Raw genomic sequence first — 110,135 nt, 5'->3', positions numbered from 1 at the left:
TACGTTCGAGGCCATGGTGATCTGCTTCGTCCCGGCGGCGTGCCGGCAGCGGTCCATGGCCTCGGCGATGAGCTCGTCGACGCGGACGGGCTCGGCGTCCTCCAGCGGGTCGTCGTTCTGCACCCGGGAGAGGTCGATCAGTTCCTGCACCAGGTTGGTCAGCCGGGTCGCCTCGATCTGCATGCGCCCGGCGAAGCGCTGCACGGCCTCCGGGTCGTCGGAGGCGTCCATGACGGCCTCGGACAGCAGGGAGAGCGCGCCGACCGGCGTCTTCAGCTCATGGCTGACGTTCGCGACGAAGTCACGCCGCACGGCCTCTATCCGCCGGGCCTCGGTGAGGTCCTCGACGAGGAGGAGGACGAGGCGGGAGCCGAGGGGCGCGACGCGAGCGGACACGGCGAGGGCCTCGCCGCGTCCGGTGCCACGCCTCGGCAGGTCCAGCTCGACCTGCCGTATCTCGCCGTCTCGTCTGGTGTCCCGGGCCATCTGGAGCATGGGCTCGACGGAGAGCTTGCCGCCGCGCACCAGACCGAGGGCGTACGCCGCCGAGCTTGCCTTGACGACGGCGTCCCCCTCGTCGAGTACGACGGCGGAGGAGCGCAGCACCGACAGGACCGTGTCCACGCCGGGGGGCAGGACCGGGTCGGTGTGCAGAGAGGTTCGGGTGGGTCGCTTCAGGTCGCGTTCGCTCCAGCGGAACGCCAGCATGGCGATGACACCGGTAAGCACCCCGGCGATCGCTGCCGCTGCGGCGACCGCCGCGTTCACGTCCATGCACCCAGGTTAGGCATGACGCAGGCAGTGGCCACAGCCGTCGGAGTGCGACCTCGAACACTCGTCGCCCAGAGTTCACCTTGGAGCCAGTGCTGGTTCATTTGGGGTGGCGGAAACGGACGCGTACGGGCCGGATCGTGGATGCGTGCGGTTCGCACAGGCGGTTTAGCGTGGGATCACACTGGCGGTTTCACGACAGTCCGACTGACGTTTTTGCGACAGTCTTACTGTCGGAGGGCATGACGGTAAGACTTCCGGTTCAACGGGATACGACAAGATCAGACGACAGGACTGCCGGTCCGACGACAGTCTCCCGGCCCCGGAACCCCTGAGGCATACGTAAGAGAGGGACCCTGATGCGGGACGCGTACCACGAGGAACTGGACTCGATCGGCGACGGTCTGGTGGATATGGCCCGGCTGGTCGGCTCGGCGATCGGGCGTGCCACGACGGCGATCCTCGACTCCGACCTGAAGCTCGCCGAGAGCGTGATCGAGGCCGACCAGAGGGTCGACGACCTCCAGCACGACCTGGAGGCCCGGGCCATAGCCCTGCTGGCGCGCCAGCAGCCGGTGGCGACGGATCTCCGTATCGTCGTCACCTCGCTGCGGATGTCCGCGGACCTGGAGCGGTCGGGCGACCTGGCCCAGCACGTCGCCAAGCTCGCCCGGCTCCGCTTCCCGGAGCGTGCGATCCCGCACGACCTGCACGCGACCATCCTGGAGATGGGCCAGCTCGCGCAGCGCCTGATGGCGAAGGCGGCCGAGGTGATCACCACCAAGGACGTCGACCTGGCGATGCAGCTTGAGCAGGACGACGACGAGATGGACCTGCTGCACCGCACCCTCTTCCAGCACCTGCTGGACGACCGCTGGAAGCACGGCATCGAGACGGCGGTCGACGTCACCCTGCTCGGCCGCTACTACGAGCGGTACGCCGACCACGCGGTGGCGGTCGCCAAGCGCGTGGTGTTCCTGGTGACGGGCGAGCACGCGGACGAGCTGCAGCAGGACATCCAGCCGGACATTCAGCCGGTTTCGGACGCTGAGGGCGTCTGAGTCGTACGCCGGGGGGGTTCCGGGGAGTGCGGGGGCCTGTTCGGGGCGTGAGCGGAGCCTCTGTGCGCCGTTGATGCGCCCAGCGGGGCGGGCATGGAATGGGCACAGGCATCAGCCCCGAGGAGGGACCATGGCCGAATCCCCCAGCACTCCCGGTACGACCCCCGACCCCACCCAGGAACGCCCGACCGAACAGCCCGCCGACATCAGGAGCCTGCCGCTCTTCGCCGCCTGCGGCTGCGGCTCCGGCTGTGGGTGCGGGTGCCAGTCGGGGAATCCCTGCCAGTGCGGGTGAGGCTGAAGGGATAGCACGCAGAGATGACGCGGCGTACGACGCCGTGAATCCTGTACGACGGTTGGGGCCCCGGTGCGGATGTCGCGGCGGGGCCCTTTGCCGTGTGCGGGGGGGGGCTCCCGTGCTGAGGCTTCTTCCGTGCGCGGTCTCCAGTCGAGGGTTGGACAGCGCGCGTCTACGATGGGGCATGTCGCCCCATCGAGGGCTTGACCGGGGCTCCGCCCAGAGCCCGGGCCCGCGGCGGCGCCGACGCCCCAGGGCAGTCACCACGCGTCCGCCGCTCTTTTCTTTGGGCTTCTCAGCACTGCCAGGAGCATTGCCATGACTGCTCAAGCTCGATCTGCCTCGATCATCCTGGAGCGCCCGGCGCAGGAGCTGGCCGACGCGACCTCGCACCATCCGTTCCTGTACGAACTCAAGCCGGTCGAAGCACGCAAGGTCCTCGACGACCTGCAGGCCGCGCCGGTCGACAAGCTGCCGGTCGACGAGGAGTGGATCACCGTACCGGCCGCCGTGGGCGACGTACGGGTGCGCATCGTCAAACCGCAAGGCGCCACCGGGACACTGCCCGTCGTGCTGTACATGCACGGCGGCGGCTGGGTGCTGGGCAACGCCGCCACCCATGACCGCCTGGTACGCGAGTTGGCGGTCGGCGCCAACGCGGCGGTGGTCTTCGTGGAGTACACGGCCTCACCGGAGGCCCACTACCCCGTGGCCATCGAGCAGGGCTACGCCACCGCGCAGTGGATCAAGCGTGAGGGAGCGTCCAAAGGCCTGGACGCCGGGCGCATGGCAGTGGCCGGCGACTCGGTCGGCGGGAACATGACGGCCGCGCTCGCCCTGATGGCCAAGGAACGCGGCGACGTCAGCTTCGTGCAGCAGTCGATGTACTACCCGGTGACGGACGCGGCCATGGACACCGGGTCCTACGAGCAGTTCGACACCGGCTACTACCTCAGCCGCAAGGCCATGGAGTGGTTCTGGGACGCCTACACCACCGACCCGAACCAGCGAGCGGAGATCACCGCGTCTCCCAACCGCGCCACCACCGAGCAACTCGGCGGTCTGCCGCCGGCCCTGCTGATCGTGGACGAGGCCGACGTGCTGCGCGACGAGGGCGAGGCCTACGCCGCCAAGCTGCGCGCGGCGAACGTCCCTGTCACAACGGTGCGCTACGACGGTGCGGTGCACGACTTCATGATGATCAACTCGCTCAGCCAGACAAGGGCGACCCGAGCAGCCGTGGACCAGGCGATCTCGCTCCTGCGGGATGCCCTTGGGACCGCTGCCCGCTGACGGACACCGGCGGCTGCACGGCGCTTGTCCGACGCTGTCGGGCGGGTACGCGTTGACATGCGCGCCCTCGGCCGGGCGCGCAGAGGCGTCGGCATGAGCGTCGTCCCTGGTGCCGATGGAGCCGATGGACGACACCCGCACTCCCGACCGGAACGCGAGGAATCCCATGACTCTGCAGCCGATCGTCCCGCCCGAAGAGTGGGAGGCAGCTCGACAGGAACTCCTGGTCGAGGAGAAAGCGCTCATGAAGGAGCGCGACGCCCTCGCCGCGAAGCGCCGGCGGATGCCGTGGATGGCGGTGGACAAGGAGTACCGGTTCGAGGGCGCGGCCGGCGGACTGAGCCTGCTCGACCTGTTCGAGGGTCGTCGACAGCTGATCGTGTACCGGGCGTTCTACGCGCCGGATGTGACGACGTATCCGACGACGGGCGGCTCGTATCCGGAGCGGGCGTGCGACGGCTGCTCGTTCGTCGCCGACCAGGTGGCGCACCCGGCACATCTCAACGCGCGGGACACGACGTTGGCCTTCGTGTCGCGTGCACCGCAGGCCGACATTCGAGGGCTGCAGGAGCGCATGGGATGGCAGCTCATCCCTTGGTACACCGTGACCGACGACTTCGACACCGACTTCGGCGTCGACCAGATGCACGGGACCAACGCGTTCATCCGCGACGGCGACCGGATCTTCCGCACCTACTTCGTGTCCGACCGGGGCGACGAGCAGATGGGCAACACCTGGAACTACCTCGACATCACGGCGCTCGGACGACAGGAGGAATGGGAGGACTCACCGCAGGGCTACCCGCAGACGCCGCCGTATCTCTGGTGGAACTACCACGACAGGTACGGCGCGACTCCTATTTCGGGTGGGGATTAGGGGTTGCGGGTGGGGATCAAGGGTTGCGGGCGAGGATCAGGGGCCCAGGGCCCGGCTCCTCAGTGGCCCCAGGGCCGAAAATGCCCCTGAGTCGCGCCATATGCGCAGCTCAGGGGCATGATCATGGGGCCTACTTCTTCTTGCCCTGGGTTTCGACCGCCCGATTTTTGGGGCTGGTCAGCGGGGTGCTCACCTCAACTGACCTGCGGTCGGGCGGTCGTTGTTCGTCGTTGTCGGTCGTTGGTGGTTGACCTCGGAGGTTCCACAGAGGTTCCGGAGAAGGCCCGGCAGTGTCGCCCTGGCCCTCAACTTACGAAGAGGAGCAGTCTCGCCCCGGCATGCGAGTTTCGTCCGTGAAACCGTGCTCGGCAGGATGTGTTGGACGCTGAGCAAGCCAGCCAGACACCCGAGGTCCGCCGTTCACGGCCACTCCCTCAAGAACTGTCCGAGCGTGCTGGAAGCCCTGCCGAAGGTAGTACGCCTGAAGCCCCTCGTTTCTCGTCCACGCGTCGAGACGGAGCCACTTGGCTCCGGCCCGGTAGGCCCGATCCCCCGCTTGGACTGGTCACCACCGGCAAAAGGCCACCGTTGCATCATCGCCTGACTTGTAGCGGGGCCACCGGCGCCCAGTTGGGTCCGTAGCCTCGACCTTGCGCACGGTCTCGATCAGTTGGCGCGGTCCGCCCTCCCGGAGCGTGACGAAGACCTCGGCCCAAGTCGCCATTTGGTACTCGGTCACGAGCCTTGAGACGCCGTCCGACATGACGCCGGCAGAGTGCACCTCAGCGAGAGGTGTCGTCCCTGTCAGGGCATATTGAGATGCCTCCGGACCGCTGGCAGCCACCCAGTATCCCTCTGGAGTGTTGCGCACTTGCCGTTGCGCGAGAACGAGGCGCTGCACGGCTTCTCTGTGGGCCTGCGTATGGGTCTCGTGGCTTTCAACCTCGGCCCGCAGGTCCGGCAAGACGTCGTCAACGCGAAGGTCACTGATCACTGTGTGGCCCTCGGAGCCTTCCAGAACGATCGGCGAATCAGCCAAAACGAGGTGGTCAACAACCGCGTACCTGTGGCGCAGGATCGCCACGGTGGCGGAGGGCGTTCCAGGGTCTCTTAGATCGCATTCGGGGTGCAGCGCAGCCACACGTTCGAGAGCATCCGCCAGTCCGTCCGAGAGCGGACGCTCCGGGTCTGCAAGAGCGCTCACGAGAGACCCACCGAGATGAGCGACGTACCACGGGACGCCATGGCGGCACCCCGTGGTCAGTCCAGCCGTGCTTAGCCCGTCTAGCACCACGGCGAGCGTGGGGGTGCCGGCCACCCAGTCTTCATTGGGGTTGGCTCCCCCGCCAAGTGTGTCAATGCAGACGCGCATGATCATCCCTCGTGTCGGTACAGGGGGGTCACCCGACGGCTCTCCAGCACTTCGAGTGTCTCGGGGTTGTAGCGGCACGAAATCAACGTTGAGAAGCGCCGCGTGCGAACTTCCCGGTACAGCTCAGCCAAGTTGTGTTCCAAGAAGTGCACGACTCCGTTCGCGCCGATGGCGTGGATACCCGCGATGTACAGGAACGTCCCACGACCGTCCAAGCGCGGGAGTCGCCCTAGGTATCCGAAGTCGCCTGCCGAGCCGTCCTCGTCCAACGGAGACCGGTACGTCTTCCCTGCCTTCTGGTCCACCAGGTGCCAGGCGTGATCCTTCTCAAACCGAAGGTTGTCGTCTCCCTCCAGCACCTGGGCGACGATGGGCGACAAGCGGGGGCCACAGATGACCACGTGGTTGTCACGGTTCAGATTGACGATGCCGGTCGGCGGAATCACCTCGTACTGCGCCTCAAGCTTCATGCCGCCGAGCAACTTGCGAAGGTGCTCGAAGTTGTCGAGGTCCTCACGGACTACGACGGCACTCGGGTTCTGGTCAGGCCCTTTGCCTGCCTCGACCTTGCCACCCAGCGAGACGGTGACCAGTTCCGTCCCGAAGAACACTCGCTCCGGGGGCGGTCCGGCCGACGCCAGTTGTCCGACCCGTCCCCGGCTCACACCCAATTTCGCGGCAATCTCGGCTTGCGTCATGCCGGAGGCCTGCGCTTCCTCGATCGCCTCGCGCCTGACGCGCGAGAGCTCCGTAACCCACCCCTGATAGGTCGCCATCAGGTCGATTGCGGCTTTGGCCCGTTCAACCGGCACCGCGATTTCAGCGATGCGCTTCATGTCGTCGTGCACTGCTCTCCAATCCTCGCCTAGGGGGGCTAACGAACTGTATCGCGAGAGGGGGTTGCGCGCAGCCCCCGGTTTGCCTACGGTACCTAACAAGCGAGACGGCAACCCCCCCTAAGCAAACCGGGGTCTGGTTCGTCGTGGCTGCTTGACCTGCACAAATGCTCGACAAACGGGAGCTGCGCCCAACCGGACGTGGCTTCAAGGGGCCCGGGACAGATCGGGCCGAGGACGGACCCGACTCCTGGTCATCGGGACGGCTTAGACCGAAAGGTCATGTCTCCATACGCCTACAACGGGGTCATGCCGCGCTACCTGATACGGGCGCGGCACCCCCGAAGGAGACAGCACATCGCCCCGGCATTCAGCCGTGAGGGGTGCGAGATCGAATCTCGCCCGGGGCACTCCGGCCGCTCTACGTGGCCGTGCCGCGCGTTCTACGCGGCTGATCACCCCATCAAACGGCGCGCACCCCCGGAGTTGCAGCTCCGGGGGTGCTGTTCGGGCCGTTCCCTGTGGAAGGACACACGACCCTATGAGCCCCATCGTCACTGTTCAGGACGCTGTTACCGCGTTCGCCGACTTCATGGAGCCGACGGACGCGGAGCTGGACGCGATCGAGCAGGAGATGCCCGTGATCCTGGCGGACGTCGAGCTGCTGGACGCGCAGATCGTCACCCTTGACCGCACCCCGAGCGAGCTGGACATCCGGCGTATCCGCCGTGCCCGGCGTCGGGCGCTCGCTGCCCGGGTCGCGCTGATCAACCGCACGAGCGTGAGCATGCCGGGCGGTGCGGCATGAGGGCGAGCACCTCCCCGACTGGCCCGGCCCTGCTGCTGATCGTGGTGGGCCTGCTGCTCTCGTTCACCAGCGTCACGGCCGCTTTCGTCACCGACGAGCCCGTCTGGCGCTACCTGATCGCGGGCGGCTGTTTCGTGCAGTTCCTCGGTTGGTTCGTCCACGGCCGCCGGAATGGGGGTGGGGCATGAACCTTCACCGCAAGGGACGCGCCGTCCTGGTCCTCGCGCTGGTGGCCGTGGTGGGTATGGCGTTTCGGGTGTCGTGGAACGCGCTGCGCGACATCGCCGCCGCGGTCGGCGCAGACGCGACCGCCGCGATGCTGTATCCGTTCGTGGTCGACGGCCTGATGGCGCTGGCCCTGATTGCCACGCTCGTGCTCACCGCCGATGCGCGCAAGTTCGCGCTGCGGGTGCTGGGCGCCTACACGCTCGCTTCGCTGGTCCTCAACTACGTGCACGGTCTCGTACCCGAGCTGCACAGCGATGGGAGCGTCAGGGTCGACTGGACGCGTCTGGCCGACTGGGATCCGGCGAACTGGGCCCTGGTCCTGCTCGCGACGTCGTTGCCGGTCGGGTCGATCTACTTCGGCTCCGATCTGGTCGCCAAGGTCCTGCACCACCGCCCCACCCCGATCGCCACCCCGATCCAGAATGCGGAGGAATCCACCGAGACTACAACGAAACGGTCTACGGCTGACCTCCCCGAATCGACTCCTGAGCCGATCACGGCGACGCTCGTGCGGGTGCCCGATCAGGGCCCTGTCGACTACGTGAAGTCGGCTCCGGTCTTCAAGCCGATCCCGCAGGGCGACACCGTCTCGCTCGCCCCGATCGAGCGGCGCGCAGTGCCTGCCGAGTCGACCCGATCCCGTCGGGCGACCGGTCGACTCCCCGACGCGGCGAAGTCGACCCGACCCAAGCGCACCCCCGATGAGTTGCTCACCGAGGCGCGCAAGGCGACGGCCGGATGGCCGGACGCGAAGGTGACCGCAGAGGGCATCCGCCGCGAGGTCCGTACCTCGCCCGCCAACGCTCGGATGCTGCGCGACACCCTGCTTGCCGAGCGCGCGCAGGTCGGCTGATGTCGGCCGCGTGGGGCAAGTGCTTCGACCCGTCCGGCGCCCGCTACGGCATCCCCACCTACCCGTGGCGCCTGGCGCCCGACGGGCTGGCCACGCGTCGCCAGTTACGTGCTGAGGGTCTGCGTCCGGGTGGTCAGCCGATAGCGGCGCAGGCCATGCGCATGAACCGCCGTACCGGCACCCCGAGGGTGGCCTACCTGTACCGCATCGACCGGGCGAAGCCGGTGCGGCCGATGACGTCGCGGAAGTGGGGCGCGCTGGCGCTGGCGATGCTCGCCCGCCGTACCTGTCCGGCCTGCCGTCTGGACGTCGGCTACTGCATTCCCCGCTCACACGGCATCTGCGGCATGTGCCTGGCCGCACAAGACACCGCCGCCTGACCTTCACCTACCACCGAGGAGTACGTGATGAGCAAGGCCGAGATTCGCCGACTGGACCGTGAGATCCAGCGGACCGAGAAGAAGTTGGACGCCGTGCAGAACGGCGAGTGGTGGCCGCTGACCAGCCGCGAACGGCTCTCGATGAGCCGCGCGATGGCCAGCGGCGCCCGCAGCGTCTACCGCGACCGCAGCACCACCGGCGCGGAAAACCGCATGGACTCCATCGGTTCTTCCGTGGAGCGGCGGCTGAACGCGGAGCTGACCGCCCTGCACGGCGAGCGCCAGCGCCTCATCACCGAGCAGGCCCGCGCCAAGGCGCAGAAGAAGTCTTCCGGCTGGTTCTGACCAGCCGAAACCGCCGGGGTGGCCGCCACCTGCCAGGGACACGGCCACCCCGGCTCTCACGTCAACTCACGCCCCCCATCGGGGCAGTCAGGAGCACTCCCAGCATGACTGAGAACGTCGTTCACCTCCACAAGACACCCGAACCCCCCGGCCCTGACGCGCAGGTCACGACGCTGACCGTCGTGCCGGACGCGCCGCCCGCACGGCCGATCCCGCTGTGGGTGCGCTCCGGCCGCGCCATCAGGACCGTTGCCACGCACGAGCGGACCAAGAGCGCCGGCCGCGCGGCGGCCCGGCACGGCCTGTACACGTTCAACGGGGGCCGGATCGTGGCCCGCCGCACGTGGGACGGCCGCACCGGCGCCCGCTATGAGCGCATGATCCGGGCCGCCGAAGCCGCGGGAAACAACGAGCTGGCGGAGGAATGGGAAGAGCGTCTTCAGCGCTTCCGCGACGCCCGGCACCGCCGCCGCATGGACCTGCTGCACTCCCCGATCGAGGTTGCCAAGGGCGCCGCTGTCGGCACCGGGATGGGGATAGGGGCGCTGGTCGCGCTCGGGGTCGTGATGGCCATCAGCAACGGCGACGTCAAGGACGTCATCACCCCACTCGCGGCCACCATCGACTTCATCGCGACTCTGATCAGGATCGTGCAGATCGTGTGGGGCCCCGCGCTCATCCTCGGCCCGCTGTTCGCCCTGCTCGCCCTGTGGGCCGTCGGCAGCAAGCAGCAGGCCGCACCCCAGTGGGCACTCCCGGCCAACGCCCGATCGAGCGAGGGTGAGCCCATCACGCCCTCGATCGTGGTCAAGGCCCTGCGTGACCTCGGCATCCCCGCCCTGCGCAAGGCGATCCAGGAGATGGGCGACGCCGGCGCCTCCATGCTCGGGCCGATCACGATCGCCGGATGCGGCGTCGAGGTCGACGTCACCCTGCCCTCCGGCGTCGCCACCAACGAGGTGCAGAGCAAGCGGCGCAAGCTCGCGGAGAACCTGACCCGGCACGAGCACGAGGTGTTCATCGTGATCCCCGAGGCGGCCCGCACGGTCCGCCTGTGGGTCGCCGACTCCGGCGCCCTCGACGAGCCGATCGGCCCGTCGCCCCTGGTCACCGACGAGACCATGACCGCCGACTACAAGAAGGGCCGCGCCCCCTGGGGGCAGGACCTGCGCGGGGACGCTGCCGCGCTGAGCCTGTATCAGCGCCACCTGCTGATCACGGGCCTGTCCAACCAGGGCAAGACCGCCTCGCTGCGGGCGCTCGCCCTGTGGGCCGCGCTGGATCGGACGGTTGAGTTCCGTCTCGCCGATCTCAAGGGCGGTGACTGGATCATGTTCAACGGCATCGCGACCGTGCTGATCCAGGGGCCGACCGATGACCACGTCATCCAGGCGACGGAGATGGTCGAGGGCGTGGTCGAGGAGATGAACCGGCGCATCGCTGCCCGTCAGGACAACCCGGACATGGTGTTCGATCCGCTGCTGTGCATCGTGGATGAGGCGCAGGTGGCGTTCATGTGCCCGGTCAAGGACGAGGAAGGCCGCTACTACGGCGGCTCCAAGGCCACCAGCCGCTACTTTATGGCCGTCCGCAAGATCCACAACCAGGGCCGTGTGGTCAACGTCCTGATGTGGCAGGGCACTCAGGACCCCACGAACGAGAACCTGCCCAAGCTGGTCCGCGAGGGTGCGCACACCCGTGCCTCGCTCGCGCTGGGTACCGAGGCGCAGGCCGTCATGGCGCTGGGTGAGAAGGCCGTCAACGGCGGCGCCGCCCCGCACCTGCTCCGGCCCGGCCTGGATCAGGGAACCCTGGTCATCGCCTCCAGTGGCATCGACATCCCCAAGGGGCAGTCGTCCATCACGGTGCGTACGCACTTCATCGGCGACGACGACGCCAAGGCCATCGCCGCCCGCGCCAAGGCCCTGCGCAACGGGGTCACCACGCTGCATGCCGTCGAGCGGAGCGAGAAGCGTGACCCGCTCGCCGACATCGCGACCGTGCTCGGCAGCGACAAGCGGGTGCGCACCCAGGAAGTCATCACCCGGCTCGCCGCGCTCAACTCCGAGGCGTACAGCAAGTGGTCGTTCAACGACCTCAAGCGCGTCCTCGACGACGCCGGAGAGGACATCGCCTACAAGTCCGACGGCGTCATGGTCGTCAGCCGCGACCGCCTCGCTCGCGCACTCGCCAATCGCGATGAAGAGGGTTCCGCTTCCGCCGGATGAGGCAGGGAGCCGACCCGCCTCGGGTCAGGGAGGCAGGGAGAACTCCCTGAATCCCTCCCTGACTCGCCTCCCTGGCTCTGACCTGCACGAATGATCGTTCAGGGAGGCAGGGAGGCACCCTAGGTCAGACCCCTGAGACCCCCTCCACAGCGCACCCCCAAGGGGGTGCGTCTGCCTCCCTGACCCTGCACCGGAAGGGATTCCGCATGTACCCCGAGCCTGTCCATCACGCGCCCTACGAGCGGGCCGTGGAAGTCCACCAGCCCAGCCCCATCACCCCCGCCGCCGTGACGCCCGCTCCGCTCGTTGCCGTCCAGCCGGGCCACGTCCCGGCGGTGGCGAGCGTGGTCCTGCCGGACGGCCGCGTGGTCACCGGCTACGCCATGAGCCCCATGCAGCCCGAACCCGTCGCCGCCAAACCGGTGGTCTCCCGCGCGGCGGTGAATGTCGCCCTCGGGGGCGTCGGATTCCTCGCCGTGTGCAGCGGCCTGCTGCTGCTCACCACGTTCATCACCGCACTCACCGCGCTGATCACTCAGCTGATCACGCTCGCCGCCGTGCTCTTCGGCGGATTCGTCGCCGTGCAGATCTTCAAACCGGCTGGCGCCAAGAGCGGCAACACCTTCCACATCCGCAAAGCGATCTTCAAGCGCAACCACTTCAACGGCTGACAGGAGCCTTCGTGTTCGAGATCCGGATCATCTGCGACCCCGCCGACACCGACGACATCCTGACCGCGCTCGACACCGCCTTCACGGCCGGGCCCGCCCGCCACTACCCGGGACGGGAAGGCCAGCACCGCGTCTACGTCCGCGCCGACCACAAGCACACCCCCGAGCCGGACGTCACCGACTGGCCCAACGTCACCCAGGCATACGCCACCGCGCCCGACCCCGGCGGCGAGCTGGTCTGGCTCAGCAACACCGAGGACCGCGGGCGGGAGTGGCTGCTGCGTCGCGCCGCCCTCATGGACCGCATGGCCAGTGGCCTCATTCCCGGCTACACCGCTAGGGGCAGCAGCGCCCTGGATCTGGCCTCCCGGCTGATGGGCCTCGACGGGGCCGTCGTGGGCTGCAACCCGCGGGCCTACGTCCGCCAGCAGTACGCCACCTGGCAACAGCAGCAGCGCGGCGCCCGCGGCGCCACTGACCGCGGCCTCACCAACCCGGGCGACGACTGCGGACAGGCGCCCTGCGTCTGCGGACCCAAGGCGCCCTTCTAGCTACGCCAAGGGCGGCCCCTCCGTCTCGCCAAAGTCGCGGGGCCGCCCTTGTCCACCTGCCATCTACAGACCTGTGGAGGTCTCCCAGCATGACGCAACCGACCGACAATCGGGGAGAGCACCTGCGTGCCGCTCTCTCCCTGGCGGCCTCCGGCGTGCCGGTACTGCCGTTACGAGCCGGGAAGGTGCCGTTCAGCAACTGCCGGGCCTGCGCGAAGAACGTGTGCGGTGGCCGGCCGAACATGAAGACTCCCGGCCCCTGCACCTGCCCCCGCCCGTGCCACGGCTGGGCCGCCGCCACCACCGACCCGACCGTCATCAACGCGCCCACGTGGCGGCAGGCGTGGCGTGAAGCGGCAGCCGTCGCCTACCACCCCGGCGGCGCCGGCCTCACCGTCGTGGACCTCGACAGCACGGACGCCATCGACTGGGCCCGCGCCACCCTGCCCGCCACGCGGACCGTGCAGACGACGCGCGGTGAGCACTGGCTCTACGAGGGCGCGATGCAGTCCGCCAACGCCGTACGGCCCGGGACCGACATCAAGTCCCTTATGCAATACGCCCGTTGGCTCGCCCCCGGCGAAGGCGCCACGGCCCCTCTGCCGGACGCTGTGCGCGCCTTGGTGGTAAAGCAGCCGTCTGCGGCCCGTAGGGCGCCACAGGCGCTCACAGCGCCCGTACCGGGCATTCGGGGCGTATGCCCGCACCGCACACCCACCTACCTGAACCGTGGCCTTGCCATGGCAGAAGCACGCATCACCGCCGCACGCAGCGAGATCCACGCAACGGTCTACCGCACGTTTCTCGCGGTGCTGTCCACCCACGGCGGTTGCGGCTGCCTCACCGAAACGCACGTCGCCCGGCTGTTCACCGCAGCACAGGCCAAGGGCGAGAGCCCCCGGCACTGCACCGACGCGTGGGCCAACGCCCGTACCAGGTTGGGACTGTGACCATGTCCGACGACGAGAAGAACCCTGCTCGCGAGGTCATCGCCGACTACGCGCACTCCCACTTCCGCTACTTCCGCACCGCCGACGGCACCGTCTACGCACAGAAGAACGGCCACCCCGTGGCCCGCCCGATCCGCTCCCAGGGCACCACCGGCAGCCACCGCCAGGAACTCATGGTCGGCCTCTTCAGGGACGGGGTCGGCGTGTTCAACGGGACCGCGCTCAAGGAGGCGTTGGACTTGATCGAAGCACTCGCGCTGTCCGAGGACGTACAGCCCGTGCACATCCGCGTTGCCCCGGGCTTCGACGGGGCGACGTGGCTGGACCTGGGCCGAGCCGACGGGCAGTCCGTTCGTATCCACCCGACCGGATGGGACATCCGTGTTCCCGACCCGCGGGAAGTGTGCTGGCGGCGCACCCAGCTCACCGGGGAACTGCCCCTGCCTGCCCGGGACACGAACGGCAAGGGAATCGACAGTCTGCTGAGGCTGTGCAACTTCGCCACAGCGGAGACCGAGTGCCTGGCCATCGCGTGGCTCATCGGCTGCCTCGGGCCGTCCGTTCCCGTGCCCGCCCCCTTCCTCACCGGCCCCCAGGGCGCCGGCAAGTCCACCGGCGGACGCATGCTCGTCCGCATCATCGAGGGCATGACCGGTGACCTGCGCCGCGCCCCCAAGGATGAGGAGAACCTGATCGCAGCGGTCGCGGCAGGGTGGGTGACCGCGCTGGACAACCTCTCCTACATGACGCCGGACCTCTCCGATGCGATGTGCTGCATCGTGACCGGAGCCGAGAGCGTCAAGCGCGCCCTGTTCACCGATGGGGACGTCTTCCGTCTGGGCTACCGCCGCCCCCTGCTTCTGACCGGCATCGACGTCGGCGTCATCAAGCCCGACCTCGCCGAACGGCTCCTGCCGCTGCGCCTGGAACGACCCAAGGTGCGGCGCACGGAGGCCGAACTGTGGACGGAGTACGCAGCGGTGCTGCCCGTCGTCCTCGGCTCGCTCCTGGACCTCACGGTCAAGGTCCGCGCCGTGGACGCGGAGACACCCACCGACCTGCGCATGGCGGACTTCGCCCACCTGTGCGCGCAGTTCGACGGCGCCACCGGTCTGGGGGCACTCGCCGCGTACCGGGCCAGTCTCGACGACCTCAACGACGACGTCATCGAAGGCGACCTGCTGGCACAGACCGTCCTGCGCCACGCCGACACCATCGAACCGGGCGAGGCACAGCGGATGACGTCCACCGAATGGCTGCACTGCCTCAACCGCCTCTACAGCGGCGAGGAACTCCGCGCGCTGCCCAAGGGGTGGCCGACCACCGGCAAAGTCCTCTCCGACCGCCTCAAGCGCCTCCAGCCCACCCTGGCCGCCCGGGGTGTCCTCATCGACTCCGGGCGCACCAAAGAGGGCCGCTACCTCGAAATGACCCGCACCCCCACCGCACCCCAGCACGAGCAGCAAACGTTCTGACCGCACCCGTGACAAGCAAGAAGAGCACCACTCGCCGGGCAGGTGCTCTTCTTGCTGTTCGGCGCAGTGGCGCCGCCCGTAGGACGTGCCGCGCAGCGGCTCCTTCTTCACGTCCTGAGATGCACCGCACCACTACAGACACCCCCTCCCTTTTTTCCTAAGTAGGGAAAGCCTGCGTCACCTGCGTCACCGACACCCCGCAAACGGCACGCGACCTGCGCAGACACGGGTGACGCAGAGCCCCTTCGGCTGCGTCATCGTGCGTCACCTGCGTCACCGATGACGGACAGCCTGCGTCACCGATGACGCACCACCACGACGCTGCGTCACCAAAAAACCGCAGGTCAGACCCCATGAATGACGCAGGTGACGCGATGACGCAGAAATCCGCACCTCGGACACACACGCGCCCTCGCCTGCACCCCACCCCGGACATGAGGAGTCACCAGCAATGGCCACCGAAGAGCCGACCGACCCGCGCGCCCTCCTGCGCGGCGGACTCCCGGACTGCTACCTGACCCCCGAAGACCTGGTCGTCATGTTCAAGCTGCCGAGCGTCGAGACCGTCTACCAGTGGCGACGCAAGCGCATCGGCCCGCCCGGCTTCCGCATCGGCAAACACATTCGCTACGACCCCACCGACGTACGTGCCTACGTCACCCAACGCAAGGGCGCCGACCAGACCGCCGCCTGACGCAGCTCAAGCGCACAGCTCAGCACCCCAGGGAGGGCCACTCAGTGGCCCTCCCTCTCCCATGGTCCAGAAGGGACTACCACCACATGGCTGGCCACATCTTCGACCGCTGGATCAAGACCACCACCGACGCCGACGGCAAGACCGTCCGCGTCAAGACCGACCGTTATGGCACGGGGATGCGCTACCAAGCCCGCTACCTCACGCCCGACGGCAAGCGAAAGAACAAGTCCTTCCCCGACGGACAGAAGCGCCTTGCCGAACAGTGGCTGAGCGCCATGCAGGCGGACGTGGCCCGCGGCGACTTCATCGACCCGAACGCGTCCCGTACGACCTTCCAGGAGTTCGCGGAGAAGTGGCTCGTGAGCCAGAGCGGCGACCCCAACACCCGGGCGTCGATGGAGTCTCAGCTCAAGCTGCACGCCTTCCCCCGCATCGGGGCGCGTCAGCTCGGATCGTTCCAGCCGAGCCACATCCGGGAGTTCGTGACGCAGCTCGAAGCGTCCGGCATGTCCGGCGCGTACGCCCGCGTCATCTTCTCCAACGTCCGCGCCGTACTCTCCGCTGCCGTAGAGGACGGATGCCTACGCCGGAACCCCTGCAACTCGCACACGGTGACCCCGCCGGCCATCGGTGCGCGCCGCGTCGTCCCCTGGGAGCCTGAGCGCGTCTTCGCCATGCGGGCCGCCATGGTCGACCGCTTCCGACCGATGGTCGACGTGGGCGCCGGATGCGGCCTGCGGCAAGGGGAGATCCTCGGACTGTCCGTCGATGACATCGACTTCGACAACGGCACCGTGCACGTCGTACAGCAACTCAAGCTGAGCCTGAGCAAGGCAGTGTTCGCGCCCCCCAAGGGCGGCAAGCTCCGTGACGTGCCACTGCCCGACCCCGTGGCAGAGGCGCTACAGAAGCACATCAAGCGGTTCCCGCCTGTGGAGATCAAGCTCCCCTGGATGCGGGCGAACGGCCAGCCGGTAACGCGGCGGCTCATCTTCACGGGCCCCAACGGCGGACACGTCTGGCGTACGTCGCTGAACGAAGACCACTGGAAGCCCGCTCTCGCCAAGGCAGGCGTCATCCCGAAAGCCAAGAGCCGCGAGCACGCCGCCGCCCGCGAGCACGGCATGCACGCGCTACGGCACTTCTACGCGTCCGTGCTCCTGGACGCCGGAGAGAGCATCAAGGCGCTCGCTGAGTACCTCGGTCACTCGGACCCAGGGCTGACGCTGAAGGTGTACGCGCACCTCATGCCGAGCAGCCGCGAGCGGGCCCGGAAGGCTCTCGGGCAAGCTCTCCGGCCTCAAGATCACAAGGACTGAGGTTCCAGGGAGGTTCCAGACCATGAAAATGCCCCCGAGTCGCGCCGTATGCGCAGCTCAGGGGCATGATCACAAACCCTACTTCTTCTTGCCCTGGTTCTTGACCGCCTCGATGGCCGCCGCAGCGGCCTCCGGGTCCAGGTACTTGCCGCCCGGCGTCACCGGGTTGAAGTCGGCGTCGAGTTCGTAGTACAGCGGGATGCCCGTCGGGATGTTCAGGCCCGCGATGTCGGCGTCGGAGATGCCGTCGAGGTGCTTGACCAGGGCGCGCAGCGAGTTGCCGTGGGCGGCGACCAGGACCGTGCGGCCGGTCAGGAGGTCGGGGACGATGCCGTCGTACCAGTACGGGAGCATGCGGACGACGACGTCCTTCAGGCACTCCGTGCGGGGGCGCAGCTCCGGGGGGATCGTCGCGTAGCGGGGGTCCGACGCCTGTGAGAACTCCGAGTTGTCGTCGAGCGGCGGCGGCGGGGTGTCGTAGGAGCGGCGCCACAGCATGAACTGCTCCTCGCCGAACTCGGCGAGGGTCTGGGCCTTGTCCTTGCCCTGGAGGGCGCCGTAGTGGCGCTCGTTCAGGCGCCAGCTGCGGTGGACCGGGATCCAGTGGCGGTCGGCCGACTCCAGCGCCAGCTGGGCCGTGCGGATCGCCCGCTTCTGGAGGGACGTGTGGACCACGTCGGGGAGGAGATCGGCGTCCTTCAGGAGCTCGCCACCGCGGACTGCCTCCTTCTCGCCCTTCTCGTTGAGGTTGACGTCCACCCAGCCGGTGAACAGGTTCTTCGCGTTCCATTCGCTCTCGCCGTGGCGGAGGAGGATCAGCTTGTACGGTGCGTCGGCCATGCGTCCGAGCGTAATCCACGGCTTTGGCCGGGTGCTCCCCGCGCCCGAGGAGCGGACGGTTGACGGGATCTGTTAATTCAATGGTCCCTTCGGCAGGCGTGCTTGTAAGTTGCGGATACCTGCTGAGCCACTTACATCCGGCTGCGTGTCGCGCGCATCCGGGTACATCCGGGGGACCCCCTATGCCACTCGCCGCCCTGAGACGTGCCACCCGGGAGACCGTCTCCGGGCTCCCCCGCGAGTTCTGGTGGCTGTGGACGAGCACGCTGGTCAACCGGCTCGGGGCGTTCGTCGCCACCTTCATGGCCCTGTACCTCACCCTCGACCGCGGCTACTCCGCCACGTACGCCGGTCTCGTGGCCGCGCTGCACGGTCTCGGCGGGGTCGTCTCGTCGATCGGGGCCGGGGTCATGACCGACCGGCTCGGGCGGCGGCCCACCCTCCTCGTCGCCCAGGCGTCCACCGCCGTCTCCGTGGCCGTGCTCGGGTTCGTGCACCACCCCGTGGCCATCGCCGCCGTGGCGTTCGTCGTCGGTGCCGCCTCCAACGCCTCCCGCCCCGCGGTGCAGGCGATGATGGCCGACATCGTCCGGCCCGAGGACCGGGTGCGCGCCTTCTCCCTCAACTACTGGGCCATCAACCTCGGGTTCGCGGTCTCCTCCATGGCCGCCGGGTTCATCGCCGAGGTCAGCTACCTCGCCGGGTTCCTGATCGAGGCGGGGATGACGGCCGTCTGCGCGGTCGTGGTGTTCGTCAAGCTCCCGGAGTCGCGGCCCGAGCGCACGAAGTCGGAGACGGCGGGTGAGGACGAGGTGCGGCTCGGGACCGTACTGCGCGACCGGCGCTTCATGGGCGTCGTCGGACTGTCCTTCCTCGTCGCCCTGATCTTCCAGCAGGGCTCGGTGGGACTGCCGGTGGCCATGGGCGAAGCCGGGTTCTCCCCCGCCGACTACGGCTTCGCCATCGCCGTCAACGGTGTCCTGATCGTCGCGCTGCAGATCCCGGTCACCCGGTTCATCGAACGCCGGGACACCGGGCGGATCCTCATCGTCTCGTCCCTTCTCGCCGGGTACGGCTTCGGCCTCACCGCCTTCGCCGGGTCGGTCGGCGTCTTCGCGCTGACGGTGTGCGTGTGGACGCTGGGCGAGATGCTGAACGCGCCCACCCAGACCGGCCTCGTCGTCCGCCTCTCCCCCGCCCAGGGACGCGGGCGCTACCAGGGCATGTACACCCTGTCCTGGTCGGTGGCGGCCCTGGTCGCTCCCCTGATGTCCGGCCTCGTCATCGACCGCTTCGGCGCCGCGTGGCTGTGGGGGCTGTGCGCGGTCGTCGGGACGGCGGCGGCGATCGGATACGGCACCCTGATGCGCCGCCTGGCCGCGGACGAACCGGCCACCGCCGGCAACCCGGCCGACGCGAAGCCGGAGGTCAGCCCGGCCGCTTGAGTAGCCGGCCACGCGGAACGTCGGCGATGGGGGCGGCGGCGCGGCGATGCGCACGGCGGCCCGGGAATGCCTCGCAGCCTCACGGATGCATCCGCGCCCCCTTGACCACCTTGTCCACCGCGTTCCTCGGCCCGTACACCGCCAGACCCACCAGATCCAGCTCGCCCGTCGGCACCGCCCGTACCGCCGCCCGGTTGTCGCGGTCGTTGCCCGTCGTGAAGAGGTCGGAGGTGAAGAGCGCGCGCGGGAGGGAGCGGGAGAGGGCGCGGGTGTGGGCCGCCGTCAGGGTCTCCTTGGTGCCCTCGAAGACCAGGACCGGCTGGCGGAACATCGGCAGGTAGGGAACGCCGTCCGCGTTCTCGTACGGCTCGCCGACCACCTCGGGAAGCTGCGTCCCCAGGCCGCTGACCAGGAACGCCGTGACGTTCAGCCGCTGCCAGGTCTCCAGGTCCTCGCGCAGCAGGACGGCGATCTTGGTGTCGAAGCGGACGGGTTCCGGGGTGCTCGTGCTCGTGTCGTTCATAGGGCGAGACTGGCGGCCGCCGTCCACCGGAGTCTTGTACGTTCTTTGCATGGCCGCCGCACGGGATCGCCAGGAGGTCTCCGCGTGGCGCCCCTCCGTTCCGGGCGTCACCGAGGTCTTCCACGCGCACTTCACCGAGTACGCGTACCCGATGCACGTGCACGAGGCGTGGACGCTGCTCATCGTCGACGACGGAGCCGTGCGCTACGACCTCGACCGGCATGAGCACGGCACCCCGCACGACACGGTGTCCCTCCTCCCGCCGCACGTCCCCCACAACGGCTCCCCCGCCACCCCGCACGGTTTCCGCAAGCGGGTCCTGTACCTGGACGGCACCCGGCTGGGGGACGACCTGATCGGGCCGGCCGTGGACTCCCCCGACCTGCGCGACCCCGTCCTGCGGCTGCGCGTCGGCCAGTTGCACGCCGCCCTCGCGCAGGCCGGCGACGAGCTGGAGGCGGACAGCAGGCTCACCCTCATCGGCGACCGGCTGCGCGCCCACCTGCGGCCGAGGACCACGGCGGACATCCCGCGGCGCGACCCCGCCCTCGCCCGCCGGCTGCGTGAACTCCTCGACGAACGCGTCGTCCAGGGCATCGCCCTCGACGAGGCCGCCGTACTCGTCCAGGCTCATCCCGCCCATCTCGTACGGTCGTTCAGCAGCGCGTACGGCATCGCCCCGCACCAGTACCTGATGTCCCGCCGCGTCGACCGTGCCCGCCGGATGCTGCTGGAGGGGGGGGTCGCCGGCCGATGTCGCCGCCGCGACCGGGTTCTACGACCAGTCCCATCTCACCCGGCACTTCCGGAAGCTGGTGGGCGTCCCGCCGGGGCGCTATCGCAGCAGCTCGCGCTGAGCGTCGTACAGGTTGCGCGGGCGTACGGCGTCCGCGGTGCCGTACAGCTCCAGTCGGGAGTGCAGGTCGCCCGCGAAGTCGGGTACGTCGATCTGGTCGAACTCCCTGACCTCGTTCAGGCCGACGGTGGCGGAGTACGGCGCCAGGCCGTCGAGGCGGATCATGCCCGCGCGGCCGTTGGTCACCCGGACGTTCCAGTGCGTGAACCGCGCTCCGAACAGCGGGCCCGCGCTCGCGTCGCCGCCGTGGCGGCCGTCGTTGTGGACGGTGATGTCGGTGCGGACGTTGGCGAAGGGCAGGCCCCGGTGGCTGTCGAACGTGCCCATCCGCATGTCGCCGCGTGACCAGACGTTGTGGGAGGACAGGCCCTCCACGTTGATGCCGTGCAACTGGGTGCCGGAGGGGGCCGGGGTCGTGCGGGCCTCGATCGTGAAGTCCTCGATCAGGTTGTCGTGCGAGCCCTCGCGGCAGAAGTAGGGGTGGTGGCTGCCGCGGCCCGCCACGCGCGTGTGCCTGAGCGTGCAGGCGGAGGCGGCCACCAGGCCGAAGCCGTTGTCGACGTGGCGGACGGTCACGTCGTCCGCCCAGCAGTCGTAGGCGCACTGGAAGACGACCCCGTTGTGGCCCTTGTCGAGGAGGTGGGGTTGCTGGGGGGTCTCGGTCGCCTCCAGGGTGAGCCCCTCGACGCCCGACCCCGCCAACTCCTGTACATGGGTGGTCAGTTGTGGATCCCACTCCGGGCGTACGTCGAGCGGGAGCGGGCGTTCGAGCGTGACCCTGCGGCCGTGGACGCGGGTGACGCGGACCGGCCATTCATAGGGGACGTACGACGTCAGCTTCGTCTTGTCGTCCCAGGTGTACGCCTCGGGGCCCGGGCCGCCGCCGCACATGTGCTCCAGCAGGGTGTGGGCGGCGTCGTCGGCCAGGCGGAGGAGGACCAGGGCGCCGGGGCGGAGTGCCGACGGATCCTTGACCGTGACGGTCAGGTCGCCCTGCCGCGCCGGCTCGACCCTCGTCAGCGGGCGCCACTCGTCGCGCCGGTTGCCCGTCCAGCCCTCGAAGGGCCAGGCCTTCGCCCTGATGGCCGCGACCAGGGAGTCCCAACGGGCCGTCGGGGCGAGCCAGATGAGGCCGCCCGCCCAGGACCAGGACGACTTGTCGCCGCCGTAGCGGGAGCCGTAGACGCCGATCAGTTCGGTGAGGCTCTTCGTCGCGAGCAGCGTCGTACGCCCGCTGCCGGCGCCGCGGAGGACCACGTTCGAGTGGCCGATGCGGATCACGTCGTCGATGCGGAACGTGCCGGGCGGGATGGTGACCGTGCCACCGCCGGCCTTTCCGGCGGCGGCGATGGCACGGTTGATCGCGGGGGCGGAGTCGGTCGTGCCGTCCGCCACGGCACCGAAGTCGCGTACGTCGGCGACGACTCGGGGGCGGGGGAGGCGGCGCGCTCCGCCGCGGTGGCCGGCCCTGCCGATGTAGGGGATCTGGGGGTGGGTGAGGGGGGCGCGGGTGAACTCGCGCCAGAGGGGCGGGACTTCTGCGGTGGCTGCGGCCGGCCGTGCGGTTCCGGTCGCGGTGCCGGTCGTCCCGGCGGTCGCGGTATCGGTCGTCGCGCCGAGCGCCACGGCCGTGGTCCCGATGAGCAGGGTCCGTCTGGTGAGATGCGCATTGCCCATGCGTCCGTACGCCCTTCCATGCGGCTCTTCATGGATGTGAACGACGTTCAGAAGTGCGGTGGCCGCGAGCATGCCACGGGCCCCTTCGGGGTGGGAAGGGGTCGTGCGGGGCGAGTTGGTGCGGACCTTTGCGACGGGCTCAGCCGGTCGCAGCCGACCGCGGTGTCAGCTCGTCGGGCGCTGCGTCAGTCCGTCGGGCGCTGCGTCAGTCCGTCGGGCGCTGGGTCAGATGTGTGAACGCGTCCAGGTTCCGAGTCGACTCGCCGCGTGCGACCCGCCACTCGTACTCCTTACGGATCGCGGACGCGAAGCCCAGCTCCAGGAGGGTGTTGAAGGCGCCGTCCGCAGCCTCCAGGACCTGGCCGAGGAGGCGGTCGATCTCGTCGGGGGTGATGGCGGCGAGCGGCAGTTTGGCCGTGACGTAGATGTCGCCGAGCGGGTCGACGGCGTAACTCACGCCGTAGAGCTTGAGGTTGCGCTCCAGGAGCCAGCGGTGGACGCCGGGCTCGTTCTCGTCGGGGTGGCGGATGACGAAGGCGTTGAGCGACAGGGAGTGGCGGCCGACGATCAGGGAGACGGTCGTCGAGAGCTTGCGGGTGCCGGGGAGCTTGACGACGTAGGTGCCGGGAGTGGGGGTCTCCCACTCCAGGTCGGCGTCCTTCAGGGCTGCCTCGACGACCTGCGATGCCTTCTGTACGTCAGCCATGGTGGGAGCGTACGCGACGCCGGTAGGCCTGGGTCGCTGCCGTGTAGACGTCCGCCGTGGCGGCCGCCGAGGTGTCCCAGCCGAAGGACTGGGCGTGCCGGGCGGCGGCCTCACCCATCCGCGGGGACAGGTGCGGGTCGTCGGCGAAGGCGCGCAGCACGTGCGCGTACTCGGCGGGGTCGTGGCCCTGGACCAGGAAGCCGGTACGGCCGTCCCTGACCGCCACCGGCAGACCGCCCACCGCGGCCGCCAGCACGGGTGTGCCGGCCGCCTGTGCCTCGATGGCCACCAGGCCGAACGATTCGCTGTACGACGGCATGACCAGCAGCGATGCCGCCCGGAACCAGTCCGCGAGCTGTTCCTGGCCGACGGGGGGACGGAACCGTACGACGTCCGCGATGCCCAGGCGTGCGGCCAGCTTCTGCAGGCCCTCGGGCTTGGCCATGCCGCTGCCGCTGGGGCCGCCGACGATCGGGACGAGGATGCGGGAGCGCAGCTCGGGGTGCTCGTCCAGGAGCACGGCCACGGCTCGCAGGAGGATGTCCGGGGCCTTGAGGGGCTGGATGCGGCCCGCGAACAGCGGGATCAGGGCGTCCTGCGGGAGACCCAGGCGGGCGCGGGCTGCGGCTCGGCCGTCGGCGGGCGAGAAACGGGTGAGGTTCACGCCGGGGTGCACGACGGCGACCTTGTCGGGGTCGGCGGCGTAGTGCCGTACGAGTTCGTCGGCCTCCTCGGCCGTGTTGGCGATCAGGCGGTCGGCGGCCGTGACGATCTGGGTCTCGCCGATGACGCGGGCGGCGGGCTCAGGGGTGTCGCCGTCGGCCAGGTTGGCATTCTTGACCTTGGCCATGGTGTGCATGGCGTGCACCAGGGGGGCGCCCCAGCGCTGGGCGGCGAGCCAGCCGACGTGGCCCGAGAGCCAGTAGTGGGAGTGGACCAGGTCGTAGTAGCCGGGGCGGTGGCCGGCCCAGGCCTGCATCACACCGTGCGTGAAGGCGCACAGCTGGGCGGGGAGGTCCTCCTTGTTGAGTCCCTCGTAGGGGCCCGCGTCGATGTGGCGGACCAGGACGCCGGGGGCGAGCTCGACGGTGGGCGGGAGGTCCGTGGCCGTCGTGCGCGTGAAGATCTCCACCTCGATGTTGATCGCGGCGAGGCGCTGCGCGAGCTCGACGATGTAGACGTTCATGCCGCCGGCGTCGCCGGTGCCGGGCTGGTGGAGCGGGGAGGTGTGCACGGAGAGCATGGCGACGCGGCGGGGGCGGCGGTGGAGCCTGAGTCGTGAGGGGGCCGCCGGGGAGCGGTGCCTGAGCCTGCTGACGTACTGGCTCACGTGGCGTTCCTCCTTGGCTACGGGCATGCCTGCTGGAGGGTGCGAGCGCCCTCCAAGGCGGTGCAACGCCGGAGGGAGGGGTTCCCATTCCTGGTGGGGTGGTTTTTGCCGAGGCATTACCGGGTGTCGCTCAACTGTTCGGGGTCCGGGTGCGTGGGGGTGGCTGGTGCGTGGGGGTGGCTGGTGCGGATGCCTGTGGCGGTTGGTGGGGGTTCGCGTCGGGCCTGCGAGTGCGTTGTGGGTCGGGGCCGTGCCCGGGGCTGCGTCCTCGGTCGGGCGGTTGCCGTCGGGCAAGAGGGGCTGTCTCCTGACGCCCGCCGCTGCGGGCGGACACCCCCCGGCACATCCCCTGCTCGCCGTTGCGCCAATGCGGGTGGCGTTCCGCCTGATGGCGGCCACTTACCCTCGTATGCATGACATCCCGCGCCTCCGCCCGCCCCGTGGGCACCGTTACGCGCGGGACCACGAATCCGAATCGGCTGCGCCGTATGGATCGCTGGATCGCCGTCACGCACGGCGCGGAGCTGCGGCGGGCCGGGGATGCCGTCGCGGTCGACCTCGGGTACGGCGCTGCTCCCTGGACGGCCGTGGAGCTGCTCGGCCGGCTGCGTTCCGTCGCGCCACGCGCGCGTGTGGTCGGCGTGGAGATCGAGCCGGCGAGGGTCGCGGCCGCGAAGCCGTATGAGCGGGAGGGGCTGGTCTTTCGGCACGGCGGGTTCGAGATCCCGGTCGTACAGCGGCCTCTGCTCGTGCGCGCCGCCAATGTGCTGCGGCAGTACGAGGAGGACCAGGTCGCCGGGGTGTGGGAGCGGCTGTGTGCACGGCTCGCGCCGGCCGATCCGGTGACGGGGACGCGTGGCGGACTGCTTGTGGAGGGGACCTGCGACGAGATCGGGCGCCGGCATGTGTGGGTCGCGCTCGGGCCGGAGGGGCCGCGGACGGTGACCTTCGCTACCCGGCTGGGCTCGCTGGAGCGGCCGTCGGACCTCGCCGAGCGGCTGCCGAAGGCACTGATCCATCGCAACGTCCCCGGCGAACCGGTCCATGCCTTCCTGCGCGACTTCGACCGCGCCTGGGCGGCCGCAGCGCCCTACGCCTCGTACGGGGCACGCCAGCGGTGGATCCGCGCGGTGCGGGACCTCACGGCCGACTGGCCGGTGACGGACGGGCCGGCGCGGTGGCGGCAGGGGGAAGTGACGGTGCGGTGGGAGGCGTTGGCGCCGGCGGCGGGCGTTGGCGCCGGGGGCTGATTCGGGCCGCTGACTGACCATGCGTCTGCGGGCTTGCGTTTCCGCGCCGGCGGACTGCGGGCCTACGACTCTGCGCGCTCCCGCCCCCCAACTCCCCCTGACTCACCACACCGGGGGTGGAACGATCTCCGGGAGTTGTTCGTCACAAAGGCGGGGAGATCGGCGTGACGAGGAGGGAACGGGGGGAAGCAGACCTCTGTCACTTTGCGCGTCGTCGTGGCACGATCCCCCGGACGTTCTATGTTACTGACGGGACATCAGTTTGGGGGTAGTGGTATGGGTTCGGGCAAGCGCGGCCTGATCGCAGCGGCTGTGACCGTCGTCTGTGCGGTCACCGTACTCGCGGCACCAGGCACGGCCTTCGCGGCACCCTCACCCACTCCGAGCACGTCTCCCTCCTCGTCGACGCCGGCCACCGTGTCGAACAAGGACCTTGAGGCCGTTCGCAAGAAGCTGGAGAAGCTCTACCACGACGCGGCCGTCGCCACCGACGAGTACAACGCCGCCGAGGAGGCGGCCGAGAAGCAGTCCGCCGAGATCGTCTCCCTGGCGAAGAAGATCGTCAAAGGTCAGGAGAAGCTCGCCGAGCTGAGGAAGCGCGCGGGCGCCGCGGCCGCCGCCCAGTACCGCTCCGGCGGGCTGCCCGACGAGGCGCACCTGATGCTCAGCGACGACCCGCAGGCGTTCCTCGACGGCACCGGCCGGGTGCTGCAGGGCCAGCGCGCGACCAAGGGGCTGCTCGCGGAAATGACCCGCACCCAGCAGGACTTGGAGCAGTACGCCAAGGACGCCTCCGCCCAGTGGCAGAAACTGGAGGCGGGGCGCAAGGCCAAGGCCGCCGCCAAGAAGAAGATCAAGAAGCAGATCGCGGCCGCCGAAGACCTCGAATCCCAGCTGGAGGAGGAGGAAAAGGAACGCCTCGCCGAGCTGGAGGAGCAGGCCGCCTACAAGGCCCAGACCGCCTGGCTGGACTCCGGCATCCTGAAGGACATCAAGGGCAAGGCCTCCAAAAAGGGCCGGGAGGCGCTTGAGTACGCCACGGCCCAGTTGGGCAAACCGTACGAATGGGGTGCCGAGGGGCCCAAGACGTACGACTGTTCGGGCCTGACGTCACAGGCCTGGGCCAGCGCCGGGCGCGGTATTCCGCGGACCTCGCAGGAGCAGTGGAAGCAGCTCAAGCGCATCGACATCAAGGACATGCGCCCCGGCGACCTCATCATCTACAACGCCGACGCCAGCCATGTCGCCATGTACGTCGGCGACGGCGCGATCGTCCACGCCCCGCGCCCCGGGCGGACGGTGACGGTCGCGGGGGCCGGCACGATGCCGATCCTCGGGGTGGTTCGGCCTGATGCGTAGGCATTGGGGCGACTTGTGATGTCTGGGACGTACTGGTCGGCCCTGCGGGTGGATATGGGCGCTTATGGCAGGCACCCCAGGGGACTTGTGACCGGGGACTCGTGACCCGCACCACGTGACCCACTCCACGTGGGGCCGGCGCCAAACCGTGCATCGACGTGACCTTCGTCATCCCCGCCCCTCGGCCACCCTGTCCAACTGCGGTACGGAACGCGGCATATGACAGTGGCCAGCTTCCATACGGCGTGCCCCACACCATTCCGCTGCGGCGCCGACAACCGCTATGGTCCCCGTCGGTGGATCGAGGTCCCTCGTTCGCACCATGCCCTCGGGGGGAGGGAAGGAAGTCAAGACGATGCCCGTACCCATACCGCGGCAGAGAGCGATCCCGGCCGTGGAGAGTGGTCAGGCGCCGGCCGCATCCCCAGGCGGCTCCTCCATGGAAGAGGCTCCGCGTAAGGAATCAAAGGTCGAGAACAACACCCACACCAATCTCACGCTGCTGCTGATCGAGGACGATCCCGGTGGCTCCACGGTCGTGCCCGAGATGCTCGACGCGGCCGGCAAGCCGATCCGCGTGCGCACCGCCCGCAACCTCACCGAGGCCGGACGGCTGCTCACCGACGACGTCCACTGCATCCTGCTGGACCTCGCGCTGCCCGCGCCCGGCCGGACCGACGAGGAGGACGAGCTGGGTGTGCTCAAGCACGTACTGGAGCTCGCGCCTCGGCACGCCGTCCTCGCGCTCACCGCGTCCGGTGACGCCGAGCGCGGCGCAGAGGCCGTGCGCGTCGGTGCGCAGGACTACCTCTTCCGGGACGAGCTGGACGCCCGACTGCTGAGCCGGGCGATCCGGTACGCGGTGGAGAGGAAACGTTCCGACACGGCCGAGCGCCGACTGGCCGAAGGCCGTCTGCGGGCCCAGGAGAACCGCCGTCTGGAGCGCGGTCTGCTGCCGACGCCGCTGCTGGAGGGCTCGTCGCTGCGGTTCGCCGCGCGCTACCGCCCGGGGCGGTCACGCGCCCTGCTCGGCGGTGACTTCTACGACGTCGTGCGCACCGCGGACGGCACGGTGCACGCCATGATCGGCGACGTCTGCGGCCATGGGCCCGACGAGGCCGCGCTCGGTGTGGAGCTGCGGATCGCCTGGCGGGCGCTGACGCTGGCGGGGCTGTGCGGGGACGAGCTGCTGGGCACGCTGCAGCAGGTCCTGGAGCATGAGCGGGCCGACGACGAGATCTTCGCGACGCTGTGCACGGTGGATATCGCGCCGGACGGCCGGCGTGCCGGGCTGTGCCTGGCGGGTCACCCGTCTCCCCTGCTCGCCCGGCCCGGGCGGGCTGCGCGGCTGCTGCCGTACGACAACAACGGGCCCGCTCTCGGGCTGCTGCCCGGGGCCCGGTGGCCTCGGATGCAGGTGGAGTTGGGGGCGGAGTGGAGCCTGATGCTCTACACCGACGGCCTCATCGAGGGCCGGATCGGCGAGGGCCGGGAGCGGCTGGGCCAGGACGGGATGGTGGAGATGGTGCGGCGGCAGCTCTCGGAGGGGCTGCGCGGGGAGGCGTTGCTGCGGGCCGCCGTCAATGAGGTCCGGAACCTCAATGGGGGCGAGCTGGCGGACGACGTGGCTGTGCTGTTGCTCGACCGGACGGTGTGAGCGGGCGCGCGTCGCGGGTGAGCGAAGGCGGGGCACGCGAGGGCGGGGCGCGATCCCGGCTCTGACGTCCGCCGACTGCTGGTGTGTGGTGGCTGGTCGCGCCCTCGCGGCGGCGCCGCACATCGATACGGCCCCGCCCCTTACGGGGCGCTGCCGCTCGGGGTGTTGATCAGCGGCCGCCGTTCCACGGGCCGTAGGGGCCGTCGCTGCTGGAGCCGCCCCTTCTGCTGCGGCCGCCGCCGGGCAGGCTCTTGATCGCGGGGCGTACGTCCACCATGTACACGATCGTCGCGATGAGGCCGATGATCGGCAGGAACGACAGGATGTTGAAGATCAGGTTCACCACGAAGGCGAGCCCGAGGATGAGCAGCCAGAACGGCTTGGTCTTCTTGTCCGCCGCGCGGTAGGCGTCCTCGCGGCGAGTGGCCGCATCGATCAGTGCGAAGCCGCTGAAAAGGATCAGGGCCATACTCAGCAGCCACATGAACCCCGCGAAGCCCTGCATCAGCACAACGTCCACCACCCGACTCGGCTCTTACCTACGCGCTCACCGTACCCGCAACCGCAAGCCGGCTACCCGAACAACGGGCCGAGCACTCCGTAAGTGCCCGACCCGTGTTCTGCGGCCCCTTTTCACCTGTCCGTGTTACTTGGCGGGCGGCGTCGTCTTCTTGGCGACGGGCTTGCGCGCCGGAGCCTTCTTGGCGGCGGGCTTCTTCGCCGACGCGGCCTCGGCGACCGGCTGGGTCTGGGCGGGCTTGGCCTCGGCCTTGTCCTCCTTGACCTCGACCGGCTCGGCCTTCGGCTCGACGGCGATGGCGAGCTCCTCGATCTCCTCGGCGGCCTCGCCACGCCAGGTCTTCACGGTCTGCTCGCCGTGCTCGGCGACCTTCTCGTAGGCCTCGCGGGCCTTCACGGCGTACTCGGCGGCGACACCGATGGTGCGCAGCGCGAAGTCCTGGGCGCTCTCGCCGAACTTCTTCAGGTCGGCGTCGAGGCTGGTGCCGAGCTTCTTGACGTCCGCGTCCAGGTTGCTGCCGAACTTCTTGAAGTCGGCGTCCAGGCTGCTGACGAACTCGTTGACCTTGGTCTGGAGGCTCTCCTGCGCCTCCTTGGCCTTGGCACCTGCCTCCTTGGCGCGGGCGGTGGCCTTGTCCTGGACGGCCTTCGGGTCGGTGTTGCGAACGGCCTCGAACCTGGCCGGCGCCTGGGAGCGCAGCTGCTCCACCAGGCTGGGTACCTTCCGGGCCTGCTGGAGGGCGAGGTCGGCGGTGCCGGCGGCGAAGTAGAGCGGGGTCGGGTCGCTGAGGGTCTTACGCAGGTCGTCGGTGATGGCCATGGTGGGTGGTCCTCCCGGGTTGCTTTTCAGGTGAGGGTTTTGGGTCCCGCGGTCGGCCTGCCGGTGTGCGTGGTCAGCCGGCCGACTGCCGGGGGTTGTTCGGGTTCTCCGGGTCGGCGTCGCTGCCGTCGGACGTAGAGGTCGTGCGGGTACGGCGCGCGGCGGGCTTACGGCCGCCGGCCTTGGCATTGCTGCCGTCCGTGCGGGTCTTACGGCGGCGGCGTACGGCGGCGTCACTGCCCTGAGCGTCCGCCGCGTCGTCGCCGTCGTCGCCCTGGCCGTCGCTCTGCCGGGAGTCCACCGGACCGTGGTCCGTCGAGACGGCCTGGGCCGGTTCGACCGCTTCGACCGCCTCGATCACCTCGGCGGCCACATGTGCCTCGTCGATCTCGTCCGCCTCGGGGGGTATCCCGAACCCGTTCTCCTTGCGGAAGGATTCGTAGATCTGGAGCAGCACCTGCTTCTGCCGCTCGTTCAGCGTGGGATCGGCGATGATGACGGCGCGCGTCTCCACCTCGTCCCGGTCCCGCTCGGCGTCGAGGATGCCGGCCCGCACATACAGCGTCTCGGCGGAGATCCGCAGGGCCTTGGCGACCTGCTGCAGCACCTCCGCGCTCGGCTTGCGCAGCCCGCGCTCGATCTGGCTCAGATACGGATTGGACACCCCGGCGGCATCGGCGAGTTGCCGCAACGACAGCTGCGCATTGCGCCGCTGGTCGCGCAGGTACTCACCGAGATTGCCGACGTTGAGCGATGCCATGCCTCCACCTTGCCCCACCCTCGCTAACTATTGCAAGCACCTGCTTGCAAAAGTGCGCCACACCACGTGACGGCCACTCAGATGGGCCATACCGCCGTCGATGCCCGTTCCCGGCGGCCCTGTCCGGCGCGATGGCCGGTCGACGTCCCGCCGGAGGCCCCAGGTGGATGTGCGCGAGGCCCTTGCGGGCGCAGGCGGAGAGATCGAGGCTCTCCTCAACCCCCAGTCAGCTGCTGACGATGCAGAAGGGATGCCCGGCCGGATCGGTGAGAACCCGCGCCCTGGCGGCATCGTGAGGCTGGTGGTCCGGCTTGCCCGCGCCCAGTTCCAACAGCCGAGCCTCGGCCTCCGCCAAGTCCTCCTCGACCTTGAAGCAGATGTGAAGCTGCTGGGGGACGGTCTGGTCAGGCCAGCGCGGAGCCCGGTAACCGTCGACCCGTTGGAAGCCGATGCAGAGTCCGTCCTCACGGTTGAGACCGGCGAAGTCGGCGTCCGACTTCGGGTGGGGTTCGAGGCCCGTGGCCTGCTGATAGAACGCCGCCAGAGCCAGCGGATCAGGGCAGTCGAGTGTGATCGCGCTCGACTCCATCCGCAGGGGCATGACACCTCCGGGGCCGCCCGGCGGACTTCCGCAATGAAGATCCCAGAACGGCATCTGCCGCCCGTCGGGCAGCGGGCACCGCCTGGCCGAAACCCACGGGGCACACCCGCGGGCATGCGGAATCATGAAGCATGCGACCGGATGGCTGGCACCTGACCGAAGACGTCGACGACTTCCTCGCCCGAGCCGGAGGCTTCCTGCGCTCGCGGCCCGGCCCGCACGTCATGCAGTCGACGTGGGCCGAGAGGGTGCGGACGCGCGGGGCAAACGCCTTCGGCACCGAGGCCCCCGTCTTCGGCCTGCTGGAGCAGGCGGGCGAGGTCCGCGCGACCTTCCATCACCTCCCGCCCCGCGGAATGGGCCTCTCCCCGCTCTCACCCGAGCAGGCCGACTCCCTCGCCGCCCGCCTGGCCGCCCGCGGGCACCCCCTGCCCTCCGTCAACGCCGACCACGGCACCGCCACCGCTTTCGCCGAGGCCTGGCAGCGGCACACCGGGGCGACGGCGAAGCTCCGCGACACGCGGCTGCGTCTGTACCGCCTCGGCACGCTCACGCCACCGGAGCCGATGCCGACGGGCCGGGCCCGTGTCCTGGGCGAGCAGGACCTGGAACAAGTCATGTTCTGGTGCGGCGAGTTCGCCAAGGCCGTCGGGGAAGTCGTCTCCATCGAGGCCGACTCCTGGGCAGGCACGCGCTTCGCCGACAAGCGCTACACACTCTGGGAGACCCCGGACGGCACTCCCGTCTCCATCGCGGGCCTGAACCCCTTGATCGGCGGCCAGATCCAGGTGGACATCGTCTACACCCCGGCCGACCTGCGCGGTCACGGCTACGCGGGCGCCGTGACGGCGGCGGTGAGCCGGGCCGCGCTGACCGCGGGCGCGAAGGACGTCGTACTGTTCGCGGACCTGTCCAACCCCACGAGCAACGCCCTCTACCAGCGCCTCGGCTACCGCACGCTCACCGACTGGAGCGCGTACGACTTCTCATGACGAGGTGCGGAGCGTGCGTACCTGCGGTGACAGCAGGGCGGCCGTGGTGGCCAGGACGATCAGGGCCGCGCAGCCCGCCAGCGCCGGGCCGGTGCCCACGGCCGCCGCGACGGGGCCGGCGACGAGCAGGCCGAGCGGGGCGAAGGCCAGGGAGCCGAACCAGTCGTAGGAACTGACGCGGGACAGCGCCCGTTCCGGGATTTCTCGCTGGATGGTGGTGGCCCACAGCACACCGAAGACATCACTTGCGACCCCGGCGCCGAACATGGCCGCGGCGATCAGCCATACCGGGGCCCGGGCGCTGAGCAGGGCGATCGGCAGGGCGGCCGGAAATGTGCACAGCACGCCGACCAGGATGGGGCGTTTCACGCGCACGCGGGCCGCGAGTCCCGCGCCGGCGATGGTGCCCACGGCCTGGGCTCCCACGATCACCGACCACGCCCGTGCCCCGCCGAGGTGCTGCTCGGCCGACAAAGGGCCGAGAACGCCGACATTGGCGTTGAGCGCGGCGACGACGACGGCGTACTGGGAGACGACGACCCACAGCCACTGCCGGGAGGCGAACTCCTGCCACCCCTCTCGCAGATCGGCCCAGCCCGACGCCCTTTTGCGTGGCCGCGCGGCCACCCGCAGCGGGGCGATCAGCGCGGCGCTGACGACGAAGGACGCCGCGTTGATCGCGAGTGCCCAGCCGGCGCCCACCAGTGCCACGGTCACCCCGGACAGCGCCAGGCCCAGCAGCAGGGAGCTGTTGGTGCCCATCCGCAGCAGCCCGTTGGCCCGCTGCAGACGATCCGCGGGCACGATCAGCGGTACGAGGCCGTCCATCGCCGGGGCGAACAGGGCTGTCGCCGTGCCGGCCGCCACCGCGAGCAGACACATCGCCACCAGCGGTGCGTGCCCGGTCAGCACCATGGCGGCCAGTCCCGCGTAGGCCCCCGCCCCCAGTGCATCGGCCAGGACCATCAGCCTCGACCGCGGCATACGGTCCGCGATCACCCCGCCGGCCAGGATGAACACCAGCTGCGGCAACGCCTGGCAGGCCACCACCAGTGACAGCCGCCCCGCACCGGAGCCCGGCAGCGCGAGCACCGCGAACGCCAGCGCCACCCGCGCGAAACCGTTGCCCAGCACGGAAACGACCCGTGCGCAGGCGAGCCGGACGAACTGGGGGTCGCGCCACAGGGGCGCCCGGGTCGGAGTCACCGTCACGGCCCGGCACCCTACGGCGGCCGACGCCGATACCCGTCCTGAACCGGCCACGGAGGTGAACACCGGCTCCTGTCGGCCTCCGTGTCACAGAACGCGCGGCCGGCTCGTCCAAGGTTTCGTAGACGTATTCCGGAATCGGGACGGTGAGTGTCATGCGGGTGTTCGTGGCAGGTGGGACCGGGGTCATCGGGCGGCGGCTGGTGCCGCTGCTCGTGGAGCGGGGGCATCAGGTGACGGCCACGACGACGAGCGCGGCCAAGCTGGGTCTGCTGAAGGAGATGGGCGCGGACGGGGTCGTGATGGACGGGCTCGACGCCGTGTCGGTCGGCGAGGCGGTGGCTGCGGCGCGGCCGGACGTGATCGTGCACCAGATGACGGCGATCTCCATGCCGCACTCCGGCAAGCCGGACATCAAGCACTTCGACCGATGGTTCGCCGCCACCAACCGCCTGCGCACCGAGGGAACCGACCACCTGCTGGCCGCCGCCGAGGCGACCGGCGTCCCCCACTTCGTCGCGCAGAGCGCCGCCATCTGGAACGGCATCCGCGAGGGCGGCTGGGTGAAGACCGAGGAGGACCCGCTGCCCGTGGAGACGGGCAGGCTGCACGCGCTCGCGGAGGGCATCCGCCACATCCAGGACGTCGTCCTCAAGGCCGACGGGACGGTCCTGCGCTACGGCGGGTTCTACGGCCCGGGCGCCACCGACGACCAGGTCGAACTCGTACGCAAGCGGCAGTTCCCGCTGGTCGGGGGCGGCACCGGCTACTGCTCGTGGGTGCATCTCGACGACGCGGCGAGCGCCACCGTACTGGCCGTGGAGCAGCGGGCGCGGGGCGTGTTCAACATCGTCGACGACGAACCGGCCCCGGCCAGTGAATGGCTGCCGTATCTGGCCGCCTGCGCGGGTGCGAAGCCTCCGCTGCGGGTGCCGAAGTGGCTGGCGCGGCTGCTGGCCGGCGAGGTGGCGGTGCTGATGATGACGGAGGGGCGCGGGTTCTCCAACGCCAAGGCCAGGCGGGAGCTCGGCTGGGAGCCGCGCTATCCCTCGTGGCGCCAGGGGTTCCGGGAGGAGCTGGCGCGGTCGTAGCCGCGGGCGTCGATACGCACTTTTTTGTACGTACTTGGCAGCGCTCCGCAGCCGTCCGACCCTGGAGGCAGGTGATCGACTTCCCCGTTCCTCTTCCTCAAGGGAGCTCCATCGTGGATACGTCCATGCCCGTATCGTCCGCCGTCACCGTGCTCGGTCTGGGGCCGATGGGACGGGCCCTGGCCGGCGCCTTCCTGGCCGGCGGTCTGCGAACCACCGTGTGGAACCGCACGCCGGGCCGGGACTCGGAGCTGCTCGGGCGTGGGGCGGCCGGGGCGCTGTCGGCGGCGGAGGCGGTCGGCGCGAGTGAGCTGGTCGTCGTCTGCGTGGTGAACTACGACGCCGCCGACGCCGTCCTGCGGCAGGACGCCGTGACCGGCGCCCTCAAGGGCCGCACGGTCGTCAACCTGACCGCCGACACCCCGGCCCGCGCCCGGGACACGGCCGCATGGGCGGCCGCGCACGGCATCCGCTATCTGGACGGCGCGATCATGACGCCGGCCACGACCATCGGGACGTCCGACGCGGTGTTCCTGCACAGCGGCCCCGAGAACCTCTACCGCGAGCACCGGCCCGTCCTGGACGTGCTCGGCGGCACCCACACCCACCTGGGCGAGGACATCGGCCGGGCCGCCGCCTACGACATCGCCCTGCTCGACATCTTCTGGACGGCCATGTCGGGCTACGCGCACGCCCTGGCCGTGGCGCGGGCCGAGGGCATCACCGCGCGGGAGCTGGCCCCCTTCGCGCGGGGCATCGGCGACATCCTCCCGCCGTCGTTCGAGGAGCTCGCGGGCGACGTCGACGACGGCATCCACTCCGGCGAACTCAATCCGATCACGTCCGCCGTCTCCTCCATGGCCCACATCGTCCAGGCCTCCGAGTCCCACGGCATCGACGCGGGCGTCATGCGCGCGGCCGAGGGTCAGGCCCGCCGGGTCGTCGGGCTCGGGCACGGCACGGACGGCTTCATCCGGGTCGCCGAGCTGCTGGGGCGCCGCTCCCAGGCGGGATGACCCATCTCTCCAGTACGTCGAAGTCCCGTTCGGTGAGCCCGTAGCGGTGGTCGACGCGGTGAAGGAGGGCGGGCGCGCGATGGTGGGCGGCCACCCAGGCCCGGTCGGTGTCGGTGATCTCGTCGTCGACCCAGAGGAACGGGCGTCCGGCGGCCCAGGACACCAGGGGCCGCGTCTTCCAGTGCAGGCCACGGGGCCGGCCGAGCTCGCAACCGGGGCCGGCGTCGGAGCCGGGCTCGTCGTCCTGGTCCGGCCAGTCCATCACGGGCAGCGGGGGCAGGCCCAGCCACGGGGCGATGGCGGTGTTCGCGTCGTCCAGCCAGGTCGTGGCCCACACCAGCTCGCAGCCGAGGACGGCGAGCCGCGTCAGACGGGCGCCGAGTGCCGGGTCGATTCGGGCGAGGAGGGGGTGCTCGGCGCTCTGCGGCAGGACGCGGACCGGCTCGTACTGCTGGTACGGCCGGTCCGCCCCGAAGGGGATCAGCGTTCCGTCGACGTCCAGGAAGAGAAGCATCAGAAAAAGGATCTACCCAGGCCGGGGTGCTGCGCTACTGTCAGCTGTATGACTGCCGGGTCGGCCTTGTGCCGTGATCGAGTTGGGTGTTGCCCGGCCTCTGAGTGAGGCTGCGGCGGCGGGCCAGGAGCCCGCCTCTTTCTCTTCGCCTTCCATCCGTACGAAATCCAGCGACGGAAATCCAGCGACAGAGAAAGAGAGAGAATGCCCAACGACTTCAATCAGCAGGTCATCGACGAGTTCCGCGCCAACAAGGGCCGCGTCGGCGGCTACTTCGAGGGCGCCCGACTGATCCTCCTCACCACCACCGGCGCCCGCACCGGCCGCCCGCACACCACCCCCGTCGGCTACCTCCCCGACGGTGCCGACCGCGTCCTGGTCATCGCCTCGGCCGGCGGCGCCCCCAGCCACCCGGCGTGGTTCCACAACCTCCTCGCGAACCCTCAAGTCACCGTCGAGAGCGGCGCGTTCACCTACGAGGCGCAGGCGGTCGTACTCGACGGCGTGGAACGTGACGAGGCCTTCGCGCGGGCCGTGGAGGCGGATCCGGGGTGGGCGGAGTACCAGGAGAAGACGCGGCGGGTGATCCCCGTGGTCGCCCTGTACGAGATCGCCCAGGACGGCCCCCCGAACATCAACGCCTCCTCCATGGGCGAGGCCATCAAGGTCGTCCATGACGCCTTCCGCCGCGAACTCGCCCTGATCCGCGAGGAGATGGCCCAGGGTGGCGCCACCCTGGGCGCCCAGCTCCGCGTGAACTGCCTGACCTTCTGCGCCGGCCTGCACAACCACCACACGGGCGAGGACGTGGCCCTGTTCCCGTTCCTGGCCGACCGGCACCCCGCGTTCGCCCCCACCCTGGCCCGCCTCGGGGAGGAGCACGAGCGCATCGCCGCCCTCGTCGAGGACCTGCGCCACGCCGTGACCGCCGACCACCCGGACCCGGCCACCGCCCGCGGCGAGGTGGAGCGGCTGACGGCCGAGCTGGAGGCACATCTGACGTACGAGGAGGAGCAGTTGCTCCCGATCCTGGACGCCGCGTAAGGCTGCACGGGAGGCCACCCGCACGTCGGCGCCCTCAAAAGGGCAACGGCCTCCCGTGCACCACCTCCAGCCCCGCCACCGCCCGCGTCACCACCACATACAGCCGCTGCAGCCCCCGCTCCTCCGCCGCCACGATCGCCGCCGGCTCCACCGCGACGACATGGTCGTACTCCAGCCCCTTCACCACACTCGCCGGTACGACGGTCACCCGCGCGCCCAGCTCGTCCGCACCCCCCGCCTCGATTCCGGCCGCCCCCAGCGCCTCCCGCACCCGGCCGGCGTCCGCGTCGGCCGCGACGACCCCGACGGACCCCTCCCGGCCCAGCGCATCCCGCACGGCCCCCACGACCGCCCCGAGCAGGTCGCCGCCGGCCTGCCGGAACCGCAGTTCCCCGTCCCCCCGCAGCGAGCGGGCCGCCGGCACCTCCACGTCCAGCCGCTCCAGCAGCCGGTTGGCCAGCGCCAGGACCGCCCCGGGCACCCGGAACCCGGTCGTGAGCGGTACGACCACCGCGTCCGACTTCCCCAGCTGCCCCAGCACGCTCTCCCACGACCGCGCCGCCCACGGCGTCGTCCCCTGTGCCAGATCCCCGAGCACGGTCACCGACCCGAAGACCGCCCGCCGCGCGATCGCCCGGCACTCCATCGGCGACAGATCCTGAGCCTCGTCGACGACGACATGGCCGTACCCCTTCGGATGCTCGACGAGCCCCGCCACCTCGTCCAGGAGCACCAGATCGGCGGCCGACCAGCGGGCCGACTTCCACGACCGCGGCGGCTTCGCCCACAGCAGCGCCTTCTGCTCGTCGGCGTCCAGCAGACCGTCGGCGGCTTCCCTCAACCCTCCTGGTTCGCCGAGCAGTTGGGCCACGACCTCCTCGGGCCGCACCCGCGGCCATACGGCGTCGACGTACGCGCCGACCGCCCGCGCCCGCGAGATCCGCTGCACCCAGGCGTTGCTCCGCGGCCCGGCCCGCCGCTCGGCCTGCTCCTGGATGCGCCGCACCACCCGGGTACGCACCCGCTCCCGCCCGACGCCGTACGGCGGCTCCTCGGCCCGCACCCCCGCGACGATCCGCAGCAACTCGTCCTCCGGGACCCGCCACCGGTACGAGCCGTCGGTCAGCACGAGGGGTTCGACGCGGGTCGGTCCGCCCACGCGCGCGTACAGGGCCCGCCGCAGCACCTCCGCCATCCGGACGTCGTGCTTGAGCACGGCGCCCCTGTCGTCGTCCACACCGGTGACGGGATGCCGGGCGATCTCGTCCCGCAGCGTGGACTGCCGTACGCCGGTCTCGCCGAGGGCGGGCAGCACCTCGGCGATGTACGACAGGAAGGTCGGGTTGGGCCCGAGGATCAGCAGGCCGCCACGCCGGATGCGCTGCGGGTGGGTGTAGAGCAGGTACGCGGCGCGGTGCAGGCCGACGGCGGTCTTGCCGGTGCCGGGAGCGCCCTGCACACACAGGGAGACGGTGAGGTCGCCTCGTACGAGATCGTCCTGCTCGGGCTGGATGGTGGCCGCGATGTCCCGCATGGGCCCGACGCGGGGCCGTTCGATCTCCCGGGCGACGATGTCACTGACCCGCGACTCACCCCGGTCGAGGTGCTCGTCCTCCAGGCCGGTGAGGTCGGCGGAGTCGCCGCGGCTCCCGGGTGCCCAGCCGAACCGCCGTCGTACGGCGACGCCCTGCGGGTCGTGCGCGCCGGCCTGGTAGAAGGCGCGGGACACGGGAGCCCGCCAGTCGACGACGAGGGGCGGGGCGGCGACGTCCTCGCTGATCCGCATCCGCCCGATGTGCAGCGCCTGCCGGTCGGCGTCCAACCGCCCGAAGAACAAGGGCCCTTCGGGCAGCTCCCGCATCGCCTTCGCCCGGCTGCGCAGCCGGTACCCGAGCACCTCGGCGTCGGCACCGGAGGCGGAGACGTCCTCGGCGGTGACGACGTGCTCCTGGGCGCCGTCGACCATGGCGGCGAGGGCGGTTCGGCAGCGGTCGTGGTGGGCGCGTTCGCGGGCGAGCTCGTGATGCAGTGACGTCATTCCGAGAAGCGTACCGAAATAACGTGACCGAGTTAAATTTTTTACCGAGCCTCAGTTGTCGCCACGGCGAACCACGGCAGGCAACCCCGCCTCCAACAGCCCGAACGCCCGCTCGGCCGCCGCCACCGCATCCCCCCGCACATCGGCCGCCCGCTCCCCCGCCGCGATCCGCCGCCAGTTCTCCTGCGCGAGAATCCGCTGCACGGCCACGATCTGCCCGGCGGCCAGCCGTCCGTCCAGCCCCCCACCGAGCGCCTCGGCGAGCGCGGCCTCCGAACGCTCCAGATACCCGTACAGGCCTGCGGCCAGCGCGGGTGTCCCGTACAGCAGCGACTGATACGCGAGCACCTCGGGATGATCGTTGAGCCCCGTGATGGGATCACACCGCTCCAGCCCGTCGAGAAAGTGCCGCCGCAACGCCTCGACGGGTGAGGCGCCCCCCTGCCGCACGATCCGCGCGGCGTCGCCCTCATGATCGGCGAACCGGTACAGGACGAGGTCCTCCTTCGCCGGGAAGTACCGGAACAACGTCGGCTTGGAGATCTCCGCGGCAGCGGCCACCTCGGCCACGGAGACGGCGTCGAAGCCCTTCTCGAGGAAGAGGCGGACGGCGGTGTCGGAGACGGTTTGATACATCCGCTGCTTCTTGCGCTCACGCAGGCCGGTCTCGCTCATGGTGTCGAGCGTACGCACTGCCGCGACGACCGTCCCCGGCCCGCCGCGCAGGCTAGGCCAGGGCCCGGGCCAGGTAGGGGTTCGCCGTGGGGCGGCTCGGGACGCCGAGAGCGGAGGTCGCGGCGTCGAGGGTCATCGCATACGAGTCGACGGCCCGGCGGACGTTGGGGACGTCGAGGCTCGCGCCGGTCACCAGCCGGTCGAGATCGACGTACGCGGACCGGACGATCTCGATCCAGCGGTAGACCCGCCAGTCCTTTCGCCAGCCGCGGGTATAGCGGGAATCCAGCTTCCACTCCCAGCGGCGGAACATGCGATCCCGGATCTCCGACCTGGTGGGGGTGAGATGCATATGCCGGACCAGGTCGTAGAGAGGGTCGCCGACCAGGGCCATCTCCCAGTCGATGAGGGTCAGCGCCATGGCGTCGTCACGGTGGACGAGGTTCCACGGATTCAGGTCGCCGTGCAGCAGGGCCGGTTCCCGCTCCCTCACCTCGTGGCGGGCCAGGATCTGGTGCAGGTTGTCGGCGTCGGGCAGACCCAGCTGGCGTGCCAGCTGCTGCGACTTCTTCGGCAACTCGCGGACCATCAGCACGAGTTGCTCTCTGAGCCAGCGATGGAACCCGCCCTCACCGGCCGCCGGATCGACGTGCTTGTAGTTCACCCGGGTCAGGGCGCAGAGCTGGTCGACCAGCGCATCCGCCTCGTGCGGCAGGAGGCCGTTCACCGGATGGCTGGGGGACCGGCCGATGTCGCGCGGTCCGACGTACGTGTGGATGGTGAAGCTGTCCTTCGGATAGCTCTCCCCCAGCGCGAGGACACGCGGCGCCGCCACATCGGCGCAGGACTCCTCGATGGCGCGCAGCACCGCGTGTTCACTGAGGAAGCTCGGCTCCCGACGACAGAAGTCGGGCACCCTGCGCCGTACGACCACGGGGAAGTCGACGCCGGGCACCACGACCACCGAGTTGAGGTGCGCTGTTCCCTTGAGAACCCGGTCGGCGGGGGCCTCGCCTTCCGCCACCAGGGCCTCGCGCACGGCCGTGGAGGGGAAGTCCGGATGCTCGGGGAGCCGCGAGTCCGGCTGCCACTCGAACGCCTTCAGAGCCCAGTCGAGGCTGGCCCCGACCCGGTCGCTCCGGGACGCCCACCAGCGGAACAGCGCCCGCTCGGTCTCCCGCTCACCCGGCACGTTCCGCAAACGCAGCGGTTCCGCCGCCGCCTCCACCGCCCGGCGCACCGCCCGCGTCGCCTCGTCCAGGCTCTTCTGGGTGAAGGAGCCGATCAGCGAGCCGGCGGCACGCATCACGTCCGGGAAGACGGACTGCGCCCGCTCGAAAGCGATGTAGTGCTGCAGGTCCCTGGCCAGGCCGGCCACGGCGGCGGGGCGGACCCTGCGCATGGCCGTCGCCCACGCGGCGATCACCTCGGGCCACTGGTCGAACGGGTACCGCATGCGCACCAGGTGGGTCGCCAGGTCGTGCAGTGGATCGCCGTAGGTCGCCAGTTCCCAGTCGACGCAGATGAGGGGCGCGACTCCGGAGTCGTAGGACAGGATCAGGTTGTCACGGTGGAGGTCGGCGTGGAGCAGACTGTACGGTCGCCGGGTCATGGCGGGAACGCGTTCGGCGAACCTCAGCAAGGCGTCCTCGGGGATGCCCAGAGCGGCGAACAGGCCCCCGAACACCGTCCAGTTGGGCTTTCTGATCTGCTCGTCCGCGAGATGGGCGAGCGCACGCAGGAACCCTTGGCTGTCCGCGTTGCTGCGAGGCCATGCGGAGGGAAGTGGTGGCAGCGCTCCGCGCCGCACGTGAGGCATCCGGGCGAGCAGATCCGCCAGCGCCTCGACGAGCAGGGCGTCGAGGGGCTTGCCATCGGCGCAGACGCTGGACAGCGGCACGCCCTCCACATAGCTGTGGATCGCGAAGTCCTCACCATGGACCAGGCACTCCGGGGCGTGTGGCACGAGCCCCTTGATGGCACCGAGGATCTCCGCCTCGTTCCGCCAGGTCCGGATCACCACGGGCAGGGCCTCGGCGCGGCGGATCCGCACGGTAACGGGCGTGCCGACCGGACGATCGAGCAGGTCCGCCAAGGGTTCCGTCAACGGCAACAGATAGTTCTCGTTGTGGTGCCCACTCGTGGCCTGGCCCTCCTTGGCTGCGCTCACGAACGCCGCGCAGACGCTTTCGAGACCTCCGTGCGTGGCGCGCCCCCCGGCGGAGAGACGGGGATCAGGAGGTGCTGCCACTGGCTGCTCCGGTACAGGAGGAGGGATGGTAGGCAAACGTTAAGCACGGGACGGAAGCCATGCATGCCGGCGAGAGGCTCACGAAGCCGATTCCCACTGTTGCGCGTGAGGTCTGTGCGTTACGACGAAGCCAAGCGTTTGCTCAGTCGGTGCGGGCATGCTACAGGAAGCCCGGCACCCGCCAGGGCGAGAACTGACGGTGCGCTTGGTGTCGGAGACGTCCTGCGCGCTACTGCGACAGCAGGTTCCAGACCGAGTCGAACCACTTCTGCATGCTGTCCACGAACACCGTGCCCGATGAATCGGGATCCTCGTCCTTCACGTGGTGGGTCAGCGTTGCGTTCAGGCCCAGGACGTCGAGCGCCGTGAGCACTTCGTCGTCCTCCAGCATGATCTTGCGCTCGATCACCTCATACGGCCCGTGCAGCGCTTCGGCACCGTTGAACAGATAGAGCTTGAAGGCCGGCGTGAGCGGTGCCCGTCGGATCTCGACGTCGACCGACGGCACCAGCCCCTCGGCCTGGAGGGACGCGAGCGACTGCCGCAGCGACTTCGCGTGTCGCTCCGTGATGTCGTGCAGCCGCTCCCGCAACCGCGGGTCCCCCTTGTCGTCCTTGACGCGGGGATAGGGCAGGGACTGCGTCTCGGCAGGCAGGAGCATGCGCAGGGTGATACGTCCGGGGCTGATGGAGCGGCCGCGGATACGGTCGGCCTGCTGCTGGATGCGCCAGTACAGGGACTCGGATGTCAACGTGTAGACGTCCAGCGTCACTTCGGGCTGCTCGAAGGCCTCGCTGATGAGGGATTCGAGGGTGATGCCGCGGCGCGAGCGGGTGGCCTTGGGGGTCGGCGAGTGTATCCGCTGGGTCTTGATCACCCGGGACCCGCTGCCCTGCCGTGATTCGATCCAGCCCTCGTCGACCAGTTCCCGCAGGGCCCGTTGGACGGTGTCCCTGGAGACGCCGAACTCCTCCGCCAGATCACGCTGGGACGGCAGATAGGAGCCCGGCGAGTACGGCCCGTCGGTCATGCGGGCGCGCAACTCGTCGGCGACCCGCTGGAACTCCCGGCCGCCGCTGTCACTGGTCTGCTGCGCATCCACACCTCGACCGTACCGCTTGCAGTCCACTCTGAAACCCGAACCCAGTCAACCCGCCTGCCGCACAGGCCGGTTGGTTAAGGGATCAGTCAGACCGGGCAGACCGTCCGCAAGCCAACCAGTCCAATTGGACGGATAGTTGGAGCGTTGCGGGAAAGTGGAAGGGAGGTGGTGGAATGCTTCTGCTTCAAGTCTCCAGGGGACTCTTCGAGCTGGCCCTGGGCATGCAGGCGCAGACGAAGCTCGGCGGCGTCGGCGTACTGCTCCTGCTGGCGGTGGGGGTGGGCATACGGGCGCGGCGCGCAGGCCTGGCCGTCGGGGCCGCCATGGTGTTCACGCTGCTGATGATTCAGGCCTGAGCCCGGACCAGTGGCAGGACCGACTTCAGCTCGGCCACAACCGTCTTGGCCCCGGCCTCCCGCAGCAGCTTCTCCTTGTACGGATTACGCGCGTAGCCGAGGAACGCCACGCCGGCGCTGTTCGCGGCGGCGAGGTCCGAGGGCGTGTCGCCGATCATCAGGGCGGACGAGCGTGCCGCCCCCATGGCGCTCAGGGCCCGGTTGAGGCAGTGCGGGTCCGGCTTGAGGTGATGCAGGTCCTGGGTGCGGCCGTAGATGTGCGGGCTGAAGCAGGAGAGCAGGCCACGGCCGTTGAGATAGGTGCGGACCACTCGGGGGGAGTTGTTGGTGGTGATGGCCAACCGGGATCCGACGGCCGTCCAGGTGCGTATCAGCGGGTCCGCGTACGCCGTGGGCATCGCGGAGGAGGTCGCCCGCAGTTCCTCCTGGGTGAGACGTTCCTCCAGCTCCGCGACCAGGTCGCTGCCGGGGTGCCGGCGGTCGACGGCGCGCAGCACGACGTGGGGGTCGAGCAACTCCCGCTCGGCGGCGGTCAGCAACCCGTGCAACCCCCGCCCCTCAAGCCACTCCACCAGCTCGGCCGCCACCCGCTCCGCCGAATGTCCCGCGAACAGCCGGCAGATCGGGCCGTCGAAGTCCCACAGCACGACGCGGGCGCGCCGGATCAGTTCGCGGAGTCGTTCCGTGTCGTTCTCGGTCTCTGCTGTCACCTGTTCAGTCTGCTTCGTATCAGAAGTCACTAGGAGAGTGTCAGGTCAGTGGTGATGGTTTCCCAGAGGGCGTCGAACCACTTCTGGGATTCCTCCACGAACGCGGCGTCGCGCTGACCGGCCTGCTTGACGAAGGAGAAGAGGAGGGACTGGGAGCCGAGGGCGTCGTACATGTCCAGGGTGCGGCTCTCGTACTCCTCCTGGCGTTCGGTGAGGACGTAGTAGCCGATGAGGGCTTCGTCGCTGTTGAGGAGGTAGAGCTTCACCGGGGGTGTGAACGGCAGGGCGCGGAAGGTGACATGGACGTCGATGCCGTGGGTGGAGCGGATGGCCTGGAGGTTGTGGCGGAGCACCTGGGCCTGGGCGTTGCGCATCGCCAGCCAGCGTTTGTGCACCGGGTCGTCGTCCCCCCGCCCCTCCACCAGGACCGGAAAGGCGAGATGGATGTCCCGGGACGGCAGCAGGACCCGGACGTCGATCGACTCGGGGCGGATCGAACCCTCGTGGATCAGCCGGAGGGGTTCACCGAGGGCCAGCATCAGGGTTTCCGAGGTGTGGCATACGACGTCCACGCGGACGTGCGGTGCGGCGAAGGCCTCCGTCAGACGGGGGGCAAGGCTGACCATCGTCGGCTGGGGAGCGCCCCGGGTGGGGGCCGGCAGGGCGATGCGCGGCGGGCTGCCCTTGCTGACGTTGGTGAGGAGGCCGTCCTCCTGCAGTGCGCGCAGAGCCTGGCGTACGGTGCCTCGCTCCACGCCGAACTCCTCGGCCAGCTCGGCCTGGGTGGGCAGACGGTCGCCCGCCTTGAGCTCTCCGACACGGATCCGTTCCCGCAGGATGTCGGCGATCTCCTGCGGCGAGAGTCTCCTGCTGCCGTTCACTGCCACGTTCTCCTGAGTCACGACCAAACGCTACAACTCTCGCCCATCTATGGGCAGTTGTTTGTAGCTTGTTTCAAAGTAGGGGCCAAGTGGGGACAACTTAGTTGGAGTTGGCGCCAAGTTGGTTGAGTTGGCGGAAGTAATCCTTCCATCCCCAGAAGCCCGAAGGGGGAAACACCGATGCCCGTCCTCGCACTCCTCTCCGCCGTGTTCGTCGTCGGCGTCGAGCAGACCCTCCAGTGGAAGTACGGTGCCACCGGAATCATCGGCCTACTGCTGCTCACCATAGGCATCAAGGCCAAGAGCCCGACCGTCAGTTCGATAGGGGCCGTCGTCCTCGCGATCCTGCTCTCGGGTCCCGCCCTATGACCACGATAAACACCCAGGTCAAACACTGTGGGGGATGATCAGCTCGTGAGCTGCAGCTCCGAACTGATCGTCTCCCACAGCGCGTTGAACCACACGTGCGACTGCTCCACGAACGTCGTGTCCCGCAGCGCGGCCCCCTGCTCGAAGGCGAACAGCGTCGACTGGATGCCCGGGGCGTCGTACATCTCCAGGTGCTGCTGGCCGATCTCCACCTCGCTGCGCGCCAGCGTGTAGTAGGCGAAGAGCGCCTCCGTGCCGTTGAGGAGGTAGAGCTTCACCGGCGGTGTGAACGGCAGCGCGCGGAAGGTGACCCGCACATCGATGCCGTGCGTGGCGCGCAGCGCCAGCAGATTGTGCCGGAGCACCTGACCCTGGGCGTTGCGCTGGGCGAGCCAGCGCCGGCGCAGCTGTACGTCGTCGTCGGCCGAGCCGTGGACCGGCGTCGGGAACGCGAGCGAGATGTCGCGGCTCGGCAGCATGACGCGGACGTCGACCTTGGCCGGTTTCAGCTGTCCCGCGTGGATCTGGCGGAGCGGTTCGCCCATGGCGAGCGTGAGGGAGACCGAGGTGAGGCACAGCGCGTCGATCTCGACGTGCGGGGCGGCGAAGGCGGCCGCTATCCGCGGGGCGAGGGCCACCATGGTCGGCTGCGGCGCGGCTCCGGGGCCGGTCAGCGCCCTGCCGAGGTCGGGGGCGACGGTCGCCGGGGCCCCTTTGGACACGTTGGTCAGCAGATGCTCCGACTGCAGGATGCGCAGCGCCTGCCGTACGGCTCCGCGCTCGACGCCGAACTCGTCCGCCAGCTTGGCCTGGGTGGGCATGCGCTGGCCGGGCTGCAGTGCGCCCGAGGTGATGCGGGCGCGCAGCTCATCGGCCACGTCCCGATGTGACTTCTGTGGCCGCTGTGAACTCTTCCGCCCATTGGCGGAGGCGTGTTTCGGCTCCACGACCAAACACTACAACTTCCCGCCATCTTTGGGCAGTTCCGGGGAAGGTGGTTATGAGACGCTCCCAAGCGGTCATAAGTACAGTGAAGTTGGTCGCCAACTTAAGCAACATGGTCAAACTTCAGGAGGGTTGGCCACCAGAGTCGGTTCTGTCGCACATCGTCCCCGAGAGGAGACCGGCATGCCGCTCATCTACCTCGCTGTAGCCGCGCTCGTCATTGGATTCGAGCAACTCATCCAGTGGAAGTACGGGCCGATGGGCATCATTGCCTTTCTCGCCCTGACCATCGGTATCAAGGCCAGGAACACCATGATCGGCGGCATCGGCGCGGTGATCCTCGTCATGTTGCTCGCCCACTAGGCCTTCCCACGAAGGCCCGGCGACCAGGTTCGGCCGTCCGGGCTCCCTTCCGGAGGGGAGCCGGGAGCCCGGTCGGTCAGCACAGCCACAACTTCACATCGACAACCGAATACCGACAGCACAGCCACAACTGAACAGCTCGCTACGGATCAGCAGACCTGTCACCGGCCGAGAGGAGGCCTCAGAAGACGTCCGGACACCAAGGTCGCCTGGACGTACGCAGCAGGGCGTCGGCCACCAGGGCGGCGCCCGCTCGTTCTTCCCGGACCCGCCCCAGCGCGGTGAGCCGTACGGCGGACTCGTCACCGAGCCAGAGGCTGCCCAAGTCGGCCACGTCGAGGGTGAGTTCGGGCGCGGCCGTGGTCGGCGTACAGGAGGATCCGCCGGCCGACGCCTCCAGCAGGTAACGTCCGCCGGTCAGTCCGGCCCCGTCCACGACCTCCAGCACCAGCGACCCCTGCCCCTGGTACGTCCGCGCCTCCAGCGCCCGTACTACATCCAGGATCCGCACCCACAACCAGTCCGCCAGCGTCGTGACCCGGGCGGCCCGCGGATCGGGGAAGTAGAGGGGCAGCAGGTCGTCGGGGGCCCGCCAGCCACTCTTGACCGTCGTGATCCAGTCGATCGAGCACAGGTACCGCCACAGGGCGCGCTCGGCGTCCGGGGTGGCCGCGACGAGCCAGTTCACGGTCGCCGTGTTGAGCGGCTGCTTGCCGTCGCCCCAGTGGTCGTCCGCCTTGTACGACGCCAGTCCCTGGACCTCGCCGCCCGCCGAGCGGTACACGGCGAAGAAGGGCTCGGTCCACGGGGACCTGTCCAGGCGCAGCACCCCGGTGCTGACCTGCCACCAGCGCTCGTCCCGGTCGACGGCGCCCGGCTGGGCGCGGCGCACCCGCTCGTACAACTCCGGGCCGATCTTGCGTACGTCCGCGCCGTCCACGATGTCGATACGGCCGCCGTCGTCCGGGCAGGCCCACCTCGGGTCGAGGCCGGTGCGGGGGACGTCGATGGTCCACTGGGCCGTGGACGTGGCGGGGCCGAAGCCGTAGCGGCCGTAGATCGGGTACTCGGCGGCGATCAGGGTGGCGACGACGTCACCGCGGTCCTTCGCGGCGGCCAGGTCGCGGGCCATCATGCGGGTGAGCAGGCCGCGGCGGCGGTGGGTGGGGCTGACGGTGACGTTCGAGATGGCGTCCGCGGGGACGGGGGCGCCGCCGACCGCGGTGATCTCCTGGGCGAAGGAGCGGAAGGTCGCCACGCAGCGGCCGGTGTCGAAGGCGCCGAGGGTGCGGGACGGGACGATGTACGACGCGCGGTCGGCGACCTCTGCCTCGGAGACGTCGGGGCTGCGCAGGAAGCCGGTGTTCAGGGCCCGGGTCCAGTCGGGGATGTCGGCCTCGGTGATCGGGCGGACGTCGATGTCGGTGGGAGGTTCGGGACGGCTCATGGGGTCACGGTAGGTGGGCGGGCGTGACGTGTCGCCGGGTTTTTACTCGCCCTCAAACTCCCCCGGAGAGGACACCCCCGGACCGGCCGAAAGGCAACAGCCCCCTCCCTGTGGGCGGGGGCTGTCTCAAGCGCCGTCCTCGGACCGCTCCGACCGGCGTGCTACGTCAACAGGTCGTCCACCTGGGCCTCACCGTCCCGGTACCGCCGCGCGATCTCCGCGCTGCAGTCGTCGGCAGTCCGCTGCAGGCGTTGACGGCGCCGGGACACCTGCTGCTCGTAACGGACGAGGCGTCCCATCGCGGTGTTCAGTTCGGCGTCCGTGCGGGCCTCCAGGTCCGACAGTTCCACCTCGGCCAGCATCTCGGTCGCCAGCAGCCGGTACTCCTCGCTCTGCGGGGTGCCCAGCGTCACGTGGCGGGCCGAGGAGCGGTGGCGGGCCGGGGCGTCGGTCAGGATCTCCGGGAGACGGTCGACGACGGACGCCGCGCCCGCCGGCGAGCGCCGTGCCACCTCCGCCCGCAGGATGTCGATCCGCCCCTGCAGCAGCCGTCGTAGATAGCTCAGATCCGCCTCGTCGCGCTGCGCGTCCCGGCGCAGGGTGCGCAGCTCGGGCAGGCTGAGTGCGGTCAGGTCGTGCTCGGGCGGTTCCACGGGCAGCCGCGGGCCCGGATCCTCGGCGGTGCGCTGCGTGGGCGGCCGCAGGCCGTCCAGCTGGGCCGCGTGGCTCAACACGACAGCCCCAGGAGGCTGCCCTGAACTCGGTGTGCTCATATGCCTCTACCGTCCCCTCGACCGGCGTGTGGAAGCATGGTGCCATCCCAACTGGCCGCAATGTGACCGAGTGCCCCCGAACGGGCCCAGATGGGGGGTTAAGGATCAAAAAAGAAACCCCCAAAGAGGCCACTGCTCCGCACCCGGCATGATGTCCGCATGCGAGCTGTGGTGCAGAGGGTGGACGGCGCGAGTGTCGTCGTGGACGACGAGACGGTCGGGGAGATCGACGGCGAGGGGCTGTGCGTGCTCGTCGGCGTCACACACGAGGACACCAAGGAGAAGGCCGCCCAACTCGCCCGCAAACTCTGGTCGATCCGCATGCTGCACGACGAGAAGTCGTGCAGCGACATCGACGCCCCGCTCCTCGTCATCAGCCAGTTCACCCTGTACGGCGACGCGCGCAAGGGACGCCGGCCCACCTGGAACGCCGCCGCCCCGGGCGATGTCGCCGAGCCGCTCGTCGACGAGGTCGTCGCCCAACTCCGCGCCCTGGGCGCGACGGTGGCTACGGGCCGGTTCGGGGCCAAGATGCGGGTGGGCTTGACGAACGACGGCCCGTTCACGGTACTGATCGAAATCTGATCACCGGCTGATCACTTCCGATCGAGATCCGGTCGTCGCTGCCATCGTCCTGGGGGGACCATGAAGAGATCCGCGTATGTCACCGGAGTCGCTCTGCTCGCACTGGTGGCCTGCTCGGCGGAGGGGAAGACCGAGGCCGGCACCGAGGGGAGCAAGGAGAAGCAGGCCCCGACGGCTCCTCGTGCCTCTCCCTACACGGTGAGGGAACTGAAGACCGCACTGCTCACCACGGCGCAGACGCCGAGCGGCTTCGAGGTATACCGAACCACCGCCACCGAACCCAGCAGCCCTCCGGCCGATGCCTCGGAGAAGGTACGGCCGGCGGAGTGCGCGGTGCTGCGCAATCCGGACGTCAAGGCGAAGGGGGAGACCGTCTTCGCCAGGGCGCAGCTCCACCGGGCCAGCGAGGGACTGGACCTGCACAGCATGGCCCTGGCCGGCTGGGCCGAGACCGACGCGAAGGCGCGGATGGCGGCGCTGCGGAGCGCGCTGGCGAAGTGCGGGTCGATCGAGTACGAGAACATCGACAGCAATGGCGTCATGCAAGCCCGCTTCCAGGCCGAGAAGGCCCCGGATCTGGGCGACGAGGCACTGCGGTTCTCACTGAATTCGCCCTCGTCCTACCAGGGTTTCACCGTCGTACGCGTTCAGGGAGTGATCACGTACGTGAGGTCCGATACCATCTTCGGCCCGAGTCTGACCGACCGGCAGCGCGAGGAACTCACCCCCGAACACCAGGAGCAGCTCATCCGCGCCCAGGTCGCCAAGGTCGAACGAACCCTGCGCTAGCGGCGCCGGCGGTCAGGGCTCGACCACCGTCTCCTGCGCCGCGGCCGTCGTGTCCGCCATCAGCGGTGCGTCCACCGGCACGTTCCGCTTGACCAGCGCGAGTGCGACCGGGCCGAGCTCGTGGTGGCGTACGGACGTCGTGATGAAGCCGATCTTGCGGCCGTCGGGACCCTCGTCGGCGAGCCGGATCTCGGTGCCGGGCGTCGGCAGGTGGACCTCGCTGCCGTCGAGGTGCAGGAAGACCAGCCGGCGCGGCGGCTTGCCGAGGTTCTGGACGCGGGCGACGGTCTCCTGGCCGCGGTAACAGCCCTTCTGAAGGTGCACCGCGCCGGCGATCCAGCCCAGCTCGTGCGGGATGGTGCGGTGGTCGGTCTCGAAGCCGAGGCGCGGGCGGTGGTGCTCGACGCGCAGCGCCTCGTAGGCGAGGATGCCGGCCGGCGGGCCGGCCTTCTGCGCGTACGACTCCAGGTCGGCGCGCGGGAGGAACAGGTCGCGGCCGTGCGCCGTCTCGCGTACGACGCCGCCCTCGGGTACCTCGGCGATCGACCCGGCAGGCAGGTACACGACCGCGAACTCGGCGGTCCGGTCGGCGACTTCGACCTGGTAGAAGAACTTCATCGACTCCAGGTACGCGATCAGCGCGTCCTGGGTGCCGGGCTCGACATGGGCCCAGACCGTCGTGCCGTCGTCGACCAGGTACAGCGCGTGCTCGATGTGGCCGTGCGCGGAAAGGATCAGCGCCTCGGTGGCCTCGCCCACCGGAAGGTCGCTGACGTGCTGCGTGAGCAGCAGATGCAGCCAGCTCAGCCGGTCCTGGCCGGTGACCGCGATCACTCCGCGGTGCGAGAGGTCGACGAAACCGGTGCCGTCGGCGAGGGCACGCTGCTCGCGGAACAGGTCGCCGTAGTGGGCGGCGACGCCTTCGTCCACGCCCTCGGCGGGCACGGCACCGGGCAGGGTCAGCAAAGGGCTCTTCATATGCACAAGCCTACGACTCGGTAGTTGAATTCTTGAGCTTGCGGGCGCAGTCCTCACAGCGGCCGAAGATCGCGAAGTGCTTCATGTCCGTGTCGAACCCGAAGGTCTCACGCAGCTTCGCCGTGAAATCCGCGGCCACCGACACATCGGCCTCGATCACGTTCGTGCAGTCGCGGCAGACCAGGTGGAGGTGATGGTGCCGGTCCGCCAGGTGGTACGTCGGCGCGCCGTGCCCGAGGTGGGCGTGGCTGACCAGCCCGAGCTCCTCCAGGAGCTCCAGGGTCCGGTACACGGTGGAAATGTTGACCCCCGACGCAGTCTTCCTCACTTCCACGAGGATGTCGTCGGGGGTCGCATGCTCAAGGGTGTCCACGGCTTCCAGGACAAGCTGACGCTGAGGCGTCAGCCGGTAGCCGCGCTGCCTGAGGTCGCTCTTCCAGTCGGTGCTCACCACACCCAAGAGTCTAGGACTACTTGAAGAAAGCGATGCCGTCGTCCGGCATGTCATCGGGAAGGGCCTTGGCCCAGCGCTCGACGTCCTCCGGGGTGACGACCTTCTTCAGGTGGGCCGACATGTAGGGGCGCAGCTCGACCTCGGGGGTCTGCTTCTCGCCGACCCACATGAGGTCGCTCTTGACGTAGCCGTACAGCCGCTTGCCGCCGGTGTACGGGCCGGAGGCGGCCGTACGGGCCACCGCGTCCGTGACCAGGTCGATCTGCGGCTTCTTGTCGGCCAGCTCGCCGTACCAGATCTCGACGACACCGTCGTCGCGGACCATGGTGACCTCGACCTTGCGGTCGGCGTCGATGCGCCAGAAGCCGTACTCGGACTCCAGCGGCTTCACCTTGTTGCCGTCGTTGTCCAGCACCCAGGTGTGGGACCGGTACTCCAGGAAGTCCCGGCCGTCGTGGGCGAAGGTGACCTCCTGCCCGAAGTTGCACTTCTCGGAGCCGGGGAAGTCGTGCACGCCCGCGCCCGCCCAGCTGCCGAGCAGGAAGGCGAGGGGGACGAGGTCCTTGTGAAGGTCGGACGGGATCTCGATCATGAGCAGCTCAGAAGTCTCGTACGTCGGGTGATGGGGATCAGCGCTGGCCCTGGTACAGCTTCTTCACGGCCAGCCCGGCGAAGGCGAGGACGCCGACGCAGACCAGGACCAGCAGGGCTTCGAAGAAGATCTCCACGGGGTTGCTCCTCGATTGAGCGGAGAGTGTGCGGTACGTACACAGGGCCGGGCCCCAGCTTACGCGGCCGGGGACCGGCCCTCCGTGTGAGGTGGGCCCTCGCCGGGATCAGCCGAGCAGCTGGCTCTGGAGGACCACCGTCTGCTGGAAGGGGATGGCCGCGGCACCGCCCTTGCGGGACTGCACGACCAGCCCCAGAACGTCACCCGACACCAGGTACGCCTGCCGGACCTGCTCGGCGCCGTACGGCTTGGCCTCGGCGTAGGGGTAGTTCCGTACGTCGGTGACCCCGGCCTCGGCGGGGAACTCCTCGTCCGTGTGCACCTCGGCGGCGCCGCGCAGGGCGTGCTCGGGCGAGTCGTAGCTGGTGAAGTGGTCCTGCTGAAGCACGTCGGCCACCTGGGCGGACTCGAACTGCAGCAGGTAGATCCGGGTGTGCGTGCCGTCCGGGGTGGTCCAGCCGCGGGCCGCGACGTGCCGCAGGGCGTGGTCCTTGAGCACCTGGGCCAGGGCGTCCCGGTCCTCCGCCGACTCGTACGCCGCCAGGAAGTCCTTCGTCGCCAGCCAGCCGTTGCGCCCGCTCAGCGCCTTGTCGGCCTTGTCCGTCCTGGCCCCCGCGGGCGCCGGCAGCAGCAGCTTGCGCAGGTCCGCGTGGTGCAGGGCGGCGACGTTCTCCTCGGCGAACGGCCCGGGGCTGCCGGAGGGCAGCGGCGGCTTGGTGATCGCCGGGTAGGCCCAGCGCCCGTCCGCCTCGGTCGCGAGACCGGGTACGTCCGTACGCTCCATCCGCGTGATGCCGTACGCGGTCGAGGCCCCGACGGCGGCGAAGACGACGACGGTGGCGGTCCAGCGCAGGACGGCGCGCAGGACGCGGCGATCCTTCTTCACCGGAGTCACTGGGCTCTCCGGGCTCTCCGGAGTCACCGGGGGTACGGCGGGGGCCGGCGGTGCTTCCGGCATCGGCGGTGCGTCGGCGACGGGCGCCGTCGCGGTGGGCTGCTGCTCGGTCATACGGCCTTCCCCGGGTCGTCGATGCGGTCGAGCTGTCGGGTGACGAACATCCCGATGCTGTTCAGGTCGAGCGGCCGGATGCCCGCCACGGTGGCGCTGATCAGCACGTCTCCCGAGTAGGCCGCGCAGAACACCCGGTCGAGCTTCTCGTCGTCGCCCTTGGGTGTCAGGAAGCACTTGGCGTTCTTGTGGCCCTCGATCTTCGGGCCCTTGCGGAAGACGCCGATGGCGGAGAGGAACTCGTTCTGGGCGGTCGCGACGTCCCGTGCGTCGTCGCGGCTCTCCATCCGCGCCAGCACGACGCTGACGGAGAAGGCCGTCTTGTGGTGGACGTCGTAGGGGTCGGCGTTGTAGTAGCTGCGCATCGCCATGCCCTTGAGGCCGCGCTTGTCGAGCTCCTTCTCCAGCTTCCGCCGCTCACTGCGGGGCAGGTCCTCGAACGACTCCTTGCGCAGGGCGGTGGCCTGACGGCCGCTGAGCTCGGCGTCGGAGCCGAACTCTCCGAGGTCGGGGCCACGGGTGTAGCCCTTCTCGTCGTACGGCAGCAGCAGACCGGCCAGCCCCGTGGCCGCCGCCTCCGTCTTCTCCGCCTTGTCGCCGGCCGCGGCGGGCTTGGGAAACTTCCAGGTCGGCGCGCCCGCATCGCGGTCGGCGTCCTGGACGGTCACCACGGTGCAGCCGGCACCGCCGACGACGGCACCGAGCAGCAGAACGGTCCCGGCGATGGCGGCGATGCGCGAGGCACGCGGCCGCTTGCGCTCGGGGCCCGCGGGGAGGCTCCCGGGGCTGGAGAGGATCTCGGGGCCCTCGGCACTCCCGGAGGCCGGCAGGGCCTCGGGGCTCTGGAGTCCTTCGGGTTTCTGGAGTCCCTCGGGTTTCTGGAGTCCCTCGGGGCTCTGCGCTTCCTCAGGTGTCTCGCTCACAGCCGGCCCACCTGCCGCTTGGCCAGGTCCATGATCTTCTCCTTGCGGATCGGCTTGGTGTCGTAGATCCAGATGTCCACCGCGATGTCACCGCGCCAGGCGTGCGCCTCGGCCGAGTACAGCGGGAGGTAGCCGGGCTTGCGATCCGGGCTGTCGTGCACGTACGCCATGCCGTCGCCCGTGCCGGGGATGGGCCAGCTGCGGGTGTCGGACTCCTCCTCGGCCCGGTAATAGGAGCCCTCGGCGTTCTCGGCGGCCAACAAGGCCTGCTCCTGGCGGTACTGCACCAGGTGGATCAGGACGTTCTGCGTGCTGCCCACCCGCCAGCTCGTCGCGGCGGCACGCCGGAACTGCTCCTCGATGAGGTCGCCGACGACCTCGTCCGGCTCCTTGAAGGTCTCCGCGTACTCGGCGAGGTCCATCCAGCCGTCCGTGCCCAGCTCGAACACGGTGTCCCGCGTGCCCTTGGGCCGCTTGAGCAGCAGCTTGCGCAGGTCGCCGTCGGTCTTCACCCGACGGTCCTCGGCGGCGGACAGCGGCTCGACCTCGCCCGTGGCCTGCCCGACCACGGGCTGGGACAGGGGCGGCAGCTTCGTGGGCTCGCGGTCGGCCTGCACCAGATAGCCGGTGCAGGTCCCCGCGACGACCCCGAGCACGACCGCTCCGGCGATCAGCAGTGCCGTACGCCCCCGTCGGCGAGGCCGTGGCACGGCCTCGTCCACTTCTTCAGATACTTCCAAAACGTCCCCCCACGGAACGTGAAGTGCGCATTCCGTATGCGCGCGCACAGAAGACCCATGGCCAACACACCAGGTTGTAAGGGAGTTGATTACGATTCGGCCATGGCGAAGAAGCTGGTGATCAAGGTGACGGCGGGGGCCGATGCCCCCGAACGCTGCTCACAGGCGTTCACGGTGGCGGCGGTGGCGGTGGCGAGCGGGGTCGACGTCTCCGTGTGGCTGACCGGCGAGTCCGCCTGGTTCGCCCTCCCCGGCCGCGCCGCCGAGTTCGAACTCCCGCACGCGGCCCCGCTCCCCGACCTGATCGACTCCATCCTGGCCACCGGCCGCCTCACCCTGTGCACCCAGTGCGCGGCCCGCCGGGACATCACCGAGAAGGACGTCATCGAGGGCGTACGGATCGCAGGCGCCCAGGTCTTCGTGCAGGAGGCACTGGGGGACGAGACGCAGGCGCTCGTCTACTGAGACAGCCACGTACCTCGCGGTGGGCGGGACCGCCGGGGGCCGCTCACTGGCGCGGCCGCTTCTTGCCGTCCAGTTCGTCCCACCACTCGTCGGACTGGGGGTCGCCGGACGGGTCGTCCCACCAGCGGTCCTCCGGGCCCCGGCGGTTGGCGACCATGGCGGCGAGCGGCGGGATGACCATGGCGACCACGCACATGCCCACGGCCACCGGGATCGACCACAGGCGTACGACGCCCCAGGCCAGGACGAAGAGCGTGATGCAGATCCCCATCATGGCGAAGTACCAGTGACGCCGCCGTGCGTACATGACTCCAGAGTAGATCCGCACAGGACGAAGGGCCGCACCCCAGGCGTCCAACCCGTGGGGTGCGGCCCTTCGGCCGGTCAGAGGTGCCTCAGACCGCGATCGCGATCTCCGCGAGCCCGCCCTGCTGGGCGACGACCGTACGGTCGGCGGTGGCGCCGGGGACGAGTGCGCGCACGGTCCAGGTGCCCTCGGCCGCGTAGAAGCGGAACTGGCCCGTGGCGGAGGTGGGGACCTCCGCGGTGAACTCGCCGGTCGAGTCCAGCAGACGGACGTAGCCCGTCACCGGCTCGCCGTCGCGGGTCACCTGACCCTGGATGGTGGTCTCACCGGGCTTGATCGTCGAGGCGTCGGGGCCGCCGGCCTTCGCTCCACACATGTCTTTCTCCAAAGAGGGGTCTGACCGGAAGGAAGGCCGGTCGGGATCTGCGGGTCTGCGCTCTTACTACGCTTACTACGCTTGCTGCGGGGCTTACTTGTTGGCGCCGAGCTCGATCGGCACGCCGACGAGGGAGCCGTACTCGGTCCAGGAGCCGTCGTAGTTCTTGACGTTCTCCACACCGAGCAGCTCGTGCAGGACGAACCAGGTCAGCGCGGAGCGCTCACCGATGCGGCAGTAGGCGATGGTGTCCTTCGCCAGGTCGACCTGCTCCTCGGCGTAGAGCTCCTTGAGCTCGTCGTCCGACTTGAAGGTGCCGTCGTCGTTGGCGTTCTTCGACCACGGGATGTTGCGGGCGGACGGGACGTGGCCCGGACGCTGCGACTGCTCCTGCGGCAGGTGGGCCGGCGCGAGCAGCTTGCCGCTGAACTCGTCGGGCGAACGGACGTCGACCAGGTTCTGCGAACCGATGGCCGCCACCACGTCGTCACGGAAGGCACGGATGGCGGTGTTCTGCGCCTTGGCCTTGTAGTCGGTGGCGGGCCGCTCGGGAACCTCTTCGACCAGCTCGCGGGCGTCCAGCTCCCACTTCTTGCGGCCGCCGTCGAGGAGCTTGACGTTCTCGTGGCCGTAGAGCTTGAAGTACCAGTAGGCGTACGACGCGAACCAGTTGTTGTTGCCGCCGTACAGGATCACCAGGGTGTCGTTGGCGATGCCCTTGGCCGACAGGAGCTTCTCGAAGCCCTCCTGGTCGATGAAGTCGCGGCGGACCGGGTCCTGCAGGTCCTTGGTCCAGTCGATGCGGATCGCGTTCTTGATGTGGTTCTTCTCGTAGGCGGACGTGTCTTCGTCCACCTCCACGATCGCGATGTTGGCGTCGTCCAGGTTGTCCTGGACCCAGTCGGCGTCGACGAGGACGTCGCTGCGGCTCATGCTCTTTCTCCTCCGGGGCAGTTGCGGCGGGGCGTGCGAGTGTGAGGGGTGCGCGCTCGGACCGAGACGACGCACCTGTGCCCTGGTCGGGGCAGCGGGGAAACGCAGAAGTCGGAGCTTCCGCTCAGAAGGGGCGACAGAGCATGGCGGCAACGCGGCAGAGGTCTACTGCCCGCCGCTTCGTGAGATCCGCCTGTCGCTTCATGGGCTCGATCGTAGGGACGGACAGGCGGGCGTGTCACCGGCGTGTCGCATTCTGAGACGCGATCGTCCGCAATGTGGGAAGGAGGGGGCGTCGAGGCCCCTGCCGCACGGCTTCCGGAGGGATGCGTCTCGCATCACATCTACGGTACGGACGACGCCGTCTCGCCCATTGGACGCAAGGCGGTTGCGGGCCCGTTCGCTCAACGGGCCCATTCGCTCCGCCCGCCGCGGTACTACCCGGCGAGGCGGACGTTCGAACCCTTCACGGTGATCTCGACGCCGTCCTTCGCCGCCTGGACGCTGTCGAGCTGGATGCCGCCGGGGAGGCCGTCGATCTTCTGCTCGAAGTCGGTGATCGCACGGGCCCGGTTCTCGGCGATGTCGGCGCCGCCGAAGCTGGGCAGGGTGTCGGCCTTCACCCGCACGGTGTCGCCCTGCGCGGTGACCGAGCTGAGGACGTAGACCGGGTTGGGGAGCTTGGTGCCGAGGACGGTGGCTTCGACGGCGACCTTGATCTTGCCGTTGCCGCCGTCGGAGAGGCCGACGACGTTCGCGGTGACGCCGGGGGCGACCTCGGTGGGTTCGGACTTGGCGGTCTTCAGCAGCTCGGCGTAGGTGATGGACGCGGTGCCGGTGGCGCTGGCCGCGACGGCGGAGCTGTAGTTCCCGGAGAACTCGACGCCCTTCATGTTCGCCGTGAGGTCGTCGATCCGGATCGTCTTGCCGTCGGTGCCGGCGGCGGCCTCGTAGTCCTCGATGCCGACCTCGACATCGTCGAGCGAGCCGCTCGCGACCTGGGTGAGGAACGGGAAGCCCTTGATGGACACGTCCGGGGCGGCGGCGAGGTTCTCGCTCGCCTGGAGCTTCCCGGCCGCCTCGTCCTCGGCGAACCCGACGGCCAGCCGGTCGGCCAGCACGAAGAGGCCGCCCAGGATCACGACGACTATCAGCAGTATCCGCAGGGCGCGCATGTTGTGGTGTTCCCCCCACCTAGGTGTTCGTCAACGACGCGAGAGTAACCCCGCGGCGGGGATCGACCGGCGGATTGTCGATCATCTGTGACAGGGGGTCTGCAGGCTCCCCCCTCTCAGGACGGCGCTCCGTAGCGGGTGGCGATCGCCTCCGCGCGGTTGCGCAGGGAGGTGCGCAGCGACTGTGGGGTCAGGGCTTCCGCGTCCGTGGCGAGCTGCCACAGCGCCCATTCGGCATGTCGTGAATCCTGGAAGGTCACCTTCAGGCGCAGCCAGCCGTCAGCGTCGGGTTCCTCTGCGCGGACGGCCAGCGCGGTGTCCAGCAGGTCCTCTCGCCGGGCGGGCTGCACCCGTACCAGCACGGTGATGTGGTCGCTTCCGGAGAGGAACTGCGAGGAGCGTTCCTGCCAGATCCGGTCCAGATCGACCTGGTCGGGCCGCTGTGCCGCTTCGGGGAGTTCCTCGGCGGCCAGCACCCGCGACAACCGGTAGGTGCGGTCCGCGCCGGATCTCGTGGCCAGCAAGTAGCCCCGGTCGCGTACGGTGACCAGGCCGATCGGGTCCACCGTGCGCCATCGTGGCGTCTGGCCCGTGGCCTCGTAGTGGATGCGCAGCTTGTGTCCGGCGAGCACTGCGCGTCTGATCTCGATCATTGTGGCGTCGGGTATCTCATCAGCGGCCGGCCGCCGTGAGAGCAGATCGGTGTCCGGGTCGACGAGGAACCGCCGGACCGCGTCGCTCGCGGTGGCCCGGTGGGCTTCGGGCAGCGCGTCGAGCACCTTCCGCAGGGCCGAAGCGAGTTGCGATCCGAGGCCGAACACCTGCTCGCCGCGCCCCGATCCGGCAGCCAGCAAGGCGAGGGCCTCGTCGTGGTTCAGGCCGGTGAGCTCGGTACGGAAACCGGGCAACAACGCGAACCCGCCATGCCGGCCGCGCTCGGAGTAGACCGGGACGCCGGCCGCGGACAACGCTTCGATGTCGCGCAGCACGGTGCGGGTGGATACGTCCAGCTCGCGGGCCAGCGCGTCCGCGGTCAGCCGACCGCGCTGGCGCAGCAGTAGCACCAGTGAGACCAGCCGGTCGGCGCGCATTCGAAAACTCTAACGAAATACATGACTGAGGATGTCGTGATTCATTGGGACGCTCACTGACACGACGTCACAGCCGACGGCCACCGAGCCGATGGACGTGCGTACTCCCGATACTTCGAATGGAGCTGACGTGACAGTGGAACGAACGGCGGTCAACCCGGTGACGTGGTCGGTGGAGATGGGATTCAACCAGGGTGAGGTCGTCTCGGGGCACACACGGACTCTGTACATCTCGGGGCAGACCGCGATGAGCGGCGACGGCAAGCCCCAGCATGCCGGCGACATGGCGGCGCAGTTGACGCTGAGCATCGACAACCTGCAGGCCGTGCTCGGCGAGGCCGGGATGTCTCTCGCGAACCTCGTCCGGCTCAACGTCTACACGACTGACGTCGATCTGCTTTTCCAGCACTACGGCGTGCTGGCGGCGCGACTGGGCGCCGCCGGGGTGGCGCCGACCACCACGATGCTCGGGACAGCACGGTTGGCGATCCCCACCCTGATGGTCGAGCTGGAGGGGACCGCCGTCGCGTGACATGTCCGAGCCGCGGGACGCCGCGTCGTGGTGGCGTCCCGCGGCACAGGCGCTCTTACCTGGTGTCGTAGCGGGCGCGGGCGGCCCCGCGCTCCACCCGAGCGGCTTCGCCTCTCGGCGCCGGTACCGGGGTCGAAGGGGCAGCGCCCCTCCAAGGACGGGAAGGGTAGGGGCGGCGGGAGCGAGGAGAAGTCCCGGCCTCAGACCACCGCTCGCCCCAACAGATAAACAACCGGCGCCGCAGCAGCCAACGGCAGCGCAACGCCCGCCGTGAAGTGCACGAACCGAGACGGATAGTCATAGCTGGCCACCCGATGGCCGATCAGGGCACACGCCCCGGCTCCGAGCCCGAGCACGGCCCCGCCGGACCCCACGCCCGTCATCGCACCGACAACGACCCCAGCCCCGGCCGCCGCCGGCAAAGCGGCGACCACAGAAGCGACCGTCGGCAACGGCAACGCCCGCACCAGCACCGCGACAGCAACCGCCACCGCCCCGACACTCACCGCATCGGCGTCGGCCGCGAGATACCCCGCCGCGACAATCGCCAGCGCTGCGGAGACCACCGTCGCCATCAGCCCGTACATCCGCTCGTCCGGATCGGCGTGCGAACGGAGCTGCAGAACCAGAGTGAGGAGCACCCAGACACCCAGCGTGCCGAGGATCGCCGCAGGCGCCCCGTCGGCCACCAGCAGCGCGACATCCGCCGCCAGCGCACCCGCGAAGGCCAGCGCAATACCCTGCCGGGCCGGCCACATGCCGTTCAGCCGGAACCAGCCGGCAGCCGTCACGGCCTGCAGGGCGACAAGGGGCACCAGCAGGGCGTACGACCCGACCGCGGCCGTGGCCGAGAGCAACAGCCCCAGCAGCGCGGTGAGCGCGGCCGGCTGAATCCCGGGCTCGATGATCGGGGATCGGCCCTCCAGCCGGGCCCGCTGGGCGTCCGTGACCCGGGTGTTGCCGGCGACGGTCGCGGGACCGTAGCCGGGACCGTCACCGGGGCCGGCCTCCGCCTCGGGCCGGGACGCCGTCGCGGGAGACGCCTGAGCGTGGGACGGCTGAGCGTGCGACGGCTGAGGCTGAGCCCGCTGAGCATGGAACTGCTGACCATGGCCCTGCTGGGCGCGCCCCTGCGGCTGAGCGGCAGCGTGCCGCCCCTGTGCCTGCGGCACCCCGTCCCAGCCGTGGGCCTCGGAAGCAGTCCCGTACCCCGCGTACGTCCCCGCCCCCTGCGAGGGCAGATAAGACGTCTCCGCCGCCGGAGCGGAAGGGCCGGCAGGAGACACCGGCGGCTGCACCTGCGTCTCCCAGGTCTGCCCCTGCCACTGCTGCGTGTACTGCTGGGCGGCCTGCGGATCGTCGTACGCCTGCTGCCCCGGCCACGCCTGCGGTGCGGCCGGCTGCTGCGGTTCCTGCGGCTGCGGTTGCTGCGGCTGCGGTTGCCGGCGCTGCTGCAGATACGGGTCGTACCCGTCGTAACCGTCGTACCCCTGATACGGCTGGTCGGTCATCGTCACCCTCCTGCGAACGGCGGGAGCACCTCGACCGTGCCGCCGTCGGCCAGCCGTACCGTCTCATGTTCGCGGGTGCCCACGGGGTCACCGTCGATGAGGAAGGAACATCGCTGCAGGACGCGCACGAGTTCACCGGGGTGTCGCTCGCGTGCGGCGTCGAGCGCCTCGGCGAGGGTGGCCGCGTCGAACGGCTCCTCGGCGATCCCGGCCGCGGCCTTCGCGGCGGCCCAGTAGCGCACCGTGACCTTTGGCATCAGGTTCCTCTGTCGATCGGCTGTGTACCCCGTCAGGCTAGCCGCCCCGTGCGACGGCCCAGTCCCCGATCCGGGCCAGCAGATCGTCACCGGCCGCGTGCTCGGCATGGCCCATGCCGGGCTCCAGCCAGAGTTCGCCGTGGTCACCGGCCGCCTGGGCCAGCATGCGGGGGTGGTCGAGGGGGAAGTAGCCGTCGAGTTCGCCGTGCACGATGAGCAACGGGGTCGGCGCGATCATCGGGACCGCTTCCACCGGGGACATCGGCACGGGGTTCCAGTCCCGGTGGTGGATCCGGGTACGGAATCCGTAGCGGCCCACCAGGCGCCCCTCGGGCCGGGTCACCAGCCAGTGCAGGCGGCGCATGTGCGGCGTGCCCCGGTAGTACCAGCGCGCAGGCGCGCTCACGGAGACCACCGCGTCCGTATGCGCCCCCCGCTCCCCCGGCTCCTCGCCGCCCCCGCCCTTCTCTCGCTCCCCGTACAGCGCCGCGTGCCGCAGCACCACCGAGCCGCCCATGGAGAAGCCGATGGTCGCCACGCGTGTGTGCCCGAGTCCGCGGGCCCAGCGCACGGCGGCCGCCAGGTCGAGCACCTCCTTGTCCCCAACCGTGGACCGCCCGCCCGACGCACCGTGCCCGCGGAAGGAGAAGGTGACGACGGCCGCGTGCCGGGTGAGGGCCTGCACCACCCGTCGTACATGTGGCCGGTCCACATCGCCGGTGAAGCCATGGGCGACGACGAACACCAGGTCACGGGCAGGTGGACGTGCGGAGTCGTATACGGCCGCACCCGGGTCGTATACGGAATCGATCGTCACGCCGTCATCCGTGCGCAGAAACGTCCGCATAGGTGTAGGTCTGGTTGTCTCAGAGTTCGGACGAACCGTGGATCGTGCCACATGACCTGCCGGACGAATGCTCATGTGGGCTATTCTGCTGGGCAGAGGACTCGGGCAGCGTAGCCCCCGGGTCCTTTTGTGCTTTCGGAAGCGTTGTATACGACGCGGGAAACCTCAGGTGACCGCAGGTGTACGGGGCCCCCGGGATCGCAGAGCAGTTCCGTACCGCACACGTCCTCGCAGGGACCGAGGAGGAACCAGACGTATGAGTTCTCTGCTGCTCCTGACCAACGCCCTCCAGCCGTCGACGGAGGTGCTCCCCGCACTCGGCCTGCTGCTGCACAACGTACGCGTGGCTCCGGCGGAGGGCCCGGCCCTCGTCGACACCCCCGGTGCCGACGTCATCCTGATCGACGGACGCCGCGACCTCCCACAGGTCCGCAGTCTGTGCCAGCTTCTGCGCTCGACCGGGCCCGGCTGCCCGCTCGTCCTCGTCGTCACCGAGGGCGGCCTCGCCGCCGTCACCGCCGACTGGGGCATCGACGACGTCCTTCTCGACACCGCAGGACCGGCCGAGGTCGAGGCGCGGCTGCGGCTCGCGATGGGCCGCCAGCAGATCGTCAACGACGACTCCCCCATGGAGATCCGCAACGGCGACCTGTCGGTCGACGAGGCCACCTACAGCGCCAAGCTCAAGGGCCGGGTTCTCGACCTCACCTTCAAGGAGTTCGAGCTCCTGAAATACCTGGCCCAGCACCCGGGCCGCGTCTTCACGCGCGCGCAGCTCCTCCAGGAGGTCTGGGGCTACGACTACTTCGGCGGCACCCGCACGGTCGACGTCCACGTACGACGGCTGCGCGCCAAGCTCGGACCCGAGCACGAGTCGCTCATCGGAACCGTCCGGAACGTCGGTTATCGATTCGTTACGCCCGAGAAGGTGGACCGCGCCGCCGAGGAAGCCAAGGCCAAGGCTGACCGGGCAAAATCGGCGGATGCGGACGAGATGGCCGCTCTGGACGGCGCCGAGGTCCGTGCCGACGTCTGACGGGCGCCCGGGCGGGGTGTCGCGGGCGCCGCTCGCGCGCAGGAGAGTGACGCCGTGGCGGCAGGCAAGCTCCTTCACGCCCTGCCCAGAGCAGGTCCATCCGCGTAGACTCCGCGCGTGGCCAAGGTGACTCGCGATGACGTCGCACGGCTGGCAGGTACTTCCACTGCCGTCGTCAGCTACGTCATCAACAACGGACCCCGGCCGGTCGCCCCGGCCACGCGCGAGCGTGTCCTCGCCGCGATCAAGGAACTGGGGTACCGGCCCGACCGGGTCGCCCAGGCCATGGCCTCGCGGCGCACGGACCTCATAGGCCTGATCGTGCCGGACGCCCGCCAGCCCTTCTTCGGGGAGATGGCGCACGCGGTCGAGTGGGCCGCCGCCGAGCGCGGAAAGATGGTGCTCGTCGGCAACTCCGACTACGTCGGCGAACGCGAGGTCCACTATCTGCGCGCCTTCCTCGGCATGCGGGTCTCGGGGCTCATCCTCGTCTCGCACGCCCTGAACGACCTGGCCGCCGCCGAGATCGAGGCATGGGACGCCCGGGTCGTCCTCCTCCACGAGCGGCCCGAGGCCATCGACGACGTCGCCGTCGTCACCGACGACCTGGGCGGCGCCCAGCTCGCCGTACGCCACCTCATCGAGCACGGCAACGAGTACGTCGCCTGTATGGGCGGCACCGCGGAGACCCCCGCGGTCGGTGACCCGGTCTCCGACCACGTCGAGGGCTGGCGGCGCGCGATGACCGAGGCCGGGATTCCCACCGAGGGGCGGCTGTTCGAGGCGCCGTACAACCGCTACGACGCGTATCGCATAGCGCTCGACCTCCTCGCCGGGCCGCAGCGGCCGCCGGCGATCTTCTGCTCCACCGACGACCAGGCCATCGGCGTGCTGCGCGCGGCGCGGGAGTTGCGGATCGATGTGCCGGGGGAGCTGGCTGTCGCCGGGTTCGACGACATCAAGGAGGCGGCGTTGACGGATCCGCCGCTCACCACGATTGCCTCTGATCGGTCGGCCATGGCTCGGGCCGCGGTGGATCTCGTGCTCGACGACGGGCTTCGTGTCGCGGGGTCTCGGCGGGAGCGGCTGAAGGTGTTTCCTTCGCGGCTTGTCGTCCGACGGTCGTGCGGGTGCGCCTAGGAGCTCGCGGGTTCCGTCGTCGGGCGGCTTGCGGTGGTTTGTGGCTGGTCGCGCCCACGCGGCGGAGCCACACATTCATACAGCCCCGCGCCCCTGGGTCCGCTTCCATGAAGCCTCTCTGAGAAGCCAGCGACAGCTGCCGGAACCGTCTTTACATCGGGCATACGACCTTCTGCCGGGCTTCTCAGGCGGCGCTCAGGAAGCTCTCATGGTCGGGCGACAAGCTCATTGCCATGACCGAGAGCTTCCGCCGCAGCGGCGATCACGAGAACCCGTACCAGGGCGCCCAGCAGCAGCACGCCTCCTCCCCCGTGAACCCGGAGTGGCCGCCCCCGCCGGCATACCGGCCGTCGGCGGAGCAGGCGGGCGGCGGAGCACCCACCGCTCTCCTGACCGAACCCGTCGCCCAGCAGCCGAGGTCGCGGCGCCGGCCGCGCGGCCCCGTCGCCCTCCTCGCCGCCGTCGCGATCGTCGCCGCGGCGATCGGCGGCGGCACGGCGTACGGGATACAGGAGCTGACCGGCAGTGACACCGTCGCCGCGTCCAGCTCCACCAGCACGAACGTCGTCCCGTCCAGCCAGAAGGGCACGGTCTCCGGGGTCGCCAAGGCGGTCAGCCCGAGCATCGTCGAGATCAACGCGGCCTCGAACGCCGGGTCGTCCACCGGCTCCGGCGTGATCATCACCAGCGACGGCGAGATCGTCACCAACAACCACGTCGTCGCCGGCGCCTCGTCGGTCAAGGTGAAGACCAGCGACGGCAAGGAGTACACCGCCGAGGTCGTCGGGACCGACAGCAGCAAGGACCTCGCGCTGATCAAGCTGCGGAACGCGTCCGGCCTGCAGGCGGCCACCCTCGGCGACTCCTCCGGTGTCCAGGTCGGCGACGAGGTGGTGGCGATCGGCTCCCCCGAGGGCCTCACCGGCACGGTCACCAGCGGCATCGTGTCCGCGCTCGCCCGTGACGTGACCGTCTCGACGGACGAGGGCCGGCAGCAGCAACAGCAGCAGGGCGGCGGATGGCCGTTCGAGTTCGGCGGCCAGGAGTTCAACGGCGACACGGGTTCGTCGACGACGACGTACAAGGCCATCCAGACGGACGCGTCCCTGAACCCCGGCAACTCCGGCGGCGCGCTGATCGACATGAACGGCAACATCATCGGCATCAACTCCGCGATGTACTCGGCCGCCGGCTCGGGTGCGTCCAACGCGGGCAGCGTGGGCCTCGGCTTCGCCATCCCGATCAACACCGTCAAGTCCGACCTGGCGAAGCTGCGGTCGGGATCGCAGAGCTGAGCCGAGCTCACCGAGCTGAAGGGGTACCTCATGATCAAGCAGGTGGAGAAGGTCGGCCGGGTCGAGCACACCGCGGCCGGCGGCGGACCGGCCGACCTGGTCCTGGCCCTGGCGGTCGCTGGCGCCCTGCACGCTCCCACGGCCCCGTCCCGGGCGCCGGAGGTGTCGACCGCCCGCCCGAACACGGCTCGCCGCACGGCCGCCGCCCGCAGCCGCCGCCGTACCGTACGAGGCTGAGAAAGCATGCGAGGCTGAGAGGCGTCCAGCTCATTCAGCCCGCTCAGTGCCTGTCCTGTCCTGCCCTTCCGTCCCACCGCACCCGAGGATCCCGAGCCCATGAGCCCCGCCGACGGCGACCGTGACCCCCAGCGCATCCTGATCGTCGACGACGAGCCCGCGGTGCGTGAAGCACTCCAGCGCAGCCTCGCGTTCGAGGGATACGACACGGAGGTCGCGGTCGACGGCGCGGACGCCCTGGAGAAGGCGACCGCCTACCGGCCCGACCTGGTGGTCCTCGACATCCAGATGCCCCGCATGGACGGCCTGACCGCCGCCCGCCGCATCCGTGGCGCCGGCGACACGACGCCGATCCTCATGCTGACCGCCCGCGACACCGTCGGCGACCGTGTGACCGGGCTGGACGCCGGGGCCGACGACTACCTGGTCAAGCCGTTCGAACTGGACGAGCTGTTCGCCCGGGTCCGCGCGCTGCTGCGGCGCAGCTCGTACGCGGCGGCGGCCGGTGCGGGCGCGGTGGAGGAGGACGAGGCGCTGACCTTCGCCGACCTGCGCATGGACCTCGCGACGCGGGAGGTGACGCGGGGTGGGCGGCCGGTGGAGCTGACCCGTACGGAGTTCACGCTGCTGGAGATGTTCATGGCGCATCCGCGTCAGGTGCTGACGCGTGAGCAGATCCTCAAGGCGGTGTGGGGCTTCGACTTCGAGCCCTCGTCCAACTCCCTCGACGTGTACGTCATGTACCTGCGCCGCAAGACCGAGGCGGGCGGCGAGCCGCGGCTCGTGCACACGGTGCGGGGTGTGGGGTATGTACTGCGCCAGGGCGGCGCGGAGTGAGCAAGGTGTTTCGCCGGTTCCGGTCCCTGCCAATCCGCTCGCGGCTGGCGATGCTGGTGGCGGCGGCGGTGGCTTTCGCGGTGGCGGCGGTGTCTGTGACCTGTTGGTTCATCGTGCAGGGCAGGCTGTACGACCAGGTGGACGACGATCTGCAACAGGCTCGAATGAAGCCCGGGCAGAACTTCGAGATGTCGAGCGCGCTGTCCAACTGCACGCAGACCCCCCAGGGCACCCAGCCCTTCCGCAACCTCTATTCGCAGGTCGTCAAGGCGGACGGAACTCCCTGCGTCACCGACGACTCTGTCGGCACAATTGAGGTCACTCAGGCCGACAAGGACGTGATCAAGAGCGGTAGTGCCGGCAAGGGGATCATCCGCAACGGCACAGCCGATGACGGCACCCCGCTGCGTGTGATGACCATTCCACAGGTCGCCCGGAACCAGGCCACGGGCGAGCAGTCCTACGTCGCCGTCACCGTCGCCGTCTCCCTCAAGGGCACCGAGTCCACCCTCAACGACCTGGCCCTGATCCTCCTCCTGGTCTCCGGCATCGGAGTCATCGGCGCCGGCGCCGCCGGCCTCGCAGTCGCCCGCGCCGGCCTCCGCCCCGTCGACAAGCTCACCGAGGCCGTCGAGCACGTGGCCCGCACCGAGGATCTGAACGTCCGTATCCCGGTCGAGGACGACGCCGAGGACGAGGTGGCCCGGCTGTCCCGTTCCTTCAATTCCATGACGTCCGCACTGGCCAGCTCCCACGAGCTCCAGCAGCAGCTCATCGCCGACGCCGGCCATGAACTGCGCACCCCCCTGACCTCCCTGCGCACCAACATCGAGCTGCTGACCCGCAGCGAGGAGACGGGCCGCCCGATCCCCGAGGCCGACCGCAAGGCCCTCCTCGCCTCGGTGAAGGCCCAGATGACCGAACTGGCCGCCCTGATAGGCGACTTGCAGGAACTGTCCCGCTCGGAAGGCCAGCGCGGCGAGCGCGTACAGGTGGTCTCGCTGGAGGACGCGGTCGAGTCGGCCCTGCGCCGGGCACGGCTGCGCGGCCCCGAGCTGACGATCACCGCCGACCTCCAGCCCTGGTACGTACGGGCGGAACCGGCGGCCCTGGAGCGCGCGGTCGTCAACATCCTCGACAACGCCGTGAAGTTCAGCCCCGAGGGCGGCACCGTCGAGGTGCAGCTCACCGACGGCGTCCTCACCGTCCGCGACCACGGCCCCGGCATCCCCACCGACGAACTCCCCCACGTCTTCGACCGCTTCTGGCGCTCACCGAGCGCACGCGCGTTGCCGGGCTCGGGCCTGGGACTGTCGATCGTGGCGCGGACGGTGCAGCAGGCGGGCGGCCAGGTCACCCTGGCTCACGCGGAGGGCGGCGGCACGGTGGCGACCGTACGCCTGCCGGGTGCGCCGACGGCTCCGCCGGAGACACCGTAGGTCTCTCCCGAGGCCCTGCGGCGACCGCTCAACGTCAAGGCGAGCGCGGGAGAACGTCAAGGGCGGTCCAACGTTCGATCATGAGTTCCCCGCACTCGACCATGATTCAGCAACGTGAACATGTGTTCCGATGCTCGGGCGTACGTTCCACGCCGTGAACTCCGACAGATCCGTCGGCGCCCAGCCGACCGCGACCGCCCACCAGCGGTTCGCCCTTGCCTCTCCCGCCCGCCGCGCACTCCTGCGGTTCGGGCTGACCGGGGCCGCGGCGCTGGGGGCGACCGCAGCCCTCGGCACGGCTCCCGCCTCCGCCACCACCCCCACATCTCCCACATCTCCCACGACCAGCGCCTCGCGGCGGCGGCCCGGCACGCCCGAGGAGGCCCTGCGGGAGCTCGCCGCGGGCAACCGGCGCTGGCGCACCTTCCGTCAGCGCCACCCCGACGAGTCGCCCGCCGTGCGGCAGAGCCTGACATCAGGTCAGCAGCCCTTCGCCCTCGTCCTCGGCTGCATCGACTCCCGGGTCCCGCCGGAGCTGGTCTTCGACCAGGGCCTCGGTGACCTGATGACCGTGCGCTCCGCCGGCGAGGTCCTCGACGAAGCCGTACTCGGCAGCGTCGCCTACGGCGTGCTCGAACTGGACATCCCCCTGGTCATGGTCCTCGGCCACCAGTCGTGCGGCGCCGTGAAGGCCGCCGTCGAGTCGGACCTGTCCGGCGAGCGACTGCCGGCCCACATCCAGTACATCGCCGACCGGATAGCGCCGAACATAGACCGCACCCAGGAGGGCGACGCCCGCATCGACTCCACCATCGACGCCAACGTACGGGCGATCCGCGCCCATCTCGCGGCGGAGCCCGACCTCGCCGCGAAGGTGACCTCCGGCCAACTGGCCATCGTGGGCGCCCGCTACGAGCTGACGACTCAGCGCGTGCATCGGGTCGGCTGACGGCAGGGAAAGGGGGCGGCGGCGAGGACCGGGTCAGCGCCTGAGGACGAGGGTCTCCTCCGCGGGCATCCCCGGCACCGGCCCCGCCAGCCGCCCGTACACCCCGCCCCGCGCCGCCAACTCCGCATGCGTGCCCGCCTCCACCAGCCGCCCGCCGTCCACGACCAGCACCCTGTCCGCGTCCGGCGCCAGGCTCAGATCGTGGGTGATCATGATCGTCGTACGGCCTGACATCAGGCGCCGGAGCGGCTGTACGACCTGGCGGGCGGCCACCGAGTCGAGACCGGCCGTCGGTTCGTCCAGGACCAGCACGGGGGCGCTGCGCAGCATGGCGCGGGCGATGGTGAGCCGCTTGAGCTGACCGCCGGAGAGGGCGGCCGTGCCGGGGGCGATGTGCGTTTCGTATCCCTCGGGGAGCGCGGTGATGAAGTCGTGGGCCGCCGCAGAACGTGCCGCCTCCTCGATGTCCTCGTGGCTCGCGCCCGGCCGGCCGCACGCGATGTTCTCGCGGACGGTGCCGTTGAGGATCAGGGTCTCCTGGGGCAGCAGGGTGACGTTCTCGCGCAGGAAGCGCAGGTCCAGGTGGGGGAGCGGCACGCCGTCCAGGGTGATCGCGCCCGACCCGGGGTCGTAGAACCGGGTGAGGAGCTTGGCCGCCGTCGACTTGCCGGCGCCGCTCGGGCCCGTGATGACCACCAGTTCGCCGGGGGCGGCCGTGAAGGTCACCTCGGTCAGCGACTCCCGTGTGGCGCCCGGGTAGCGGAAGGACACCCCGTGGAAGCCGACCTGCCCGTGGACCGGCCACGGCCCGACGGGCTCGGCAGGGTCGGTGACGGCCGGCTCGGCGTCCAGGATCTCGCCGAGGCGCTGGGCGCCGGCGGTGGCGGCGGTGAGGGTGAGGCCGAGTTGCCCGAGATTGCGGACGGGCGGGTAGAGGTAGCCGATGAAGGCGGCGAAGGCGAGGAGCTGCCCCAGGGTCATCCGGCCGGCGGAGATCTCCCACACCCCGAGGCCGATCACCGCGAGCACGCAGATCGTCTCCACGACCTCGACGAACTGCTCGTACATCTCACTCAGCCGCGCACCTCGCACGGACGCCTTCATCCAGGCGCGTGCCTCGCGGTCGAGCCGCTTCTCCTCGTCGCCGCGGCGGTTGTAGGCCTGGGTGAGGACGACGTGGCCCAGCGACTCCTCGACCACCGAGGTGATCGCACCGTCGGCGACCCGCTCGTCCTGGGAGGCGGTGCGGACACGGCCGGCGAAGCGGCGGGCGGCCAGCAGGAACAGGGGTGCAAGGACGAAGGTGGCCAGGGCCAGGTCCCAGCGCAGGTACAGGGCGGCTGCCGAGTAGAAGAGAGCCGAGAACACGGCCGCCACGGTGCCGACGACGCCCGACACGACCATCTGCTCGATGGCCTCGACGTCCCCGGTGAGCCGCTCGACCAGATCCCCGCGCCGGTGCTTCTGGAAGAAGTGCGGCGGCAGGTCCTGCACATGCCGGAAGACCTTCGCGCGCAGCCGCAGCACGAATCTCTCGGCGGTCCAGGTGGCGAGCGAGTTCCCGAGATACCCGACGACCGCCCCCAGCACCGCAATGCCCAGCCAGGCCGCCGCCGGACCCCAGAAGGCCGAGAGCGAACCGGCTTTCAGCGCGTTGTCGGTGAGTTCCGCGAACAACAGGATCGACGCGGTCTCGGCGAGCGCGGCGACCACCACGCAGGCGACGATGACCGCCGGCCACTTGCAGTCGCCGCGCGTCAACGGCCAGAAGCGCCCGAAAGCCGTGCGCACTTCCTTCATGCTCAAGTCCCTTTCCCGGCACCGGACATGACGGAGGCGGGGTCCCGAAGCCCGAGCGCTCCGGTGACCCCGCCTCGCGTGTCGTGTCCTCAGCCCTTGTGCGCGACCGGACGCCGCTTCGGAGCGGCCTTCTTCGCCACCGGCTTCTTCTTGGGCGCCGGGGCCGGGGCGGCGGGCTTGCGGGTCTTCTTGACGGGGGCGATCTTGTGGAAGCTCATCATGTTCTCCTTTGTTCCTGCGCTGATTGCGCCGATTACGTCGATCACATCGATTGCGTCGATCGCGTCGATCGCGTCGATTGCTTTCGACATGGAAAACATTACGGGAGCCCGAACCGGAAAATCGCCAATTCTGCTGAGACCTCTATTAATTGAGCCTGAGAGGGTTTTTCAGGGAACTCCCGGAACTAATCGCGAACTCACACAGAATTGATTACCGGCGCCCCACCGCCAGCCCGGCCCCTTCCAACCGCACCCTGATCCCGTCCTCCTCCACCCGCACATCCCGCAGCCGTACGTCCCCGCTCGGCGGTTCCGGGAGGCGGAAGCCCAGGGAGAGCTGGTCGGCGAGGACCGGGCGGGTGAGCCGGGGGAGGGCGTCGAGGAGGGCGGGGTCGAAGCCGAGGAGTTTGAGGAGCTGGGGGTGGTCGAGGGCCAGGTCGATGAGGTTCAGGCTCATGGCCTGGCGGATGAAGCGCGGCGTACCGGTCAGCTCGGAGAGCTTGGACTCGTGGCGCAGGGCCTCGCGGACGACCGAGTCGGGCACACCCAGGCGCCGTACGACGGACGGGACGGACAGCAGCGCCTTCGCCTTGCGGGTCTCGTGGGCCAGGCGGGCCGCCGACGCGCGACTCAGGTGCAGGCCCTCCGAGGTGCGGGCACCCGGGCGGTACGTCGCCAGGTCGCCGATGTCCAGGCGCATGCCGCCGATGTGGGTGGCGATGCCCCGGTCGCCATTGCGCAGGATGCGGGCCTCGGCACGCAGGTTGAGGTCGTGGCCGGCGACCGGCAGGGTGCCGCGGGCCCTGATGCGGTCGTGGCCCTCTCCGGTGAACGTGACCTGGGACGCGCCGAGTTCACGGTTGAGGTCCGCGAAGGAGAGCAGGACGTCACCCTCCAGCTCGGGGACGTCGGCGCCACGTATCGAGAGCGGGCCGTCGGTGTCCAGCCGTACGTCTCTCGCCGTCGCCGTCACCTGGGCGAGGGAGATCCGGTCGGCGGCCACGTCGGGGACGGTCACCTTCACCGAGTCCAGCCGCTCGTCGGCGAGTTGGGTGAGGAAGGGGAAGCCGCCGATCTCCACCTCGGGAGCGGCGGCGAGGTCCAGGTGGGTCTTGAGGGTGTCCGCCGCTCTGCGCTCGGCGTAGAGGAGGGCCCAGCGGTCGGCGAGGCTGAGGAAGGCGGCGAGGACGACGAGGCCGACGACCGCCTTCATCGCGAACGGAAGAGCCGCGAAGCGGCCTTTGCGGCGGCGACGGCCGTTGCGGCGGTGATTGGGCGGGGCCCAGGGGTCGTCCTGGGCCGCCGCTGCGTCCGCTTCATCCGATTGGTCCGGCTCGTCCGGTACGTCGTCGTGGAGGAATTCCTCCAGAGGACCGCCGTCCAGTCTGCCGAGCTCCTCGTACGGGTTCGTATAGGGAGCGTTTGGATGGGGATGCGCCGTTATGTGGTGGGGGGAACGCATCGGCCCATCCGACCATGCGCACGCCCCCCACCCGCAACCTCTACCGGAGGTTTGCGATCTAGTTCACGCTATTTCACTTCACTACTGCACTACTGTGATCCGATTCGCCGCCGGCGGGGCGATCGGGTTCGTGGCCGAGGAGTTGGCCGTCAGGTACTTCTCCAGCACCGTCAGATCGTCGGTCCCGACCAGGTCGTTCGTGCCCTGGCCCAGCGTCGGGAAGCCGTCGCCGCCGCCCGCGAGGAAGTTGTTCGTGGCGACGCGGTAGGTGGCCGTCGGGTTGATCGCCTCGCCGCCCAGCTTGATCGAGTCGGTCACCACACGGTCCGCGCCCGACTTCGTCAGGTCCAGCGTGTACGTCAGGCCCGAGGAGATCTGGAGAACCTTCGGCGAAGCCGCGTTCGTGCCGCTCACCTGCTCCTTGAGCACCTGGATCAGCTGCGCGCCGGTCAGGTCCTGGAGGTTCACCGTGTTGGAGAACGGCTGCACCGTGAAGCCCTCGGCGTACGTCACCACGCCGTCGCCCTCGGCGCCCTTCGCCGCAAAGGTCAGCGGCGCCCGGATGCCGCCGGGGTTCATCAGCGCCAGGTCCGTCTCCGGGTCCAGCTCCTTGCCGTACGCCAGCTGCGCGTCCGCGATCAGGTCGCCGAGCGGGGACTCGGTGCCGGCGCTGGGGATGTCGGCGGAGATGTAGCCGATCGCGCGGTTGCCGATGGGCGCCGCGAGGGTGTTCCACTTGCTGATCAGCCGGGTCATGTCGGGCGCCTTGGGGACGTCCCGGGTGACCACGCGGTTCGCGGACTTCACGGCCGTACGGGCGATGTCGCCGGTGTAGCGGTCGTACGTCAGCGTGGTGTCCGTGTAGAGGCGGCCGAAGGACGCCGCCGACGTGACCATGCGGGGCTTGCCCGACGGGTCGTCGATCGAGCAGACGTACGCGGCGTGCGTGTGGCCGGTGACCAGCGCGTCGACCTGCGGGGTGATGTTCTTCGCGATGTCGACGATCGGGCCGGAGACGCCGTCGCCCGCGCCCGGGGCCTCGCAGTCGTAGTTGTACGACGCGGAGGCCGGGGCCCCGCCCTCGTGGATGAGCACGACGATCGACTTCACGCCCTGGCGCTGGAGCACCTTGGCGTACTTGTTGATCGTCTCGACCTCGTCCTTGAACTTCAGGCCCTTGACGCCCTCGGCGGATACGACGCCCGGCGTGTCCTCCAGGGTCACGCCGATGAAGCCGACCTTGACGTCCCGCTTCTTCCACACCCAGTAGGGCTTGAGGATCGGCTTGCCGGTCTTCTCGTCGAGGACGTTCGCGGCGAGGTACGGGAAGTCGGCGCCCTTGAACTTCTTGTCCGAGTAGCAGCCGTCCTTCGGGTGGCAGCCGCCGTTCTGCAGGCGGGCCAGTTCCTTGGCGCCCTCGTCGAACTCGTGGTTGCCGACGGAGGTGACGTCCAGGTCGAGCTTGTTCAGCGCCTCGATGGTGGGCTCGTCGTGGAAGAGGCCCGAGATCAGCGGGGAGGCGCCGACCATGTCGCCGCCGGCCGCGGTGATGGAGTACTTCTCACCCTCGCGCGCCTGGCGCAGATGCGTGGCGAGGTACTCCACGCCGCCCGCGTCGATGGTCTTCGTCGTGCCGTCCGCCTGCAGTTCGGTGACCCGGCCGGAGGAGCCGGCCGGCGGCTCCAGGTTGCCGTGCAGGTCGTTGAAGGACAGCAGCTGGACGTCCTGGTAGCGGCTGTGGTGGTGACCGTGGCCGCCCTTGCCGGTGCTCTCGCCCGCCGACGCCGTGGCGGGCAGCGCCGCGGCCAGCGCACCCACGGTGGCCAGACCTGCGGCGGTCGCGATCAGTGCGTACGTACGGCGTCTGCGGTGCTGCTGGTGGGATGTGGCTGACATCCGCCCCCCTGTGAGTCGTGAGTCGTGAGTGACATGGCCTCGTCGGGCGGCAGCCTAGAGTCAACGCGCGTAGCGCGACAGGGGGTTCCGGGTTACAGGCTGGTTGCTTCTGTGCCGGGACTTTGGCAGGGGCGCCCCTTACCCTCGTACGCATGACCAGCGACGACACCGCACACCCGCTTCCGACCCGTTCCATCGAGACCCACCTCGCGCTTGCCCCGGAGCAGACCGAGGCCGTGCTCGAACTGCTCGCGGAGGCCGCCCGGAACGACGGGCAGCAGGCGGTGTCCGAGCAGGGGCGGCTGCAACTGCGGGGCGGGGAGCGCGAGGGCGTGTCGCATCTGCTGCTGACGGTCGGCGGCGAACTCGTCGGTTACGCCCAGTTGGAGGACACCGACCCGGTGGAGGCCCCCGCCGCCGAACTGGTCGTCCACCCCTCGCACCGCGGCCACGGCCACGGCCGCGCGCTGGGCTCGGCCCTCCTCGCCGCGTCCGGCAAGCGGCTGCGGGTGTGGGCCCACGGCGGCCACGCCGCCGCCCGCCACCTGTCCCAGGTCCTCGGCCTCACCCTGTTCCGCGAACTGCGACAGATGCGCCGCTCGTTGACGGACCTGTCGCTGCCCGACCCGGTGCTCCCCGAGGGCGTGACGGTCCGCACCTTCGAGCCCGGGCGGGACGACGCGGCCTGGCTCGCGGTGAACGCCGCCGCCTTCGCCCACCACCCCGAGCAGGGCTCCCTCACCCAGCGCGACCTCGACGACCGCAAGGCCCAGCCGTGGTTCGACCCGGCGGGGTTCTTCCTGGCGGAACGGGCCGGCGAGCTCATCGGCTTCCACTGGACGAAGGTCCACGCGGAGGACGGGCTCGGCGAGGTGTACGTCCTCGGCGTGCGACCGGGCGCGCAGGGCGGCGGCCTGGGCAAGGCCCTCACGACGATCGGGCTGCGGCACCTGGCCGCGCAGGGGCTGCCCACGGCGATGCTCTACGTCGACGCCGACAACAAGGCGGCGGTGTCGGTGTACGAACGGCTGGGGTTCACGACGTACGAGACGGACCTCATGTACCGGACCGAGACGTGACGTCCGACATCTGACATCTGACATCTGACATCTGGCAGATAAGGGCAGATAAGGGGCGGCGATCTTGACGCCGCCCCTTTCCTTGCACCACCCTTTCACTACTCAATTAGTGAAAGGGTGGTGGAACGGATGGTCGAGTACCGCATCGACCGGCGCTCCGGCGTCGCCACCTATGTGCAGATCGTCCAGCAGACCAAACAGGCCCTGCGCCTGGGCCTGTTGGAGCCGGGCGACAAGCTGCCCACGGCCCGTGAGGTCGTCGAGGCAACCGCCATCAACCCCAACACCGTCCTCAAGGCCTATCGCGAACTGGAACGCGAAGGCCTGGTCGAGGCACGACGGGGGCTCGGCACGTTCGTCCGGCGCGGACTCAACACCGCACCGGCCGACTCGCCTCTGCGCACCGAACTGGACAAGTGGGCCGTACGGGCCCGCGAGGCCGGGCTGGACCGCGACGACGTGGACGCTCTCTTCACTTCCGTACTGGGCACGCACTTCAAGCTGGACACGCACCACAAGGGGGACGAGTCATGACCGAGACCGCCATTGAGGCGGCCGCGCTGGGCAAGAGGTTCGGGCGGCGCCGCAAGCGGGCGCTGGACGGCTGCGACTTCCGGCTCCCCGTAGGGACCGTGTGCGCCGTCGTCGGACCGAACGGAGCGGGCAAGTCGACCCTTCTCTCGCTCGCCGCCGGTCTGCTGCCCCCCACCGACGGCACGATCAGCGTCCTCGGCCAGGCCCCGGCGGCGGTCCGCGAGCGGATCGCGTACGTCGCCCAGGACAAGCCCCTGCACCCCCAGCTCACCATCGCCGACACCCTGCGCTTCGGCCGCGAGCTGAACCCCGGCCGCTGGGACGACCGGGTCGCCGAGCGGATCGTCGCCGAGGGCGACCTCGACCCGGACGCGAAGATCCGCACGCTCTCCGGCGGCCAGCGCACCCGCGTCGCGCTCGCCCTCGCCCTCGGCAAGCGCCCCGAACTGCTGCTCCTGGACGAGCCGATGGCCGACCTCGACCCGCTCGCCCGGCATCAGCTGATGGCCACGCTCATGGCCGACGCAGCCGAGCACGGCACCACGGTTGTCATGTCCTCGCACGTCGTGGCCGAGCTGGAGGGCGCCTGCGACCACCTCCTGCTGCTCGGCGCCGGCCGGGTCCGCCTCGCCGGCCCGCTGGACGACCTGCTCGCCGCGCACCGGCTCGTCACGGGCCGCGCCGACACGTCCCTGGACCCGCACACCGTGGTCGAGTCCCGCACCACCGGACGCCAACTCACCGCACTCATACGCCCCGAGGGCCCCGTCGGCGACGCATGGCAGACCACCGCCCCGACCCTGGAGGAGCTGGTCCTGGCGCACCTGCGCGCCCCCGAGGCCCCGGCGCTGCGCCTCGACGACGTACGGGAGGCCGCCGTATGACCACCGTGACCATCGAGACCTCCACCACCGCCACGCCCTCCCGCGGGCCGCGCGGCCTGGTCTGGACGATGCTGCGACTGCACCGCTCGGCGCTGTGGTTCTGGGTGATGCTGGTGGCCGTGGCCGGCGGGGCGCTGCTGTGGGCGTACGGCCCGGGGGCGGACGCCGTCTGGGCCGCGTTCCGGAAGATGGGCTGCGCCTCGGCGCGAGAGGGCATGGGCTGCGACGTCACGGACCCCGCCGTTGCCCGGTACGACACGGTCGTCGGCGTCGGCGCCGGACTGCTCGCCCTCACGCCGCTCCTGACCGCAGCCTGGGCGGGCGCCGCCCTCATCGGGCGCGAACTGGAGAGCGGCACCGCCCAGTTGGCGTGGACTCAGTCGGTGCCCCCGGCCCGCTGGCTGGCCGCCAAGGTCGCCGTCCCGGCCGTCCTGCTCGTCTCCGGCACGGTCCTGCTCACGCTGCTGCACCGCTTGCTGTGGTCCGCGGACGGTCCGCTGCGGCTGGCGACCTCGCGCCAGTGGGACGACGGCACCAGCTTCGTGGCCAATGGCACCCTCGCCACCGCCTACGCCCTCCTCGGCCTCGCCGTCGGCATCCTCGGGGGCGTGCTCCAGCGCCGCGCCCTGCCCGCGCTCGGCACGGCGGTCATCGGCCTTGCGGTCCTGCTGCAGGCGCTCGCCACGCTGCGGCCGTATCTGTGGCCCGTCGAGACGCTCGTCAACAAGGACGAGTACCCCCCGTACATCGGCATGGTCATCGGCGAGGGCGCCCTCACCTCCACGGGCGCCCGCGTCTCGGACCCCATCTGCGTCGACGACGCCAAGTGCCTCGCCGACCACGACATCGCGGGCTTCTACCGCGACTTCCACCCGTCGTCGCACTTCTGGCCGCTCCAGCTGATGGAGACGGGCATCGCCCTCGCCGTCGCGGCGCTGGCGGTCCTGATCGCCTTCCGGCTGCTGAAGCGGCGCACCGGAGCCGCCGTATGACGACCGCGCTCACCGCCCCGTCGGCACCCGCCGACCGCACTCGGCGCGGGCCGCGGGGCCTGGTCTGGACCGTCCTGCGGGTGCATCGCACGGCGCTCGTGTTCTGGGCGCTGGCCCTGCTCGGCGCCACGGCCGTACTGATCTGGATGTACGTCATCGCCGACGAGGCCCGCAAGGGCAACGTCCCGTGCATGACCCCGGCCCGCGACGGCTTCCCCGGCTGTGCGTCCATCGAGTCGATCACCGTGGACGATGTCTATGCCGGCTGGATCGGGCTGGTCGCCACCTCGCTGACCTACGCGATCCTGCCCGTGGCCGCCTGGGCCGGCGGCGCGCTCATCGGCCGCGAGCTGGAGAACGGAACCGCGCGGCTCGCCTGGACCCAGTCGGTCACGCCGACCCGCTGGCTGGCGGCCAAGCTCGCCGTCCCGGCCGTCCTGCTGACCATCGGTACGGGCGGACTCGTCCTGCTGAACAACTGGGCGCGCGGCGACGGCGACCCCGACCTGGTCGGGGACTGGTACAACGCGGACGCCTTCGTCGGGACCGGCCCGACGACCGTCGGCTACATCCTGGCCGGCCTCGCCCTCGGCGCACTCGCCGGACTGCTGCTGCGGCGGGCCCTGGCCGGCGCCGGGGTGGGCTTCCTGGCCGCGCTCGTCCTGTGCGGCGTGCTGGAACGCTTCCGCGAGGACCTGTGGCCGGCGGTCACCCGCAGCCGAGCCGGTGGGTTCGAGCTGCCCCGGTCGGCCTGGCAGCTGGGCTGGGACACGACCTGGGGCCGGTATCCCGGAGAGGGCGAGCCACTGGCCACCAGCGCCACTTTCCACCCCCGGTCCCACTACTGGCCGATCCAGTACGTCGAAACCGGCATCCTGCTGGCCGTGGCCGCCGCCGCGACCCTCGCCGCCTTCTGGCTGCTGCGCCGCCGCACGCCGTAGACCCCGCCGCACGTCCCTCACGGGGGAAGGGACGTGCGGTCCGGACAGCCGCCCGTCGATGTAGACGTCCGCGAGCCGCCCCCCGCTATCCCACACGCCATGTCTCCGTAACCATTGGTTCAGACGGGCTTGCGACGCTCAGCCAATGACCCCCGCCGTGCCAGAGCCTTCGCCGCACCCGGGAGGGAGCGCGAGGAACGGGGACGCCCGGTGCCTCCCCGCCAAGCTCCCGCCCGCGCTTTCCGACGCGCCCATAAGCCTCGGCACGCGGAACAATGGGCATATGAGCCAGTCCTCGAACGCCCAGGCAAAGGTCCAGCACGCGCAGCCCTCCGTGGGCTCCATCGCGGCGCACCGTCCGCACGGGGTCACCTCGGCAGTGGTCTCCGACCTGGAACCCGACATCGATGCCGACCTCGACGCGTACGAGGTCACCGAGATCGACGGCGTCCAGTTGCCCCAGGGCCGTTTCCTGGACCGTGAGCGCAGCTGGCTCGCGTTCAACGAGCGCGTCCTCGAACTCGCCGAGGACCCGAACACCCCCCTCCTCGAACGGGCGAACTTCCTGGCGATCTTCGCCAGCAACCTGGACGAGTTCTTCATGGTCCGGGTGGCCGGTCTGAAGCGCCGTATCGCCACCGGTGTCGCCACCCGGTCCGCGTCCGGCCTCCAGCCCCGCGAGGTCCTGGAGATGATCTGGGCCCGCTCCCGCGAGCTGATGGCCCGGCACGCCGCCTGCTACCACGAGGACGTCGCCCCCGCGCTCGCGGAGGAGAGCATCCACCTGGTCCGCTGGAGCGAGCTGACGGAGAAGGAGCAGGCCCGCCTCTTCACCCTGTTCCGGCACCAGATCTTCCCGGTCCTGACCCCGCTGGCGGTCGACCCGGCACACCCCTTCCCGTACATCTCGGGCCTCTCCCTGAACCTGGCCGTACGGGTCCGCAACCCCGTCACCGGCACACCGCACTTCGCCCGCGTGAAGGTTCCGCCGCTGCTCTCCCGCTTCCTGGAGGCCTCCCCCGGCCGGTTCGTCCCGATCGAGGACGTCATCGGCGCGCACCTGGAGGAGCTGTTCCCGGGCATGGAGGTCCTGGAGCACCACGCCTTCCGGGTCACCCGCAACGAGGACCTGGAGGTCGAGGAGGACGACGCCGAGAACCTCCTCCAGGCCCTGGAGAAGGAGCTCATGCGGCGCCGCTTCGGGCCGCCGGTGCGCCTGGAGGTCGAGGAGAACATCAACCAGGAGGTCCTGGACCTGCTGGTCCGCGAGCTGAAGATCAGCGAGGCCGAGGTCTACCCGCTGACCGGCCCCCTGGACCTCACCGGTCTCTTCCGCATCGCCCACATCGACCGGCCCGAGCTGAAGTACCCGAAGTTCGTCGCGGGCACCCATCGCGATCTCGCCGAGGTCGAGTCGGCGTCCGCGCCGGACATCTTCGCCGCGCTGCGCAACCGGGACGTGCTGCTGCACCACCCGTACGACTCCTTCTCGACCTCCGTGCAGGCCTTCCTGGAGCAGGCGGCCGACGACCCGGACGTCCTCGCGATCAAGCAGACCCTGTACCGGACGTCCGGCGACTCCCCCATAGTCAACGCGCTCATCGACGCCGCCGAGGCCGGCAAGCAGGTCCTCGTGCTGGTCGAGATCAAGGCCCGCTTCGACGAGCACGCCAACATCAAGTGGGCGCGCAAGCTGGAGGAGGCCGGCTGCCATGTCGTCTACGGCCTCGTCGGCCTGAAGACACACTGCAAGCTGTCGCTGGTGGTCCGCCAGGAGGGCGAGACGCTACGGCGCTACAGCCACGTCGGCACCGGCAACTACCACCCGAAGACGGCACGGCTGTACGAGGACCTGGGCCTGCTGACCGCCGACCCGCAGGTGGGCGCGGACCTGTCCGACCTGTTCAACCGGCTGTCCGGCTACTCGCGCCGGGAGACGTACCGCCGTCTGCTCGTGGCCCCCAAGTCCCTGCGTGACGGCCTGATCTCGCGGATCAACAAGGAGGCCCAGCACCACCGTGCCGGGCGTCCCGCGCATGTCCGCATCAAGGTCAACTCGATAGTCGACGAGGCGATCATCGACGCCTGCTACGGCGCGTCCCAGGCGGGCGTGCCGGTCGACATCTGGGTGCGCGGCATCTGCGCGATCCGCCCGGGCGTCGCAGGACTGTCGGAGAACATCCGCGTCCGCTCGGTCCTCGGCCGCTTCCTCGAACACTCCCGGGTCTTCGGCTTCGGCAACGGCGGCGAACCCGAGGTGTGGATCGGCAGCGCCGACATGATGCACCGCAACCTCGACCGCCGTATCGAGGCCCTGGTCAGGGTCACCGACCCGGCCCACCGCGCCGCGCTCAACCGGCTCCTGGAGACCGGTATGTCCGACACCACCGCGTCCTGGCACCTCGGCCCGGACGGCGAGTGGACCCGGCACGCGACGGACGCGGAAGGCCAGCCCCTGCGCAACGTCCAGGAGATGCTCATAGACGCCCGGAGGCGCCGGCGTGGCACAGCAACACCTTGATCCGACGGACCCCATGGCCGGGGCTGTGACCGGGGACGCCCTCGCGGGCTACCTGCGCGCCCAGGCCACGGAGTTCCTCCGAGCCCTGCGCATGCACCGGGAGACCGGCGGCGGTTCGGCGGGCGGTGGCTCGGAGGAGTCCGTCGACGCGGCCCGGGCCCTGCGCCGCTCGGCCCGCCGTATCAGCGCCAGCCTGCACACGTTCCGCCCGTTGCTGGAGACCGACTGGTCGGAGGCCATCCGCCCCGAACTGGCCTGGCTGTCGGGCACGCTGGCGTTGGAACACGCGTATGCGGCCCGCCTGGAGCGGCTGCTGCTGGCACTGCACCGGTTGTCGGGGGCGGCGGTGCTGCCCGCGCAGACGGGGGTCGCCGGCCTGTCCGCTGCGAGCAGGACCGCGGGCGCGGCGGCGGTCAGCGGTGCCACTGACGCGGCCACGGGCGGGCGGGCCGCGGGAGTCGTCCCGCAGAAAGGGGAACCTGCCGACGCCGGTCCCCCGGCCCACCCGGCGGCCACCCCGGAACGCGGCAACCTGACCGTCGGCGCGGCAAAGGCCGGCGCACTGCTCGAACGCCAGCTCACCCTGGCCCGGACGCGAGCGCACAGCACCGCACTCCAGGCCCTGGGCAGCAGCCGTTTTCACGCCGTGGCCGACAACATCGCCGTACTGGCCAGCGAGGTCCCCCTCACCCCGGCGGCGGCGACCGCCGACCTGCGCCCCCTCGCGGGCGCCGCCGAGGAGCGGCTCACCGACGCGGTGACGGCGCTGCCCCTGGTGACCGCGGGCCACCCCTACAACGCCGAGGCCCTGATCCACGGGCTGTCCCCGGACCCGGCGCCGCATCCGCAGGACGCGCCCTGGCACCAGGTCCGCCTGCTGCTGCGCCTGCACCGCTACGCCCGCGAGGTACTGCACGGCGACAGCGGCCCGGTGGACGTACGGCTGCTGGCGACCGGTCAGTCCCTCAACCGGCACCGCGACGCCTCCGAGGCCGCGGCCGCCGCGGCCCAGGCGGCCCGTACCCCGCGGATCGCCCCGGCGACGGCGTACGCCCTCGGCGTCCTGCACGCCGACCAGCGGCACGAGGTGGAGGCGGCGCGGTTCGCGTTCCAGCAGTCCTGGGAGCGACAGACGGTGGGCACGCCGTAGACATCCCCGAGACGGGCACTCGTTCCTGAATCAGGAACTCCCGAAGGAGGCTTCATCCGGTGACGCACGCCAAGGACCTCACCGTCCAGGCGGCCGGCTGCGTCCTGTGGCGCCGTTCGCCGGTAGACGGTGAGCTGGAAATATGCCTCATCCACCGGCCGAAGTACGACGACTGGTCCCATCCCAAGGGAAAGCTGAAACGTGGCGAGGCGCCCCTGTCCGGTGCGCTGCGCGAGGTCGCGGAGGAGACGGGGCACTCCGCCCGGCCGGGCACCGAATTGCCGACGATGCGGTACCTGGCGAACGACCGCCCCAAGGAGGTCCGCTACTGGGCTGCCGAGGCGGGCCCCGGCACGTTCACCCCGAACGAAGAGGTGGACCGCATGCTGTGGCTCTCGCCCACGGCTGCCCGCAGCCGTCTGACCCAGCCGAGAGACCGCCCCCTCGTGGACGCCCTGCTGGAGTCGCTGCGCCTGGCATAGTCCGCAACAACCCCCCACAAAGCCTCGGAATGCACCCGTGTCCTCAACGTAAGCGTTCCGTGACCTCACCGCACCGTCCCCAGGGGTTCACCCCCCGTTCATTTACGCCCATCGGCGCCTTCACCTGTTCTGCCTAATTTCGGCCTTGCACGATGACGGACCGCGTCGGGGGGACGAGTCCGCATCACCCATTCTTCGCACGCCGCCGAATTCAGGACGGCGGCTCCTGGAAGGAACTCTTTCAAGTGAAGCTTCAGCGCAAGAACCGGCGAGCTCTCGCTCTCGGCGCTCTCGCCGTCTCCGGCGCCCTGGCCCTCACGGCGTGCGGCTCCGACGACACCGGCACCAACGGCGGTGGCGACTCCAGCGCCAGCGCCGGCGCCAGCAACATCAAGTGCGACGACGCCCAGGGCCAGCTGCTCGCCGACGGCTCCTCCGCGCAGAAGAACGCGATCGACGCCTGGGTCAAGCAGTTCACCGCCGCCTGCAAGGGCGTCCAGATCAACTACAAGGGCGGCGGCTCCGGCGCCGGCGTCACCGCGTTCACGCAGGGCCAGGTCGCCTTCGCCGGCTCCGACTCCGCGCTGGACGAGGAAGAGATCACCGCTTCCAAGAAGATCTGCTCCGGCGGCCAGGGCATCGACCTGCCGATGGTCGGCGGCCCGATCGCGGTCGGTTACAACGTCCCGGGTGTCGACAACCTCGTCCTGGACGCGCCGACCCTGGCCAAGATCTTCAACGACAAGATCAAGAACTGGAACGACCCGGCGATCGCGAAGCTGAACCCCGACGCGAAGCTGCCCGACCTGAAGATCCAGGCGTTCCACCGCTCGGACGAGTCCGGCACCACGGACAACTTCACCAAGTACCTGATCGCCACCGCCAAGTCCGAGTGGCCCTACGAGGGCGGCAAGGCCTGGGAGGCCAAGGGCGGCCAGTCCGCCGCCGGCTCCTCCGGTGTCGCCCAGCAGGTCAAGCAGACCTCCGGCGCCATCAGCTACATGGAGCTGTCGTACGCCAAGGACGGCATCAGCGCGGTGAAGATCGACACCGGCGCCGACGCCCCGGTCGAGGCCACCACGGCCAACGCCTCCAAGATGATCGCCGCCGCCAAGCGCGTCGGCACGGGCAAGGACATGGCCCTGGAGCTGGACTACGCCACCAAGGCCGCCGGCGCCTACCCGATCACCCTGGTGACGTACGAGATCGTCTGCGACAAGGGCAACAAGTCGGAGACCCTGCCCGGCACCAAGGCGTTCCTGCGCTACATCGCCTCCGAGGACGGCCAGAAGATCCTCGAGGAGAACGACTACGCCCCGATGCCCGAGGAGATCATCTCCGAGGTCCGTACCACCATCGATGGCCTGAGCTGACCTGAGTGCGGTCCGGGCCGGGCCTGAAAAGACCCGGCCCGGACCGCATCGTCCGGTGCACCGCCGCCCGGAGCCGTACACCGCCTACGGCTCCACCGAGCCACCGCAGACCCGCGTGGCTCCGCAGACCGGAGAACCCGATGGACATATCGACACAGAACACTCAAGCACCTCCCCCCACTCCACAGCCTCCGACCGCCGAGCAGAAGCGCGCGGCCCGTGGCACCACCCGGCCCGGTGACCGGGTCTTTCTCGCGCTCTCGCGCGGTTCCGGCATCTTCCTGCTGGTGATCATGGCCGCCATCGCGGTCTTCCTCACCTACCGCGCGACCCTCGCGATCAGCAAGGACGACGCCAACTTCCTCACCGCCTTCGAGTGGAACACCGGCGTCGTCCCGCCGAAGTTCGGCATCGCGGTCCTCGTCTACGGCACGATCGTCTCCTCGATCATCGCCATGGTCATCGCGGTCCCGATCGCCGTCGCCATCGCCCTGTTCCTCACCCACTACGCACCGCGCAAGCTCAGCGGCCCCATCGCGTACGTGATCGACCTGCTCGCCGCCGTGCCGTCCATCGTGTACGGCCTGTGGGGCGCCCTCATCCTCGTACCGAACATGGACGGCCTCTTCGGCTGGCTGGACCGGTACCTCGGCTGGACCGGGATCTTCTCCTGGGAGGGCGGCGCCCCCCGCTCGATGCTGACGGTCGGCATCCTGCTCGCGATCATGATCCTGCCGATCATCACCAACGTGAGCCGCGAGGTCTTCCGCCAGGTCCCGCAGATGCACGAGGAGGCGGCCCTGGCGCTCGGCGCCACCCGCTGGGAGGTCATCCGCATGTCGGTCCTCCCCTTCGGCCGCTCCGGCGTCATCTCCGCCTCGATGCTCGGCCTCGGCCGCGCCCTCGGCGAGACGATGGCCGTGGCCACCGTGCTCTCCCCCGACTTCGACATCCACGCCAGCCTGCTCAACCCGGGCGGCGGAACCTTCGCCCAGAACATCGCCAGCAAGTTCGGCGAGGCGTCCGAGTTCGGCCGTGACGCGCTGATCGCCTCCGGTCTGGTCCTGTTCGTCATCACGCTGCTGGTCAACGGCGCGGCCCGCGCGATCATCGCCCGCCGCAAGGAGTACTCGGGGGCCAACGCATGAGCCACGCCATCGCCGACAAGCCCAGCAGCCTGCACGGGGCCCGTCTGCCCAAGTGGTCCCCGTACGCCATCGCCGGCGGCTCCGTCGCCGTCGCGGTCGGCATCGGCCTGGGCGCCGGCCTCGACAGCCGGATCCAGTGGGGGCTGATCGCCAGCCTCCTCTTCATCCTCGGTACGTTCGTCATCGCCGCCGCCGTCGAGGGCCGCCGCCAGGCCAAGGACCGCATCGCCACGACGCTGGTCTGGGTGGCCTTCATCCTCGCCGTCATCCCGCTGGCCTCCCTGGTCTGGGCGACCGTGCAGCGCGGCGTGAAGGTCCTCGACGTCTACTTCCTGACCCACTCCATGGGCGTCGTCGCCGACTCCGAGCCGGGCGGTGGCATCTACCACGCCATCCTCGGCACCCTGGAGCAGGTCGGCCTCGCCACCCTGATCGCCGCGCCGGTCGGTGTGCTCACCGCGATCTACCTGGTGGAGTACGGACGGGGCAACCTCGCCCGGGCCATCACCTTCTTCGTCGACGTCATGACGGGTATCCCGTCGATCGTCGCGGGTCTGTTCATCCTCAGCCTCATGCTGATGATGGATATGCAGCCCTTCGGCTTCGCCGGTTCGCTGGCGCTCGCGATCCTGATGATGCCGGTGGTCGTCCGCTCCACGGAGGAGATGCTCAAGCTCGTCCCGAACGAGCTGCGCGAAGCCTCCCTGGCCCTGGGCGTGCCCAAGTGGCGCACCATCCTGAAGGTGGTCGTACCGACCTCCATCGGCGGTATCACGACGGGCATCATGCTCGCGGTCGCCCGTATCACCGGTGAGACCGCGCCGGTGCTGCTGCTGGTGTTCGGCAACAGCTTCATCAACAGCAACCCGTTCGAGGGCGCCCAGGCGTCGCTGCCGCTGTACATCTACCAGCAGTACGCGAACAGTGCCGGGTCGACGGCGGCGTACGACCGTGCCTGGGCGGCATCGCTCACGCTGATCGCGTTCGTGATGATCCTCAACCTGCTGGCCCGCGGGATCGCCCGCTGGAAGGCCCCGAAGACCGGTCGCTGACGCGGCCACAGCGACTGATCGAATCTGGAAGTGAAGTAGACATGGCCAAGCGAATCGACGTAAGCGGGCTCACCGCCTACTACGGCTCCCACAAGGCAATCGAAGACATCTCGATGACGGTCGAGCCCCGCTCGGTGACGGCCTTCATCGGCCCCTCCGGCTGTGGCAAGTCGACGTTCCTGCGCACGCTGAACCGTATGCACGAGGTGACGCCGGGCGGGCGCGTGGAGGGCAAGGTCCTCCTGGACGACGAAGACCTGTACGGCGCCGGCATCGACCCGGTGTCGGTGCGCCGTGAGATCGGCATGGTGTTCCAGCGTCCGAACCCGTTCCCCACGATGTCGATCTTCGACAACGTGGCGGCGGGGCTGCGGCTGAACGGCAGCTACAAGAAGAGCGAGCTGCAGGACGTCGTGGAGAGGTCCCTCAAGGGCGCGAACCTCTGGAACGAGGTGAAGGACCGCCTGAACAAGCCGGGTTCCGGCCTCTCCGGTGGTCAGCAGCAGCGTCTGTGCATCGCTCGCGCGATCGCGGTCGAGCCCAAGGTCCTCCTCATGGACGAGCCCTGCTCGGCCCTGGACCCGATCTCCACCCTCGCCATCGAGGACCTGATCGGTGAGCTGAAGGAGCGCTTCACGATCGTCATCGTGACGCACAACATGCAGCAGGCGGCGCGTGTCTCGGACCGCACGGCCTTCTTCAACCTCTCCGCCGTGGGCCAGCCCGGCAAGCTGATCGAGATCGACGACACGGAGCGCATCTTCTCCAACCCGTCGGTCCAGGCCACGGAGGACTACATCTCCGGCCGCTTCGGCTGACAGACCCCTCGCGGTGCTGCATGGCGGTGCCACCGCGAGGCAGATAAAGGGCCCGCCCCCTGGCTCCCGGGGGGCGGGCCCGTCTGCGTACGGGGTGCCTGCGGCGGCCTGTGCGGGGTGGGTCGGGGACGTGCCGGGGGGTGTCCCCTTACCGCCGTGGGCGACTGCGGCGCCGCGGGGTACGCCATCACCAAAGCCACTCCGCCGGTCTCTTACAAGTGCCGGTCCAGGCAATTTCAGCCCGTCCGGCGTTTGAGGACGAGGCCCGTTCAGGGCCTAAGCGGGGGTCTGGGGGCGGCAGCCCCAGGGACGGGAAGGGTAGGGGCGGCGGGGGCGAAAGGAACCCGGCGCTTACAGGAACGCCAGGTTCACGACGCCGAACGCGCCCGCCGCAACCAACGCAGCCGCAGGCATCGTGATGAACCAGCCAAGGACGATGTTCTTGGCCACACCCCACCGCACGGCGTTCACCCGCTTCGTCGCCCCGACACCCATGATCGCCGAGGTGATGACATGCGTCGTGGAAATCGGCGCCTTGAACAGGAACGCCGTCGTGAACATGATCGACGCCCCCGTCGTCTCCGCAGCAAACCCCTGCGGCGGATCAAGCTCAATGATCTTGCGCCCGAGCGTCCGCATGATCCGCCAGCCACCCGCATACGTCCCGAGCGACAGCATCACCGCACAAACGATCTTCACCCACACCGGAATCGGATCGCCGTAGTCCTCGACATCGGCGATGACCAGCGCCATCACCACGATGCCCATCGTCTTCTGCGCGTCCTGCAGACCATGCCCGAGCGCCATCCCGGCGGCAGAAACGGTCTGCGCTATCCGGAACCCCCGCTTGGCCTTGTGCGGGTTCGCCCGCCGGAAGATCCACATGATCGCCGTCATCACGAGATAGCCCGCGCACAGCCCGACGATGGGCGACACGAACATCGGGATGACGACCTTTTCCAGCACCCCGCTCCAGTACACCGTCGTACCGCCGGCCAGCGCCGCCCCCACCATGCCGCCGAACAGCGCATGCGAGGAGGACGACGGCAGACCGTAGTACCAGGTGATCAGGTTCCAGGTGATCGCGCCCACCAACGCCGCGAAGAGGATCCCCATCCCCTTCGAGCCTTCCGGCGTCTGGATCAGCCCCTCACTGACGGTCTTGGCGACGCCGGACCCCAGGAAGGCACCGCCGAGATTCATCACCGCGGCCATCGCCAGCGCGGCCCGAGGCGTCAGGGCCCGCGTCGACACGGACGTCGCGATCGCGTTCGCCGAGTCGTGGAAGCCGTTGGTGTACGTGAAGAAGAGCGCGACCCCGATGGTCGCGACCAGAGCGAAGGTGTCCATGGGAGGGTCTCAGGACTCCTTGACGGCGATGGTCTCCACCGTGTTCGCCACGTGCTCGAATGCGTCGGCCGCTTCCTCCAGCACATCCACGATCTGCTTGAGCTTGAGGACCTCGATCGCGTCGTACTTGCCGTTGAAGAGATGGGCGAGGAGCTTGCGGTGTATCTGGTCGGCCTGGTTCTCGAGGCGGTTGACCTCGATCCAGTACTCCGTGAGGTTGTCCATGGTGCGCAGGTTCGGCATCGCCTCTGCCGTCAGCTCCGCGGCCCGCGCCAGCACCTCGATCTGCTGCTCGACGCCCTTCGGCAGTTCCTCGACGTTATAGAGGACGACCAGGTCGACGGCCTCCTCCATGAAGTCCATGATGTCGTCGAGGCACGACGCGAGGTTGTAGATGTCCTCGCGGTCGAACGGCGTGATGAACGAGGAGTTCAGCTGGTGGAAGATCGCGTGCGTGGCGTCGTCACCTGCGTGTTCCGCGGCCCTCATACGCTCTGCGATCTCGGCCCGGCCGGCGGTGTCCGCCCCGAGCAGTTCCATCAGGAGTTTCGAGCCCGTGACGATGTTGTCCGCGGACGCGGCAAACATGTCGTAGAAGCTCGTCTCCCGGGGGGTCAGACGAAATCGCACGTGGGGTCCTCAAGAAGCATCGGTTTCGGTCAGGCTGATGCTAGGCGCATCATCCGGCCACGGCTAATGGGCCGTCCTCCAGTGTCGCCCATCAGGCACAGTGGTCGGCACGGGGGCTGCCCGGTGGTCCAGTCCAGCGGCCGAATCACGGCGTCGGCCACAGGGCCCTATACCCAGCAAAGTTCGGTACGATATACCCAGTAGGGGTATGTGACGCGGTTTACGTCTGGAGGACGCGATGACGACCACCGAGGCCGGCGCGGGTGCACCCTCCGCCGCCGATCAGGCCACCACCGAGATCGTGACGGACCACGACCGGGGCATCCACGGCTATCACAAGCAGAAGGACGAGCACCTCAAGCGCCTGCGCCGTATCGAGGGCCAGATCCGTGGCCTGCAGCGCATGGTCGACGAGGACGTCTACTGCATCGACATACTCACGCAGGTGTCCGCCTCGACCAAGGCCCTGCAGTCCTTCGCCCTCCAGCTCCTGGAGGAACACCTCCGCCACTGCGTCGCCGACGCCGCGCTCAAGGGCGGCACGGAGATCGACGCCAAGGTGGAGGAGGCCACGAAGGCGATCGGCCGACTCCTGCGGACGTGAGGGACGCCTCACACACCGCCCGCGTCGCGCTCCTCGGCGACGCGCAGCACCTCGTCGATGTCCTCCAGGCTGAGCCGGTCCTCACGAGCGGCCGAGGCCGCGATGATCAGCTCTCCGCACAGCTCGATCTCGGCGAGGGCCACGTGGTCCTGAACTGCCGTACCGCCGACCGGAGCCACGTGCATCACCTCTTCTCTGCCGTTACCGACTTCCTAGAGTAGGGAGCGGCCTACACACCGCGCATGGCACGGACGGGCTAGTTCTTGACGCCCGTCACGTACACCCGCGGCGCCCCTCACTCCTCGGCGATCTTGCCCGCGTAGATGTCGTCATCGTCCGGAAGCCGTACGTCGACGGGGGCCCCGAAGTCGTACAGCAGGGTCGTCGAAGCCACGGCGACGGCGCTCTGCTGCTGCCCGTTCACGAAGCTGAACCGGTGCCGCACCTTGCGGATCCGCCCCTCGTCATCGAGGTAGACGTCGAACGGTACCTCGTCCGTGGCGAACCCTTTCGCCGCCGCCGCAAGGGCATCCGCGTTCCCGTCGGAGGCCTCCCGCGCGGCAACCCGCAGGTCAGCCGTCCCCCGGTAGTGCCGCACCGCCGCCCCCGCGACCTCTTCCTCACCCACATACGTCGCCGTCCGCGTCCCGCGCAGCACCTCCGCCGCGGCGTACGGATCGGTCGCCCCACCGGTGACCAGGTTCCCGTCGGACAGCGACCGCGTCTCGACGCGCACCCACTTGTCGGCGGGCACCCCGGCACCGCGGTTCTTCATGAACAGCGCCCCGGGAGCGAGGAGCTCCACGATCGGCCGCTGCGCGGGCGCACCGGCGGGGTCCTGCGGCAGCAGCACCTTCAACCGCCCCACCTGCCGACGGAAGTCGTACACACCCTCACCCCGGATGGTGACCCGCGTCCCACCGGTGGCCATCTCCATCGACGTACGGGCCTTGGAGGACTGTGCCCCGGCCAACGCATCGGCTGCGCGCCGTACGACCTTCACGGCATCCCCGCCCCGCGAATCGTCGACGGCGGCTCCGCTCTCCGCCACGCACCCGCTGCCCGCGAGGCAGATACACAGGACCCCTGCCGCAACGCCCGCCCCACGCCTCTGCCTGAGCTGCTGCCGCTCCGTCATCGCCTGCCTACCCCCAGCCGGTACGTCCGTCACGGGCCCCCTGTCCTTCCGGATAACGACCGGTACGTGCCCCCGTCACGCACGCGGCAGGGTTGCGCCTACTTGGCTTGGGTAACGTTGTCGCCGTGGCGCAGCAGGACGGACCGACGTCTCCGGAAATTCCCGACGACCCCTCGAACCACCGCACGACGACCGTGGAGAGGGGCCACTTCTGCACAGCCCACTGCACCTGCGGCTGGCGCGGCCCCGCACGACGAGCCCGCAGCCTGGCCCGGGCGGACGCGGAGGGCCACGTGAGCGCTTAGCGCTTGAGGGAGCGCAACGCCCGCCTCTCAACGTGGGCCCACCCACAGATGACTACGCCCGCACCGGGTCGGCCCCTCACAGCACCGTCCCAGACATTCCAGCCCACCCGGCATTCAAGGACGAGGCTGCGCCCCCGCAGAGGGCTACGCACACACACGGACGGCCCCTCACAGCACCGGTCCCGGCATTTCCAGCCCGTCCGACATTCGAGAACAGGGCTGCACCATCCCCAGCCCACCCACCCGCAAGGGGCTACGCCCACGCGCGGACGGCCCCTCACAGCACCGGCCCACGCACTCCAGCCCGCCCGGCGTTCGAGGACGAGGCAGCACCATCCCCAACCCCCACCCACCCGCAGGGGCTACGCACGCGGACGGTCTTGCTCAGCACCGCCCACGCACTCCAGCCCGCCCGGCGTTCGAGGACGAGGCAGCACCATCCCCAACCCCCACCCACCCGCAGGGGCTACGCACGCAGACGGTCCCTCGCAGCACCGGCCCAGGCACTCCAGCCCGCCCGGCGTTCGAGGACGAGGCAGCACCATCCCCAACCCCCACCCACCCGCAGGGGGCTGCGCCTGCGCGCGGACGGTCCCTCTCGGCACCGGCCCAGGCACTTCAGCCCGTCCGGCGTTTGAGGACGAGGCCCGTTCAGGGCCGACAGCGGGGGTCTGGGGGCGGCTGCCCCCAGGGGCCGGGGTCGAAGGGGCTGAGCCCCTTCAAGGACGGGACGGGTAGGGGCGGCGGGGGCGAGAAAACACCTCACCCCCCACCCCATGGAACCCCGCCCGCCACCACCCCGTCTCGTTCCACGAACCCTCCAGGAGGCGACATGGAACGGCGCACCTTCATCGGCGGCACAGCAGCAGCCGTAACCGCCCTGACGGCAACCGCCTGCAACACCAGCTCGGCCAACGGCACCGGCGCAGAAACAGCCACCAACACAGGCACAAGCGGCACAGCCACCGGCACAGCCACCGGCACCCGCACCCAAACCACCGCCACCAGCAAAGCCGCCGCCGCCAACTGGACCGCCCTCGCCCAAGACCTGGACGGCCCCCTCATACGCCCCGGCGACGCCTCCTGGAAAACGGCCCACCAGCTCTACAACACCCGCTTCGACACCCTGAAGCCCGCCGCAGTCGCCTACGTCTCCCACCCGGACGACATCCGCACCACCCTCGCCTACGCCCGAGCCCACAACCTCCACGTCGCCATACGCAACGGCGGCCACTCCTACGGCGGTTGGTCGTCCGGCAACAACCGCCTGATCATCGACGTCTCCAAGCTCAACCGCATCCGGGCCACCGGCAACTCCGCAGTGGTCGGCGCCGGTTCAAAGCTCATCGACGTCTACCGCGCCCTCGCCGCCAAGGGCGTGACGATCCCGGCCGGCTCCTGCCCCACCGTCGGTGTCTCCGGCCTCACCCTGGGCGGCGGCCACGGCGTCACGTCCCGCGCCTACGGCCTGACGTGCGACAGCCTCACCCAGGCCACCCTGATAACCGCCGACGGCAAGCAGCTCACCGCGAACGCCACCACCAACAAGGACCTCTTCTGGGCCCTGCGCGGCGCCGGCAACGGCAACTTCGGCGTAGTGACGGAACTGCACTTCAAGACCCACCCCGCCCCTCAGGCCGTAACGGCATACATGACCTGGCCCTGGTCGAAGGCGACCGCGCTGATCAAGGCCTGGCAGGAGTGGGGCCCGACCCAGCCCGACGAGATCTGGTCGTCGCTGCACCTCGCGAACTCCGCCGGCGGCACCCCCACGATCTCCGTCGCCGCGTTCTCCCTGGGCACCTACCGCGAACTCCAGAACGCGGTGGACCGCCTCGCCGACCGCCCCGGCGGCCCCGGCCCCGCGAGGAGCGTCTCCCTCAAGCGCCGCTCGTACGAGGAGTCGATGGAGCTGTACGCGGGCTGCTCGTCCTTCGCCTCGGACGCGCAGTGCCACCTCCCCGGCTCCACGCCGGGCCGCTCGCCGCAGGGCGCGCTGGGCAGGGAGACGTACGCGGCGAAGTCGGACTTCTTCGACCGTTCGCTCTCCGCGGCGGGCATCCAGACCCTGCTGAAGCAGATGCAATCAGTGCGCGGCGGCGCCGGCAGCATCGCCTTCACGGCCCTCGGCGGAGCCGTCAACCGCGTCTCCCCCACCGCGACGTCCTTCGTGCACCGCCGCTCCCGCATGCTGGCGCAGTACCTCGTCTCCTGGCGCGCCGGCACGACGGGCAGTACGGCCCAGGCCTGGCTGACGTCGGCCCACGACGCCATGCGCCCCCACGCCTCGGGCGCCGCCTACCAGAACTACTCCGACCCGGCCCTGCGGAACTGGCGCAAGGCGTACTACGGAGACGCGGCAACCCGCCTGACAAAGCTGAAGAAGCAGTACGACCCGCAGGGCTTCTTCACCTATCCACAGGCGCTGTAGGTCGTAGCCCGGCGCAGGGCGGGGTCAGCGGAGTCGGCCCCGCCCCCTACCGACCACTCCTAAGCCGCGAGATCCCGCTCCTCGGCCCCCGCCGGCTCCTTCCGAGCTCCCGGAATCACCGCTTCCTGCCCGTCCGCCCGGGACCGCCCCCGCGCCTTGATCAGCAGGCCGCCCCTCGGCGACCGTTCGACCGCGGACATCACGGGTGTCAGCAGGGCCATGGCCAGGGGTGACAGCAGGAGGACGACGGCGGTGCCGAGGGCGAAGCCGCCGACGACGTCGGTCGGGTAGTGCACGCCCATGTAGACCCGGCAGAACCCTTCGAGAAGAGCGAGGGCGATCCCGGCGAGGCCGAACTTCCGGTTGGCGACGAAGAGTCCGACCCCCAGGGCCATGGCGATCGTCGCGTGGTCGCTCACGAAGGAGTAGTCGGTCTTGCCGGTCACCAGGACTTCGAGCCCCTGGTGATCACGGAACGGCCGGGGCCGCTCGACGAATCCCCGTATGGGCACGTTCACCAGCACCGCGATCCCGGCAGCCAGTGGCGCCCACACGAGCGCGGCGACGGACGAGGCTGCGTCCTCGTCACCGCGGCGCCGCACCGACCACCAGCACCACACCACGAGCAGCACCATGGCGAGCACCAGCCCGTACTCACCGACGTACTCCATGACCCGGTCGAACCAGCGCGGGGCATCCTTGGCCAGGCCATTGATGTCGAAGAGCAGGTCGACGTCGGGGTTCGACCCGGATTCTGCGAGTCCAGCCATGATGCCGCGGCCCCTTCGTCGTCTCTCCGGCGCATCGTGCGTACGCCGCTCCGCCCACCCCCGTGGTTGTAGATCCGGCTACGACACCAGGAACGCACGGCCCCTGTTGATACGTTCCACACTCCACTGAATGATCACGCAGACGTTATCGAAGAGAGACCCATCGCCGCAGCTCAGGGGGTGGGTTCACGCTCCGTCTACACCGTCGTGGGCAGCGCTTTCGCGCCATCTTCCGTCACTCGGGTCGCCCCGAAGTAGTCCGGGGTGTCGATCGGGTCGAACCGGATCACAGCACCCGTTCTCGGCGCGTCGATCATGTACCCGCCACCGACATAAATACCCACATGTCGGATGGCCCGGGAGTTGGTGAGGTCGTCCGAGAAGAACACCAGATCTCCCGGCAGGAGTTCCTCCCTGGCCGGATGCGGCCCCGCGTTCCACTGGTCGTTGGCGACGCGCGGCAGCGTTATCCCGACGCTCTCGTACGCGGCCTTCGTCAACCCCGAGCAGTCGAACCGCCCGTTGTCCTCAGCAGTACCGTCACCACCCCAGAGGTAGAGCGTGCCGAGCTTCTTCTGGGCGTAGTAGATGGCGCCGGCGGCCTGCTTGCTGGGATCGACACGGCTGACGGGTGCGGCGAAGCTCTGCTGAAGCGTCGTGATCGTCTTGACGTAGTTCTGGGTCTCCTTGTACGGCGGCACGCCCTTGTACTTGATGACCGCGTACGCCCCCGCGTTGTAGGACGCGAGCATGTTCTTCGTGGGGTCGCCGGGTACGTCCTTCACGTAGGAGGCGAGCTTGCAGTCGTACGACGCGGCCGACGGAATCGCGTCATTGGGATCCCAGACGTCGCGGTCGCCGTCCCCGTCGCCGTCCATCCCGTGCGTGGCCCAGGTCCCCGGGATGAACTGCGCGATGCCCTGCGCGGCGGCCGCGCTCTGCGCCTTCGGGTTGAACCCGCTCTCCTGGTACAGCTGGGCGGCGAGCAGCGCGGGGTTGATGGCGGGGCAGAGGTTGCCCCACTTCTGCACGAGCGCCGAGTAGGCGGCCGGCACGGCCCCCTTGGCCAGGGCCTTGGACGCTCCGCCCACTCCGCCCGCGAGGTTCCCGGCGACGATGTAGACCCCGACGACGAGCAGCATCACGAAGCTGAGCCCCGCCGCGAGTGCGGCGCCCGCCACGATCCATGCCTTACGCACCGTCAACCGCCCCTCGCCCACCGGGATTCCGCCCGCGCCAGTCTATGAGCTTCCCACTGGGAATCCACGGCAACCGATGCGGTCCTACGGTCGTACGGTCCGCCGGGCCGCCCGTCACGGCCATGCCCGGCATTACCTCAGCGGTAATCGATCCCCCGCAGACCCGCGTGCCACCATCGACACCGGACGGAGCCCGACCGAACGGAAGGACATCATGCCCGCCTACGCGATTGCTCACCTGCAGGAAGCCGCCCCGCACCCGGAGATCGCGGAGTACATCGAGCGCCTCCCGGCCACCTTCGAACCGTACGGCGGCCGCTTCCTCGTCCATGGCACGCAGCACGAGGTGAAGGAGGGCAGCTGGCCCGGCCACGTCGTGATGATCGGCTTCCCCGGGATCACCGAGGCGCGGTCCTGGTGGGACTCGCCGGCCTACCGCGAGATCGCGCCCCTGCGCTCCCGGCACATCGAGGGCGACATCATCCTGGTGGAGGGCGTCCCCGAGGGCTACGACCCGACGACCGCCGCCGGGGCGATCCGGGACGCCGCGTCCGCCAAGTAGCGTTCAGCGCTGCCGGCTTGCCGGTGGGCGCGTCGAAGGGGCGGGGGCCGGCCGTTCGAGCGGCCGGTCAGGCGGTCAGTTCCGTGCGGCCCGACGCGCGGGAGACCGGTTCCTGCCGGATGTACCACTCGGTCGCCAGGATCCGCTCGCGTACGGCCGCCGGGAAACCGGCCAGCAACCCGGACGCCGCCCCTCGCTCCACCTCGGTGCGATGGGCCAGTACAGCCGCCCACTTCTGCTCCAGCCAGGGGCGCACGTCGACGGTCGCGGTGATCCGCTCGTCCGGCACGGTGTTCATCCCTTTGCCGGCCCGGGCCAGTTCCTCCAGGGCGGGAAGCGCCGAGTGCGGATGGGTGGCCAGGTAGAGGGCGCTCGGCTGCCAGGGGGCGCCGGCGTCCGGGTGGAGCCGTTCGAGACCGGCCTCCTGGACCGCGAGCGTGGTCACGCGGTGGGTGTGCACATGGTCGGGGTGCCCGGTCAGGCCGCCGTACGCGTCATGGGTGAGAACGATCCGCGGCCGGAACTGCCGTATGTGAGCGACCAGCCGCCCCACCGGCTCGTCGCGCGGCGCATCGCACAGCCGCGGGCGACCGGGGGCGGACTGCGGCGCACCGGCGTCGGCATAGCCGAGCATCCGCGGCTCACCGGCACCGAGGATCCGCAGTGCCTCGGCGAGTTCGGCGCCGCGCTGCGTGTCCGGGGTCCAGGTCGCCGTCACGACGGCGGTGCGGGCACCGGCGGCCGCGTGCCGGGCGAGGACTCCGCCCGAGAAGAGGGACTCGTCGTCCGGATGGGCGAAGACCGCGAGCAGGCTCGGCACCGACATCGATCGACCACCTCCTGATACGGCCTGCGCCCGGGTCGCAGCCCAGCCGGCCTGACGCCGGCTTCGGCAGCGACACCACTGCCTACCGCCCGGCAGCCGGCTCGGCAACCCGTCCCAACGGCGAGCTCACGCCGGTCAGTTCCTCCGACACCGTCCACAACCGCCGCGCCACCTCCGCGTCACTGGCCGCCGTCGTCCGCCCGACCAGCGTCGGCGCGCCCCGCAGCTCGCCCAGCCCGTCGGGTCCGACGTAGCTCGCACCGGGGAGATCCTGAGTCGCGGCGTACAGCGTCGGCAGCGCACCCGCCTTGTCGTCCTGCGCGAAGACCCTGTTGCCGATGCTCATGAACGCCCGCATCACCGGACTTCCGGCGTGGCTCTGCAGGTTGGTGGCGGCATAGCCGGGGTGGGCGGCCAGGGCGCGGACCCGGGAGCCGGACTCCGTCAGGCGGCGCTGGAGTTCCAGGGTGAAGAGGAGGTTCGCCAGTTTCGACTGGGCGTACGCGCCATTCGGGTGGTAGCCGGACGTCCAGTTCAGGTCCTCGAAGCGGATCCTCGCACCGGACCACCGGTGCGCACCGGACGACAGCGTCACGACCCGGTCGGTGACGTACGGCAGCAGCAGGTTCGTCAGCGCGAAGTGGCCCAGATGGTTCGTGCCGAACTGCATCTCGAAGCCGTCCGCCGTCCGCTGCTGCGGCAGCATCATCACGCCGGCGTTGTTGATCAGCAGATCCAGCGGCCGGCCCTGCCACGCCTCGGCGAACTCCCGCACGGATGCGAGATCCGCCAGGTCCAGCCGCCGCACCTCGGTACTGCCGGTCACGGTCGCGGCCGCGGCCCGGCCCCGGTCGAGGTCCCGTACGGCGAACACGACGTGCGCGCCGGCACGGGCCAGCGCGTCGGCCGCGGTGAGGCCGATGCCGCTGTTGGCGCCGGTGACGACGGCCGTGCGGCCGCCCAGGTCAGGGAGGCTGGTCGCGTCCCACGTCTTCTTCGTTTTGTCAGCCATACCCACGAATGTAGACTCCGCCAACAATGCTGTCAATGACAACAATGGTGACGGCGCCAACAAAGATGGCACCGGCAACATCAAGCTACGATGGTGCCCATGCCCGAGAGCCGCCCCTACCACCACGGCGACCTGCGCGCCGCCCTGCTCGCCGCAGCGGAAAGCACCCTGCGTGAAAGGGGCGTCGGCGCTCTCTCGCTCCGCGAACTGGCCCGCGAGGTCGGCGTCAGCCACGCCGCCCCCGGCCGGCACTTCAAGGACAAGCAGGCCCTGCTCAACGCCCTGGCGCTGACCGGCTACGAGCGGCTCGGCCGGGCCCTGAGCGCGGCCGACGACCCGACGCTCCCCCTGGAGCCGCGCCTCACCGCCCTGGCCCGGACCTACCTCGGCTTCGCCATCGACAACGCCGAGCTGCTGGAGCTGATGTACGCCCGCAAGCACGAGCCGGGCGCCTCGGAGCAGATGGCCGCCGCGGTCGAGCAGACGATCGGCACCCTCGACCGGGTCCTCGCGGACGCCCAGCAACGGGGCGAGATCATCGAGGGCGCCCCGGAGGAACTCAACCTCGTCACGGGCGCCGCCCTTCACGGCATGGCCGCCTTCATCGCCGGCGGCATGCTGACCCCCGAGGTGGCCATGGCCGGGGTCGACGGCTTGGTCCACCACTTGCTGCACGGCCTCAGGCCCCGCTGAGGGCCGAGCCCCTCCGGCTGATCACCGCGGACGTCGCCGAGAACTGACCGCCCGTCACCATGCCCGGCAGGCACGGGCGGTCGCGGCACCCTGCCTAGGGATGTTCAGGTATCGGCGATAACCTTCACCCGCAGCACACCGGCACGACCCCTCACCCGACCACCCGTCAGAAGCGGCACCCGGCGTGAAGAGGGCTAACGACGGAGCCACACGACAGGTTCCGCTCAGGCCTCGTTGCCCGGCGTGACCTGCCGTGATACACAGAGTGACCGTACGAGGTTTTCGTACGAATCCCGCCCATCAATGACGCCAAGTCGACATACGACAGCGCCATTGTCGGCGAGAATGAGATCTGACCTCTGCGCACCGCAGGGGACTGCGGAACTACCCAACAGGGGCGGTGACTTACATGCTCTTTGCGGCCGATAAGGGCGATATCAACACCATCATCGGCGGGATCGCTCCGGACTGGGGCCCCTTCGGCAGCCTGGGCAACGAGGCGAAGGTGATGATCGAGGTCGTGATGGCGGTGGCCATCCTGCTCTGCCTCGGCCTCGCCATCTGGGGGGCGGCCAAACAGCGCATCGGCGCGACCGCACTGCGCGACACGTTCAGCGCCGAGCAGGGCAAAGGTCTCATCATCGCCGGGCTGACGGGCGTCTTCATCATCGGCTCCCTGGGCACGCTGTTCACGATCGTGTACGGCATGGCCGTCTAACCGCCTCAGTCGCGCCCATTGCTCGCCCCCTCTTTCCCCTCCATCTCCTCCATCTCCTTCGTCCCACTCCGGGCACGCCCGGCCCCCGTCGTCCCCCACCCACCCGTCGTGCCCACCGGCTGAGGTTGCGTTTCCCTGATGTCGAGTCACCACACCGCGCCCATGCGGGAACCAGCACGGCTACCGTCGTACTCCAACGTGTTGTTGTCCGACGTCGAGGGGGCGTACGCGGCATGAGTCTCGGAGACGAGCGGGAGGGCTCCGGCGGTTACGGAGGCACGGGTCAGACCCGTACGCGCCTGCCCGAAAGCGGTGGTGACGTGTACGGGGGCACGCGGCGGGGCGGCCGTTCGTCGTCCCGGAGCCTGGTCACCGTGGTCGGTGTGGTCGTCCTCCTCATCGCCGCGATCGCCTTCGCGAACCGTGGAGGCGACGACTCCGGTTCCGCGAGCGGGGACGAAAACAAGCCGAAATCCTCAACGACGGCAGCCACGGGGACACGACCGGTGGGGGGCAAGGCGGCGGGGATTCCTGGGGGGTTCGCGCATGATGAGCAGGGGGCGGGGAGTGCGGCGGCCAACTATGCGGTGACGCTGGTCTCGGCCGACATCCTCCAGCCGGCCCGCCGGGCCGAGATCGTCCAGCAGGTCTTCGTTGCCGACAAGCAGGCCGAGCTCGCGGCCAAGCTCGACAAGGCCTACTCCAAGGAGTTCCTGAGCAACATCGGCCTGGACGAGAACGGCAACGCGGCGACGGGCAACACCTACGTCTCACGCACCGTGCCGATCGGCACCAGAGTGACGAGCTACTCGGCCTCCGCGGCGAGCGTCGAGGTGTGGTGCACCGGCGTGTTCGGCATGGCCGGGGAGAGCTCGACCAATCCGGCTAGCAGCGACTGGTTCACCATGACCCTCCAGCTTCGATGGGCCAACGGTGACTGGAAGGTCGAGAGCTTCTCCCAGAAGGACGGCCCCACGCCCGTCCCCGGGGACAGCAGGGCGTCCAGCGCCGACGAGATGGCCAAGGCCGTCGAGGAGTACGGAGGGTTCACGTATGCCCGATAGCCCGCGCCGCGTACTCAAGGTCGCCGCGACCTTCACCGCCGTACAGACCACGCTCGTACTGCTGGCCGCGCGTGCCGTCGCCGCGCCCACGCCGTCACCGACCCCGTCGGGTGACAACTGCGACCTCATCGTCGGCCCCGCCAAGGACTACTGCGAAAAAGACAACGGCGGAGCCAACCGCACCGGCGGATCCAGCCCCCTCACCGACCCCACCTCCACCCTCGACCCCCTCTCCTCCCTCGCCAAGGGCTGCGCCGAAGCCGCCGCCTGGACCGTCGACAAGCTCAGCGAGGCCGTGAAGGAGACCGCGAACGTCGACTTCACGAACACCAAGTTCCTCCAGCAGTACGCCGTCGTCTTCGCGGCGTCCACGATCCTCACCCTGCTCCTGTGGCTGCTGGCCGTGGCCAAGCGAGCCGTCCGCGGCGTACCTCTCAGCACCGCCGTCTCCGAGGCGATCGGCTTCCTCTGGCTGACGGTCCTGGCGTCCGCGTTCACGCCGCTGATCCTCTACACGGTCGTATCCGCCACGGACGGCATCACGGACGTCCTCGCGAAAACGACCGGCGATCAGACGGACACCTTCTTCGGTACCTTCTCCGGCGCCCTGGAGAAGGGCGAGGACATCGGCGGCGGCCCGATCATGCTGATCGTGGTGTCCCTGGTCTCCATCCTCGCCGCCGGCGTCCTGTGGCTGGAGCTCGTCATCCGCGCCGCCCTGCTCTACGTCGGCGCCCTCCTCGGCACCGTCGTCTACGCCGGCCTGGTCGACAAGAACCTGTGGGGCCACGTCCGCCGCTGGGCGGGCATCATGATCGCCGTCATCCTCGTGAAGCCGGTCATCGTCATAGTGCTCGGCCTGGCCGGCGCCCTGTCCGCCGACGACGGCCCGAACGCCTTCTCCGCCGTGGTCTCCGGCCTGGCCATCATCCTGCTCGCCATCTTCGCGAGCGCGATGATCTACCGCTTCGTCCCCGGCTTCGGCGACGAGCTCGCCGGCTCCCGCAACAACCGCATCATGCGGGGCGCCGAAGGAAAGGCCGCCGCGGTCATCAGCTCCCCGGCGACCCTCGTCGCCCAGGGCATCAAGACCCACAGCTCCCGCGCGGACAACAAGGGCGGCGGGGGCCAGTCCAGCTCCTCCGCCCGCCCCTCCAACCCCGCCTCCGGCGGCGTCGCCGCGCACAGTTCGCGCTCCTCGAACGGCGGCGGATCTGTCCCCTCCGCCGCACCCGCACCCCGCTCGAGCAGCCCGGTGAACACCCCCCACGCCAGCAATACCCGCAGCAGCAATCGTTCAGGAGGTGACGGGCGTTGACGACCGAGTCCCATGTGTCCCATCCGGTCACGCCCCGCCGTACATATCTGATCGGCCGCGCCCGGCCGAACGCGATCGTCGGCCGCAACCGCGAGACCGGCGAGATCGCGTTGATCATCGGGGGCGCGTTCCTCGGCATGATGTGCGGACTCCTCGTCCCCGTCCTGTCCCTGCGCATCGTGCTGCTGATGGGCTTCCCCCTGCTCGCGCTCGGCGCGGTCTACGTGCCGTACAAGCACCGGACCATCTACAAGTGGTTCGAGATCAACCGCAGCTACAAGCGCACCCTGCGCGCGGGCACCACCTACCGCTCCGCCGCCGTCGAGGCCGGCACCGGTCTCGACGGGCGTGAGGTCGAGGTCGGCCCGCCGCCCGGCATCGGCCGCATCACCTGGCTTGCCGCGCCCTTCGGTCCGGACGAGATCGCCGTGCTCCTGCACGCAGACCGCCGTACGGTCACGGCCGCGATCGAGATCGAGGGGCCCGGCGTCGGCCTGCGCGACTCCGAGGACCAGGAAGCCCTTGTCGACCGCTTCGGCACCCTCCTCAAGCACGTGGCCAACGGCGACGGTTTCGTCACCCGGCTGCAGATGCTCGCCCGCACCCTGCCCGCCGACCCGGACGCCCACGCCAAGGACGTCGCCGTACGCGGCGACGAGCGCGCCCCGGGATGGCTGCAGCAGTCGTACGACCAACTCCAGTCGATGGTGTCGACGAGCAGCGAGCAGCACCGCGCGTACCTCGTCGCCTGCATGCACTTCACACGCGAACTGGCCGCCGAGGCCCAGGCGATGGCCCGCGCGGCCCGCCCGCACGGCGGCAAGGTCGACCGGGACTCCGGTCTCGCGGTCGTCATGGCCCGCGAGCTGACGGACATCTGCTCGCGCCTCCAGGAGGCCGACATCCGCGTCCGCCAGCCCCTCGGGCAGGGGCGCCTGGCCTCGCTCATCCACTCCATGTACGACCCGGACCACCCGATCGACCACATCCAGGCGATGACGAAGCGCAACGCCTGGCCGGCCGAACTGGACGCCATGGAACCGACGTTCCTCCAGGCGAAGACCCGGGAGTCCTCCACCCGCGCGCCCTGGTGCCACGCCACGGCCTGGGTGAAGGAGTGGCCGATGACCCCAGTGGGCGTCAACTTCCTGGCCCCGCTGCTCGTCCACACCCCGGACGTCATCCGGACGGTCGCCGTGACGATGGACCTCGAACCCACCGAGGTCGCCATCGAACGCATGCTCACCGAGAAGACCAACGACGAGGCGGAGGCCAGCCGCGCCGCCAAGATGAACCGGACCGTCGACCCGCGCGACATCGCCGCCCACAACCGCCTCGACCAGCGAGGAGAAGACCTCGCGAGCGGCGCCGCCGGCGTCAACCTGGTCGGCTACATCACCGTCTCCTCGCGTTCCCCCGAGTCCCTGGCCCGGGACAAGAGGACCATCCGGGCGTCGGCCGGAAAGTCGTATCTGAAGCTGGAGTGGTGCGACCGCGAGCACCACCGGGCATTCGTCAACACACTCCCCTTCGCCACCGGCATTCGGAGGTAGGACCTGATGCGGGACCCGCTGTCCGTCCTCACCGACGCCTTCACGTCCTTCCTCTTCGGGAAGGTCGAGACGACGCGGCTGCCGGTGCGCACGTCGACGGGCCAGGCCCAGGCGGTCTACCTCCCGACCGCCGCCCCCGGCCTCGGCGACTCGGGCGTCATCATCGGCCGCGAGGTCTACTCCGGAAAGGGCTACATCTACGACCCCTTCCAGCTCTACGGCCAGCAGCTCCCGGCCCCGCACTGGCTGGTCCTCGGCGAGTCCGGCAACGGCAAGTCGGCGCTGGAGAAGACGTACGTCCTGCGCCAGCTGCGTTTCCGGGACCGCCAGGTCGTCGTCCTCGACGCCCAGGGCGAGGACGGCGTCGGCGAGTGGAACCTCATCGCGCAGGAGTTGGGGATAACCCCCATCCGCCTGGACCCGACGGCCGCCCTGGACATGGGCATCCGACTCAACCCGCTCGACCCCGCGATCACGACGACGGGCCAGCTGGCCCTGCTCCGCACGATCATCGAGGTCGCGATGGGACACGGCCTCGACGAGCGCTCGGGCTTCGCCCTGAAGGTCGCGCACGCCTACGTCAACGAGACCATCGTCGAACGCCAGCCGGTCCTCACCGACATCGTCGAGCAGCTACGGCACCCCAAGCCGGAGTCGGCCGAGGCGATGAACGTCGCCATAGACGACGTACGGGCATGGGGCCTGGACGTCGCTCTGGTCCTGGACCGTCTGGTCGACGGTGACCTGAGGGGCATGTTCGACGGCCCCACGACGGTTGGCATCGACCTCGACGCGCCGCTCATTGTGTTCGATTTGTCCCACATCGACCGCAACTCGATCGCCATGCCGATCCTGATGGCGATCGTCGGCGTTTGGCTGGAGCACACCTGGATCCGCCCCGACCGGAAGAAGCGCATCTTCCTGGTCGAGGAGGCCTGGCACATCATCAACAGCCCGTTCGTGGCCCAGCTCTTCCAGCGCCTGCTGAAGTTCGGCCGACGGCTGGGTCTCTCCTTCGTCGCGGTCGTCCACCACCTGTCCGACGTCGTCGACGGAGCTGCGGCGAAGGAGGCCGCCGCGATCCTGAAAATGGCCTCGACCAGGACGATCTACGCCCAGAAAGCCGACGAGGCGAGGGCGACGGGCCGGGTGCTCGGCCTGCCGCGCTGGGCCGTGGAGATCATCCCCAGTCTCACCCCCGGCATCGCGGTGTGGGATGTCAACGGCAACGTCCAAGTGGTCAAACACCTGATCACCGAGACCGAACGCCCACTGGTCTTCACCGACCGCGCGATGACCGAGTCGTCCGCCGACCGCGACTTGACCGACGACGCCCTGCGCGCCGCCGAGCTGGAGGCGGAGGAACGGGCGGCGGCCTTCGTGGAGCAACACCTTGGCGACTCCGAATCGACGGTGGCGTAGGGGGCAGCGTGAGACCGGACGACCGTCGGGAATACCGGTACACCCGGGACAGCGGAGGCAGTCAGGGAGGCATCCCCGACGGCCTGCTGATCGGCCTGCTCGCCTTCCTCCTGGGCATGACACTGCTGGTCTGGACGGCGACGGGCCTGGCGGGCCTGTTCGCGCACGGCTCCTGGCCCTCCGGCGTCACCTTCACCCGCACGCCCCTGGCCATGCGCTCCCTGGTCGCCCAGCCCCACGACATCCCGGGCGCGTGGCCGGAGACACCGGACGGACAGCTGTCGGGGTACGGGCTGTTCTGGGGGCTGTTCATCGGCCAGTTGATGGTCCTGGTCGTACTGACCGTGTTCGTGCTGGGGACGGTGGCACGCTGGCGGGCAGTCAGGGCGGCGCGGCGCACGGGCAAGGCGGAGGCTGCCGAGCAGACAGCCGGGGCGGAGAAGACGGACAGCGCGGTACAGCCCGGCTTCTCACCGGCCCCTGAGCCCGCTCCAGCACCGGTACGCGGCGACGTGCCCGCCCCGCGGACGGAAGCGGAGCCGATGGCCGCGGTGCCGATGGCGGCAGCGACAACAGCAACGGCGTCGGCAGCCTCGGAGACAACTGCACGCAGCGAAGGAGCGGCCGCACCCGATGCCGCACCCCACACCGCACTGCTCACCGAGCGAGCGGGCACGTGGGAAAGGATCCACCTGGCCCCGAGGGAAAGCCGGCAAGCCACCGCGACCCAAGCGGTACGCGACGCGGAAGGCCCCGCGCTCGTGGTCGCGTCGAACCCCGCGGTCTGGCAGGACTCGAAGGACGCCCGCGCGAAGCTCGGCCCGGTCCTCCTCTACGACCCCACCCACCTCTGCGACACCCCGGCCCGCCTCCACTGGTCCCCCACAACGGGCTGCGAGGACAAGCAGACAGCGGTCTCAAGAGCGACCGCGCTCCTGACGCCGGTCCGCCCCACCTCCCGCCTCGACCAAGCGGTCAGCGACACCGCCGAAACGCTGCTGCGCAGCTACCTGCACGCCGCTGCCATCGACGGCCGCACCGTCCGCCACGTCCACCGCTGGTCCCAGGGCACACAGATCCAGGACGCCGTACGCATCCTGCGCACGAACCCGAAGGCGGCCCCGGGCGCGGCAGGCGAGCTCGAAGCCGCGCTCACCGCCCACCCCGAACGGCGGGACATGGCCCAGGAGTTGACGACGAGGACGCTCTCCGCCCTCTCCACGGTCAACATCCGCGAGTCCTGCACTCCAAACCGAACTGATGCCCTCACCTTGGATTCCTTCGTCCACGAAGGGGGCACGCTTTATGTGGTGGGTGAATCCATCGAGGATCCCCGAGCCAACCCCGGCGCCATGCCACTCCTGACGGCCCTCGCCGCAAGCGTGGTCGAGCGCGGCCGGCGCATGGCCGAACGGTCATCCTCCGGTCGCCTCGACCCACCAATGACGCTCGTCCTGGACGACGTCGCCGCCGTGGCTCCACTTCCCCAGCTTCCGGAGCTGCTGGCCACCGGAGCGGACCGGGGTATGCCGACCCTGGCCCTGCTCCGGTCCCGGGAACAGGCGCGCTCCCGCTGGCCCCACGACGACCTCCCGGTGTAGCCGAACTCCCGGCCCGAACTCCCGGGCCGAACTCCCGGGCCGAACTCCCGGTGCAGGCGTACCGATCACCGAACCCGGCCCCCTACGGCCGCTCGATGACGAACTCCAACTCCAACTCGACCTCCGCCTCCGCCTCCCCCTCACCCAGCGGCACGGTCACGCCACTCGGCTCGAACCCCACCTTCCGGTAGAACCTCTGCGCCCGCCCGTTCTCCTCGTGCACGATGAGCCGCACCCGCTCCGCGCCCCGCGACCACGCCCACTCCAGGCCGGCGTCGAAGAGCACGTCGGTCAACCCGCTCCCCCGCTCCTCCGGCCGTACGAACACGGCGACGACATGCCCCTGCTTCCGCTCCACCGGGAACCCGGCCCAGTCGGTCGTCCCCGGCTCCTCGACCAGCACGGTCAACGTCCCGACCCAGACCCCGTCCGGCCCTTCGGCGATGATCTGCTGCGCCCCGTCGGCCCCCTCGCAGGCCCCAGCGGCCCGCTCCTGCCAGAAGGAGTCGGGCCGGGCGACGGCCTGCTCGTACGTCTCCAGGAACGCGAGCGGCGCGACGGGGTCCTGCAGCGCGGCGAGCCGCAACTCCTTGGCGGCGGGCCACTCCTCGGCATGTATGGACCGGATGACGTAGGCCCCGGGGTTCGTGGTGCTCATGGTCGCCACCGTAGTACCCGGGTACGACATCGCTCACCCGGATTCCTGCCCAGGGCCCTGTGCCGGCCACCACCGGACCCCGGAGGATGAACCCGTGACGCACGAGCGAGCGACGACGGAACCCCTCACCCAGCACATCCAGCGCGTCAGCCGACGCGTACGTGCCTTCGACGGACGCCACCCGCTCGTCTGGGACCTGCACCTGACCGGCTTCTGGGTGACGGCGGCCCTGATCGACTACTACGGCGACGGCTGGCTCAACGTGGCCCGCGACCGCGACAACCCCGGCTGGCTCGTCCTCACCCTCAGCCTCGGCCTCTCCGTCCCTCTCCTCATGCGACGCACCCACCCCCGCGCCGTACTCCTGGCCATCGCACCGTTCGCCCTGGTCAACGCCTGGACCGGCACCGCCCTCCAAGCAGTGCTGCTCCAACTCCTCGTCGTCTTCCACATCGCCCTGCGCCGCCCTCCCCGCAACCTCTGGTGGGCGACGGCCCTGATCACCACGCCCGTCGCCGTGATGGCGGCCCGTCACCCGCAGGGAACCCCGGACAAGGACATCGTCCCGGTCCTGATGTCCATCGCCGTAGCGGTAGCCATCGGCATCACGGTCCGCACCCGCCGCGACCACACCGAGGCCCTGGAGGACCGCGCCCGCCGCCTGGAGATCGAGCGCGACCAGCAGGCCCAGCTCGCCGCCGCGGCCGAACGATCCCGTATCGCCCGCGAGATGCACGACATCATCGGCCACAACCTCTCCGTCATCACCGGCCTGGCCGACGGCGGCAAATACGCGGCCGCCAAGTCCCCGGAACGCGCCACCCAGGCCCTCCACGCCATAGCCACCACCAGCCGCCAGGCCCTGGCCGAACTACGCCGCCTCCTCGACGTCCTGCGCGACGACGAACACCCCCGCGCACCCCACCCGGAGCTGACCCCCCAACCCACCCTCACCGACCTGACCCAACTCCTCGACGGCGTACGCGCCGCAGGCCTCCCCGTCCACACCACGACCCACGGCACCCCCAACCTCCCCCCGGGCCGCCAACTCACCGTCTACCGCGTCATCCAGGAAGCCCTCACCAACACCCTCAAACACGGCGGCCCCGAAACCACGGCACGCATAGAGCTCTCGTACGAGGAGAAGGGCGCCGTCACCGCAATCGTGACCGACACCGGCAGCGGGGGCCCCGCTGAACCCACGGGCGGCCGCGGTCTGCCCGGAATGCGTGAGCGAACGGCCCTGTACGGCGGCACACTTGAGGTCGGCCCCCGTCCGCACCCCGAGCAGGGCTGGCGAGTCCACCTGCATCTCCCGGAGGAATCCCCGCAGTGACCACCGTCCTCATAGCCGACGACCAGCCCCTCCAGCGCTTCGGCTTCCGAATGCTCCTCGAAAGCCAGGACGACATGACGGTGGTGGGCGAAGCCGCCAACGGCAGCGAGGCGATCCGCATGACAGCGGAACTACACCCCGACGTGATCCTCATGGACGTCCGCATGCCCGGCCTGGACGGCATCGAGGCCACCCGCCGCATCACCACCACCGGCGACCGCACCAGGGTGCTGATCCTCACCACCTTCGACCTCGACGAGTACGCCTACGCCGGCCTCCGCGCAGGCGCCTCCGGCTTCCTCGTCAAGGACGCCCAGCCGGAGGAACTCCTCTCCGGCATCCGCGCGGTCGCCACCGGCGACGCGGTCGTCGCCCCGAGTCTGACCCGCCGCCTGCTCGACGCGTACGCCCACCACCTTCCGATGCAAGGCCGCGCCGACGGCCAGGAAGCGTCGCCCCTGGAGCACCCTCGTCTCTCTCCCCTCACCGACCGCGAACGCGAGATCCTCTCGGTGATCGGAAAGGGCTGGACCAACACGGAGATAGCCACCCGCCTCCACCTGGCCGAGTCGACGGTAAAGACCCACGTGGGCCGCGTCCTCGCGAAGACCGGCTCACGGGATCGAATTCAGGCGGTGATTCTGGCGTACGACACGGGACTAGTGCAGCCGTCCTGAGCCAGAAACGCAGAAAGGCCCACACCATATGGTGTGGGCCTTTCTCACAATTTGTTCGGCGGCGTCCTACTCTCCCACAGGGTCCCCCCTGCAGTACCATCGGCGCTGTAAGGCTTAGCTTCCGGGTTCGGAATGTAACCGGGCGTTT

The 110,135-nt window shown here is 69.9% G+C and carries 113 protein-coding genes, 1 rRNA gene and 2 pseudogenes (1 of these 116 running past the window's edge); 63 read left to right on the top strand and 53 right to left on the bottom strand.

The genetic code is table 11. The features are described 5' to 3' along the window. On the bottom strand, positions 1 to 774 hold the 5' portion of the coding sequence (gene phoR / locus ACZ7L5_RS41245) for a two-component system sensor histidine kinase PhoR (protein WP_471523767.1). 570 nt of this gene lie to the left of the window's left edge; the window shows 774 of its 1,344 coding nt (coding positions 1–774); it begins with the start codon at positions 772 to 774; the stop codon falls past the left edge of the window. Positions 775 to 1,130: 356 nt separating this feature from the next. Here phoR and phoU point away from each other — a divergent pair, with 356 nt between their 5' ends. The 4 genes from phoU (at position 1,131) to ACZ7L5_RS41225 (ending at position 4,300) form a co-directional block, all read left to right on the top strand. After that, the gene (gene phoU, locus ACZ7L5_RS41240) at positions 1,131 to 1,832 is read left to right on the top strand and encodes a phosphate signaling complex protein PhoU (RefSeq protein ID WP_362388672.1); all 702 of its coding nucleotides are present in this window, start codon (positions 1,131 to 1,133) and stop codon (positions 1,830 to 1,832) included. A 130-nt stretch (positions 1,833 to 1,962) separates the two neighbouring features. Continuing rightward, positions 1,963 to 2,127, top strand: a complete 165-nt coding sequence (locus ACZ7L5_RS41235; protein WP_365058377.1) for a hypothetical protein — start codon at positions 1,963 to 1,965, stop codon at positions 2,125 to 2,127. A gap of 321 nt (positions 2,128 to 2,448) precedes the next feature. Next, positions 2,449 to 3,423, top strand: a complete 975-nt coding sequence (locus ACZ7L5_RS41230) for an alpha/beta hydrolase (RefSeq protein ID WP_471523764.1) — start codon at positions 2,449 to 2,451, stop codon at positions 3,421 to 3,423. Positions 3,424 to 3,589: 166 nt separating this feature from the next. Next, a complete protein-coding gene (locus tag ACZ7L5_RS41225; RefSeq protein ID WP_471523762.1) occupies positions 3,590 to 4,300 on the top strand; it encodes a DUF899 domain-containing protein in 711 nt (236 codons plus the stop codon). 310 nt (positions 4,301 to 4,610) lie between these two features. Here ACZ7L5_RS41225 and ACZ7L5_RS41220 read toward each other — a convergent pair. The 3 genes and pseudogenes from ACZ7L5_RS41220 to ACZ7L5_RS41210 form a co-directional block, all read right to left on the bottom strand. Next, positions 4,611 to 4,856, bottom strand: a pseudogene (locus ACZ7L5_RS41220) (N-acetyltransferase); the annotation flags it as partial. Between the two features lie 9 nt (positions 4,857 to 4,865). Continuing rightward, the gene (locus ACZ7L5_RS41215) at positions 4,866 to 5,672 is read right to left on the bottom strand and encodes a protein phosphatase 2C domain-containing protein (protein ID WP_471523872.1); all 807 of its coding nucleotides are present in this window, start codon (positions 5,670 to 5,672) and stop codon (positions 4,866 to 4,868) included. A 2-nt stretch (positions 5,673 to 5,674) separates the two neighbouring features. Further along, positions 5,675 to 6,520 carry a sigma factor-like helix-turn-helix DNA-binding protein gene (locus ACZ7L5_RS41210; protein WP_471523760.1) on the bottom strand — a complete coding sequence of 282 codons (846 nt, stop codon included), beginning with the start codon at positions 6,518 to 6,520 and terminating at the stop codon, positions 5,675 to 5,677. A 529-nt stretch (positions 6,521 to 7,049) separates the two neighbouring features. Between ACZ7L5_RS41210 and ACZ7L5_RS41205 the strand changes: the two genes are divergently transcribed. The 12 genes from ACZ7L5_RS41205 (at position 7,050) to ACZ7L5_RS41150 (ending at position 17,013) form a co-directional block, all read left to right on the top strand. Continuing rightward, entirely contained in the window at positions 7,050 to 7,316 is a 267-nt protein-coding gene (locus ACZ7L5_RS41205; protein WP_471523758.1) for a DUF6284 family protein, read from the top strand. Continuing rightward, positions 7,313 to 7,504, top strand: a complete 192-nt coding sequence (locus ACZ7L5_RS41200; protein WP_471523756.1) for a hypothetical protein — start codon at positions 7,313 to 7,315, stop codon at positions 7,502 to 7,504. The genes ACZ7L5_RS41205 and ACZ7L5_RS41200 overlap by 4 nt, the downstream gene beginning before the upstream one ends. After that, positions 7,501 to 8,397 carry a DUF2637 domain-containing protein gene (locus tag ACZ7L5_RS41195; protein WP_471523754.1) on the top strand — a complete coding sequence of 299 codons (897 nt, stop codon included), beginning with the start codon at positions 7,501 to 7,503 and terminating at the stop codon, positions 8,395 to 8,397. The genes ACZ7L5_RS41200 and ACZ7L5_RS41195 overlap by 4 nt, the downstream gene beginning before the upstream one ends. Beyond that, entirely contained in the window at positions 8,397 to 8,777 is a 381-nt protein-coding gene (locus tag ACZ7L5_RS41190; protein ID WP_471523752.1) for an RRQRL motif-containing zinc-binding protein, read from the top strand. Before ACZ7L5_RS41195 ends, ACZ7L5_RS41190 begins: the two co-directional genes overlap by 1 nt. Before the next feature lie 27 nt (positions 8,778 to 8,804). Beyond that, the gene (locus ACZ7L5_RS41185) at positions 8,805 to 9,122 is read left to right on the top strand and encodes a hypothetical protein (protein ID WP_471523750.1); all 318 of its coding nucleotides are present in this window, start codon (positions 8,805 to 8,807) and stop codon (positions 9,120 to 9,122) included. 104 nt (positions 9,123 to 9,226) lie between these two features. Further along, a complete protein-coding gene (locus ACZ7L5_RS41180) occupies positions 9,227 to 11,350 on the top strand; it encodes an FtsK/SpoIIIE domain-containing protein (protein ID WP_471523748.1) in 2,124 nt (707 codons plus the stop codon). 206 nt (positions 11,351 to 11,556) lie between these two features. Continuing rightward, entirely contained in the window at positions 11,557 to 12,021 is a 465-nt protein-coding gene (locus ACZ7L5_RS41175) for a hypothetical protein (RefSeq protein ID WP_471523746.1), read from the top strand. Between the two features lie 11 nt (positions 12,022 to 12,032). Continuing rightward, on the top strand, positions 12,033 to 12,572 hold the full coding sequence (locus tag ACZ7L5_RS41170; RefSeq protein ID WP_471523744.1) for a hypothetical protein: 540 nt from the start codon (positions 12,033 to 12,035) through the stop codon (positions 12,570 to 12,572). Positions 12,573 to 12,661: 89 nt separating this feature from the next. Then, the gene (locus tag ACZ7L5_RS41165) at positions 12,662 to 13,522 is read left to right on the top strand and encodes a bifunctional DNA primase/polymerase (protein WP_471523742.1); all 861 of its coding nucleotides are present in this window, start codon (positions 12,662 to 12,664) and stop codon (positions 13,520 to 13,522) included. Between the two features lie 2 nt (positions 13,523 to 13,524). Beyond that, on the top strand, positions 13,525 to 14,997 hold the full coding sequence (locus ACZ7L5_RS41160) for an ATP-binding protein (protein WP_471523740.1): 1,473 nt from the start codon (positions 13,525 to 13,527) through the stop codon (positions 14,995 to 14,997). A gap of 451 nt (positions 14,998 to 15,448) precedes the next feature. Further along, entirely contained in the window at positions 15,449 to 15,691 is a 243-nt protein-coding gene (locus tag ACZ7L5_RS41155) for a helix-turn-helix domain-containing protein (protein WP_471523738.1), read from the top strand. Positions 15,692 to 15,777: 86 nt separating this feature from the next. Next, on the top strand, positions 15,778 to 17,013 hold the full coding sequence (locus ACZ7L5_RS41150; protein ID WP_471523736.1) for a tyrosine-type recombinase/integrase: 1,236 nt from the start codon (positions 15,778 to 15,780) through the stop codon (positions 17,011 to 17,013). A 78-nt stretch (positions 17,014 to 17,091) separates the two neighbouring features. Here the strand turns inward: ACZ7L5_RS41150 and ACZ7L5_RS41145 are convergent, their stop codons facing one another. Next, on the bottom strand, positions 17,092 to 17,853 hold the full coding sequence (locus ACZ7L5_RS41145) for a phosphoglyceromutase (protein WP_328880805.1): 762 nt from the start codon (positions 17,851 to 17,853) through the stop codon (positions 17,092 to 17,094). Positions 17,854 to 18,035: 182 nt separating this feature from the next. Between ACZ7L5_RS41145 and ACZ7L5_RS41140 the strand changes: the two genes are divergently transcribed. Then, positions 18,036 to 19,298, top strand: a complete 1,263-nt coding sequence (locus ACZ7L5_RS41140) for an MDR family MFS transporter (protein WP_471523734.1) — start codon at positions 18,036 to 18,038, stop codon at positions 19,296 to 19,298. A gap of 79 nt (positions 19,299 to 19,377) precedes the next feature. Here the strand turns inward: ACZ7L5_RS41140 and ACZ7L5_RS41135 are convergent, their stop codons facing one another. Then, on the bottom strand, positions 19,378 to 19,821 hold the full coding sequence (locus ACZ7L5_RS41135; protein WP_471523732.1) for a DUF2000 family protein: 444 nt from the start codon (positions 19,819 to 19,821) through the stop codon (positions 19,378 to 19,380). 49 nt (positions 19,822 to 19,870) lie between these two features. On the opposite strand from ACZ7L5_RS41135, the pseudogene ACZ7L5_RS41130 reads away from it, so the two are divergent. Next, positions 19,871 to 20,678: pseudogene (locus ACZ7L5_RS41130) on the top strand (helix-turn-helix transcriptional regulator). On the opposite strand, the gene ACZ7L5_RS41125 reads toward ACZ7L5_RS41130, so the two are convergent. From ACZ7L5_RS41125 to mshA, 3 genes are all read right to left on the bottom strand, one after another. Beyond that, positions 20,657 to 22,354: a glycosyl hydrolase family 28-related protein gene (locus tag ACZ7L5_RS41125; RefSeq protein ID WP_471523730.1), complete on the bottom strand. Its 1,698-nt coding sequence runs from the start codon at positions 22,352 to 22,354 to the stop codon at positions 20,657 to 20,659. The pseudogene ACZ7L5_RS41130 and the gene ACZ7L5_RS41125 sit on opposite strands and share 22 nt — an antisense overlap. Before the next feature lie 205 nt (positions 22,355 to 22,559). After that, positions 22,560 to 23,060, bottom strand: coding sequence for a type III secretion system chaperone family protein (locus ACZ7L5_RS41120; protein ID WP_328880800.1), 501 nt, complete (start codon positions 23,058 to 23,060; stop codon positions 22,560 to 22,562). Beyond that, the gene (mshA, locus tag ACZ7L5_RS41115) at positions 23,053 to 24,390 is read right to left on the bottom strand and encodes a D-inositol-3-phosphate glycosyltransferase (RefSeq protein WP_471523728.1); all 1,338 of its coding nucleotides are present in this window, start codon (positions 24,388 to 24,390) and stop codon (positions 23,053 to 23,055) included. The genes ACZ7L5_RS41120 and mshA overlap by 8 nt, the downstream gene beginning before the upstream one ends. Positions 24,391 to 24,803: 413 nt before the next feature. On the opposite strand from mshA, the gene ACZ7L5_RS41110 reads away from it, so the two are divergent. From ACZ7L5_RS41110 to ACZ7L5_RS41100, 3 genes are all read left to right on the top strand, one after another. After that, the gene (locus tag ACZ7L5_RS41110; protein ID WP_471523726.1) at positions 24,804 to 25,640 is read left to right on the top strand and encodes a class I SAM-dependent methyltransferase; all 837 of its coding nucleotides are present in this window, start codon (positions 24,804 to 24,806) and stop codon (positions 25,638 to 25,640) included. 276 nt (positions 25,641 to 25,916) lie between these two features. Continuing rightward, the gene (locus ACZ7L5_RS41105; protein ID WP_471523724.1) at positions 25,917 to 26,999 is read left to right on the top strand and encodes a C40 family peptidase; all 1,083 of its coding nucleotides are present in this window, start codon (positions 25,917 to 25,919) and stop codon (positions 26,997 to 26,999) included. 355 nt (positions 27,000 to 27,354) lie between these two features. After that, positions 27,355 to 28,656, top strand: coding sequence for a PP2C family protein-serine/threonine phosphatase (locus ACZ7L5_RS41100; protein ID WP_471523722.1), 1,302 nt, complete (start codon positions 27,355 to 27,357; stop codon positions 28,654 to 28,656). Positions 28,657 to 28,825: 169 nt separating this feature from the next. Here ACZ7L5_RS41100 and ACZ7L5_RS41095 read toward each other — a convergent pair whose 3' ends face one another. The 4 genes from ACZ7L5_RS41095 to ACZ7L5_RS41080 form a co-directional block, all read right to left on the bottom strand. Next, positions 28,826 to 29,161 (bottom strand): DUF2516 family protein, encoded by a 336-nt coding sequence (locus tag ACZ7L5_RS41095; RefSeq protein WP_328884405.1) that lies wholly within the window; start codon positions 29,159 to 29,161, stop codon positions 28,826 to 28,828. A gap of 141 nt (positions 29,162 to 29,302) precedes the next feature. Then, complete coding sequence (locus ACZ7L5_RS41090) at positions 29,303 to 29,995, bottom strand: hypothetical protein (RefSeq protein ID WP_471523720.1); 693 nt, start codon at positions 29,993 to 29,995, stop codon at positions 29,303 to 29,305. A gap of 73 nt (positions 29,996 to 30,068) precedes the next feature. After that, positions 30,069 to 30,755, bottom strand: a complete 687-nt coding sequence (locus ACZ7L5_RS41085; RefSeq protein ID WP_471523719.1) for a helix-turn-helix domain-containing protein — start codon at positions 30,753 to 30,755, stop codon at positions 30,069 to 30,071. A 226-nt stretch (positions 30,756 to 30,981) separates the two neighbouring features. Continuing rightward, positions 30,982 to 31,356, bottom strand: coding sequence for a VOC family protein (locus tag ACZ7L5_RS41080; RefSeq protein ID WP_471523717.1), 375 nt, complete (start codon positions 31,354 to 31,356; stop codon positions 30,982 to 30,984). A 131-nt stretch (positions 31,357 to 31,487) separates the two neighbouring features. Here ACZ7L5_RS41080 and ACZ7L5_RS41075 point away from each other — a divergent pair, with 131 nt between their 5' ends. Beyond that, a complete protein-coding gene (locus ACZ7L5_RS41075) occupies positions 31,488 to 32,348 on the top strand; it encodes a GNAT family N-acetyltransferase (RefSeq protein ID WP_471523715.1) in 861 nt (286 codons plus the stop codon). On the opposite strand, the gene ACZ7L5_RS41070 is transcribed toward ACZ7L5_RS41075, so the two are convergent. After that, the gene (locus ACZ7L5_RS41070) at positions 32,343 to 33,560 is read right to left on the bottom strand and encodes an MFS transporter (protein WP_471523713.1); all 1,218 of its coding nucleotides are present in this window, start codon (positions 33,558 to 33,560) and stop codon (positions 32,343 to 32,345) included. The genes ACZ7L5_RS41075 and ACZ7L5_RS41070 overlap by 6 nt on opposite strands. A gap of 152 nt (positions 33,561 to 33,712) precedes the next feature. Between ACZ7L5_RS41070 and ACZ7L5_RS41065 the strand changes: the two genes are divergently transcribed. Both ACZ7L5_RS41065 and ACZ7L5_RS41060 read left to right on the top strand, forming a co-directional pair. After that, positions 33,713 to 34,648 (top strand): NAD-dependent epimerase/dehydratase family protein, encoded by a 936-nt coding sequence (locus ACZ7L5_RS41065; protein WP_471523711.1) that lies wholly within the window; start codon positions 33,713 to 33,715, stop codon positions 34,646 to 34,648. Positions 34,649 to 34,773: 125 nt separating this feature from the next. Continuing rightward, positions 34,774 to 35,664 carry an NAD(P)-dependent oxidoreductase gene (locus ACZ7L5_RS41060; RefSeq protein WP_471523709.1) on the top strand — a complete coding sequence of 297 codons (891 nt, stop codon included), beginning with the start codon at positions 34,774 to 34,776 and terminating at the stop codon, positions 35,662 to 35,664. Here ACZ7L5_RS41060 and ACZ7L5_RS41055 read toward each other — a convergent pair. Next, a complete protein-coding gene (locus ACZ7L5_RS41055; RefSeq protein ID WP_471523707.1) occupies positions 35,618 to 36,178 on the bottom strand; it encodes an HAD domain-containing protein in 561 nt (186 codons plus the stop codon). The two genes, ACZ7L5_RS41060 and ACZ7L5_RS41055, sit on opposite strands and share 47 nt — an antisense overlap. A 204-nt stretch (positions 36,179 to 36,382) precedes the next feature. On the opposite strand from ACZ7L5_RS41055, the gene ACZ7L5_RS41050 reads away from it, so the two are divergent. Next, complete coding sequence (locus ACZ7L5_RS41050) at positions 36,383 to 37,222, top strand: nitroreductase/quinone reductase family protein (protein WP_471523705.1); 840 nt, start codon at positions 36,383 to 36,385, stop codon at positions 37,220 to 37,222. 34 nt (positions 37,223 to 37,256) lie between these two features. On the opposite strand, the gene ACZ7L5_RS41045 is transcribed toward ACZ7L5_RS41050, so the two are convergent. The 4 genes from ACZ7L5_RS41045 to ACZ7L5_RS41030 form a co-directional block, all read right to left on the bottom strand. After that, the gene (locus ACZ7L5_RS41045; RefSeq protein ID WP_471523703.1) at positions 37,257 to 39,260 is read right to left on the bottom strand and encodes a HelD family protein; all 2,004 of its coding nucleotides are present in this window, start codon (positions 39,258 to 39,260) and stop codon (positions 37,257 to 37,259) included. Positions 39,261 to 39,311: 51 nt separating this feature from the next. Then, positions 39,312 to 39,935, bottom strand: a complete 624-nt coding sequence (locus ACZ7L5_RS41040) for a TetR/AcrR family transcriptional regulator (RefSeq protein WP_471523701.1) — start codon at positions 39,933 to 39,935, stop codon at positions 39,312 to 39,314. 52 nt (positions 39,936 to 39,987) lie between these two features. Continuing rightward, positions 39,988 to 42,105 (bottom strand): phosphotransferase family protein, encoded by a 2,118-nt coding sequence (locus tag ACZ7L5_RS41035; RefSeq protein ID WP_471523699.1) that lies wholly within the window; start codon positions 42,103 to 42,105, stop codon positions 39,988 to 39,990. Between the two features lie 310 nt (positions 42,106 to 42,415). After that, complete coding sequence (locus ACZ7L5_RS41030) at positions 42,416 to 43,288, bottom strand: winged helix-turn-helix domain-containing protein (RefSeq protein ID WP_363041331.1); 873 nt, start codon at positions 43,286 to 43,288, stop codon at positions 42,416 to 42,418. Between the two features lie 173 nt (positions 43,289 to 43,461). On the opposite strand from ACZ7L5_RS41030, the gene ACZ7L5_RS41025 reads away from it, so the two are divergent. Then, on the top strand, positions 43,462 to 43,644 hold the full coding sequence (locus tag ACZ7L5_RS41025; RefSeq protein WP_328880775.1) for a hypothetical protein: 183 nt from the start codon (positions 43,462 to 43,464) through the stop codon (positions 43,642 to 43,644). Here the strand turns inward: ACZ7L5_RS41025 and ACZ7L5_RS41020 are convergent. Together ACZ7L5_RS41020 and ACZ7L5_RS41015 are read right to left on the bottom strand one after the other, a co-directional pair. Further along, positions 43,635 to 44,354, bottom strand: a complete 720-nt coding sequence (locus tag ACZ7L5_RS41020) for an HAD family hydrolase (protein ID WP_471523697.1) — start codon at positions 44,352 to 44,354, stop codon at positions 43,635 to 43,637. The two genes, ACZ7L5_RS41025 and ACZ7L5_RS41020, sit on opposite strands and share 10 nt — an antisense overlap. Before the next feature lie 29 nt (positions 44,355 to 44,383). Next, complete coding sequence (locus tag ACZ7L5_RS41015; protein WP_362388791.1) at positions 44,384 to 45,262, bottom strand: winged helix-turn-helix domain-containing protein; 879 nt, start codon at positions 45,260 to 45,262, stop codon at positions 44,384 to 44,386. Positions 45,263 to 45,415: 153 nt separating this feature from the next. On the opposite strand from ACZ7L5_RS41015, the gene ACZ7L5_RS41010 reads away from it, so the two are divergent. Further along, entirely contained in the window at positions 45,416 to 45,604 is a 189-nt protein-coding gene (locus ACZ7L5_RS41010; protein ID WP_328426642.1) for a hypothetical protein, read from the top strand. Positions 45,605 to 45,642: 38 nt separating this feature from the next. On the opposite strand, the gene ACZ7L5_RS41005 is transcribed toward ACZ7L5_RS41010, so the two are convergent. Further along, entirely contained in the window at positions 45,643 to 46,557 is a 915-nt protein-coding gene (locus ACZ7L5_RS41005; protein WP_363041328.1) for a winged helix-turn-helix domain-containing protein, read from the bottom strand. A 175-nt stretch (positions 46,558 to 46,732) separates the two neighbouring features. On the opposite strand from ACZ7L5_RS41005, the gene ACZ7L5_RS41000 reads away from it, so the two are divergent. Then, positions 46,733 to 46,912 carry a hypothetical protein gene (locus ACZ7L5_RS41000; RefSeq protein ID WP_362388718.1) on the top strand — a complete coding sequence of 60 codons (180 nt, stop codon included), beginning with the start codon at positions 46,733 to 46,735 and terminating at the stop codon, positions 46,910 to 46,912. A gap of 181 nt (positions 46,913 to 47,093) precedes the next feature. Here ACZ7L5_RS41000 and ACZ7L5_RS40995 read toward each other — a convergent pair whose 3' ends face one another. Next, complete coding sequence (locus tag ACZ7L5_RS40995; RefSeq protein WP_471523694.1) at positions 47,094 to 48,359, bottom strand: GNAT family N-acetyltransferase; 1,266 nt, start codon at positions 48,357 to 48,359, stop codon at positions 47,094 to 47,096. A gap of 161 nt (positions 48,360 to 48,520) precedes the next feature. Further along, positions 48,521 to 49,132, bottom strand: a complete 612-nt coding sequence (locus ACZ7L5_RS40990) for an RsiG family protein (RefSeq protein WP_363041324.1) — start codon at positions 49,130 to 49,132, stop codon at positions 48,521 to 48,523. A gap of 159 nt (positions 49,133 to 49,291) precedes the next feature. On the opposite strand from ACZ7L5_RS40990, the gene dtd reads away from it, so the two are divergent. Together dtd and ACZ7L5_RS40980 are read left to right on the top strand one after the other, a co-directional pair. Beyond that, a complete protein-coding gene (dtd, locus tag ACZ7L5_RS40985) occupies positions 49,292 to 49,717 on the top strand; it encodes a D-aminoacyl-tRNA deacylase (RefSeq protein ID WP_391407640.1) in 426 nt (141 codons plus the stop codon). 60 nt (positions 49,718 to 49,777) lie between these two features. Further along, entirely contained in the window at positions 49,778 to 50,506 is a 729-nt protein-coding gene (locus ACZ7L5_RS40980) for a hypothetical protein (RefSeq protein ID WP_471523691.1), read from the top strand. A 12-nt stretch (positions 50,507 to 50,518) separates the two neighbouring features. Here the strand turns inward: ACZ7L5_RS40980 and ygfZ are convergent, their stop codons facing one another. The 6 genes from ygfZ to ACZ7L5_RS40950 form a co-directional block, all read right to left on the bottom strand. Continuing rightward, positions 50,519 to 51,484 (bottom strand): CAF17-like 4Fe-4S cluster assembly/insertion protein YgfZ, encoded by a 966-nt coding sequence (gene ygfZ, locus ACZ7L5_RS40975; RefSeq protein WP_363041322.1) that lies wholly within the window; start codon positions 51,482 to 51,484, stop codon positions 50,519 to 50,521. A gap of 10 nt (positions 51,485 to 51,494) precedes the next feature. Beyond that, positions 51,495 to 51,938, bottom strand: coding sequence for a Fur family transcriptional regulator (locus ACZ7L5_RS40970; protein WP_328880766.1), 444 nt, complete (start codon positions 51,936 to 51,938; stop codon positions 51,495 to 51,497). 16 nt (positions 51,939 to 51,954) lie between these two features. Next, on the bottom strand, positions 51,955 to 52,530 hold the full coding sequence (locus tag ACZ7L5_RS40965) for a heme-binding beta-barrel domain-containing protein (RefSeq protein WP_362388726.1): 576 nt from the start codon (positions 52,528 to 52,530) through the stop codon (positions 51,955 to 51,957). 244 nt (positions 52,531 to 52,774) lie between these two features. Continuing rightward, positions 52,775 to 53,677, bottom strand: coding sequence for a hypothetical protein (locus ACZ7L5_RS40960; protein ID WP_471523689.1), 903 nt, complete (start codon positions 53,675 to 53,677; stop codon positions 52,775 to 52,777). After that, positions 53,674 to 54,600 (bottom strand): hypothetical protein, encoded by a 927-nt coding sequence (locus ACZ7L5_RS40955; RefSeq protein WP_471523687.1) that lies wholly within the window; start codon positions 54,598 to 54,600, stop codon positions 53,674 to 53,676. The genes ACZ7L5_RS40960 and ACZ7L5_RS40955 overlap by 4 nt, the downstream gene beginning before the upstream one ends. Further along, a complete protein-coding gene (locus ACZ7L5_RS40950; RefSeq protein ID WP_471523685.1) occupies positions 54,597 to 55,310 on the bottom strand; it encodes a hypothetical protein in 714 nt (237 codons plus the stop codon). The genes ACZ7L5_RS40955 and ACZ7L5_RS40950 overlap by 4 nt, the downstream gene beginning before the upstream one ends. A 132-nt stretch (positions 55,311 to 55,442) precedes the next feature. Here ACZ7L5_RS40950 and ACZ7L5_RS40945 point away from each other — a divergent pair, with 132 nt between their 5' ends. Next, entirely contained in the window at positions 55,443 to 55,805 is a 363-nt protein-coding gene (locus ACZ7L5_RS40945; RefSeq protein WP_053197877.1) for a DsrE family protein, read from the top strand. A 43-nt stretch (positions 55,806 to 55,848) separates the two neighbouring features. On the opposite strand, the gene ACZ7L5_RS40940 is transcribed toward ACZ7L5_RS40945, so the two are convergent. The 6 genes from ACZ7L5_RS40940 to ACZ7L5_RS40915 all read right to left on the bottom strand — a co-directional run bounded on the left by ACZ7L5_RS40940 (position 55,849) and on the right by ACZ7L5_RS40915 (position 59,687). Beyond that, entirely contained in the window at positions 55,849 to 56,112 is a 264-nt protein-coding gene (locus ACZ7L5_RS40940) for a DUF3099 domain-containing protein (protein WP_328880761.1), read from the bottom strand. A gap of 88 nt (positions 56,113 to 56,200) precedes the next feature. Further along, positions 56,201 to 56,488, bottom strand: coding sequence for a DUF1416 domain-containing protein (locus ACZ7L5_RS40935; RefSeq protein WP_328426615.1), 288 nt, complete (start codon positions 56,486 to 56,488; stop codon positions 56,201 to 56,203). Between the two features lie 93 nt (positions 56,489 to 56,581). Then, complete coding sequence (locus ACZ7L5_RS40930; protein ID WP_328880760.1) at positions 56,582 to 57,421, bottom strand: sulfurtransferase; 840 nt, start codon at positions 57,419 to 57,421, stop codon at positions 56,582 to 56,584. Positions 57,422 to 57,545: 124 nt separating this feature from the next. Continuing rightward, positions 57,546 to 57,626, bottom strand: a complete 81-nt coding sequence (locus ACZ7L5_RS40925) for an Ms5788A family Cys-rich leader peptide (RefSeq protein ID WP_350751515.1) — start codon at positions 57,624 to 57,626, stop codon at positions 57,546 to 57,548. A gap of 232 nt (positions 57,627 to 57,858) precedes the next feature. Then, positions 57,859 to 58,596, bottom strand: a complete 738-nt coding sequence (locus ACZ7L5_RS40920) for an LmeA family phospholipid-binding protein (protein ID WP_471523683.1) — start codon at positions 58,594 to 58,596, stop codon at positions 57,859 to 57,861. Between the two features lie 116 nt (positions 58,597 to 58,712). Then, the gene (locus tag ACZ7L5_RS40915) at positions 58,713 to 59,687 is read right to left on the bottom strand and encodes a helix-turn-helix transcriptional regulator (RefSeq protein ID WP_471523682.1); all 975 of its coding nucleotides are present in this window, start codon (positions 59,685 to 59,687) and stop codon (positions 58,713 to 58,715) included. 136 nt (positions 59,688 to 59,823) lie between these two features. Between ACZ7L5_RS40915 and ACZ7L5_RS40910 the strand changes: the two genes are divergently transcribed. After that, positions 59,824 to 60,219, top strand: coding sequence for a RidA family protein (locus ACZ7L5_RS40910; RefSeq protein ID WP_467480037.1), 396 nt, complete (start codon positions 59,824 to 59,826; stop codon positions 60,217 to 60,219). Between the two features lie 200 nt (positions 60,220 to 60,419). Here ACZ7L5_RS40910 and ACZ7L5_RS40905 read toward each other — a convergent pair whose 3' ends face one another. The 3 genes from ACZ7L5_RS40905 to ACZ7L5_RS40895 are packed head-to-tail and all read right to left on the bottom strand — an operon-like array spanning position 60,420 to position 62,909. After that, positions 60,420 to 61,730: a hypothetical protein gene (locus ACZ7L5_RS40905; protein WP_471523681.1), complete on the bottom strand. Its 1,311-nt coding sequence runs from the start codon at positions 61,728 to 61,730 to the stop codon at positions 60,420 to 60,422. A 2-nt stretch (positions 61,731 to 61,732) separates the two neighbouring features. After that, the gene (locus tag ACZ7L5_RS40900) at positions 61,733 to 61,987 is read right to left on the bottom strand and encodes a MoaD/ThiS family protein (protein ID WP_328880756.1); all 255 of its coding nucleotides are present in this window, start codon (positions 61,985 to 61,987) and stop codon (positions 61,733 to 61,735) included. Positions 61,988 to 62,024: 37 nt separating this feature from the next. Further along, positions 62,025 to 62,909: an alpha/beta hydrolase gene (locus tag ACZ7L5_RS40895; RefSeq protein WP_471523680.1), complete on the bottom strand. Its 885-nt coding sequence runs from the start codon at positions 62,907 to 62,909 to the stop codon at positions 62,025 to 62,027. Positions 62,910 to 63,090: 181 nt separating this feature from the next. On the opposite strand from ACZ7L5_RS40895, the gene ACZ7L5_RS40890 reads away from it, so the two are divergent. The 7 genes from ACZ7L5_RS40890 to ACZ7L5_RS40860 all read left to right on the top strand — a co-directional run bounded on the left by ACZ7L5_RS40890 (position 63,091) and on the right by ACZ7L5_RS40860 (position 69,767). Continuing rightward, positions 63,091 to 63,870: a winged helix-turn-helix transcriptional regulator gene (locus ACZ7L5_RS40890; protein ID WP_362388745.1), complete on the top strand. Its 780-nt coding sequence runs from the start codon at positions 63,091 to 63,093 to the stop codon at positions 63,868 to 63,870. 117 nt (positions 63,871 to 63,987) lie between these two features. Continuing rightward, positions 63,988 to 65,010 (top strand): LacI family DNA-binding transcriptional regulator, encoded by a 1,023-nt coding sequence (locus ACZ7L5_RS40885; RefSeq protein WP_328880753.1) that lies wholly within the window; start codon positions 63,988 to 63,990, stop codon positions 65,008 to 65,010. A gap of 233 nt (positions 65,011 to 65,243) precedes the next feature. Further along, entirely contained in the window at positions 65,244 to 66,305 is a 1,062-nt protein-coding gene (locus tag ACZ7L5_RS40880; protein ID WP_471523677.1) for a S1C family serine protease, read from the top strand. Positions 66,306 to 66,335: 30 nt separating this feature from the next. Continuing rightward, positions 66,336 to 66,542, top strand: a complete 207-nt coding sequence (locus ACZ7L5_RS40875) for a hypothetical protein (protein WP_471523675.1) — start codon at positions 66,336 to 66,338, stop codon at positions 66,540 to 66,542. A gap of 99 nt (positions 66,543 to 66,641) precedes the next feature. Continuing rightward, a complete protein-coding gene (locus tag ACZ7L5_RS40870) occupies positions 66,642 to 67,379 on the top strand; it encodes a response regulator transcription factor (RefSeq protein ID WP_363041300.1) in 738 nt (245 codons plus the stop codon). Next, on the top strand, positions 67,376 to 68,818 hold the full coding sequence (locus ACZ7L5_RS40865; protein ID WP_471523673.1) for a sensor histidine kinase: 1,443 nt from the start codon (positions 67,376 to 67,378) through the stop codon (positions 68,816 to 68,818). Before ACZ7L5_RS40870 ends, ACZ7L5_RS40865 begins: the two co-directional genes overlap by 4 nt. Positions 68,819 to 68,972: 154 nt before the next feature. Next, positions 68,973 to 69,767: a carbonic anhydrase gene (locus tag ACZ7L5_RS40860; protein WP_471523671.1), complete on the top strand. Its 795-nt coding sequence runs from the start codon at positions 68,973 to 68,975 to the stop codon at positions 69,765 to 69,767. A 33-nt stretch (positions 69,768 to 69,800) separates the two neighbouring features. Here ACZ7L5_RS40860 and ACZ7L5_RS40855 read toward each other — a convergent pair whose 3' ends face one another. The 4 genes from ACZ7L5_RS40855 to ACZ7L5_RS40840 form a co-directional block, all read right to left on the bottom strand. Next, positions 69,801 to 71,567 (bottom strand): ABC transporter ATP-binding protein, encoded by a 1,767-nt coding sequence (locus ACZ7L5_RS40855; protein WP_471523669.1) that lies wholly within the window; start codon positions 71,565 to 71,567, stop codon positions 69,801 to 69,803. Between the two features lie 89 nt (positions 71,568 to 71,656). Then, positions 71,657 to 71,878, bottom strand: a complete 222-nt coding sequence (locus ACZ7L5_RS40850) for a hypothetical protein (RefSeq protein ID WP_471523667.1) — start codon at positions 71,876 to 71,878, stop codon at positions 71,657 to 71,659. Positions 71,879 to 71,999: 121 nt separating this feature from the next. Then, the gene (locus ACZ7L5_RS40845) at positions 72,000 to 73,250 is read right to left on the bottom strand and encodes an LmeA family phospholipid-binding protein (RefSeq protein ID WP_471523665.1); all 1,251 of its coding nucleotides are present in this window, start codon (positions 73,248 to 73,250) and stop codon (positions 72,000 to 72,002) included. 81 nt (positions 73,251 to 73,331) lie between these two features. After that, positions 73,332 to 75,146 (bottom strand): bifunctional metallophosphatase/5'-nucleotidase, encoded by a 1,815-nt coding sequence (locus tag ACZ7L5_RS40840; RefSeq protein ID WP_471523663.1) that lies wholly within the window; start codon positions 75,144 to 75,146, stop codon positions 73,332 to 73,334. Between the two features lie 152 nt (positions 75,147 to 75,298). Between ACZ7L5_RS40840 and mshD the strand changes: the two genes are divergently transcribed. The 12 genes from mshD to pstB all read left to right on the top strand — a co-directional run bounded on the left by mshD (position 75,299) and on the right by pstB (position 88,120). Further along, complete coding sequence (mshD, locus tag ACZ7L5_RS40835; RefSeq protein WP_328880745.1) at positions 75,299 to 76,225, top strand: mycothiol synthase; 927 nt, start codon at positions 75,299 to 75,301, stop codon at positions 76,223 to 76,225. Between the two features lie 129 nt (positions 76,226 to 76,354). Continuing rightward, complete coding sequence (locus tag ACZ7L5_RS40830; RefSeq protein WP_471523870.1) at positions 76,355 to 76,759, top strand: GntR family transcriptional regulator; 405 nt, start codon at positions 76,355 to 76,357, stop codon at positions 76,757 to 76,759. Next, positions 76,756 to 77,643 carry an ABC transporter ATP-binding protein gene (locus ACZ7L5_RS40825; RefSeq protein ID WP_471523661.1) on the top strand — a complete coding sequence of 296 codons (888 nt, stop codon included), beginning with the start codon at positions 76,756 to 76,758 and terminating at the stop codon, positions 77,641 to 77,643. Before ACZ7L5_RS40830 ends, ACZ7L5_RS40825 begins: the two co-directional genes overlap by 4 nt. Next, on the top strand, positions 77,640 to 78,635 hold the full coding sequence (locus ACZ7L5_RS40820) for an ABC transporter permease (protein ID WP_471523659.1): 996 nt from the start codon (positions 77,640 to 77,642) through the stop codon (positions 78,633 to 78,635). The genes ACZ7L5_RS40825 and ACZ7L5_RS40820 overlap by 4 nt, the downstream gene beginning before the upstream one ends. Then, positions 78,632 to 79,576 carry a hypothetical protein gene (locus ACZ7L5_RS40815; protein WP_471523657.1) on the top strand — a complete coding sequence of 315 codons (945 nt, stop codon included), beginning with the start codon at positions 78,632 to 78,634 and terminating at the stop codon, positions 79,574 to 79,576. The genes ACZ7L5_RS40820 and ACZ7L5_RS40815 overlap by 4 nt, the downstream gene beginning before the upstream one ends. 145 nt (positions 79,577 to 79,721) lie before the next feature. Next, entirely contained in the window at positions 79,722 to 82,097 is a 2,376-nt protein-coding gene (locus tag ACZ7L5_RS40810) for an RNA degradosome polyphosphate kinase (protein WP_471523655.1), read from the top strand. Further along, complete coding sequence (locus tag ACZ7L5_RS40805) at positions 82,078 to 83,247, top strand: CHAD domain-containing protein (protein WP_471523653.1); 1,170 nt, start codon at positions 82,078 to 82,080, stop codon at positions 83,245 to 83,247. Before ACZ7L5_RS40810 ends, ACZ7L5_RS40805 begins: the two co-directional genes overlap by 20 nt. A gap of 59 nt (positions 83,248 to 83,306) precedes the next feature. Then, positions 83,307 to 83,729, top strand: a complete 423-nt coding sequence (locus tag ACZ7L5_RS40800) for an NUDIX hydrolase (protein ID WP_471523651.1) — start codon at positions 83,307 to 83,309, stop codon at positions 83,727 to 83,729. Positions 83,730 to 83,974: 245 nt separating this feature from the next. Continuing rightward, a complete protein-coding gene (gene pstS, locus ACZ7L5_RS40795) occupies positions 83,975 to 85,102 on the top strand; it encodes a phosphate ABC transporter substrate-binding protein PstS (protein ID WP_471523648.1) in 1,128 nt (375 codons plus the stop codon). A gap of 140 nt (positions 85,103 to 85,242) precedes the next feature. Beyond that, positions 85,243 to 86,250, top strand: coding sequence for a phosphate ABC transporter permease subunit PstC (gene pstC / locus ACZ7L5_RS40790; protein ID WP_328880736.1), 1,008 nt, complete (start codon positions 85,243 to 85,245; stop codon positions 86,248 to 86,250). Then, entirely contained in the window at positions 86,247 to 87,302 is a 1,056-nt protein-coding gene (gene pstA, locus ACZ7L5_RS40785; protein WP_365063346.1) for a phosphate ABC transporter permease PstA, read from the top strand. The genes pstC and pstA overlap by 4 nt, the downstream gene beginning before the upstream one ends. Positions 87,303 to 87,343: 41 nt before the next feature. Beyond that, positions 87,344 to 88,120, top strand: coding sequence for a phosphate ABC transporter ATP-binding protein PstB (pstB, locus tag ACZ7L5_RS40780; protein WP_328880734.1), 777 nt, complete (start codon positions 87,344 to 87,346; stop codon positions 88,118 to 88,120). A gap of 351 nt (positions 88,121 to 88,471) precedes the next feature. Here pstB and ACZ7L5_RS40775 read toward each other — a convergent pair whose 3' ends face one another. Both ACZ7L5_RS40775 and ACZ7L5_RS40770 read right to left on the bottom strand, forming a co-directional pair. Further along, positions 88,472 to 89,470: an inorganic phosphate transporter gene (locus ACZ7L5_RS40775; protein ID WP_363043344.1), complete on the bottom strand. Its 999-nt coding sequence runs from the start codon at positions 89,468 to 89,470 to the stop codon at positions 88,472 to 88,474. Between the two features lie 9 nt (positions 89,471 to 89,479). Then, on the bottom strand, positions 89,480 to 90,100 hold the full coding sequence (locus tag ACZ7L5_RS40770; protein ID WP_048585568.1) for a DUF47 domain-containing protein: 621 nt from the start codon (positions 90,098 to 90,100) through the stop codon (positions 89,480 to 89,482). Between the two features lie 238 nt (positions 90,101 to 90,338). On the opposite strand from ACZ7L5_RS40770, the gene ACZ7L5_RS40765 reads away from it, so the two are divergent. Continuing rightward, positions 90,339 to 90,704 carry a metal-sensitive transcriptional regulator gene (locus ACZ7L5_RS40765; RefSeq protein WP_328880732.1) on the top strand — a complete coding sequence of 122 codons (366 nt, stop codon included), beginning with the start codon at positions 90,339 to 90,341 and terminating at the stop codon, positions 90,702 to 90,704. Between the two features lie 8 nt (positions 90,705 to 90,712). Here ACZ7L5_RS40765 and ACZ7L5_RS40760 read toward each other — a convergent pair whose 3' ends face one another. Beyond that, entirely contained in the window at positions 90,713 to 90,889 is a 177-nt protein-coding gene (locus ACZ7L5_RS40760) for a hypothetical protein (RefSeq protein ID WP_362388252.1), read from the bottom strand. A gap of 110 nt (positions 90,890 to 90,999) precedes the next feature. Continuing rightward, entirely contained in the window at positions 91,000 to 91,842 is an 843-nt protein-coding gene (locus ACZ7L5_RS40755) for an SCO4651 family lipoprotein (RefSeq protein WP_471523868.1), read from the bottom strand. 1,137 nt (positions 91,843 to 92,979) lie between these two features. Here ACZ7L5_RS40755 and ACZ7L5_RS40750 point away from each other — a divergent pair. Then, a complete protein-coding gene (locus tag ACZ7L5_RS40750; protein ID WP_471523643.1) occupies positions 92,980 to 94,578 on the top strand; it encodes an FAD-binding oxidoreductase in 1,599 nt (532 codons plus the stop codon). 59 nt (positions 94,579 to 94,637) lie between these two features. On the opposite strand, the gene ACZ7L5_RS40745 is transcribed toward ACZ7L5_RS40750, so the two are convergent. Continuing rightward, positions 94,638 to 95,348 (bottom strand): phosphatase PAP2 family protein, encoded by a 711-nt coding sequence (locus ACZ7L5_RS40745; protein WP_471523641.1) that lies wholly within the window; start codon positions 95,346 to 95,348, stop codon positions 94,638 to 94,640. A 197-nt stretch (positions 95,349 to 95,545) separates the two neighbouring features. Next, positions 95,546 to 96,568 carry a C40 family peptidase gene (locus ACZ7L5_RS40740; RefSeq protein ID WP_328880727.1) on the bottom strand — a complete coding sequence of 341 codons (1,023 nt, stop codon included), beginning with the start codon at positions 96,566 to 96,568 and terminating at the stop codon, positions 95,546 to 95,548. A 193-nt stretch (positions 96,569 to 96,761) separates the two neighbouring features. Between ACZ7L5_RS40740 and ACZ7L5_RS40735 the strand changes: the two genes are divergently transcribed. Then, entirely contained in the window at positions 96,762 to 97,109 is a 348-nt protein-coding gene (locus ACZ7L5_RS40735; protein WP_471523639.1) for a DUF1330 domain-containing protein, read from the top strand. Positions 97,110 to 97,176: 67 nt separating this feature from the next. On the opposite strand, the gene ACZ7L5_RS40730 is transcribed toward ACZ7L5_RS40735, so the two are convergent. Together ACZ7L5_RS40730 and ACZ7L5_RS40725 are read right to left on the bottom strand one after the other, a co-directional pair. After that, on the bottom strand, positions 97,177 to 97,935 hold the full coding sequence (locus ACZ7L5_RS40730; RefSeq protein WP_471523637.1) for a PIG-L family deacetylase: 759 nt from the start codon (positions 97,933 to 97,935) through the stop codon (positions 97,177 to 97,179). An 82-nt stretch (positions 97,936 to 98,017) separates the two neighbouring features. Beyond that, positions 98,018 to 98,947 (bottom strand): oxidoreductase, encoded by a 930-nt coding sequence (locus ACZ7L5_RS40725; protein ID WP_471523635.1) that lies wholly within the window; start codon positions 98,945 to 98,947, stop codon positions 98,018 to 98,020. A gap of 90 nt (positions 98,948 to 99,037) precedes the next feature. Here ACZ7L5_RS40725 and ACZ7L5_RS40720 point away from each other — a divergent pair, with 90 nt between their 5' ends. The 7 genes from ACZ7L5_RS40720 to ACZ7L5_RS40690 all read left to right on the top strand — a co-directional run bounded on the left by ACZ7L5_RS40720 (position 99,038) and on the right by ACZ7L5_RS40690 (position 107,316). Next, complete coding sequence (locus ACZ7L5_RS40720) at positions 99,038 to 99,640, top strand: TetR/AcrR family transcriptional regulator (protein ID WP_471523633.1); 603 nt, start codon at positions 99,038 to 99,040, stop codon at positions 99,638 to 99,640. A 409-nt stretch (positions 99,641 to 100,049) separates the two neighbouring features. Continuing rightward, positions 100,050 to 100,358 (top strand): hypothetical protein, encoded by a 309-nt coding sequence (locus tag ACZ7L5_RS40715; RefSeq protein WP_123996587.1) that lies wholly within the window; start codon positions 100,050 to 100,052, stop codon positions 100,356 to 100,358. A 233-nt stretch (positions 100,359 to 100,591) separates the two neighbouring features. Further along, the gene (locus ACZ7L5_RS40710) at positions 100,592 to 101,422 is read left to right on the top strand and encodes a DUF8175 domain-containg protein (RefSeq protein WP_471523631.1); all 831 of its coding nucleotides are present in this window, start codon (positions 100,592 to 100,594) and stop codon (positions 101,420 to 101,422) included. Further along, entirely contained in the window at positions 101,412 to 102,740 is a 1,329-nt protein-coding gene (locus ACZ7L5_RS40705) for a hypothetical protein (RefSeq protein WP_471523629.1), read from the top strand. Before ACZ7L5_RS40710 ends, ACZ7L5_RS40705 begins: the two co-directional genes overlap by 11 nt. Then, positions 102,737 to 104,293, top strand: coding sequence for an SCO6880 family protein (locus tag ACZ7L5_RS40700; protein ID WP_328880721.1), 1,557 nt, complete (start codon positions 102,737 to 102,739; stop codon positions 104,291 to 104,293). Before ACZ7L5_RS40705 ends, ACZ7L5_RS40700 begins: the two co-directional genes overlap by 4 nt. 6 nt (positions 104,294 to 104,299) lie before the next feature. Further along, a complete protein-coding gene (locus ACZ7L5_RS40695) occupies positions 104,300 to 105,715 on the top strand; it encodes an ATP-binding protein (protein ID WP_328880720.1) in 1,416 nt (471 codons plus the stop codon). 8 nt (positions 105,716 to 105,723) lie between these two features. Continuing rightward, the gene (locus ACZ7L5_RS40690; RefSeq protein ID WP_471523626.1) at positions 105,724 to 107,316 is read left to right on the top strand and encodes a type IV secretory system conjugative DNA transfer family protein; all 1,593 of its coding nucleotides are present in this window, start codon (positions 105,724 to 105,726) and stop codon (positions 107,314 to 107,316) included. Between the two features lie 82 nt (positions 107,317 to 107,398). On the opposite strand, the gene ACZ7L5_RS40685 is transcribed toward ACZ7L5_RS40690, so the two are convergent. After that, positions 107,399 to 107,974 carry a GNAT family N-acetyltransferase gene (locus ACZ7L5_RS40685; protein ID WP_471523624.1) on the bottom strand — a complete coding sequence of 192 codons (576 nt, stop codon included), beginning with the start codon at positions 107,972 to 107,974 and terminating at the stop codon, positions 107,399 to 107,401. Between the two features lie 94 nt (positions 107,975 to 108,068). Here ACZ7L5_RS40685 and ACZ7L5_RS40680 point away from each other — a divergent pair, with 94 nt between their 5' ends. Then, entirely contained in the window at positions 108,069 to 109,310 is a 1,242-nt protein-coding gene (locus ACZ7L5_RS40680; RefSeq protein WP_471523621.1) for a sensor histidine kinase, read from the top strand. Then, complete coding sequence (locus tag ACZ7L5_RS40675; protein ID WP_365067645.1) at positions 109,307 to 109,987, top strand: response regulator transcription factor; 681 nt, start codon at positions 109,307 to 109,309, stop codon at positions 109,985 to 109,987. The genes ACZ7L5_RS40680 and ACZ7L5_RS40675 overlap by 4 nt, the downstream gene beginning before the upstream one ends. Positions 109,988 to 110,040: 53 nt before the next feature. On the opposite strand, the gene rrf is transcribed toward ACZ7L5_RS40675, so the two are convergent. Further along, a 5S ribosomal RNA gene (gene rrf, locus ACZ7L5_RS40670) occupies positions 110,041 to 110,135 on the bottom strand; the annotation flags it as partial.

The organism is Streptomyces sp. NPDC107528, assembly GCF_055639295.1.
This window is presented reverse-complemented; position numbering and strand designations above follow the sequence as displayed.

Excerpts from the sequence above, each read along its gene's own strand:
- ACZ7L5_RS40880 (WP_471523677.1), top strand. The coding sequence starts at position 65,244 with ATGACCGAGAGCTTCCGCCGCAGCGGCGATCACGAGAACCCGTACCAG.
- ACZ7L5_RS40760 (WP_362388252.1), bottom strand. The coding sequence starts at position 90,889 with ATGCACGTGGCTCCGGTCGGCGGTACGGCAGTTCAGGACCACGTGGCC.
- ACZ7L5_RS40900 (WP_328880756.1), bottom strand. The coding sequence starts at position 61,987 with ATGCCAAAGGTCACGGTGCGCTACTGGGCCGCCGCGAAGGCCGCGGCC.
- ACZ7L5_RS40695 (WP_328880720.1), top strand. The coding sequence starts at position 104,300 with ATGCGGGACCCGCTGTCCGTCCTCACCGACGCCTTCACGTCCTTCCTC.
- ACZ7L5_RS41125 (WP_471523730.1), bottom strand. The coding sequence starts at position 22,354 with ATGGGCAATGCGCATCTCACCAGACGGACCCTGCTCATCGGGACCACG.
- ACZ7L5_RS40730 (WP_471523637.1), bottom strand. The coding sequence starts at position 97,935 with ATGTCGGTGCCGAGCCTGCTCGCGGTCTTCGCCCATCCGGACGACGAG.
- ACZ7L5_RS41175 (WP_471523746.1), top strand. The coding sequence starts at position 11,557 with ATGTACCCCGAGCCTGTCCATCACGCGCCCTACGAGCGGGCCGTGGAA.
- ACZ7L5_RS40990 (WP_363041324.1), bottom strand. The coding sequence starts at position 49,132 with ATGAGCACACCGAGTTCAGGGCAGCCTCCTGGGGCTGTCGTGTTGAGC.
- ACZ7L5_RS40820 (WP_471523659.1), top strand. The coding sequence starts at position 77,640 with ATGACCACCGTGACCATCGAGACCTCCACCACCGCCACGCCCTCCCGC.
- phoU (WP_362388672.1), top strand. The coding sequence starts at position 1,131 with ATGCGGGACGCGTACCACGAGGAACTGGACTCGATCGGCGACGGTCTG.
- ACZ7L5_RS40775 (WP_363043344.1), bottom strand. The coding sequence starts at position 89,470 with ATGGACACCTTCGCTCTGGTCGCGACCATCGGGGTCGCGCTCTTCTTC.
- ACZ7L5_RS40685 (WP_471523624.1), bottom strand. The coding sequence starts at position 107,974 with ATGAGCACCACGAACCCCGGGGCCTACGTCATCCGGTCCATACATGCC.
- ACZ7L5_RS41120 (WP_328880800.1), bottom strand. The coding sequence starts at position 23,060 with ATGGCTGACGTACAGAAGGCATCGCAGGTCGTCGAGGCAGCCCTGAAG.
- ACZ7L5_RS40810 (WP_471523655.1), top strand. The coding sequence starts at position 79,722 with ATGACCCCCGCCGTGCCAGAGCCTTCGCCGCACCCGGGAGGGAGCGCG.
- ACZ7L5_RS40920 (WP_471523683.1), bottom strand. The coding sequence starts at position 58,596 with ATGCGCGCCCTGCGGATACTGCTGATAGTCGTCGTGATCCTGGGCGGC.
- ACZ7L5_RS41205 (WP_471523758.1), top strand. The coding sequence starts at position 7,050 with ATGAGCCCCATCGTCACTGTTCAGGACGCTGTTACCGCGTTCGCCGAC.
- ACZ7L5_RS40825 (WP_471523661.1), top strand. The coding sequence starts at position 76,756 with ATGACCGAGACCGCCATTGAGGCGGCCGCGCTGGGCAAGAGGTTCGGG.
- ACZ7L5_RS40930 (WP_328880760.1), bottom strand. The coding sequence starts at position 57,421 with ATGAGCCGCAGCGACGTCCTCGTCGACGCCGACTGGGTCCAGGACAAC.
- ACZ7L5_RS41105 (WP_471523724.1), top strand. The coding sequence starts at position 25,917 with ATGGGTTCGGGCAAGCGCGGCCTGATCGCAGCGGCTGTGACCGTCGTC.
- ACZ7L5_RS41085 (WP_471523719.1), bottom strand. The coding sequence starts at position 30,755 with ATGGCATCGCTCAACGTCGGCAATCTCGGTGAGTACCTGCGCGACCAG.
- ACZ7L5_RS41045 (WP_471523703.1), bottom strand. The coding sequence starts at position 39,260 with ATGACGTCACTGCATCACGAGCTCGCCCGCGAACGCGCCCACCACGAC.
- ACZ7L5_RS40845 (WP_471523665.1), bottom strand. The coding sequence starts at position 73,250 with ATGCGTTCCCCCCACCACATAACGGCGCATCCCCATCCAAACGCTCCC.
- ACZ7L5_RS41040 (WP_471523701.1), bottom strand. The coding sequence starts at position 39,935 with ATGAGCGAGACCGGCCTGCGTGAGCGCAAGAAGCAGCGGATGTATCAA.
- ACZ7L5_RS41055 (WP_471523707.1), bottom strand. The coding sequence starts at position 36,178 with ATGCTTCTCTTCCTGGACGTCGACGGAACGCTGATCCCCTTCGGGGCG.
- ACZ7L5_RS40925 (WP_350751515.1), bottom strand. The coding sequence starts at position 57,626 with ATGAAGCGACAGGCGGATCTCACGAAGCGGCGGGCAGTAGACCTCTGC.
- ACZ7L5_RS40870 (WP_363041300.1), top strand. The coding sequence starts at position 66,642 with ATGAGCCCCGCCGACGGCGACCGTGACCCCCAGCGCATCCTGATCGTC.
- ACZ7L5_RS41090 (WP_471523720.1), bottom strand. The coding sequence starts at position 29,995 with ATGGCCATCACCGACGACCTGCGTAAGACCCTCAGCGACCCGACCCCG.
- ACZ7L5_RS40840 (WP_471523663.1), bottom strand. The coding sequence starts at position 75,146 with ATGTCAGCCACATCCCACCAGCAGCACCGCAGACGCCGTACGTACGCA.
- ACZ7L5_RS41140 (WP_471523734.1), top strand. The coding sequence starts at position 18,036 with ATGCCACTCGCCGCCCTGAGACGTGCCACCCGGGAGACCGTCTCCGGG.
- ACZ7L5_RS41195 (WP_471523754.1), top strand. The coding sequence starts at position 7,501 with ATGAACCTTCACCGCAAGGGACGCGCCGTCCTGGTCCTCGCGCTGGTG.
- ACZ7L5_RS40830 (WP_471523870.1), top strand. The coding sequence starts at position 76,355 with ATGGTCGAGTACCGCATCGACCGGCGCTCCGGCGTCGCCACCTATGTG.
- ACZ7L5_RS41100 (WP_471523722.1), top strand. The coding sequence starts at position 27,355 with ATGCCCGTACCCATACCGCGGCAGAGAGCGATCCCGGCCGTGGAGAGT.
- ACZ7L5_RS40735 (WP_471523639.1), top strand. The coding sequence starts at position 96,762 with ATGCCCGCCTACGCGATTGCTCACCTGCAGGAAGCCGCCCCGCACCCG.
- ACZ7L5_RS41080 (WP_471523717.1), bottom strand. The coding sequence starts at position 31,356 with ATGCCCCTGCGGATGGAGTCGAGCGCGATCACACTCGACTGCCCTGAT.
- ACZ7L5_RS41095 (WP_328884405.1), bottom strand. The coding sequence starts at position 29,161 with ATGCAGGGCTTCGCGGGGTTCATGTGGCTGCTGAGTATGGCCCTGATC.
- pstB (WP_328880734.1), top strand. The coding sequence starts at position 87,344 with ATGGCCAAGCGAATCGACGTAAGCGGGCTCACCGCCTACTACGGCTCC.
- ACZ7L5_RS41000 (WP_362388718.1), top strand. The coding sequence starts at position 46,733 with ATGCCGCTCATCTACCTCGCTGTAGCCGCGCTCGTCATTGGATTCGAG.
- ACZ7L5_RS40995 (WP_471523694.1), bottom strand. The coding sequence starts at position 48,359 with ATGAGCCGTCCCGAACCTCCCACCGACATCGACGTCCGCCCGATCACC.
- ACZ7L5_RS41145 (WP_328880805.1), bottom strand. The coding sequence starts at position 17,853 with ATGGCCGACGCACCGTACAAGCTGATCCTCCTCCGCCACGGCGAGAGC.
- ACZ7L5_RS40875 (WP_471523675.1), top strand. The coding sequence starts at position 66,336 with ATGATCAAGCAGGTGGAGAAGGTCGGCCGGGTCGAGCACACCGCGGCC.
- ACZ7L5_RS40850 (WP_471523667.1), bottom strand. The coding sequence starts at position 71,878 with ATGTCGAAAGCAATCGACGCGATCGACGCGATCGACGCAATCGATGTG.
- ACZ7L5_RS41190 (WP_471523752.1), top strand. The coding sequence starts at position 8,397 with ATGTCGGCCGCGTGGGGCAAGTGCTTCGACCCGTCCGGCGCCCGCTAC.
- ACZ7L5_RS40720 (WP_471523633.1), top strand. The coding sequence starts at position 99,038 with ATGGTGCCCATGCCCGAGAGCCGCCCCTACCACCACGGCGACCTGCGC.
- ACZ7L5_RS40905 (WP_471523681.1), bottom strand. The coding sequence starts at position 61,730 with ATGACCGACCAGCCGTATCAGGGGTACGACGGTTACGACGGGTACGAC.
- ACZ7L5_RS41110 (WP_471523726.1), top strand. The coding sequence starts at position 24,804 with ATGACATCCCGCGCCTCCGCCCGCCCCGTGGGCACCGTTACGCGCGGG.
- ACZ7L5_RS40890 (WP_362388745.1), top strand. The coding sequence starts at position 63,091 with ATGAGTTCTCTGCTGCTCCTGACCAACGCCCTCCAGCCGTCGACGGAG.
- ACZ7L5_RS40725 (WP_471523635.1), bottom strand. The coding sequence starts at position 98,947 with ATGGCTGACAAAACGAAGAAGACGTGGGACGCGACCAGCCTCCCTGAC.
- ACZ7L5_RS41065 (WP_471523711.1), top strand. The coding sequence starts at position 33,713 with ATGCGGGTGTTCGTGGCAGGTGGGACCGGGGTCATCGGGCGGCGGCTG.
- ACZ7L5_RS40960 (WP_471523689.1), bottom strand. The coding sequence starts at position 53,677 with ATGACCGAGCAGCAGCCCACCGCGACGGCGCCCGTCGCCGACGCACCG.
- ACZ7L5_RS41010 (WP_328426642.1), top strand. The coding sequence starts at position 45,416 with ATGCCCGTCCTCGCACTCCTCTCCGCCGTGTTCGTCGTCGGCGTCGAG.
- ACZ7L5_RS40935 (WP_328426615.1), bottom strand. The coding sequence starts at position 56,488 with ATGTGTGGAGCGAAGGCCGGCGGCCCCGACGCCTCGACGATCAAGCCC.
- ACZ7L5_RS40705 (WP_471523629.1), top strand. The coding sequence starts at position 101,412 with ATGCCCGATAGCCCGCGCCGCGTACTCAAGGTCGCCGCGACCTTCACC.
- ACZ7L5_RS40710 (WP_471523631.1), top strand. The coding sequence starts at position 100,592 with ATGAGTCTCGGAGACGAGCGGGAGGGCTCCGGCGGTTACGGAGGCACG.
- ACZ7L5_RS41200 (WP_471523756.1), top strand. The coding sequence starts at position 7,313 with ATGAGGGCGAGCACCTCCCCGACTGGCCCGGCCCTGCTGCTGATCGTG.
- ACZ7L5_RS40965 (WP_362388726.1), bottom strand. The coding sequence starts at position 52,530 with ATGATCGAGATCCCGTCCGACCTTCACAAGGACCTCGTCCCCCTCGCC.
- ACZ7L5_RS40895 (WP_471523680.1), bottom strand. The coding sequence starts at position 62,909 with ATGAGCATTCGTCCGGCAGGTCATGTGGCACGATCCACGGTTCGTCCG.
- ACZ7L5_RS40745 (WP_471523641.1), bottom strand. The coding sequence starts at position 95,348 with ATGGCTGGACTCGCAGAATCCGGGTCGAACCCCGACGTCGACCTGCTC.
- ACZ7L5_RS40915 (WP_471523682.1), bottom strand. The coding sequence starts at position 59,687 with ATGCGCGCCGACCGGCTGGTCTCACTGGTGCTACTGCTGCGCCAGCGC.
- ACZ7L5_RS41215 (WP_471523872.1), bottom strand. The coding sequence starts at position 5,672 with ATGCGCGTCTGCATTGACACACTTGGCGGGGGAGCCAACCCCAATGAA.
- ACZ7L5_RS41165 (WP_471523742.1), top strand. The coding sequence starts at position 12,662 with ATGACGCAACCGACCGACAATCGGGGAGAGCACCTGCGTGCCGCTCTC.
- ACZ7L5_RS41235 (WP_365058377.1), top strand. The coding sequence starts at position 1,963 with ATGGCCGAATCCCCCAGCACTCCCGGTACGACCCCCGACCCCACCCAG.
- ygfZ (WP_363041322.1), bottom strand. The coding sequence starts at position 51,484 with ATGAAGAGCCCTTTGCTGACCCTGCCCGGTGCCGTGCCCGCCGAGGGC.
- ACZ7L5_RS41160 (WP_471523740.1), top strand. The coding sequence starts at position 13,525 with ATGTCCGACGACGAGAAGAACCCTGCTCGCGAGGTCATCGCCGACTAC.
- ACZ7L5_RS40855 (WP_471523669.1), bottom strand. The coding sequence starts at position 71,567 with ATGAAGGAAGTGCGCACGGCTTTCGGGCGCTTCTGGCCGTTGACGCGC.
- ACZ7L5_RS41050 (WP_471523705.1), top strand. The coding sequence starts at position 36,383 with ATGCCCAACGACTTCAATCAGCAGGTCATCGACGAGTTCCGCGCCAAC.
- ACZ7L5_RS40945 (WP_053197877.1), top strand. The coding sequence starts at position 55,443 with ATGGCGAAGAAGCTGGTGATCAAGGTGACGGCGGGGGCCGATGCCCCC.
- ACZ7L5_RS40715 (WP_123996587.1), top strand. The coding sequence starts at position 100,050 with ATGCTCTTTGCGGCCGATAAGGGCGATATCAACACCATCATCGGCGGG.
- ACZ7L5_RS40815 (WP_471523657.1), top strand. The coding sequence starts at position 78,632 with ATGACGACCGCGCTCACCGCCCCGTCGGCACCCGCCGACCGCACTCGG.
- ACZ7L5_RS41060 (WP_471523709.1), top strand. The coding sequence starts at position 34,774 with ATGCCCGTATCGTCCGCCGTCACCGTGCTCGGTCTGGGGCCGATGGGA.
- ACZ7L5_RS41075 (WP_471523715.1), top strand. The coding sequence starts at position 31,488 with ATGCGACCGGATGGCTGGCACCTGACCGAAGACGTCGACGACTTCCTC.
- ACZ7L5_RS41230 (WP_471523764.1), top strand. The coding sequence starts at position 2,449 with ATGACTGCTCAAGCTCGATCTGCCTCGATCATCCTGGAGCGCCCGGCG.
- ACZ7L5_RS41185 (WP_471523750.1), top strand. The coding sequence starts at position 8,805 with ATGAGCAAGGCCGAGATTCGCCGACTGGACCGTGAGATCCAGCGGACC.
- ACZ7L5_RS41180 (WP_471523748.1), top strand. The coding sequence starts at position 9,227 with ATGACTGAGAACGTCGTTCACCTCCACAAGACACCCGAACCCCCCGGC.
- ACZ7L5_RS40980 (WP_471523691.1), top strand. The coding sequence starts at position 49,778 with ATGAAGAGATCCGCGTATGTCACCGGAGTCGCTCTGCTCGCACTGGTG.
- pstA (WP_365063346.1), top strand. The coding sequence starts at position 86,247 with ATGAGCCACGCCATCGCCGACAAGCCCAGCAGCCTGCACGGGGCCCGT.
- ACZ7L5_RS40750 (WP_471523643.1), top strand. The coding sequence starts at position 92,980 with ATGGAACGGCGCACCTTCATCGGCGGCACAGCAGCAGCCGTAACCGCC.
- ACZ7L5_RS41025 (WP_328880775.1), top strand. The coding sequence starts at position 43,462 with ATGCTTCTGCTTCAAGTCTCCAGGGGACTCTTCGAGCTGGCCCTGGGC.
- ACZ7L5_RS40940 (WP_328880761.1), bottom strand. The coding sequence starts at position 56,112 with ATGTACGCACGGCGGCGTCACTGGTACTTCGCCATGATGGGGATCTGC.
- ACZ7L5_RS41135 (WP_471523732.1), bottom strand. The coding sequence starts at position 19,821 with ATGAACGACACGAGCACGAGCACCCCGGAACCCGTCCGCTTCGACACC.
- dtd (WP_391407640.1), top strand. The coding sequence starts at position 49,292 with ATGCGAGCTGTGGTGCAGAGGGTGGACGGCGCGAGTGTCGTCGTGGAC.
- ACZ7L5_RS41225 (WP_471523762.1), top strand. The coding sequence starts at position 3,590 with ATGACTCTGCAGCCGATCGTCCCGCCCGAAGAGTGGGAGGCAGCTCGA.
- ACZ7L5_RS40765 (WP_328880732.1), top strand. The coding sequence starts at position 90,339 with ATGACGACCACCGAGGCCGGCGCGGGTGCACCCTCCGCCGCCGATCAG.
- pstC (WP_328880736.1), top strand. The coding sequence starts at position 85,243 with ATGGACATATCGACACAGAACACTCAAGCACCTCCCCCCACTCCACAG.
- ACZ7L5_RS40755 (WP_471523868.1), bottom strand. The coding sequence starts at position 91,842 with ATGACGGAGCGGCAGCAGCTCAGGCAGAGGCGTGGGGCGGGCGTTGCG.
- ACZ7L5_RS41150 (WP_471523736.1), top strand. The coding sequence starts at position 15,778 with ATGGCTGGCCACATCTTCGACCGCTGGATCAAGACCACCACCGACGCC.
- ACZ7L5_RS41155 (WP_471523738.1), top strand. The coding sequence starts at position 15,449 with ATGGCCACCGAAGAGCCGACCGACCCGCGCGCCCTCCTGCGCGGCGGA.
- mshD (WP_328880745.1), top strand. The coding sequence starts at position 75,299 with ATGACCAGCGACGACACCGCACACCCGCTTCCGACCCGTTCCATCGAG.